This is a genomic window from Flagellimonas crocea (assembly GCF_033441595.1).
GTDB lineage: Bacteria > Bacteroidota > Bacteroidia > Flavobacteriales > Flavobacteriaceae > Flagellimonas > Flagellimonas crocea.
Genome location: NZ_JAUZVX010000005.1, coordinates 115343 through 230685, shown reverse-complemented (window position 1 = coordinate 230685; position 115343 = coordinate 115343). Strand labels below are relative to the sequence as shown.

The following is a 115343-nucleotide window of genomic DNA, read 5'->3' as shown; positions in this document are numbered from 1 at the left end:
CGAGGGGTATACCGTTCCATGGATGCTGGAAAAACGTGGGAGAAGATTCTTTATGTAGACCAAGGTACGGGAGCAGCCGAACTTTCTATGGATGCCAATAATCCATTAGTGTTGTACGCGGCCATGTGGGAGCATCAGCGGAAACCAAATAAAGTAATCAGTGGCGGTCCTGGAAGCGGATTGTACAAAAGTACCGATGGCGGTAACACTTGGAAAGAAATGACCAAAGGACTGCCCGAAGAAAAAGGGAAAATGGCCATCGCAGTGAGCGCCGCCAATTCCAATAAGGTGTACGCATTGGTAGAAAGTGATTCCAATCAAGATAAAGGCGGCTTGTTCGTTTCCAATGATGCAGGGGATAGCTGGCACATGGTAAGTGGCGACAACCGTTTGGTGCAGCGTGCGTGGTATTATATCGAAGTATTTGCCGACCCCAATGATGAAAATACCGTGTATGTACTAAGTGCTTCCATGTTCCGCTCCGAAGATGGTGGTAAAACATGGGAAACCATTTCCGTTCCACATGGCGATACCCACGACTTGTGGATCAATCCAAACAATTCCAAAAACATTCTTTTGGCAGATGATGGCGGAGCAACCATTTCGTTTGATTATGGAGAGAATTGGACGCTTCAGGACAATATGCCTACCGCCCAGTTTTACCGTATCAATACGGACAATATGTTTCCCTATAACATTTACGGTGGACAGCAGGACAACACCTCAGTAAAGATTGCAAGTCTTTCCGTAGGCCGATGGAGTATCAACCAAGAAGATTGGCATTATTCCGCAGGGGGCGAGAGCGCATTTTTGGGCTTTGACCCCGATGATCCACGCTACGTTATGGGTGGAAGTTATTTGGGAACTATCGAACTGTTGGATATGGAATCCAAAATGTCCAGCAACGTGATGGCGGCACCCATTCAATACTTGGGACGCGATGCCCGCGATATGAAATATCTCTACAATTGGAATGCACCCATTATTTGGTCCAAGCATGAACCTGGAACATTTTATCATGGGGCACAACTGGTACTCAGGACCAGGGATAACGGGGTAACGTGGGAGGAAATATCCCCGGACCTCACCAGAGATCAAGACGAACTGCAAGGAAAAGGCGGTGGTCCCTATACCAACGAAGCGGTTGGAGCCGAGAACTACGGTACCTTGGCCTACCTGATTGAATCACCGCATGAAGCGGGCGTTTTGATTACGGGAAGTGATGACGGTTTGGTACACATCACTAAAAATGGAGGGGAATCATGGGAAGATATTACCCCGAAAGGCTTAAAGGAATGTTTGGTGAACGCCATTGAAGTATCGCCTCATGACCCTGGTACTATCTACATTGCCACCACCCGATACAAATTCAACGACTACACACCTGGATTGTACAAAAGTACCGACTATGGAAAAAGTTGGACCAATATCAGCGAAGGAATCCCTTACGGAGCCTTTACCCGGGTGGTTCGTGAAGACCAAGAACAGAAAGGATTGTTATTTGCAGGTACCGAGAAGGGTCTTTATGTATCGTGGAACGATGGCAAAACATGGGAAGCCCTGCAATTGAATTTACCCAAAACACCCATCACCGATTTAAAAGTACATCAAGGTGACTTGATCGTGGCAACATCGGGAAGGAGTTTTTGGATTTTGGACAACATCACCCTGCTTTCCCAATACAAGGGAAATACAGGGGAGTTGAAAATGTATAAGCCAGAAGAAGCCATTCATGGATATTGGGGAAGTCCGCTCAGCAGTAATTCCAAAAGTGTGACAGGCACCAATCCATATGAAGGGGTTAACCCGGCCAATGGTATGGTGATGTATTACAATCTTCCAAAGGAAATGGATTCGACCGAAGTGACCATGGAAATTCTGGACCGGTCGGGTAAATTGGTCCGTAGCTTTACCTCCAAGAAAGATGATAGTTATATTCCCCACAACGGTGGCGGTGCCCCACCCAAACCAGTTCTGGGGACGGATAAAGGACTGAACCGTTTTGTTTGGGATTTAAAAACGCCCATTGTCCCAGGCGTTCCAGGCGTATATATCGAGGCCGATTTTTCAGGACATAAAGTGCCGCCGGGCACATACACCATTAATTTAAAAGCAGGGGATAAAATGGTTTCCACAGTAGGCGCCATTGTTCCTACGCCGAACACCAACATGACCGAGGAGCGTTTTGAAGAGTATCATACCATAATGACGGATTTTGAGAATAAGTTGACGGATATGCACAACAAAGTGAACAAGTTGAAAGAAGTGCAAGGTCAGTTGGAGACCCTTTTGAAGGATTTGGACAATGAGGAGCTTAAAAAGGAAGGCCAAGCATTGCTGGATAAATTAAAGGAATGGGATGGCGAAATGGTACAGCGTAAATCACAAGCGTATGATGATGTGGAGAACTTTCCCAACAAGTTTACCGCTGAATATTTATTTGTAATGAACCATAGCAATAGCGCTTTGCCACAGATCAATCAACCATCAAAGGATAGAAAAGCAGAGTTGGATGCACAATGGGCGGGATTAAAACGGCGTGCAGAAGCACTGATGAATTCAGAAATACCTAATTTTAACGCCAAACTTTGGGAGAATGGCATCGGCGCCATTCGAATGTAACATCTAAAAACAGGTCAATTGTTGTATCCCTATATAAAATCGTTGCACCTCATATTTGTGGTGACCTGGTTTGCGGGTCTGTTCTACATTCCCAGGCTCTTTATTTATCATATTGAGGCTTGGCAAAAACCATCGCCCGACAAGGAAATATTGTCCGAACAACTCAAGTTGATGACAAAGCGGCTTTGGTATATCATCACTTGGCCATCGGCAATTTTGTGCACGTTAACGGCCATTTGGTTGTTGATTTTAATGCCAGCATGGTTGCAACAACCTTGGATGCACGTAAAATTGGCGTTTGTGCTCCTGCTTTTTGTGTATCATTTTAAATGCCATCAAATTTTTAAACAGTTGCAGCGCGATGAGGTCAAATACACCTCAAAATTTATGCGGATATGGAACGAGGTGGCAACCATTATTCTTTTTGCCGTGGTCTTTTTGGTGGTACTAAAAAGTACCTTCAATTGGATTTATGGGATAGTGGGCATATTTGTTCTTATGATTCTGTTGATGCTTGGCATTCGATGGTACAAAAAGGTAAGGGACCGTAATCCCAATGCGTAGCAAATCCAACGGATTTGAACTTGGCTCCTGAATTTGCGCTTTGTTTGGCTCGATAATTGCTTAAATTTAATACCAAAATCAAGCGGGCTTGCTAAAAAAACTTTCCTTACGGTCAAGAATATTTATTTCCATGATCACCTTGGTGGTGCTGGCCTCCGTTCTTATTGCTGGGGTCACCGTTTATCAATATAAGGAGCAGGGAAACGATTATCACCAAGAAAGGTTGGAGCGAAAAGAAGAGCAGCTCATTAAGAGTATCAATTATACGCTAAAGGAAACCACTTATCCTGTTACCACCGAAAATTTGCACTTGATTTTTAGCGAGGAAATCTATGAAATCGCGAACATTCAGAATGTAAATTTTAACATTTATGACCTTGAGGGCAATTTGATCAAAAATTCAAGGCCCAGTTTTGATTCGAATACCATTGCCACTTGTTTGGACGCCGAAGTGCTCAATTTTTTAAGGGAAAGTGGCGAAACACGATTTGTTGAAGCACAAAGGGCCGCAGGCGATAATTATCAGGCAATCTATACGTATATCTACGACCTTAAGTTCAAGCCCATTGGAATCTTGAACCTTCCGTATTTTGAGGACAATACCTTCAATAATATGGAGCTGAAGGAATTTCTTTTTAGGTTGGGCATGGTATATCTGCTCATGTTGGTCGTTGCCATCATTCTGGCATATTTCATTTCAAAATACATTACGAGGTCCCTACAGACCATTTCGGACAAGATTAACCGGACCAACTTGACCCGTCAAAACGAAAAAATCTATTTGGAAAGCCCAGGCGAAGAAATCGGTAAACTCGTGGATTCCTATAACCGAATGATCGATGAGCTCGAGGAGAGCGCGGTGAAATTGGCACGTAGCGAACGTGAACAGGCTTGGCGCGAGATGGCCAAGCAAGTGGCGCACGAAATCAAAAATCCATTGACCCCCTTGCGTCTTACCGTACAGAGTTTTGAGAGAAAGTTCGACCCCAACGATCCAGAAATACAGAAAAAGGTAAAGGAGTTCTCGAAGACCTTGATCCAACAGATCGATACCATGAGCAACATTGCCACGGCTTTTTCCAGCTTTGCGGACATGCCTGCCCAACAGAACGAGACCTTGAACGTAGTGAAAGTGGTAAAACTGGCGCTGGAAATTTTTAATGAGGATTATATCCACTTTATAGCCGACGAAGAGGAAATCATAGCCAAGTTGGACCGGACACAGTTGATCCGAGTAATTACCAATTTGGTAAAAAATGCCATTCAGGCCATTCCCGATGTGGAATCCCCAAGAATTTTGGTCACCGTGGCCACTGTGGGGGAACACGTTAAAATTTCTGTGGCGGACAATGGTCTGGGAATTTCCGAAGAGTACAAACACCGCATATTCGAGCCCAAGTTCACCACAAAATCTAGTGGTACCGGTCTTGGATTGGGGATGGTCAAGAACATTGTTGAGAACTATGGCGGAACCATTAACTTTACGTCCAAAGTGGGTAAGGGAACTGTTTTTACCATTGAATTCCCTAAAGAAAACAAATAATTAAGGCGGTTTTTTTAAACCGTTTCAAAAATCAACATATATGGACTACGAAAACATCTACATTGAAGAAGAGAACAATTTGGCCACCATTACCATAAATAGACCCCAAAAACTTAACGCGCTCAACAAACGGACAATCGAGGAGTTGCACGACGCTTTTAAAGAACTGGAAGAAGATTCGGATATCAAAGTGATCATTATTACTGGAAGCGGCGAGAAAGCTTTTGTAGCAGGTGCGGATATTTCGGAATTCTCCAATTATTCTGTAAAAGAGGGCCGACAACTTGCTGCGGCAGGTCAGCGAAACCTGTTCGATTTTATTGAAAACTTGTCAACTCCGGTCATTGCGGCCATCAATGGTTTTGCATTGGGGGGAGGTCTGGAACTGGCCATGGCATGCCATTTTAGGGTGGCCAGTAGCAATGCCAGGATGGGATTGCCAGAAGTATCGTTGGGTCTGATTCCGGGATATGGAGGCACACAGCGCTTGCCCCATTTGGTCGGCAAGGGACGTGCCATGGAAATGATCATGACGGCTGGTATGATAGATTCCGATAAGGCATTTGGATATGGCCTGGTGAACCATGTGGTTGCTTCCGAGGAATTGTTGCCGTTTTGTGCGAAAATTGCGAACAGGATATCGAATAATTCCTCAGTGGCCATAAAACATGCAATAAAAGCGGTAAATGCTGGTTTTAAGTATGACGCCGATGGCTATTCAGTAGAAATTGATGCTTTTGGACATTGCTTTGGAACCGACGATTTTAAAGAAGGAACCACCGCATTTTTAGAAAAACGAAAAGCAGAATTCCCTGGATCGTGACCATTGGCCTAACCATGCCAAATCATGAAAAAGAACCTCTTACTGTTATTTTGCATTGTGCTGACAGGCAACTGTTTGATGGCACAAAAAATGCCCGTCACCTACGATTTTGGGGAAAAGTATAAGGATAGGTACCGCTATTCCAACCTGGTCACCATTGCCGAAGACGACTCCCAGGGATATGTTTTGGTGAGGGCCTACTACCAAGGGCTCATTCTAAAACCCAAAGGATATCTTATTGAACGGTACAACAAGGACCTGGAACTTATCTCCGAGTACAATTACAAGATCAAGGGACTGGATTTTGTGGACGGATTCCTAAAAAACGGCCAATTGAACCTCATGTTCCTAAATTATAATGAAGCTCGGGGACAATATGAGTATTGGGTACACACCAGCCCCATCATCGACTTTAATTTTAAGGAAAAGAAATTGCTCTCCATTGCTTCCGAAGCAGTGGACGATCCTGTTGGTAAGAATTATTATAACCGTGATTTCTCACGCGGATTTACAACGGCTATTCTTTTTAATGAGGACAAAACGGGTTTTGTGATCAGTACGCACCACAAAAAGGGAAAGGACAACAAGCATATGATCCATATGTTCGATACCGCCCTTAACAAAAAGTTCGAGTATGATTTTTCGGATGAAATCGAAGAGAAGAACTATGCTTTTGAGAACGTGGCCTTTTCACAGGATTTGCAAACCGCCTACATTGTGGGGAAGGCATACTTTAAAAAACGACGTTTTCAGGTCGATGAGCGAAAGTTTCAGTACGAACTCATAAAAATATCACAGAACGGGGGTAGGACACAGTCTTTTGTGGACCCGGGCAAATATCCTGAAGCCTTGTATCCGGTACTTATAAAGGACAGACTGGTCTGTGTGGGCTTTTATGCCGATAGAAAGGACAACAGGTACAACGGCATTGCTTATTTTGAGCTTGATTCCGGTTCGTTGGATATGCGCAGCCAGAAGTACAATCCTTTTTCGCAACAGTTTATGGACGACAAATTCGGCAGGGAAGAGGACAAGGACATAAAGAATTTGGTCTTTAAAGGCGTTGAGGTAACGGAAAAAGGGGAAATTTTCTTCAATGCCGAGGAGTACTTCGTAACCACTGGTCTGGAAACTACCGGTGCCGGGCAAAGGGTCAAGATAGAAAGGTTCCACCACAACGACATCGTAAGCGTAAAACTCAGTTCCAACGGGACCATGGAATGGGCTCGAAACATCAATAAGACAGAGGTTACACAGGGTGACGGTGCCTACGCGTCATACAGTTCGTACTGTAGGAACGGAAAAACCTATTTTTTTATCTGCACCGCTGCGGAAAATCCACAATTGATCAATAACGAAAGGCTGATATTTAAGCAGGGATTTAGTAGAAATCGCAACGTTTTCTTGATTTCCTTGGATGAGAACGGGGTCATGGACTACGAAAAGATAATAGACCAACAGGAGGCGAGGTTACCGCTAATGGTCTCCAAACCGTTAAAGGACGAAGCTGAGGACAAAATGCTTTTTTATGCCAAACACGGCAGTAGAAAACAGCTAGTCAAAGTAGATTTTAGATAAAACAACATATTGAATCAATGTAAAAGGGCTCTTCGGGGGCCCTTTTTTTATACTGTCAATTCAAAAAAGAAGGAATAATCTTACATAAAAATTTTTATATCAATTCAATCGGGTCATCCGTCAAATGGTAGCCTATCTAGGTTAATTAGGGTCAAATTGAGCGTACGATTCAACATACATTTGGAGTATTAATAACCCTAATTTATTCAAAATGAAAACATTAAAATTATTTAGTATGGCCATGCTTTGTATGGCAATTTCGTTGGTTTCCTGCTCTGGAGAAGATGGTGAAAAAGGTATCCAAGGCGACCCAGGTGAGCAAGGCCCGCAAGGAGAACAGGGTCCTCAAGGGGAGCAAGGAGAACAGGGTAACGCAAATGTCCAAAGGTATGATATTTTAGTTACTGATTTTACAGGTTCTACACTTCCTTTCACAATACCGACTGAAGGAGACCTTTCCGAATACATTTTCCTTTTTTATTTAAAGAACAATGTAAATGTTTATTATTCTGTACCTGGTCCTCTAGATTTAAATGCTAGGTATACCCGTTTATTTTATGACGAGGATACTGGGGAAGGTGAAGTGAATTTTTATACTACTGCAACAGATAGTGAAGCTATAATTGCCGCAGGGACTTTTACTATTTTCAGAATTATTGCTATTGAAACTATGGTTGGAAGTAAAAACTCTCAAGAAAGCATCATGGCCGAGCTAAAATCCGCTGGTGTTGACACCGCTGACTACAACGCAGTAGCCGAGTATTTCGGATTGGAATAGATTTTAGATATTATCGTCCCAAAGGGACAACCTAACCATTAGCAATTGAAGCCGGGATTTTCCCGGCTTTTTTTATTTACCAATTTTAAAAGGTTTCATATTCAAAAAAAAGGAAATAATCCATAAATTTGGATAAAATCCAAAAAAATGTCATCCAGTGAATTTATAAGAGGTAGGGGAGCGCAGAAGAATCCGGACAATAAGTTTTTAAAACATCAGTATGAATTGAGGGATGATTTTTTGGAATTCTGCAGAGTAGAAGGCGAACAAGCTGAGAGCAACAAAACAACGTACACCCCCATTTTCCCGAAGACCATAGTTAACAAAGTGGATAGTCCCGATGTGGGCATGGGGTATTCCATGAACCCCTATCAAGGTTGTGAACATGGATGCGTTTATTGTTATGCCCGCAACTCTCACGAATATTGGGGCTATAGTGCAGGACTGGATTTTGAACGGCGGATACTGGTTAAAAAGTCAGCACCAGCCCTTTTAGAAGCCAAGATCAAAAGTGAAAAATGGCAAGCACAGACGATTGTATTGTCCGGTAATACGGATTGCTACCAACCCGCGGAGCAAAAGTTCGAGATTACGCGGAAATGCCTCGAGGTTTTTCTAAAATATAGGCATCCCGTGGGCATAATCACCAAAAACGCATTGGTTTTGCGTGATCTAGATCTTTTACGGGAGCTCAACGAACATCGGTTGATAGGTGTCAATGTATCGGTGACCTCTTTGTCCGAAAAAACAAGGCGCAAATTGGAACCCAGAACGGCCTCTATTCAAAAGCGACTCAAAACAATTCAGGTATTGTCAGAAAATGGCATTCCGGTCAATGCAATGCTTGCCCCAATGATACCGGGCATAAACTCCCATGAGCTTTTGCCCCTCGCAAAAGCGGTTGCGGATCATGGAGCGCTTTCTTTTGGGTTGACGGTGGTGCGGCTCAATGGCGCCATAGGGCAACTATTTTCCGATTGGATCAAAAAGGCAATGCCGGACAGGGCCGAAAAAGTCTTGCACCAAATACAGGATTGCCATGGTGGAACCGTAAACGATAGCAGGTTTGGTACCCGGTCTAAAGGGGAAGGAAAAATAGCGGAGCAAATACACAGAATGGCCCATATTGCCAAAACAAAATATTTTCAAGGGAGAAGCTTTCCAAAATTGAACACGGAGCTGCACGAACAATATAAGAATGGGCAGATGAAATTGTTTTGATGGAAATTGGTAAAGAACATTAAATAATGACTGATGTGGTAAAAAGACAAGGATTCGAGTGAATACGTGAAATTCCTGCTTGCGGCAGGCAGTCGTGTCAACTCTTATTTTATTAAAACGAGATTCTTTGCCCCTATAGCTATAGGGATGCTACAGAATAACAAAAACAAAAAATGGCCCAAACGGGCCATTTTTAATATAAGTTAAATAGGATTATTTAAGCTCCCAGCCATCACGGTAATCTCGGGTCACCCATTCATTGGCTTTCTCGTAATTGGTGATTCTCATATTATCGCCGTCCCAGAACAATTTTCTTCTTCCGGGGGAATTATAAGGGTTCCAATCCCTTGGCGTTTTACCTTCCTGTAATTCTTTGTATTGGTATGCCTTAACGGCCAAGTTCCCCATAAGTACGGTTTCCGTCAACCTTCCGGCTTTTTCAAAATTGGAAGATGTGGGCGTACCGTTTTGGCAACCGTCCACAAAATTGGCAAAGTGCCCTTCGATCCCTCCTGGGACCCTTGGATATTTTGGTTCCGGCGCTTTATAAAGATCCATCATTTCGGAAGGCAGCAATCTTGCGTTCTGTGAATAGGTATCACATATCAAAATACCTTTATCCCCATACATGATGGTACCACCGCCAGAATCACCAATGGTCTCATCATCTTTAAGTTCGTCGGGCAGGTCTGGTTTTATGCCTCCGTCATACCAGTTCAATGCGATATCACCATGGTCCTCATGTTCAAATTTGAGGTGTATTTTGGACGATGGAGGACAGGAGTGGCTGTAATCGGCCTCCACAAAGTCGTCTACCCAAACCGTGGTGCAGCTTGCTTCAGCTTCAATTGGATATCCCAGGTCCAATACACTAAAAGGAGTTTCCATAATATGACAGCCCATATCTCCTAATGCCCCGGTGCCAAAATCCCAGAATCCTCTCCACTTAAATGGGAGGTAAGCATCGTTATAATCGCGCATTTTGGCAGGGCCGAGCCACAAATCCCAATCCAATCCCTTTGGGATACGATCTCTTTCTGTCGGCAATGGGACACCTTGCGGCCATACTGGTCTATTGGTCCAACAATCTATGGTGTGTACTTTTCCAATGATGCCAGAATCCACCCACTCGCGTGCAATTCTACTGCCATCGCTGGACGCCCCTTGGTTCCCCATTTGGGTTACAATGCCATTCTCTTTGGCCGTTTTGGTCATCAACCGGGCCTCATAAATATTATGGGTCAAAGGCTTTTCTACATAGGCATGCTTTTTTTCGCGCATAAAAGGCAACGAAATGGTAGCATGCGTGTGGTCCGGAGTTGCCACGGCAATGGCATCAATATCATTCAAATGTGCATCAAAGACTTTTCTATAGTCCTTAAATCGTTTTACATCGGGAAATTGGGAATAAGTTTGCTGCGCACGGCGGTCATCAACATCACAGAATGCCACAAACTTTACCTTTCCGGTGTTGTTCAATCCGTTGATTACGCTGTTGCCCCTGCCCCCAACGCCAAATCCGGCCACATATAAAGTGTCGCTCGGGGGAATATGGGCCTTGCCCAAAACATGACTTGGAACTATGGAAAAGGCAGCAGATGCCGCTGCCGCATTTTTGATGAACTTTCTTCTTTGCATTGTATCCTGTTTGAATTTTTATGTGTTTTCCAAGATACAAAAAGCGGATAAGAAATCCTTGGGAAAATCATTCGTCCCCGTTCCACTCCTTATAAAATTGTTCAAGAAAGTCCAGCATAAACTGGTGTCTCGCCTCGGCAAGTTTTTTCCCCGTTGCGGTGTTCATTCTATCCTTGAGGAGCAGCAACTTTTCATAAAAGTGATTTATGGTCGGCGCTTTGGAATGTTTGTACTCCTCCTTGGTCATGTTGAGCTTTGGGGCAACATCGGGATTGTACAGTTCCCGGTTTTTAAAGCCGCCGTAGTTGAACGCCCGTGCAATGCCCACGGCACCTATTGCATCCAATCGGTCGGCATCCTGTACAATTTCAAGTTCTTTGGATGTAAATGCCACATGCTTTTCCAAGCTGTTTTTAAAGGACATGTGCTTGATGATGTTCACCACATGATCAATGGTTTCTTTATTCACAGATTGGGATTCCAGAAAAGTCTTTGCTCTTTCTGGGCCAATGGTTTCGTCGCCATCATGAAACTTTGGGTCGGCAATATCATGGAGAAGTGCTGCCAATTGCACCACCAAATTATCTCCCTCTTCGTATTTAAGGATCAATCTGGAGGTATTGAAAACCCGTTCAATATGGAACCAATCATGGCCTCCCTCGGCATGCTCAAGCTGATTTTTTACAAAATAGATGGTGTTTTCGATCAATAGTTCTTCGTTCATTGGTCGGAATTGACCCCAGACACAATCTGGGCTTCTACTTGGGCAATAAGTTCATCGGCATTGCCATTGTTCTCTATGGGTGGATGCACATCAAACGTAACATGGGAGCCCAGACCCATGGGAAACTTTCCATAACGAAGCAATTTCCATGAGTTGTTTATACTAATGGGAACGATTAGGGCAGAAGGAGCGTTCTTCAGCAGAACTTTAAGCCCTGTGGTCCTAAACGGTTTTGGCACACCGTTTCTACTTCGTGTACCTTCTGGAAAAATAACGGCGCTTCTGTTGTTCTGTTCAATGTACCTCCCCAGTTTTTGAAGTTCGGCGATGGACTGTTTGGGGTCCTTTCTGTTGATCAAGGCAGAGCCGCTATGCCTCAAATTATAGGAAACACTGGGTATGCCCTTGCCCAATTCGATCTTGCTCACAAATTTGGGATGGTACTTGTGCATGTACCAAATAATAGGGGGTATATCGTACATGCTCTGGTGGTTGGTAACGATGATCAGTGGCCTATTGGTTGGAATATCTTGTTTGTTGTTGAAGGTATAACGGGTTCCGAGTACATAGGTGCACCGCATAATGAACCAATTTAATACGGAAACACTCTTTTTATGGGCATTATATCCAAATAGGTTCAGGCAGACCCATTGTATAGGATGAAAAATTACCAAAACCAGTCCAAAAAGGATGAAGAAAAGGATGGTCAGGGGATATGACAGCAGTTTGAACACAGAAAAGGTTTTAATGGTTTTGGTAAAAATAAAAAAACCACCCATTCGGGTGGTCCTTACATATTTTATTTGCTGATTTTAGCAAAATTCGTTGTAAGCCTCCATCAGGTTTTCTGCAATAAGTTCGGCAGGTCTACCTTCAATATGGTGTCTTTCTATCATATGGACCAATTCGCCGTCCTTGAACAATGCCATGCTTGGTGAAGATGGAGGAAAAGGGACCATATGGTTTCTTGCCGTTTGCACAGCTTCCATATCTACACCGGCAAAAACGGTGACCAAATGGTTGGGCGTTTTGCTGTTTTGTAAGCTCAACTTGGCAGCAGGCCTGGCATTTGCCGCGGCACAACCACAAACCGAGTTCACCACGACCAGGGTGGTTCCTTCTTTTTTCAAAGCATTGTTAACAGCTTCACTTGTATGTAGTTCTTCAAACCCGGCACCGGCCAAGTCCTCGCGCATAGGTTTTACCAATTCTTCTGGATACATAGGCTTATTTTTAATTAGGATACAAAGATACGGTATTGTTACGTTTTTTCATCACCGTTAACATAGCTTAAAGCTTTGTTTACTTATCAAACCACTATCTTTGGGGTTTAAAGTTGTAAGCATGATCAAATGGGTGGCCGCCTTTCTCGGCTATTTTTTATTTCGTTTTCCCGGTGCCATCTTGGGGTTTATCGTAGGAACGTTTTTGGATAATTTGGGAGGATCCTCAAGAAAGTCCAGATCCGTTTTTCAGGATTTTACCAGACAATCGGTTTCCCCGGAAGATTTTGAGTTGAACCTTTTGTCGCTCTGTTCCTTAATCATAAAAGCTGATGGACAGGTCAGCCAAAGGGAACTGGACTATGTACGACAATATTTTTTGAGCACCTACGGCAAGGAAAGGGCCAACGCCATTTTTAGGACTTTCAATGAGGTCATTAAAAAAAGGGAAATATCCGCCCAACGCATATGCAGTTATATGGTGCAGCGAACACGATATGAAGTACGGTTGCAGATGCTGCACTTCTTGTTCGGGATAGCTCAGTCCGATGGACAGGCAAGTCAGGCCGAAGTGCTTAAATTAAGGGAAATTGCAGGATATTTGCGAGTGGGCGCGCACGATTTTGAGAGTATAATGGCCATGTTCGTAAAATCAGCGGACACTGCCTATAAGATTTTGGAGATTGAAAAGAGTGCGACGGACGAGGAAGTGAAGAAGGCCTATCGCAAAATGGCAAAAAAATACCATCCCGATCGGGTGGTCACCGAAAACGAGGCCATCAGAAACGGTGCCGAGGAAAAATTCAAAGAGGTGCAAAGAGCCTATGAAACCATACAGAAGGAAAGAGGAATATCCTAACACGTAATTATGCAAGAGTTTTTGTTCTACATCAAATTGGGACTCGACCATGTGCTGGATCTTGGTGCCTACGACCATATTTTGTTTTTGTGTGCCCTGGCCGTCCCTTTTACTTTTAAAAACTGGAAACGTGTACTGCTTTTGGCCACTATTTTTACCGTGGCACACTGTACCTCACTGGCATTGTCCGCTTTCGAATTTGTTACGGTGGATGTAGGCCTTATAGAGTTTTTGATCCCGGTCACCATATTGCTTACGGCCCTTTTCAATTTTGCATATGTGTACAAAGAATCCTTGGATGTGGGATTGTTTCTTCACATTTTGGCCACCGCTTTCTTTGGACTGATCCACGGTTTTGGGTTTTCAAACTACTTTAAGATGCTGATGGCCGAAGAAGAGGACAAGGTAACTCCCTTATTGGGGTTTGCCACAGGGATAGAGCTGTCACAAGTGACCATTATTTTGATGGTTTTGGCCATTGCGTATGTGATTTTGGACCTTTTGAAGGTTAAAAGAGCCATTTTTATCGCGACAGCTTCAATTTTGATTATTATCATTACAATACCCCTGCTAATTGCTACGTTCCCCTTATAGGACCTACGTTAAATTTTATCGAATAAGGTTGTAAGGGTTTCCCAAAGCAGGTATATTTATTTAATTATCAGTGTTTTTTGGATTTATGAAGGCGAGTAAACAAGAAAAATATGATAAGGCCTACTTAAGGATGGCCCAGGAATGGGGCAAACTCTCTTACTGCAAAAGGAGACAGGTAGGTGCTATTATTGTTAAAGATAGAATGATCATTTCCGATGGGTATAACGGAACACCTACCGGATTCGAAAATTTTTGCGAGGATGAGGATGGGTACACCAAGTGGTACGTGCTCCATGCAGAGGCCAATGCCATCTTAAAGGTAGCCTCTTCCACACAGTCTTGCGAGGGTGCTACCTTGTACATTACATTGTCGCCATGTAGGGAATGTAGCAAGCTTGTGCACCAAGCTGGCATAAAACGTGTGGTATACCAAAACGCCTACAAAGACGATTCCGGGATTAAGTTTCTGGAAAAGGCAGGGGTCCAGATAGTTCACCTGCCCGTTCTGGAAGAAATGGTTTAAAACCATAATTGCTATATGAAAAAGATTAAAGGATATATTTGGCCCACATTGCTTGCTTTGGCAGTAGCGCTCGGTATTTTTATAGGGGGCAAGCTTCATTTTAACGACTCCCCGGAGAAGTTGTTCTCCACCAATTCCAAAAAAGATAAACTCAATCGTCTTATTGATTATATCGACTACGAATATGTGGATGAAGTGGATACCGATAGCATTGTGGATGTTACCGTAAACAACATTTTGGGCAAATTGGACCCTCATTCCGTTTATATTCCAAAAGATGAGATGAAGGATGTCGCCGAAAGCATGAAAGGTGATTTTGCGGGCATTGGGGTAAGCTTTTACATGTACCGGGACACCATTACGGTGATACGTACGATTAAGAACGGTCCAAGTTACATCAGTGGTATAAAACCCGGGGACCGGATCTTGATGGCCGACAAGGACACCCTTTATGGCAAAAGAATTGCGAATGATGATGTCGTCACCACCTTAAAGGGCAAAATAGGAACCAAGGTAAATTTAAAGGTCTTTAGGAAGACCGAGAACAAGATGATGGACGTTCCGGTGGTGCGGGATAGGGTTCCGATCAGAAGTGTTGATGCGTATTACATGTTGACGAACGATATGGGATATATCAAAATCAACCGTTTTGCGGAATCCACTTTTGATGAGTTCAAAGATGCCCTTAGAAAGCTCAAACTTAGAGGGGCCGAAAAACTGACCCTAGACCTTAGGGACAACCCAGGGGGCTACTTGGGTATTGCCGAAAAATTGGCCGATGAGTTTTTGGGAGAGGACAAGTTGATTCTTTACACAAAAAACAAGAAAGGAAGGATTAAAAAAGCATTTGCTACGGGTAAAGGCGATTTTGAGAACAAACCCGTGTACGTTCTGATCAATGAACGTTCCGCATCCGCCAGTGAGATTATCGCCGGTGCATTGCAGGACAACGATATCGGCACCATTGTGGGGCGCCGTTCGTTCGGAAAAGGTTTGGTGCAACGGGAAATGGATCTGGGCGATGGGTCTGCGGTACGACTTACGGTGTCCAGATATTATACCCCAACTGGCCGGTCCATTCAAAAATCCTATAAAAATGGCAACCATGACTATTACAAAAGGTTCATGGAACGATATGCCAGTGGGGAGCTCACATCTGCCGATAGTATAAAAGTTGCAGACTCTTTAAAATTTGTGACCCCAAAAGGTAAAATAGTATATGGGGGAGGTGGTATTATCCCCGATGTTTTTGTTCCGATCGGGAGCAATCAGGAAGAAGCGATAGAAAGCATGGAGGATACCTATCAATTCTTCGCCCGATTCGTGTTTGAGCATTTGGAAAAGGACAGGACCATGTACGATGGGTATGATCAAAACCAGTTTTTGGATGAATTCACAGTAGACGATATCTTGTTCGATCAGTTCATTCAATTTGTATTGGACCGGAAGGTAAAGTTGGATTTTTATGCCTACGAGGATAAAATCAAGGCGTTTATAAAGGCCAATATAGCCGAGCAATTGTTTTCACCCAATCTTTCAGCTCAGATAAAGGGCGAGCACGATGCCATGCTCAATAAAGTAAAGGCGTTGGACAAGGCGATTATCGACCAATCCCAAATAGGGTCATTGAATACTGTTCAATAAACAGCTCAATCTTTCAGCTTTTCGTCTATCCTTTTTGAAGTAATGAAGATCAGGATCAGTACAATGGCACATAAGGAGGCCACAATGCTGATCAATGCAATGGTACTATCGCCTTGAAGCGGATTTTCAAAATCCACCAAAGTCACGTTATAGGCAATAAGGCCCAAGGCCAGTATTATTAAAACGATTGCAAGGGTCTTGTTCATATCAAAATTTTAAACACCGTGGTTCAACAACTGATTGATGTTGGTGGCGAATAATTTTACGGCAATGGCCATAAGAATCACACCGAACACCTTTCGGATGATATTGAGCCCGTTTTTCCCCAATATCCGCTCAATTTTTGCGCTGGACTTCAACACGATGTATACAAAGATAACGTTTAAAATTATGGCGACGATAATGTTCTCCACATGGTATTCTGCCCTTAGGGACAAAATGGAGGTCAAACTACCCGCACCTGCGATAAGTGGGAACGCGATGGGCACGATGGAAGCCGTTTCTGGCTCGTCGTCCCTATAAAGTGATATCCCAAGAATCATTTCAATGGCGAGGAAAAATATAATGAAAGCCCCCGCAACTGCAAACGAGTTTACATCGATGCCGATCAAAGTAAGAATACTTTCGCCAACAAACAGAAAGGCTATCATGATGGATGCGGCCACGATCGAGGCCTTTTCGGACTGCACATGCCCAACCTTTTTGCGTAACGATATTATGATGGGAATACTACCTAAAATATCGATAACGGCAAACAATATCATTCCTGCGGTAGCGATTTCCTTTAAGTCAAAATTCATAGCGGTATTTTTTTCGGACGGCAAATTTACGGGTAAAAAATACTTTTAGATCATATAAAATGTTTAGAAATCATCAATTTTTTGCTTTTGGATTACCTTTGTCCAAAAACTAGGGTATTCGTATGTTCCAGATAGGAAAAACCATCGTGTCCGAAGAGATATTACAAAACGATTTTGTCTGCAATTTAAATGCATGCAAAGGCGCCTGTTGTGTGGGCGGGGAGTACGGAGCTCCTTTGGAGGACTCCGAAACGGACAAGCTGTTGAATATTTATGAAGATGTAAAACCCTTTTTGCGTCCCGAAGGAGTCGAGGCCATTGAGGAACATGGGGTATTTGTAAAAGGGGAAGATGGTGAGTGGGAAACCCCCTTGGTAAACAACAACGAATGTGCCTACGTGATTTTTTCGGACAGGGGCATAGCCAAATGTGGGCTAGAGGCCGCTTATGAAGCCGGTGCCACCAAATGGAAAAAACCAATTTCATGCTACCTGTACCCGGTTCGCACCCGGGAATATTCCGAGTTTACGGCGGTCAACTATCACAAATGGGAAATCTGTGATCCCGCTTGCGCCCTTGGTGAGGAATTAAAAGTTCCCATCTACAAATTCGTGAAAGATGCCCTGATCAAAAAGTTTGGCAAAGCTTGGTACAAGGAACTGGAGGAAGTAGCGGCGGAATCCACTAGATCGTAGGAATATCCAAGACTACTTTGGTTCCGTTCGGATCGCCGTTCTCGTCGAACAAATCCAAAATATCCACTTCAAACTTGTTTTGGTAGTCTTTGGCAAAATTCGCCAATCTTTCCTTGGTGATGCGTATGCCTAGGGATTTTCTCTTTAGCACCCTGTTTTCTTTGTTGACCTCAGCCATGGTGCGTCCCACGCCATTGTCCACAATTTCAATGGTTACATGGCCCTTGTCCTTATGTTTTACATTGATCTGTACTTTTTTTTCACCTTCTTTCGGCGATAGGCCATGCCAAAGCGAGTTTTCCAGAAAGGGCTGCAAGGTCAACGATGGAATTTTGATATTGTCTATGTTGATGCCTTCCTCCACTTCAATTTTAAAATCGATTTCATTGGAAAAGCGGATGTTCTCGATGTTCATGTAGAGCTCCATTGTTCCCAATTCTTCCGATAGCGGAATTTCTTTTTGTGAAGATGCCTCCAATATTTTTCGGACCAATTTTGAAAATTTGTTGAGGTAATGTACCGCATTTTTTTGCTCGTTGTTGATGATGTAGAGCTTGATGGAGTTCAGGGAATTGAACAAAAAGTGAGGGTTCATTTGGCTCCTGAGCATCTGCTGCTCCAACGTGAGCACTCTTTTTTCATTCTTACTTTGGTACTGGCGGTAAAGAATGTAAAGTATGGAGGAGATAAGCCCTACGATCAGGGCACTGACCAACAATGTGGTCTGGTTTTTCTTCAGCCTTAGGCGAACGATTTCATTTTCCTTGGCCAGTACGGCGATCTGGTTGTTCTTTTTGTCGTTTTCATACCTGACAATAATATCGTTCATGTACCTTAGGTTGGTGGCACTTGATATCTGTTTGTCATATTCATCCGCTTTCTTGTAATATTCATACGCCTGCTTAAAATCTCCCCTGCTGTTCTCCAGTTCCGATAATTTCTCATAGGAATACAGAATATTGCTTGGCATATTACGGTTTTGGGCCATTTGCAGTCCTTCCATAATATGGTCTTCCGCCTCTTTGTAATTGCCCAATTTGGTATGCGCCCAACCCGTATTGATGTAAATTACAGAAGCCATGGAAAGGTCTCCTATTCTTTTGGATTCGTCAATAAGTGGTTCCAAGAGTACAAGGGCAAGATAGGGCATGTCCTGTTTAAGGTAAATCTGGGCAAGGCTGTTCTTGCATATCAGTCGACCAATATCCGAATCAATCTCTTCGTTATAGGCCAAGGATTTTCTATAGTTTTCGAGTGCAGCCTCCAAATCCCCTTTTTCTTCCAGACAATGGCCAATATTTTGATGGTTGATGGCCAGTCCAAGTTTGTTGCCAAGCTCTTCTTCCAGTTTGAGGGCCCTTCGGAACTGGAGAATTGCCAAATCATATTGTTCCAGCGTTTGATACAGGTTACCGATTCCGTTTAGGGCAACGTTTATACTTCTTTTGATGTGGTTGGATGGATTTTCAATCTGCTCAGCAAGCTCAAGTGCTTTTTGGTGGTAGTCCAATGCCGTCTTAATGGCATCGGTACGCCGATAGACGACGCCCAGCATGTTCAGGCTAAGAATTTTGAAATCTGTGTTGTTGGCTTTTTCGGATGCTTCCAGAGCTTCTTCATGAAGAGCTACCGCCTTTTCGTATTGGGAAACGTTCCTGTATTTCATTCCCAATTGGTTAAGGGCAAAGGCCTGACCCTCAAAATAGTCGTTTGCTTCGCTAATGGTCGCAAAATATCTCAATAAAACAGTATCCCTTTTTTCTTCGGACAGCTCCTCGTCCAAGGGCTCGTAGGTCTGGGGCTGAAGTTTCACAAGTGTTTCTGCCTTTTCCTGGAATTCCTCGGGTATTTCCTGTGCACTAAGGGCGCCAAAAAATAAAAACAACAATAAAAAGAGGGGAGTAGTCTTTTGTACTCGATAAGGGATTTCGATTTGTTGGGACTTTACGATAGGCACGGGAACATTGTGGTTATAGCATATCCAAAAAATCGGATTTTTTTTGCCGGGAAACAGGAATTTTATGATTGGACTCCAAAACTACGTATCCGTCAGTTTTAAGGAACTCTTTTATCTTGTTGAGATTGATAATGTAAGAATTGTGGATTCTAAAGAAGCTGCTTTCCGGTAAGAGTGCATTTACTTCCTTAAGTTTTTTGGTAAGTAGAATTTTTTGTCCATCTTTTAAGAAAATGGTGCTGTAATTGCCGTCCGACTCCGCATACAGGATATCGTCACTGTTCAAGAATACCAATTTGCCATCGGTATTGATGGTTATTTTTTTGCATTGGGACTCTGCATTAAAGTTGAGCAGAATCCTTTCCAATCGCTCTACGGTAAGGTTTTTGGCGTTGAACCGCTTTATTTTGGAAATGGTTTCCTCAAGGTCGTCGGAATCTATGGGCTTTAAAAGATAATCAATGGCCTCGTTCTTAAGAGCTTGCAATGCATATTGGTTGTATGCAGTGGTGATGACCACGGGAAAGTTTTTGTTCTTGAGCTTTTTAATGAACTGAAAACCGTCCATGGCCGGCATCTCTATATCCAAAAACAAACAATCCGGAGTGTTCTGTTCCAGATAGCTCAAGGCTTCGCTCGCATCGGTAAAGGATGCAATGATGTCCACTTCGTCGCTAAGGTTGGTAAGTTCCCAACTTAAACTTTGAAGTGCCTTGATTTCGTCGTCAACTAATACAGCTTCTAGCATACAAAATTATAGGTTATACCAAATTTAGAATTATTCTCTATATAGCCATGAAATTATGTGTTAATGGATATATAGTACGTATAACTGGTATAAAAAGCAGAATTACGTGAAAAAAGCCCACATGGCCATCAAAATGACCCATAATTCTTTGTTTTTCATAAAAAACCGATAGACCAATTATACATAAAAGAGGGCAATTTATACATAGAGCATTTAGTAACGTTCGTTTGTTACATATCTTCGGGGAGTCCAAAAATATTGGATAATTGAAATAGCCAGAAAATGAGAAAGTGCGCAATATTGTTCTTTGTTTTAATAGCTGCTTTGATTTTTGCTGCAGTATTAGAGAAGAGTAACACCGAAATAGGTTCGGAATGGAATAAGGCAGTTGCAAAAAAATAACCATAGGTTCTTTAAAATTTTATATTACCAATAATTGTACGGCCACAGCAACCAATCATTTGATTGTATAAACCGCTTGCACAATTAAATCTTCGGTCTTGTCGAAGCTGGTTTGATTTTAGGTTTCGGGGGAACTACCTAAAGCGATAAAGGTTTCAATGGCTCGATTGAAGAGGCCGTACTCTTTGGTAATGTTTGACCGTGGTCAGTTCATCGTAAAAGTAAGGCCGGGCAGTGATTCACTGCCCGGCCTTTTTATGTTAAACCTATAAGTATCTGCTTACTTGCACTAGATTTCAACAGTTTGTGTTAAAAACTTTGTGGCGGTTTGTTCGGTCGACATTTTAAAATGCGAGTTCAATTTTAAATCTTTGTTGCTACGTATTTTCAAGAACAAATTAAAGGGCTGTTCCTGAATCTTTGATGATGGAAGCCGTTCGGAACGAACAAACAGTACATCTGGTTTGTGCTGATTTGCTCAGTACGTGTGATAGTGTTTATTGATTTAATACCTCGGAGAAGTTCACCCCACAACAGAACATTCCGGGGTATTTTTGTAAATGGAATATAAAAAAACCTCCGATATCGGAGGTTTTTGTCTTTACGTATATTAAGCCTTAAATGGACCAGGCCTTTCCGCCGGTAAGTGTGTTAAGGTCTCCACAGGCTATATATTCGCCAGGGATGGGCAAATATTCCAATACTTCCTCCCCAACATATTCAGAGGCCTTGTAGGCCCATGTGGCCAAATCCCTAAGATCGTTGGCAAAGGAGAAGCGGGCAATGTCGTCATCCAGACTGCCTTCGCCACCTTGCATAATGGCTTCCATATAGTTCATGATGGCTTCGGAATGTGCTTCCTCTTCCTCGTCCGAACGTTTTTTAAGATAGGTACGCAATGCCGGCTCAATGTCTTCGGCCTCAATATCCATCAACGATTCTTTTTTGGAATCGGCAAGGACCTTGTCATAAAAATTGTTCATTTTCATAACAACAAAATCCCTTTGTTCCAAAGGCATCACTTCGTCCAAATAGGCATCAATAAAAACGTGGACATTGACTTCCGTTGCAGAAGGTGTCTCTGTTTTTGGAAGGATCACATCCACCGTCTGTGCCAAGGCATAACCTTGCTCTTTGCTAAGGAAACTTGGCGTCCATTCGGCATAGGAAGGTTTTCCTTTACAGCTCTGAAGCAGGGAAAACAGTGTTGGTGTGGCCACGGCGTAACCGAAGGCCAACCCCATATTTTTGAGTGCTGATCTTCTTTCCATTATATATTTCCTTTTTTAAGTTCTTGGGCGGCATGGTTGGCAGCCCTTGCAGTAAATGCCATATAGGTCAAGGATGGGTTTACACAACTTGCAGATGTCATAAAAGCACCATCCGTTACATAAACGTTCTCACATCCGTGTACTTGGTTGTTGCCGTTTACAACGGAAGTCTTTGGGTCGCGTCCCATGCGGGCAGTACCCATTTCGTGTATTCCGAGTCCAAGGGCATATGGTCGGTCGTAAGGGGTAATATCCTTTGCCCCTGCCTTTTCAAGCATTTGAACCGCTTGATCTTGCATGTCCTTTCTCATGTTGATCTCGTTCTCACGGATTTCCGCATCGAAAGTGACCGTGGGAAGTCCCCATTGGTCTTTCTTGTCGTAATCCAAGGTCATCTTGTTATCGTGGTAAGGCAGGATTTCACCAAATGCGAGCATATTCATGGTCCAGCCTCCAGGGGTCATCATAATATCCTTGTATTCTTTTCCGAACGATGCTTCCGCGATCAATTCTTCATAATTGCCTCTGCTGGCCCCGCCTTGGTATCCATAACCGCGTTTAAAATCTTTCATATCGGAATCACCACCTAGGTTTCTAAACCTTGGAACATAGATTCCGTTTGGTTTTCTACCCTTGTAGTATTTGTCCTCATAGCCATCAAACTTACCTGAAGCACCTACCAAGAAATGGTGGTCCATTACATTATGGCCCAATTCTCCTGAATCGTTTCCAAGTCCGTTAGGGAACCTGTCCGATTTGGATTGCATTAAAATGGAAGTGGATGCAATGGCAGAGGCACAAAGGAAAATTACTTTGGCCTTGAATTCGAACTCTTCTTTGGTCTCTCTATCGATTACCTTGACACCTGTTGCTTTTTTGGTATCAGGATCATAAATGACTTCGTGTACAATGGAGTCTGGTCGAAGCGTCATGTTACCTGTAGCTTCGGCAGCGGGCAATGTGGAAGAAACGCTACTAAAGTATGCTCCGAAAGGACATCCTCTAATACAACGGTTTCTAAATTGGCAACGAACACGTCCATCGCCCTCAAACTTCTTATCACTGTTGATGTGTGCAACCCTTCCTGCGGTTATGACACGTCCGCCAAAATGTTCGGCAACTTTATCACGCACATGCCCTTCCACGCAGTTCAGTTCCATCATAGGTTCAAACTGTCCATCGGGCAATTGTGGAAGTCCCAGATTTTCCCCGGAAACCCCGATGTAGCTCTCCACTTTATCGTACCAAGGGGCAATATCTTTATAGCGCACTGGCCAATCCACGGCAATGCCCTCGTTTTTATTTGCTGAAAAATCGATATCGCTCCAGCGATAGCTATGGCGTCCCCACATAATGGAACGTCCACCTACATGGTATCCCCTCATCCAGTCGAAACGTTTGGTCTCGTTATAAGGATGTATCAAATCGTTCACGAACCAATGCTTGGATGCGGCTCCAGTGGTGTAACCGGTCCTTGACTGTTTCTCCTGCTGTTTGATGTCTTCTCGGGTAGCTGCCCCTGCATGAGGAAAATCCCAATCATCCATATTGGCTGTTGGGTAATCTTCACGGTGTTTCACCATGGGTCCACGTTCCAAGACCAAGGTCTTGAGGCCGTTTTCGCACAACTCTTTTGCAGCCCAACCACCGCTGATTCCCGTGCCAACCACTATGGCATCATAGGAATCCTGCTCCTGATTGTAATAAAATTTACTCATTTATTCGGATTGTTTATTTGCTAAATGTATTAATTATTAAATTAATTTTCTACATTTAATCCCTATGTTTATTGAGAATTCAGCACTATAACGTTGTAGTTTTTGGATTCCGCACGAAATTAACTAACGTAAAAATATGAGCAGAAGTAGTTTAGCACAGAAAAGTATTGTCACCTTGATTGCGGTGGCTTTTTTGGGATTTTATTCCTGTAAACAGAGTCCAAAAAAGGAGTCTACCGAAGAAACGACCGAGGCCATGGTCCAAGAGGAGCCCGGTCCGGAAATTAAACTTTCACTGGCACAATGGTCCATTCATAAAATGATTTTGGAAGAAGGAACCGATCCGTACACTTTTGCGGAAAAAGCAAACGAATGGGGCTTTAAAGGCTTGGAATATGTAAGCGCTCTTTATTATAAGGAATTGCAGGCGGCTGATTTTTCGGAAGAGGCCATGAACAGCTGGGTGGAAAAAAGCAAGGCAGAAAGTGAAAAATATGGTTTAAAAAATCTTCTGATCATGGTGGATGGTCAAGGAGATATTGCTGTTCCTGATGAGGCAAAAAGAAAAGAAGCCGTGGAGAACCATTACAAGTGGGTGGATGCTGCCGCAGCGTTGGGCTGTCACTCCATTCGCGTGAACCTTAATGGTAGCATGGACCCCGAGGTGTGGATGCCTGCTTCCGTAGCGGGACTTACCCAATTGGCCACATACGCCAAGGACAAAAACATCAATATCATTGTGGAAAACCATGGAGGACCATCTTCCAATGCAGAAATGTTGGCCGAGGTGATGGAAAAAGTGGGAATGGACAATTGCGGTACCTTGCCAGATTTTGGTAATTTTTGCATCAAAAGAGAAGCAGGTGATTATTATTCTTCCAAATGTTTGGAAGAATATGACAAGTATAAAGGTGTAAAGGAATTGATGCCATACGCCAAGGGAGTAAGCGCAAAATCATACAACTTTAACGAAGAAGGGTACGAGACTGTTATAGACTACCCAAAAATGATGGATATTGTTCTCGAATCTGGGTACGAAGGATTTGTTGGCGTGGAATATGAAGGTTCCGAACTAAGTGAGGAAGAAGGCATATTGGCGACAAAACAACTCTTGGAAAAAGTATTGGAGTAGCATTTAAGCAATAATAATGATGGATAGATGAAGGGATTTTTGCACCAACTCTTCGATTACAATTTTTATTGTAACAAAAATATGATTGAACAATGCAGTGGCCTGGAAAACGTTCCGGACAACTGCATTGGACTTTTTAGTCACATACTCAACGCCCATCACATTTGGAACCAAAGAATTCTGGGCGAGCCAACGGAGTTTGGTGTATGGGACGTGCACCCTTTAAGTCAATGGGAGGATATCCATTACGAAAACCAGCGAACGTCCTTTGAAATTGTTTCCAATTCGGATACTTTTGAAGAACGTGTGGAGTACGTGAATAGTCAAGGAAACAATTTCTCAAATCAATTAAAGGACATTTTGTTTCATATTATCAACCATTCCACGCACCATCGCGGGCAAATTATGGTGGAGTTGCGAAACTCCGGAATAGCACCCCGACCGCTGGACTATGTACATTACAAAAGATAGTACACGATTAACCAAAACCTCACATGACGATCAAGACCAAATTCCAACTATCCTTTATGATGTTCCTCGAGTTTTTTATCTGGGGAGGATGGTTTGTTACCTTGGGAACATTTTTGGGCAATAACCTGCAAGCAACGGCCGGCCAGTCTTCCATGGCGTTCTCCACACAATCGTGGGGAGCTATTATCGCTCCGTTCATAATAGGGCTGATTGCGGACAGATATTTTAATGCCGAACGGATTTTGGGCATACTGCACCTCATCGGTGCATTTTTAATGTACCAAATGTACCAAACAACAGATTTTACGGTGTTCTATCCCTACGTTTTGGGATATATGATTTTGTATATGCCCACATTGGCCTTGGTGAACTCCATATCGTTCAAGCAAATGAAAGATCCCGCCAAGGAGTTTTCCAATATTCGCGTGTTCGGAACCATAGGGTGGATCGTGGCAGGGCTTGTAATCAGTTACTTATTCGTTTGGGATTCGCCCGAAAGTCTAAAAGAGGGTATGCTGAAGAACACATTTTTAATGGCTGGTGCAGCCTCGGCAGTTCTGGGACTTTTTAGTTTTACGTTGCCAAAGACCCCTCCGACGATTGACAAAAATGAGAAGGTGACAATTTCCGATATGTTAGGGCTGGATGCATTGAAGCTCCTAAAAAACAAGAACTTTTTGGTATTCTTTATATCTTCCGTTTTGATTTGCATACCACTGGCGTTCTACTATCAGAACGCCAATCCGTTCCTGGCCGAAATAGGACTTGCCAACCCAACCGGGAAAATGGCGATAGGCCAAGTGTCGGAAGCATTGTTTATCCTTGCACTGCCGTTCTTTTTTACCAAGTTTGGATTTAAAAAAACTATATTGGTCGGAATGTTGGCATGGACCGTTCGCTATCTATTGTTTGCCTATGGCAATGCGGACGAGCTGTCCTTTATGTTGATCATAGGAATAGCGTTGCACGGGATTTGTTATGACTTCTTCTTTGTATCGGGTCAAATTTATACCGATACCAAAGCAGGGGAAAAATATAAAAGTGCCGCGCAAGGGTTGATCACCTTGGCAACATATGGGGTCGGGATGCTCATTGGTTTTGGCATTGCAGGACAAATAACGGATGCCCTGACCATGGAGGGCGGAACCCATGCATGGGATGAAATATGGATGTACCCTGCAGGATTTGCAGCAGTGGTTTTCATATTGTTCGCACTTATATTTAAGGATGAAAAAGTGGAATATAAAACATAAAGGATTTAGCATAAAAACGAACTGGAAAATTTTAACACAACCAAAATTCAACTAATACAAACATGAAAAATGTAAACAAAAACCAGCTTTTTATAGCGGCTTGTATATCGCTTGTCGTTACTTCCATGACCTTTGCCATTAGGGCGGGAATATTGACCCAGTTAGGGGAAGAATTTGAACTTTCCAATCAACAGTTGGGTTGGATAAACAGTATGGCATTTTTTGGGTTTCCGTTGGCCATGATCTTTGGGGGACTTCTGTACAATAAGATAGGGGCACGTAAATTAATGGTTGTGGCATTCATCTGTCACCTCCTTGGTTTGGTACTCACCATTGTTGCCGGCGGCTTCTGGACATTGATCATATCTACCTTCTTTATCGGATTTGCCAATGGCTCTGTAGAGGCAGCTTGTAACCCTATGATCGCGGATATGTACACCAAGAACCGTACTGCTATGCTGAACAAGTTCCACGTTTGGTTCCCCGGTGGAATCGTGATCGGTTCGCTTATCTCCAAATTCATGACGGATTTCGGAATGGGATGGCAATTGCAGATCGGCGTAATGTTGATACCTACCTTTATTTATGGGTACATGTTCTTCAAGCAGAAATTTCCAGAAAGCGAGCATATCGAAACAGATACCACCAAGAACATCAAAGGTCTTGCAGACCCGTTGTTCATCTTTATCATGATCTGTATGACGCTTACCGCCATTTCTGAATTTGGCCCACAGCAGTGGGTAGAGCGTATCCTGGGCAATTCAGGGGCCAGCCCTATGCTGGTATTGGCCATGGTGACCGGGATAATGGCCATTGGCCGATATTTTGCAGGACCCATAGTGCATAGGATCAATCCAATTGGTGTGCTGTTAATGTCCGCCGTGATCACAACGGCAGCAGTGTACAGTATGAGCATTGCAGAAGGGTCTATGATCTATCTTGCAGCCATTCTTTTTGCTTTGGGAGTTTGTTATTTTTGGCCAACCATGATCGGTTTTACCTCGGAGTACCTTCCAAGAACCGGTGCTTTGGGCATGTCACTGGTCGGGGGAGCAGGAATGTTTTCCACATCCATTTGGCAACCTGTGATCGGCGGATGGTTGGACAGTGCCAAGGAAACAGCCGTTTCCTCTGGACTTACGGATCAGGTAGCGGAGCTTACGGCAGGTAAGGCAACTTTGGGAAAAATGATGTTCTTCCCACTGGCAGTTGCTGTTTTGTTTGCCATACTGTTCCTCTTCCGAAAGAAACTGGAAGAAAGAAGAGTGCCACAGGGCCATGGTGCTGAAGAAGTTGTATAATCAAAAATAAATAATAGAAAATGCCAAAAAAGATTAGACTTGGAATTCTTGGAGGAGGTGGCGATTCCCTTATTGGGGTATTGCACAGAGTCGCCTCTTTCATCAACGACAATTATGAAATAGTAGGAGCTGTATTCAATCCAGACCATGAGGAAAGTATAGCCTTCGCCAAAGAAATTGATATTCCCACGAACCGTATATACAAGGATTTTGAAACTTTGGTAGAAGAGGAGATGAAGCTTCCTGAAGATGAACGTATTCAGGTGTGTTCCATTCTTACGCCAAACTTTCTACATTTCCCAATGGCAAAAAAACTGTTGGACAATGGTTTTCACGTCATCTGCGAAAAACCGATGACCACTACCTATGAAGAGGCGAAGATTTTACAGGAAACCTTAAAAAAGGCAGGAACCGTCTTTGCGGTAACCCATACCTATACAGGTTATCCAATGGTTCGCCAAATGAGGGAAATGATCAAAGATGGGGTTATAGGAAAAGTACATAAAGTAGACGCCCAGTACTATCAAGGTTGGATGAATCCTGTGATTCACGACAAAGAAAAAAGAGCAACCGTTTGGAGACTAGATCCCAAAAAGGCGGGAATCAGTTCTTGTATGGGCGATATCGGCGTACACGCTTTTAACATGATCGAGTTTACGACAGGCCTGCAAGTGCAATCGTTGCTCTGTGATTTTAATTACATGTACGACGACAACGTGATGGATATGGACGGTACCGCCCTCATCCGTTTGGATAAAAATGTAAAAGGAGTCATAAGGGCAAGTCAAGTGGCCACAGGAGAAGAAAACAACCTTACCATTGCCATTTATGGAGAAAAAGGAGGTCTGAAGTGGGAGCAGGAAAACCCGAACTATCTCTACAAATTGAACGATCCAGAGCCATTACAGGTGTACAAACCGGGCCATGAATATAATTCAAAATTGAGTTTGGACGGCACTAAATTGCCCCCAGGGCATCCAGAGGGTATTTTTGATGCGATGGCCAACATCTATTTGGGAGCAGCCAAGGCCATTCGTGGCGAAGAATACAATAGCGGGGAATTCCCGACCATGTTGGATGGGGTCCGCGGGCTCAACTTTATAGAAAGTACGGTAGCATCGCACAAGCAAGGTAACATTTGGATAGATATGGATTGATCCAAAATCCCGAAATAAGAAATGATGGCTGCCTATTGGCGGCCATTATTTTTTGTAAAGCATTTCAAATTGCTCAAAAACAATGATCATACTCTCGGTGGGTTTGGCGCCTAGTTTGGAAAGTTCTCGGGTATAGTAGTCCCAATGCGTTTGTTTCCAATGGGCAAGACTCTTGTCGCCCTCGCCCTCCAAACGCGCATGCTCCTCCCGAATACTAAAATAAGGAATCAATTTTACCGCAGTGGTCCGGATAATACACTTGGCATTTCCTTGCCAATCCGTGACCACATAAAAATCCCCGATCTTGGGCAAAGGTTCATTGCGTAGTTGCAGTCCTTTTAAGGAATGACTGGTAGCTCTTTTGGTTTCTTTGCATACAAGATCCGCACACAAATTTGCGTCCTTTTCATTGTCACAAAAATGAACGACTTTGGGTGCATCCTCAGAAGCAAATTCCAAATGGGCATCCAAAAAATCGCCCCAAAGATTACGGGCAGAAGCATTTTCCATAAGCAGTGTTTAAAAAAAAACGCTAAGCTATATAAATTGTTAACGAATCCCTATATTTATGTCTTACTACATGAGACCTAAAAATAGCATAGTTTTTTTCTTAAATATAGAAGATAAATCCCAATTTAACTGGGATTTCCTAATTTCTTAAAATTAAATTCAATGAAGACAATTAAAGGACCGGCCGTATTTTTAGCCCAATTTGTGGACAGTCAACCCCCGTTCAATTCCCTGGACGGACTTTGCAAATGGGCATCCGATTTGGGATACAAAGGAATTCAGATTCCTACATGGGAATCGTTTCTCATAGATTTGGACAAAGCAGCCGAAAGCCAAGATTACTGCGACGAGCTAAAAGGAAAAATCAACTCTTACGGTTTGGAAATCACCGAACTATCGACCCACCTACAAGGGCAATTGGTAGCCGTGCACCCAGCGTACGATATCATGTTCGATAATTTTGCGCCGGAAGCCTTGCACGGAAAACCAAAGGAACGTACCCAGTGGGCCATTGAAACCGTAAAAAAGGCCGCTACGGCAAGTAGAAGGCTAGGGCTCAAGGCACACGCCACTTTTTCGGGATCATTGCTTTGGCACACAGCGCACCCTTGGCCACAAAGACCAGCGGGACTTGTGGAAATGGGTTTTGAAGAACTGGCCAAAAGATGGATGCCCATTTTGAACCATTATGATGAACAAGGTGTTGATGTGTGCTACGAGATCCACCCCGGTGAAGACCTTCACGATGGCGACACCTTCGAAAGATTTTTGGAAGCAACGGGCAATCACAAAAGGGTAAATATTTTGTACGACCCCAGTCACTTTGTATTGCAACAGTTGGATTACATTGCCTACATCGATCACTACCATGAGTTCATCAAATCCTTCCATGTAAAGGATTCCGAGTTCAATCCAACAGGAAAGAAAGGAGCCTTCGGCGGATATAATGATTGGGGAAATAGAGCGGGGAGATACCGTTCCTTGGGAGATGGCCAAATCGACTTTAAGACCATTTTCTCAAAATTGACTCAGTACGGATGCGATGTTTGGGCCGTAATGGAGTGGGAGTGCTGCATTAAAAGTCCGGAACAGGGAGCTCGCGAAGGCGCCAAATTTATTCAGGACCATATTATAGAAGCTACCACAAAGACTTTCGATGATTTTGCGGGAGCAGATGTTGATACAGAAAAACTTAAAAATATCTTAGGACTATGAGAAAGCCATTATTGTTTGCAGTAATTCTCTTGGCAGTTGCCTGCAAAGAAAAAACCAAAGAGAACAAGGAAGAAATAACGGAAGAGATGACCGAGGTCGTCCAAGAACAAGAATCCGAGTGGACCACCTTGTTTGATGGAACCTCTTTTGATGGATGGCACATGTACAACGATGGGGAGGTCACCGAGCCATGGAAATTGGAAGATGGCGCCATGGTACTATATCCGCCCGAGGAAAGACCCGAAGGAGCCAATTACAACTTGGTGACCGACGAAGAGTTTACTGATTTTGTGCTCACTATGGAATGGAACATAGCAGAAGGGGGGAACAGTGGTTTCTTTTGGGGAGTAAAAGAAGATGAAAAATATGGACAGCCCTTTCTAACGGGACCCGAAATCCAGGTGTTGGACGATGAACGCCACCCGGACGCCAAAAACGGTGAAGATCGTTTGGCAGGAGCGCTGTACGATATTATACCACCTTCCGAGAATGTGGTAAAGCCCGCAGGCGAATGGAATTCGGTGGAATTGATGATCAATCATAAGACTAATCAAGGCCATGTGATTTTGAACGGAACAAAAATCGTTGAATTTCCGGTCCAAGGTCCGGAATGGGAAGAACTGGTCGCCAATTCCAAGTTTGCGGATTGGGAAGATTTTGGCGCTTTTAAAACTGGTAAGATCGGCCTCCAAGATCATGGGAACAAAGTGGCCTTCAGAAATATAAAGATTAAAGAATTGTAGCATGTCAAAATTAACTAGCAAACTACTGGCTTTGTCCCTGCTTTTTGTAGGATATGTGTCTGCCCAAGAAGTAGAGCCAACAAAGCCCGAGCAAACCGAATTTTATGAACCCGTGCCGCCAAGAGTTATCCCGGGCGAAAATGGAGCACCGCCAAGCGACGCGATTGTGCTGTTCGATGGTACATCTTTGGACAAATGGATCAGTTCGGCGGATAGCACAGCCGCCAAATGGACCTTGAACAAGGATGGTAGCATGACCGTGAAAAACAGGACCGGTGATATCCAGACCAAACAGAATTTTGGAAGCGTCCAACTGCATATTGAATGGAAGTCACCCGCAGAAGTGCAGCAAGAAGGACAACATCGGGCCAATAGTGGAGTGTTCTTGAACGGTCTGTACGAAGTACAGGTATTGGATAACAATGACAATGACACGTATGTGAACGGTCAGGTAGGATCCATTTACAAACAACATGTGCCCTTGGCCATGGCCTCCGTGCCCACCGGGGAATGGAACACGTACGATATTATATACCATGCACCCGAATTTGAAAAAGGACAAAAAGTAAAATCCGGGACCCTTACCGTTATCCATAATGGGGTCTTGATCCAAGATCATGTGGAAATCAAGGGTACCACACCGTACATCGGGTGGCCCAAGAACCCACCACACGGGAAAGGTCCCTTGAGACTACAGGATCATGGGGACAACAGCAGGGTAAGTTATAGGAACATTTGGGTAAGGGAGCTGGAATAGCTCCCTTTCTTTCTCAAACAATAATCGCTAGGCTATGAAAAACCTATTTTGGTTACCTTTGGCAAAATTTATCATATCCATATGATCCAATCCATGACAGGCTTTGGGAAGCACGTAGTACAGCTTCCATCCAAAAAAATCACCATAGAATTGAAATCGCTCAACAGCAAGAGCTTGGACATTAACGCCAGGCTTCCGCAATTCTACAGGGAAAAAGAACTGGAATTGCGCAAAATGATAGCCAATGTATTGGTAAGGGGCAAGGTGGATTTTGGTCTGTATGTGGAGATAACCGGAGAGGAAACCACGGCAGAAGTGAATACCGGCGTGGTCAAAAAGTATATGGAACAACTGGCCGGAATTGCCAAGGGGGATGACCTGAAGTTGCTTGAAATGGCCTTGCGAATGCCGGACACCCTCAAAACAGATAAGGACGATATTGACGAAGAGGAATACAGGGCCATAACCGATGCCATGGAGGAAGCTCTTTCAAAAATTGTAGAGTTCCGAAATGAAGAAGGGAAGGTTTTGGAAGAGGATTTTGTGGAAAGACTTAAAAACTTGAACGAACTTTTGGAGGCGGTAAAAGCTATGGACCCGGAGCGTTTGGGAACGGTCAGGGAACGTTTGGAAAAAGCGGTCGCCGACCTAAAGGTAGAACTGGATGCCAACCGGTTCGAGCAAGAACTGATATACTACTTGGAGAAGTACGACATTACCGAAGAAAAAGTACGTTTGGCCAACCACCTCAAATATTTTGAATCGACCTTAAACTCCGATGATTCCAATGGGAAAAAGCTGGGCTTTATTTCTCAGGAAATAGGACGGGAAATCAATACCATAGGCTCCAAGGCCAACTATGCACCCATGCAACAACTGGTGGTGCAGATGAAGGACGAATTGGAAAAAATCAAGGAACAAATGCTCAATGTGTTATGACTGAAGGCGGTAAACTCATAATTTTCTCTGCACCTTCGGGCAGCGGAAAAACCACGATAGTAAAGTATTTGCTGGATCAGCCAGAACTGAATTTGGCCTTTTCCATATCGGCTACATCACGTCCAAGAAGGGGCAAGGAAAAAAACGGTGTCAACTATCATTTTATGTCCGTTTCCCAATTTAAAAGACACATAAAGGATGGAGATTTTCTGGAATGGGAAGAAGTGTATCGGGACAATTTTTATGGTACCTTAAAAAGTGAAGTGGAGCGACTATGGGCGGAAGGCAAAAATGTCATTTTTGACATCGATGTTTCTGGAGGGCTACGTATTAAAAAGAAATTTCCGGAAAAAACTTTGGCAGTTTTTGTAAAGCCACCGAGCGTGGACGAGCTTAAGATCAGGCTCAAAAAGAGAAGTACCGAGAGCGATGACAAAATAAACATGAGAATAGCAAAGGCATCCGTGGAATTGGCCACGGCGCCACAGTTTGACAAGGTCATAAAGAATTACGATCTCGATATCGCCCTAAAAGAAGCCCACAAATTGGTTGCAGATTTTATCGGGGCCAGTTCATCCGAGGAGAAAAAGGACTAACATGAAAAAGGTAGGCCTCTTTTTTGGGACCTTCAACCCCATACATATTGGCCACTTGGTCATAGCGAACCATTTGGTGGAGTTTTCTGACTTGGATGAGGTTTGGTTCGTTATCACCCCACAAAGTCCCTTTAAGACAAAACAATCGCTTTTGGACGATCACCATCGCTACCAAATGGTATATGAGGCGGTACAGGAATATCCCAAGCTAAAACCGAGTAAAATAGAATTTGACCTTCCACAGCCCAACTATACTTCCAATACGCTTGTCCATTTGGATGATCGGTACGGCGAGGACCATCAGTTTTCGCTGATAATGGGGGAGGACAACCTAAAGAGTTTCCATAAATGGAAAAACTACGAGGCCATCTTGGAAAGTTACTCGATCCATGTGTACCCAAGAATTTCGGATGGTAAGATAGAGCATCAATTTAAAGGGCACCCAAAGATCACAAAAGTTGATGCGCCGATTATGGAAATATCATCGACGTTTATCCGTAAGGCACACAAAGCGGGTAAAAATATCCGACCATTGCTTCCATTTTCGGTCTATAAGTATATGGACGAGATGAATTTCTACCGATAAAAATCTTCAATCTTCAGACCTTTTTCAACGTATCCGTACCGAGATATTTATCATCCTTGTTCAGGTACCAAGCTCTTGTTTTTGGCATTTTGATACCTTTGATTTCCTCCATTCCTTCCAAAAGGATATACTCCCCATCATTTTTGTCTTCGTCATGATAAAATTGATAGACTTCCAGCGCATAGGTTTTCGGGTTAAAATAAAAGTACCATGTATCGGTACCCACTTCGGCATCGTAGGAAACCTTCAGTACCAAATATTCAGAGCCCTTGAAGATCTTTTTTTGGACTTTTGGGTCCAAATGGGTGCCAGGGTCTTTCAATTTCATGGGAAGCCCGTACAGATAGGTGTAGTAATCTTTCATGAAGCGACCACGTTCACAGGTCAATCGGAATTTTTCCGCTTGTTCCTTAGAAAAATCCTTGCTCCCGTTCAGGCTTATTTCACAGGAATCCCCATCAAATGCATAAGTATATGAAGTGCCGTCCTGCTCCACGGCCAATTGAAACTTCTGTTTCGGGAAATCCAGGGTAATTGTGCTTGTCCGTTCGGGACGCTCAGGGGTTTCCATGACAACCTGGAATGTGGCCTTTAAATTTTCCCAATTACCATTCGGGTCATGAAAAGCAATGGCCTTTTGCAAAACTTCATTAGCGGTGAGGGATTGTGCCCTCATGGACGCAAGGGACAAACAGCCCAATAGTAGGAGAAATGAATATCTGATCATATCAAAGATGTTGATTGAATATGAAAGATACCCTTTTTTATTTCTTTTCGATGGTGGCCGGGGCAACGGAACTGTCGTGTTCCGCATAATATTGTTCCAAAAGGTTCATCATGGCCGTAATCAAATCTTTGCTTTCCAGTAAAAGCGAGAAATAAAGTGTGGTATTCTTGGGACTGGATTCCTCTGTTCTTGTGCGGGAGACCTGTTGGCTTATTTTTTGGGAAACCATGTCGTACAGTTTGTCCTTGGACTTTAAAACCGTACCTATCTGTTCAAAAGAACGTTCTTCAAAGGCTTTTTGGGTCCTGTTGAACACCTTTTCCAAAGAAGCATCAATTTCCTTGAGTTCCTTGATTTGGTTGTACTTTAATTTTTTGTGATTATTGTTCACATGGTTGTAGCTCACCTTTCCTATATATTCCAAAGACTGGGACATATCCGTGAGGTGGCCCATAATATTGATGTAGAAATTACTGGCTCCTACATGGGCCTCGTCCAGGTTTTTTATAAAGTAGAACGTATCGTTTCGTAGTCCTTCAATCTCTGTAGCCAGTTTTTTGCTTTGCTTCTTGTTCTTTTTCAAGAAGTCAAGATCATGCTTGGACAACCCTTGTATACAGTTGGAATAAATTCGATTGCTACGCTTGACCACGTTGGCAATATTCGTGGCGCTCTCCTCGATAACGCCTTGGATGGAACTGCTCTCCGCCCTTCTTAAACTATCTTCTGCCCTTATTTCCTTGGTCTTTTTGTTGTGGGAAATGTAGTTGCGCAGCAAAATTGCGGCTGCCACAAGCAACATCAATACCAACGAGACAAATTTCCCGATAAACAATAGGTAGGCAATTATAGCGGCGGCCATGAAGGCACTTAAGGCCGTAAAGAACCAGCCACCGATCACATTCAATACCCCGGCAACACGGTACACGGCACTTTCCGAGCCCCAAGCCCTATCGGCCAAGGATGAACCCATCGCGACCATAAAGGTCACATAGGTTGTGGAAAGTGGTAATTTCATGGATGTGGCAATGGATATCAATACACTGGCCACCATCAGGTTTACAGAAGCCCTGACGAGGTCAAATGCGGGCAGCTCTTGGGTCTTGCTCTTTGGAACATAGGTTTGTGGCAATACAAACTGCTTGTCTATTCTGGCTTTTACAGCATCCGGCACTACTTTGGAAAGATTGTCGAATGCTACTATGCTGAACTTTACAATTTGCCGGGACAGGTAGTTGGGCTGAAAACGCTCATCTCCCTCATCTTGTCTGGCAAGATCCACACTTGTTTTTACAACTCCCTTGGCTTTGGACGAGAACCAGAGCGTGATTACCATTACAGCCCCGGATAGGAGCAGCAACATGGTCGGTGTTTGTACGGCCGCGGCCAAACCTTGCATGTTGAACTCGCCCGCTGCTATTCCCGATGCCTGCCAATCTTGATACGATTGCAAGGCTGCGATGGGAACTCCGATAAAGTTCACAAGGTCGTTACCTGCAAAGGCCATGGCAAGTGCAAAGGTTCCAAAACCTATCACCAGCTTGTAAATGTTTCTTTTAAAGAAACTGGCCAAGCAATAGGAAGCGATGGTCCAGAATATGAAGTTTCCTATCAAAAATATAGTGGGCTCATCAGCCACGAATTCGGAGATAAGACCGTCAAAAAGAGCGGCGCTCTTGAGTCCTTTTACCAAAATAAAATAAACAATGGCGGTAATGGCCAAGCCACCAAAAACAGACTCTACCCATTTGGACTTCTTTTTAAAGTTAAAAGAAATCAAGGCCCTGGAAACAAATTGGACCAATGCCCCAATGGAAAATGCTATGAATACGGACAACAGAATCCCAAAGATGATCTCTGCGGCCTTATCGGTATTGATGTAGGTGGCCAAATCTGAAAACCCGGTGTCGGGCGCGTCGGCGATTTTGAGCATGGAAATGGCAACCGATGCCCCCAAAAGTTCAAAAACTATGGATACCGTGGTCGATGTAGGCATGCCCAAGGTGTTGAAAAAGTCCAAAAGAAGGATGTCCGTGATCATAACGGCCATAAAAATGAACATGATTTCCTCGAACACGAATTCACCGGGATTAAAAATACCCTTTCGGGCCACTTCCATCATTCCGCTTGAAGACATTGCCCCGAATGCGATCCCTACGCTTGCGACGACCATAATGGTCTTGAAGGACAGGGCTTTGGAGCCGATTGCCGAGTTTAAAAAGTTGACTGCATCATTGCTAACGCCCACTACCAAATCGGTTATGGCCAAAATACCAAGTGCAACCACCATGAAAATATAGATGTTCTCCCCCATTCTTTCAGAAATATGACAAAAATGCCATTATAAATTCGCAATAAGGTTAACAAAATGTTACCAAATCTATCCTCAAAAATATCAATATTTTACTTGCATTGGACATAGATTTATCTTTTGATATATCTTCGCTACAAATCAATGGCCAATGAACTGGGAGCAGTTACTCTCTTTAAAACGTCAAGGGGATACGGGAAAACGATTGAGAAAAGAACAAAACGAGACCCGGCTAGGGTTCGAGGTAGATTACGACCGTATTATTTTTTCCTCGGCCTTTAGAAGTTTACAGGATAAGACACAGGTATTCCCTATGCCCATTGCTGTGGGCTCACAGAAAAATTTTGTGCACACACGGTTAACCCATAGTCTGGAGGTTTCGGTGGTAGGGAGGAGCTTAGGACGCATTGCCGGCCAACAGATTTTGTCCAAGTATCCGTTTTTGTCCGAAGTACATGGGCACCATTTCAATGATTTTGGCGCCATTGTGGCCGCTGCCGCTTTGGCCCACGATATTGGCAATCCTCCCTTTGGGCATAGCGGGGAAAAAGCGATAGGGAACTACTTTAGGCAGGGAAACGGAAGACGGTATGAAGATGTTTTGCGTCCCGCAGAATATCAAGATCTAATCGATTTTGAAGGAAATGCCAATGGTTTTAAGTTGTTGACGGAATCCAAGGCCGGGGTGCCGGGAGGTCTGCGGTTGAGCTATGCTACCTTGGGAGCCTTTATTAAATATCCCAAGGGGTCACTGCCCAAAAAGCCCTCCAAGAACATTGCGGATAAAAAGTTTGGCTTTTTTCAATCGGAGAAGGCGTTTTTCTATGAACTTATAGAGGAAATAGGACTGTTGCCCAATCCGAATCACCCAGAAACAGGTTTTTTAAGGCACCCGCTCACCTATTTGGTGGAAGCGGCCGATGATATTTGCTATACCATCATAGATTTTGAGGATGGGATCAACCTAGGCCTCATTCCAGAGGAATATGCGCTGGAATATTTGATCAACTTGGTGAAGGACAGCATCAATACCAAAAAATACAATGCCATGACCACTTCCAGCGACCGACTGAGCTATTTGCGGGCACTTGCGATTAATACCTTGATCGGGGACGCGGTGGATATTTTTGTGGGCAACGAAGATAAAATCTTAAAAGGGGAGTTTGACGTTTCCTTGCTGGACAAAGGAAAATATAAGGCGCAGGTAGGGGATATCATTAAATTGAGCGTGGAGAAGATCTATCAATCCACGGAGGTTGTGGACAAGGAATTGGCGGGATATCGAATCATCTCGGACCTGCTGGATATGTACACATCGGCACTGATCAATGTAAAACAGGGCGACGATACCAATTACGATCGATTGCTGATAAGAAGCCTGCCGGAAAACTATAGGAACCCGGATGCATCAGTCTATAAAATATTATTGGACACCAGTTGTTTTGTGGCAAGTCTTTCAGACAGTGCCGCAGTCCACATCCATGATAAGTTGACGGGAAGGACAATCTAGAACGAGTAGAGGAGACCAACCCCCAACAGCTGCTTGAACTGAATTTTGGCTACGCCGGGATTGATTATCGTTCCGTCCTCTGCTATTTCCTCGTCGAATTTGATGTCATCATCAAAAATGATGTGCGTTCCTATACTGGCGTTCAAAAAGTCGTTCACCTTTAGATTAAAGTTGAGTTCCCAGTCCACATCAATGTTCCCGAAGCTGCGTATATAGTCGGTGTAGAGACTCAGCCGATGGCTCATCAAAACATTGTTCGCAATTTCGGTTTCCCATGTGTTGGTTACCAGAAAACCCAGCTCCAAAAAAACATTTTTACCTTCTTCCACACCAAACGCTCCTTGATTGGACAAGGTTTCGTCCAAAACAAAAGTGGATTTCATGGTAGCTGGGGAAATATAAAGGTTGAATTTGTCCTTTGGGGGAAGGTAGGAAGTACCCACACCCACGAATAGATATCCTGGGGCCATAAATCTTGAAATCGGTGTTTCCCGATCAGGATATTTATACCCGTTAGAAAATTGTGTCCGAATATTGGCCTTTACGGAATAGTACCAGTTGGTAATGGTGTCCTTTCTAAAACTGATGGTGGTGGACAATCGGATTTGATCGTCAGTTTTTCTGAGTTTTCTGCCTTCTTGGGCATTGAGGCCGTAACGAAATTGCGCTTCGTTGTTCCAACTTAAATATCGGAACTTATAATTTCTGGAAAAATCAGCACTTGCCAATGCGGAAACAGAGTTATCGCCACCTGCATTCCAATTGACGAAGGATACCTCGCTGATGTTGAGGCCGAACCTGTTGACCTTTTTCCAAAATGAGGTGGGTTCAAAACGGTTGTACCAAATGCTCAAGGGCTTGATACGATTGAGCACAGTTCGGGGATTGGTCAACTTGGCTCCCCGGGTAAGGTATTTAAGCTTTACATCTTTAATACGGACAATTTTAAATCCGGAATCGGTACTGTCCGGTTCAAATACCTTAAGACGGGTAATCTGTGCATTGGCTGAAAGACATACGGTCAGGAATAGAATAAAAAAATAATTTATCCGCATCATTGGTTCAAGGTTGATTGTATGAATGAATATAGGGTATCAAAATCTATACCAGCCAGTCTGTGGGTCTCCGATACTTCTCCCTGCGCTATGAATTCGTCCGGAATCCCAAAAATTTTGATAGGTGTCGTGAACCCTTTCTCGTTCGCATATTCCAGCACCGCGGACCCAAAACCACCTATTTTTGCACCATCCTCAATAGTGATGACTTGGTTGTATTTTGTAAAAATCTCCTTTAAGATCTTCTTGTCCAAAGGTTTTACAAAACGCATATCGTAATGACCGACTTTTTGGGGATTGTCCAATTTCTCAATGAGTTCGCCAATACCATTTCCAATATGTCCAACGGTAAGTATGGCAACCTTGGACCCCTTCTTTAGGCACTTGGCCTCTCCTATTTTTATAGTTTCGAATGTGTTTTTCCAATCGATGTTGGTTCCCCTTCCCCGTGGATATCTTATGGCAATGGGAAGGTCCAGTCCCAATTGGGCCGTGTACATAATGTTCCTGAGCTCCATCTCGTTCCTTGGCGCCATTATAATTAGGTTGGGGATGCAGCGCAAAAAGGCCAAATCGAATACACCATGGTGCGTAGGGCCGTCCTGACCCACCAATCCCGCACGGTCCAAACAGAATATGACCGGGAGCTTTTGCAACGCCACATCATGAATTACCTGATCATAGGCACGTTGCAAAAAAGTGGAATAAATATTGCAAAACGGGACCAATCCCTGAGTGGCCATACCTGCCGCCAAGGTAACGGCATGCTGTTCGGCTATGCCCACATCGAACGCCCGATCTGGCAATTGGTCCATCATAAATTTTAGGGAGCTACCGCTGGGCATGGCTGGAGTGATCCCAACGATTGCCTTGTTCTTTTCTGCCAGTTCTACAATAGTGTGACCAAATACATCTTGATATTTTGGAGGCTGAATTTCCTCGGATTTTTTCAATCGCTCCCCGGTGATTTTATCAAATTTCCCAGGGGCATGGTACACCACTTGGTCTTCTTCTGCCTGCTGCAGCCCTTTTCCTTTCGTAGTGATGATGTGCAGCAATTTGGGACCATCGACCTGTTTTAGCCGTTCCAGTTCGGCAACCAGTTTCTTTATGTCGTGCCCATCAATGGGGCCCGTGTAGTTGAGGTTGAGGCATTCAAAAATATTTTCGTCCTTGGCGGTACCGGCCTTAACATTCGTAAGATATTTTTTTAATGCTCCAACGCTAGGGTCTATTCCGATGGCGTTATCGTTCAAGATGATCAATGCGTTCACGTTGGCAACGCCCAGATGGTTGAGGCCTTCAAATGCCATTCCACTGGCAATGGAGGCATCGCCAACCACGGCTATGTGTTGTTTCTTAAAATCTTCTTTGAGTCTGGATGCCATGGCCATACCCAGAATAGCAGAAATGGCAGTGGAACTGTGTCCCGTTCCAAAATCATCGTACTTGCTTTCGCTACGTTTTGGAAACCCGCTTATACCTCCCAATTGACGGTTAGTATCAAAAATTTCCTTGCGGCCGGTCAAGATCTTGTGACCATAGGCTTGGTGGCCCACATCCCAGATAAGTTTGTCGCTAGGGGCATTGAATACATAATGTAGGGCAATGGTGAGCTCCACCACACCCAGGCTGGCACCCAAGTGGCCTTCCTTGGTGGATACGATATCTATAATAAATTCCCTTAATTCTTGGGCAAGTCTTGGCAACTCATCCAAGCTTAGTTTTTTGAGGTCGTGGGGGGAATCGATATGTGAGAGTAGCCTTTTCAATGAATTAAAAAACAAAAGTATCGATTATCCCCAAAATTATTTTATGTGTAGCTTAGCAATCTGTTGAAAATGATAGAAAAATTGTGGATAATCCTTTTGATGATACATATTTTATGAGGAAAGCCATGCAAGAGGCAGAGATTGCTTTTGAAAATGGCGAAGTGCCCGTGGGGGCGGTAATCGTGGCAAACAACAGAATCATCGGAAGGGCCCACAACCTTACGGAGCGTTTAAAGGATGTTACGGCACATGCCGAAATGCAGGCAATCACCGCCGCTTCCAACTTTTTGGGCGGCAAATACCTTCATGGCTGTACTCTGTACGTTACTTTGGAGCCCTGTCAAATGTGTGCCGGGGGTTTGTATTGGAGCCAGATTTCCAAAGTGGTCTATGGTGCTTCCGACCTTGAACGCGGGTTTAGTGTAATGGGCGGTCATCTGCACCCGAAAACGGAGGTGATCGGCGGAATTATGGAGAATGAATCCGCGGAGCTTCTTAAAAGGTTTTTTATCCAGAGAAGGAACTTGAACTGAACAAAAAAACCCTGGCATCGCCAGGGTTTTGAAATCAAATCAAAATAAAATATTGTTATCCGATTACCTGCACTCGCGAAGCAACCACTCCTTTTCTTCCTTCTTCTTCAATGTATTCTACTTTGTCTCCTTCGTTCAATGCCACACCGTTCAATGCAGTAACGTGAACAAAGATGTCTTTTCCCGTGTCGTCGTTCGTAATAAACCCATAACCTTTGGATTCATTGAAAAATTTTACTGTACCAGTCATTAAAAAATAAATAAAATGTTAAATCACGAATGTAGTTTATTTTGCTTGTGATTGGATAAAAAGAGGTTTAAATCTTGAGAAAATTATTGATTTTCAGACTTTTCACGCTCTTTTTCTTGCATTTTATTAATATTTTCCTTTGTTAGCATATAATCTTTCATGTTTTTAACCTTGCTCTCTTTCCATAAAAAAAGCGGCATGGCAATCAAAAAAAGGCCTATTGTGCCCCCGCCAATATACTTTTGGGCCTCGGCAGGATGGTCCTCTTCCATGGAAAGCCCATAAAAAATAGCACCCAAAGACGCCAGCATGATCAGAAAAATTATATGTTTCAGTTTGATTTTCATTGGGAATAATTGATTAATTTTCTTCGATAGGCGGTCAACATTTTTGACTTGGAGATGAACCCTTCATATTTGCCGTTTTTGATGACCGGCAGGTTCCATGCACCACTGTCCTGAAACTTTTTCATCACCTGTTTCATATTGTCCGTTTCGTAAAAGATAATCTCTGGCGGTGCATGCATCAAATTTTTAACAAAGACCGTGTCATAGAGTTCGGTGTCGAACATCATGGGCCTTATGTCATCCAGCACAATGATTCCAATCAGTTTCTTTTCATCATCCAGCACGGGAAACAGGTTCCTTTTGGACTTGGACACGGATTGATGGAGCATTTCTCCTAATGACATTTTAGGGTGAACGGGCTTAAAATTCTTTTCGACAACATCGTCCATTTCCATGAGTCCAAGTACCATCTGGTCCTTATTGTGCGATAAGAGCGCTCCGATCTTGGCCAGTTCCTTGGTGTAAATGGTGTAGTCCAGGGCGTTTTTGGTTATCAAATAAGAGATTGCCGCTGTAATCATTAGAGGGACAAAGAGTTGATATCCACCTGTAATTTCTGCAATCAAGAAAATTGCGGTCAAGGGTGCGTGGATTACCCCTGCAATGAGACCTGCCATACCGATCAATGTAAAGTTGCTTTCCGAAACCGATAACCCCAACCCTAAATTGTTGATGACCTTGGCCACAACGTTGCCCAATGCACTGCCCATTACCATGGTTGGAATAAACACTCCTCCTGCTCCTCCGGCACCTATGGTGGTGGTCATGGCAATTGCCTTAAAAATGGTGATTCCGAACAGAAGTGCTATTACTACCCAAATATTATCGGTAAAGGCATCAAAAGGGGTGGTGCCCAGAGCTTTTAAATGGTCGCCATCCAACAGATTGTTAATGAATCCGAAACCTTCACCATAGAGTGGGGGAATGGCGTACAACATTATTCCAATGGCAACACCACCTACCAAAAGTTTGTATTTCGGGCTTTTCAATTTTTTGAAAAGCGATAAAATCGCAAAGTACATTTTGGTAAAATAAATGGATGCAAAACCTGTGCCCACACCCAAGAGAACGTAGAAGGCCGTATCTTCCAGTTTGAATCCTTCGGAGAGGGAAAAACTGAACAATACTTCGTTTCCCAAAAAGAAATAGGAGGTAAGTACCCCTGAAATTGAAGCCAAAAGCAAAGGGAGCATGGACATCATTGTCAAATCCAACGTAAAAACTTCGACCGCAAAAATTATGGCTGCGATGGGAGACTGGAAAATGGAGGCTATGGCCCCAGCGGATGCACAAGCGACCAAGAGCGTCCTTGTCTTTGCATCTATATGGAAAAATCGGCTCAAATTGGAACTGACCGCCGAACCGGATTTTACGGCTGGCCCCAACAAACCCACAGAACCACCGAAACCTACGGTGAGGGGAGCGGTGATCAAAGGAGTGTAAATGTCCTTTAGTTTGAGCAGGCCCCGTTTTTTCGAGAGGGAGAATATAATGGAGGAAACGGCATGTTGTAAGGGCTCTTTATGTATGAATTTTACGTAGAGGTAGACCAAGGTTAGACCTATGGTGGGTAGTATGAAGTATAATTGGTTTTCCGAGATTAGGATGCCCTTTTTTAACAGTGATTCAATAAAATACGTTGTATTTTTTACGGTAACAGCGACCAATCCTGCCAAAAAACCTACGATTAGGCTCATTATCTGAATAAAGGTCCTATTGGAGATATTTCTATATCGCCATTTTAGGAATCGGGTGAGCACTTTTTTGTTGCTGTAGGGCATGGAGGTCCGTAATACCGATTAAAAGTATTAAAAAATCCCGCTTACAAAACGGGATTTTCTTATATCACAAGTCCAATTTTAAATGGAGCTCTTTTAGTTGCTCGTCGTCAATGTTCGCTGGGGCATCGATCATTACATCGCGTCCGCTATTGTTCTTTGGGAATGCAATGTAGTCCCGAATGGTCTCCTGTCCGCCCAAAATCGCCACCAATCTGTCCAGACCAAATGCTATGCCACCGTGTGGAGGTGCACCATATTGGAAAGCATCCATCAAAAATCCGAATTGTGCTTTGGCCTCTTCTGGAGTAAAGCCCAAATGTTTGAACATGGTCGCTTGGGTCTCCTTGTCATAGATCCGTATGGAACCACCGCCAATTTCGTTTCCGTTCAGCACCAAATCGTAGGCGTTGGCCTTTACTTCTCCGGGTTTTGTGTCCAGCAATTCCAACTGACCTGGTTTTGGGGAAGTGAAAGGATGGTGCATGGCATGGTATTTTCCGGTTTCCTCATCCAGTTCCAACAATGGAAAGTCCACGACCCATAATGGCGCGAACTCATCTGCTTTTCTAAGGCCCAAGCGTGTTGCCAATTCCATTCGCAATGCGCTTAATTGGGCGCGTGTTTCGTTGGTGTTGCCTGAAAGTACACAGATAAGGTCACCAGGTTTTGCTCCGGTGGTCTCTGCCCATTTGGCCAAATCCTCTTGGTCATAAAATTTGTCCACAGATGATTTATAGGTTCCGTCTTCGTTGCATTTTACATACACCATTCCCTTGGCACCTACCTGAGGTCTCTTGACCCAATCGATTAGACCATCTATTTCTTTTCTGGTGTACTCCGCAGCCCCGGGTATTGCAATACCCACAACCAATTCGGCCGAATTGAACACATTGAAATCTTTGTGCTGTGCAACTTCATTGAGTTCGCCAAACTCCATTCCGAACCTGATGTCGGGCTTGTCGTTCCCGTATCGTCGCATGGCATCATCGTAGGTCATGCGAGGGAATTTGTCCACTTCCACACCTTTGATTTCTTTTAGAAGATGCTTGGTCAGACCTTCAAAAGTGTTCAGGATGTCTTCCTGTTCCACAAACGCCATTTCACAATCGATTTGTGTGAACTCCGGCTGGCGATCGGCACGAAGGTCTTCGTCCCTAAAACATTTCACAATTTGGAAATATTTGTCCATTCCTCCGACCATCAACAATTGTTTGAAAGTCTGGGGAGATTGGGGAAGGGCATAAAACTGGCCTTCGTTCATGCGGCTCGGAACCAAAAAGTCCCTCGCGCCCTCAGGAGTGGATTTTATCAAATAAGGTGTTTCAATATCAATAAAACCTTGGTCGGACAGATATTTTCTGACCTCCATGGTCACTTTATGTCTAAAAATGAGTTTGTTCTTTACTGGATTTCTGCGAATGTCCAGATAACGGTACTTCATTCGTATGTCCTCTCCGCCATCGGTTTCATCTTCAATGGTGAAGGGGGGGAGCAAGGAATTGTTCAGTATGGTAAGTTCGGTGACCAGTACTTCGATTTCTCCCGTGGGGATATTCGGGTTTTTGGAAGCACGCTCTATGACTTCTCCCTTGGCCTGTATCACGGTTTCGCGACCCAGTTCCCGGGCCTGCTCAAGCAGTTCCTTGGAAGTGCGCTCTTCGTCGAACACCAATTGTGTGATTCCATATCTGTCGCGCAAATCCACCCATGCAACAAAACCTTTGTCGCGTAGCTTGTGGACCCACCCGCTTAAAATAACCTCTGAACCTATATCCGATGCTCTTAATGCACCACAAGTATTGCTTCTGTACATGATGTTTGTTATGAGAGCGCAAATTTAATAGGAATGTAGGTAATATATAGAGGTAATGTACATTTTCTATTAGTAGGGTTTTTAATGGGTTAAAAAAGATCTTGGATTTGTGATTTTCACATAACATTAAATTAACATAAGCATTACATTTAGGTAAATTTACGGGTGACGTTAGGTTAAATTCTTCGATAAAACCCATGAAAATGACATGTTGGGTACATTTTAAAATGCTAAAAATCAGTGAAATACCGTTTTAAAGTTAACTTAATGTAAATTAAAAGTTATCTAAATGTGTGATTAATGTAAAATTTAAGTAACTTTGATACGTTATCAAATAGATACTAACAATATTAAATCCCATAACATATGAAAAAAGCAGTATTATTTTTGGCGGTGATGTTCGTGGTTTGCGTATCTGCTCAAGATACAAAGCCGACCTTTGAAAAAATGGGAAAAATGGTGAAAGCCACTTATTTTCATGACAATGGCGAAATAGCCCAAACAGGTTATATGTTGAACGGAAAGTTGCATGGTGATTGGGTGATGTTCAATGTAGAAGGTAAGAAGATAGCCACCGGCCAATATGACAATGGAGAAAAGACCGGAAAATGGTTTTTTTGGAAAAACGACGTATTAAGTGAGGTTGACTTTACTGACAACCGCGTGGTTCAGGTAAAAAAATGGAACCAAGGCGATGCCGTTACGGTAAACCAATAAGTTAAATTCAGTGTTAAAAAAAAGCCCCGACCACATGGTCGGGGCTTTTTTGTTTTCAATGCGTAGTGTTTATTCTGAAATCACTTCTGGAGTAGTATGCTTAGATCTCCAGTTTTGGATCCTGATCTTAAGTCGGTAACTGATATTGAACAGAACCGGAACTATGACCAATGTTAGGAACGTGGCCACAACTAGACCAAAAATAACCGTCCAGGCCAAAGGTCCCCAGAAAATAACGTTGTCACCTCCCATATAAATTTGAGGGTCAAAATCTGAAAACAGGCTCACAAAGTTGATGTTCAGTCCTATTGCCAATGGAATCAATCCCAGAACGGTTGTGATCGCCGTTAGCAATACCGGCCTTAAACGTGCTTTTCCTGCTTTGATGATAACGTCGGTAACGTCTTCACGATTCAATAGGTCATCATCGGAAATACCAAGGCTCACCTTCTTTCGGTCAATCAATATTTGGGCATAATCCAACAATACAACCCCATTGTTTACCACGATTCCCGCTAATGAGATAATTCCCATCATGGTCATCATAATAACAAAGGGCCACCCTGTAATGATCAATCCTCCGAATACCCCGATAAAACTTAGGAATATCGCCATCATGATTATGGCAGGCTTGGATATGCCCCCAAACTGGAAAACCAAAATAAGCATGATCAATCCCAATCCTAAGAAAAAGGCGCTCATCAGGAATGCCATTTGTTTTTCTTGCTCCTCTATTTGTCCGGTATAATCAATCTTCACCCCGGAAGGAAGTTCCTTGAACTCCTGCATTTCCTCTTGGATTTGGTCAACAATGGCAGCGGCATCCGTAAAACCGGGCTTCAATGCCGAGTACACAGTAACCACGCGTTTAGTATCCACGTGTTTGATGGCGCTGAACGAAGAGGTGTTCTTCTGGTCGGCCACTGCGGAAACCGGTATTTCCTTTATTTGGCCGTTGGATGGGTCCCTGAAAATAATGTTTTGGTTGAACAATGCACTTTTATTGTACCTAAGGTCCTCATTAAAGCGGACGTTGATGTCATAATCCTCTCCATCCTTTTTATAGATGCCGGCCTTGTCACCAAAGATGGACCTTCGCAATTGTTGGCCGACCTGACCTACGGACACTCCCAATTCCCCTGCTTTTGCCCTGTTCACAGAGACCTGCATGCCTGGTTTGCCCTTGTTCACATCTATTTTTAGTTCTTCGATCCCTGCAATGTTCTTACTGTTGATGAAATTTCGCATGCGCTCCGCGGTACTGATCAACGTATCGTAGTTTTGACCTTCGATCTCTATATTGATCGGATATCCTGCCGGAGGACCTACCGCATCCTTTTCCACCGAAATGGTTACGCCAGGGTACACACCGGACAGCGTGTCCTGAATTTGTTGACGGAGTTCCTCGGTATCCAATCCATCACGGTATTTAAATTCGCGCATGGACAGCGTTATTTTTCCACGATGGGGCATTTCGGCGGCCGAACCTCCCTCCGTGAAAGGATTTTCTGCTCCTTTGCCCACTTGGGAAACGCTGGATTGTACAAGCAGGTTAAAATCTCCTTCAGTGTATTTGTCCCTTCCCGTAACGCCATATACCCTTTCTTCGATATCTTTTGTTATGGCATTGGTCTTGTCGATATCCGTTCCTTGTGGATACTCGATGTACACATAAATTTCATTGGGGGTATTATCTGGAAAGAATTCCACTTTTGTCCTTTGGGAGCCCAATGACATTCCGAAGAAAACAAAAGACAAGACTAACAGAAGGGAAGTAAAGCTGAAATACCAATAGACATTTTTACCCCTTAGGGCGTGTTTTAGTCTATTCTCGTACCAGTTTTCCAGATTCACCAAACTTTTGGTCTGGAAGCGTCTTGCCCAAGGTTTTAAAAAATACTTGTAAATCCAGAACATGATCCCGATTACGATCATTAAGGTGCCAAGACCACGAACCGGACCTCCAACAAAGAAAATGAACAATCCAAATCCGCCTAAGATCAAACTGAGCCTGATAAGTTGTTTTCGTGTAAGTTCCTTTTCGCCGATCTGCATAAACTGCGATACCAACATGGAGTTCATGAATATGGCAACGAACAATGATGAACCCAATACCACGGAAAGTGTAATGGGGAAGAAGATCATAAATTCACCCATAATGCCCGGCCATGTACCCAAGGGCACAAATGCGGCCACGGTGGTAGCCGTGGATATAATAATGGGAATAGCGATCTCACCGATACCTTTTTTGGCTGCCTCCTTGCGGGACATACCTTCCTGTTCCATGAGGCGATATACGTTTTCAACGACCACCACACCGTTATCTACTAGCATACCCAATCCCATGATCAAACCAAATAAGATCATGGTGTTCAATGTGTAGCCCAGTGCGGAAAGGATCATGAAGGACATAAACATGGACATGGGAATGGCAAATCCAACGAACAGTGCATTTCTAAAGCCCAAAAAGAACATCAAGACGGTCACCACTAGGATAATACCGAAAATGATGTTGTTCACCAGGTCGTCCACTTGGTTCAAGGTACGGCTGGAGGAATCGTTGGCAATGGTCACGGTAAGGTCCTTTGGAAAATAATTTTCCTTGGCATCTTCGACCAATTCACGTATACGTTCCGATGCTTCTATCGTATTTTTACCGGACCGTTTTTTAATGTCCAGCATAACTACGGGCGAACCATGTTCACGGGCATAGGTGGTCTTGTCCTCTTCTGTAAAGGAAACTGTTGCAATATCCCGAAGGTATACCGCTCCATTTTCGGATTTGACCACGAAATTCTCAAGTTCCGAGGGTTTTTCAATTTCCCCCAAGATGCGTATGGTTCTCCGTTGGCCGCTTGAGATCATGTTTCCTGCGGACATTGTCATGTTTCCATTGGAAATGGCTTGGATAACATCGTCAAAATTGACTCGGGAGGCCATCATTTTGTAGATGTCCACGGCAACTTCCACTTCCTTGTCCTGTGCCCCGCGGATATCGACCTCCTTTATTTGGGGAAGGTCCTCGATCTCATCCTCCAGATATTCGGCATATTCCTTTAATTTTTCAATCGGATAATCTCCCGTAAGGTTTACGTTCATTATCGGGAAGGATTCTGCCAAGTTCAGGTCAAAGACGTTGGGCTCTACTTTTGCCCCGTTGAAAATGGGCCAATCCTCACCGGCCTTTTCGGTATCAACTTCATCTTTTACTTTTTGCTTGGCATATTGTACGGTGATATCCTCATCAAATTCAACTACGATCATGGAATAGTCTTCCTGTGAAGTAGAAGTAATCTCCACCACGTTGCTGATGTTTTTGAGTACATCCTCGAGAGGGTCCGTAACCAAGCGTTCCATATCCTCGGCAGTGTTACCGGGATATACTGTGCTCACGTATATTTTGGTTTCTTCCACCTCTGGAAAATCTTCCCTCGGCATGGCAAAATAGGAGGATAGACCAATAACCAAGAACAGGCCGATCATCACATAGATCACGGACGGATTGTCTATGGCCCATGAGGAAAGGCGAAATTCTTTATCTGCGTTCTTTTTAGCTTTTTCCATTTGGGTCGATTATTTTTTAGCTGTTTTGGTTGAATCCAGGACTTTAACGGCTTGTCCGTCCCTTACGCTCCGGGCGCCTTCAACAATGACTTGACTTCCTGCGGATATTCCCTTGAGAACTTCCAGATAGTCGCCCTGTGTCCTTCCCGGTTCAATAATCGATTTTTTGGCCGTGGTTTCTCCGTTTTCCTCCTTCACCACATATATATATTGCTCTCCTTCAGCATTTTCCGAAACAACACTCTGTGGAATAAGGATGGCATTTTCATTGGTATAATCGTTTATTTTTACCTGTGCGGTCAGGTTGGGCTTTATTCTTCCATTTTTATTGGGAACGGGTATCTCGACCCGGAAAGAACGATTGCTTGGGTTGATAAAATTTCCTGTTTGACGAACTTTGGTGGAGACAGATTCTCCCAATACGGGAAAGTATACATCCACTTCCTTCCCAGGGGTGATATTGGGCAGGTGGGACTCCGGTACCTCTACATCAATGTACATGTCCGATAGGTTTACAATACGGAATACTTCGGAACCCGGCCCGGGACTTACCACGGTACCTTGATCTTTGATGATATCATCCACAATGCCATTAAAGGGCGCACGTATGGAGGATTTTCCCAGTTGGCTCTCCAATTGCTTTACGGCACTTTGCTGAGCTTCATAATTCGTTTTGGCCTGAAGGTACTGTATCTCTGAACCGATATTCTGCTCCCAAAGCCGTTTTTGGCGTTCAAAAGTGGTCTTGCTCAGCTCGGCCTGCGTTTTCAGCTGTGCCAATTGGCTGGAAAGTCCGCCATCGTCAATAGAGGCCAACAATTGTCCTTTGGACACTCTATCGCCTTCCTTTACATAAATGCGATAGAGGGTTCCTGCCATTTCCGGATACACAAGTACGTTTTGGTCGGTCATAACATCTCCCTGCAGCTGCAAGTAGTGTTGGAATTCTTCGGGTTGTACCGTTATAGTGGAGACCAGTGGCAATTTTGCGTTACCATCGAGTTCGGCGATGGCGTCATCCAATTTTTTAACCTGCTCCTCCAATGTTTTAAGTTCGTCGTTAATGGAGTTTCGCTTGGCTCTTATGGCGTCGACGTCCTTGCTTTCCAGAACTCCTTCAACGCTGTTGTTCCCGCCACACGCAACGATGAGTGCTCCAAGTATCGATAGTTGTATTATTTTTTTCATGTGATTGAGTTTCTTGATTATTGATTTATGATGTTTTCCAGTTCGGTCTTTTTGTTGATCACATCGACCATGGATTGCAAATACTCTTGTTGGGTTGTATACAATTGGGTCTGGGCCTGTCTCAATTCAAAACTGGTCGCTAAACCTTCGGAATACTTAATTTGGTTTTTCTTTTCGATACGCTCGGCCAATTCCAGATTGTCCTTGGATGTCCCATATTGTTCTATGGCCAGTATGTAATCGCTCTTGGCACTTTCCAACTGTAGACGTATCTGTGCCTGGGTCTCCGTGAACTGTGTCTTCGCCTTTTCCAGTGCAATCTTGGCGCGCTGCGTGCTGGCACTTCTTCCCAAGGAACTGAAAATGGGAATGTTAAGGTCCACTCCCAAAATAGAGGAACCGAACCATTGTTGTCCACTGTTCAAAAAGTTGAACTCATTGCTAAAAGAATTCCCTCCATAGTTGACAAAGGCGTTCAAGGTGGGCAGCGCTCTACTTTTGGCCAGTTTCAACTCTAAAAAACGCTGCTCGTTGAGGTTGAGAGCCATTTTGTAATCCACATTTTTCTCTATGTTGAATTCGGTGTCTATTAACCCTAGGTCAATTTGGCTTTGGGTAAGGTCGTCCAAGTTTTCGGTCAGTGTAGTGGGTGCATCAATGGGAAGTCCCAATACCAAATTCAGCATCTGGAGTGTTATTTTCTCCATTCGTCTGGCATTTTTGAGTTGGTTGTCCACAGTCGCCAATGTTATCTGCAATTGGTCCACACTCTCCTCGTCCCCCAGACCATTTTCATAGATGCGCTTGGTCTCATAAAGGTTCTCTTCGAGGGTGGCCTTGTTTCTTTCCGAAATCTGGACGCTTTCCTTGGCCAACAGCACGTTGCCATAAGCTTCCACGACCGATTTACGGACTTCGAGCTCCGTTTTTTCCTTGCTGTTCTGGCTGTATTGTAGAAAGGTCTTGGTCGCTTGGACGCCCACAATATAGGAGCCATCAAAAATTTGTTGGCGTAATGTGGCGGTGGCAGACATGGATTGTGCCTGACCGAAAACCACTTCTTCATAAGTGCCGGGTTCGCCGCCAAAAAACTCAGCGGGAATCTGGGAAACCGGCTGTTTTAATTGATTCTGATAATTTACAGAACCACTTATCTGTGGAAGTCCCGTGGCAATGGTCTCCCACTTCTGCTTTTGGGCATCTACAATATCACGCTCTGCATTAATGGAACTGTAATTGTGCTCCAATGCATAAGTTATGGCCTGGTTAAGGCTGAAGCTCGGGATGGTATCTTGTGCAGATGCCAACCACGGCAGTATAAGGAATAGACTGATTAACGTTTTTTGCATTTATTGATTATTTGAATTGATGATTGAGTTGAGTATTTTTCTTCCTTCCGGAGTTACAATGCCTCTTAAATGGTATTCCAGATAATAATCCATTAATTCGGGCTTGCTAAAAATTTCCGTAGGAAACAGACTGTTGTCCTTTAAACTGGTTATTCCGGTAAAGTAAATTCTGGAAACAAATTCCACATTCAGGTTGTCCCTGTAAATACCCATTTCCACACCACGCTTTACATTTTTGGCCACACACCGGTGGGTGCATTCAAATTGTACCTTTTTAAGGGAGGTATAGATTTTTGGATAATATTTCTGCAGTTGGTACAGTGGGGATGATTTTTCATCTTTTAAATGAAGCATCACAAACCTTTTGATCTCATAAAGCTCTTCAATAGGATTTTTTTGCAACGCCACGATATCGTCTATGCCGCACACGATAAAATCGGTCATCGACATTGCCGTCTGCTCCACCAAATCCGTTTTGTTTTTGAAATGGGAATAGATCGTTTTCTTGGATATCCCCAGTTCGTTTGCCAAATCGTCCATGGTAATGCTCTTAAAACCTAGGTTTAAGAACATTTCGCCCGCTTTTTGAATAATGTTTTCCTTCATAACAAAGGCCAAATGTACAGATGGAAACTTTAAAAACAAAAAAAGTTTCCAAAGTATTACAATTTTTTAATGAAGGATTGATTATTTGTTTTAATTGGATTCTTTTCCATCCACAAACACGGGTCTAAGTTGGGACTCCTTGTCCACAGTGCCAGCATTTATATTTCCCAACCGCCAAAAAAAGGGGCTGAATTGAAGCAAATACTTCTTTTTTTGATTACTCTCTGTCTTATTTATCATGATTTTCGTTTTTGATTTTTTCTACATAAGCCTTGAATGCGTCTTCCCCTACTTCTTTCCAGAACTGATCGTAATGTGTCCATTCATCAAAGTCTCTTCGCAAGGAACCACAGGGATGGGACGATTTAAGTTTCTTTTTGTGACTGGAACTGCCCTTGTTTTTTCCTCCACCGCCTCCTCCAAAGCCAAATAAAAGCTTGGCTAGAATAAAAATGCCCAAGGCCTGCCAGTAGTTAACGGTGCCCACTCCAAAAAGGTCGGGCATCAACCAGTTCCAAAGGCGCATCAGCAAATAAATGGCCAATAGGAAGATGATGATCCCCAATATGACCATGGCAATGATCTTAACTACTTTTTTTACGGTGCTCTCCACCTTTTTTTCTACGGCTTTTTCAAACTCTTTTTTATGTTCCATAACTCAGTACTTTTAAATTCTCCAATTTTTTTGATAATTCCGACATGGCCCTATGCCTCCTAGACATTAGTGTGCCCTGTGGTATTCCTGTTTTTTCTGCTATTTGTTTGTAACTATACCCTTCAAAATCTATGGCGATGATGATATCCCTGTAAGTAGGCTTTAAATCTTCAACTGCATTTTTTAGCGCTTGTTCCATTTCTGGAGAGTAGCGGTTGTCCGCATCCCCATAAAAAATTTCCGCAAACTCTTGCCATTGTCGGTCAATATCCTCGCTAGAAAATTTCCGTTCTTTTTTGCCACGCATAATATCAATGATCCTGTTCCGTATGGCATTGTATACAAATCCCCCGACATTGGTAATGGGTATTGTATCATCCGATCGGGAAAACATCCGTAGCGCAACATCCTGTACAATATCCTCTGCATCCCGTTCCGAGGTATCCCTGATCTTGGACTGCACATAAGAGCGCAGCGAGCCATACTCCTCGTTAAAGAAGTCGGTCAGGTTGTTACGGTTATCGGTTTTGGCTGCCATTCAGTTGGATCAGGTTGCTTTTCACTTATAGAGACGAAGAAAAATTATTCCATTGCAGTTTTTGTAAAATTTTTTTTCAAAAGATTCTTTTTTTTGGAAGGTTGGATACTTTGTATCCAGGTTTTAAAACCATAAGCCCATCACAAATTGAATATTTGAATGTATTTTTGGCTCCATGTCAGATATCGATATCATTAGTCAGTACAGGGAGCAGTTTGTTACGTATCTCAAAGCAAGAACCAAGTTGGCGGAGCCCAAAAACCTCTACGAACCCGTGGAGTATATTTTGGGTTTGGGCGGAAAACGCATGCGGCCCATACTCACTTTGATGACCGCCGAAGCCTTTGGTGGAAAAGCAGAAGATGCTATGGACGCCGCATTGGCGGTGGAGATGTTCCATAACTTTTCGTTGGTGCACGATGATATTATGGATGATGCTCCGTTGAGGCGGGGAAAGGTCACTGTCCATGAAAAATGGGATGTGAACACAGGAATCCTGTCGGGTGATGCCATGTTGATTTTGTCCTATCAATATTTTGAAGGCTATCCGACCGAAACCTATTTTGAACTGACGAAATTGTTCAGTAAAACCGCATTGGAGGTTTGTGAAGGACAGCAGTACGATGTTGATTTTGAGACACGTGATGATGTTACCATTCCCGAATATCTGAAAATGATAGAGTACAAAACATCTGTTTTGGTCGCTGCCGCCATGAAGATGGGCGCCATTGTGGCAAATGCATCCCAAAAAGATGCCGATGCCATCTACGAATTTGGACGTAATCTGGGTATTGCCTTCCAATTACAGGATGATTACTTGGATGCCTTTGGAGATCCTAAAACTTTTGGCAAACAGGTCGGGGGAGATATCATGGAGAATAAAAAGACCTATTTGTACCTAAAGTCCCTCGAAAAAGCCTCCAAGGATAATCAAGAGGGTCTGTTGCATCTATATTCCATAAAACCTGAAGATTCTACCACTAAAGTGGAAGCGGTAAAGGCCATTTTTATAGAAAGTGGCGCAGTGGAAGAAACCAAAAAAGCGATAAAAAGTTTTACCCAAAAGGCATTCGATGCCTTGGCGGGAACAGGACTACCAGAGAAAAACAAGGCTTTGCTAAAGCAATTCGGCGAAAGTTTGATGGAGCGGACCGTCTAGAAAAGCCTTTTAAAAAGTGCTTTGATAAACGGCATGGGTTTGGGCGCCGTTACTATTCTGAGCTCTTCCCACAAATTGGTTTCATTCTCGAGGAATTTTAAGATCAATGAAGCCTTTCTTCGTTTGAACATGGACTCGAAAATTTCATGTCCCAAGTGGTTGTTCTCGTACAAAATATCCAACAAGAGCATATCGTAGAAGAGAAACCTACTTTTTTGATTGAATTCTGTCAACGGCTTGCCCGTTTTTAAATGTTCCACCAATTTCGGGATTTGTCTACTGGTATTGTAAAAGGTATAGCCCGTACTTGGTTTGGCCCATCCACCTGCAATTCCTATATTAAAAATCCGATTGGTATTATGTTGATGAAACGGATAGCAGGTCATTGGAATACTGCCGAATTCGGTTTCTTCAATAGTATAAGGAGTATTCCCAAGATTTGTGGCAATGTACTTTTTGATGGCTTCCTCGTACTCCCTTTTTTCCAAGAGGTGCTCGGAAAACAAGGTATATTCCACCAAGGCTTCGGTATTGGATTGGGGGAGCACATACATAAATCGTGTGTTGCCTTTCTGCTCCACCGAAAAATCCATAAAAGTAGCCTCTTTTGAATTAAATACCGACTGTTCGGTTTTTATTTGCCATCCTACGAAGTGTTGTTGTAAAACGGGGTGTTTACTTTGTTTTAACGGGAGAGACGGATCATAGAGGCTGGAAAACACCGTTTGTCCCAAATATTCCTGAGAGGAAGTGGTAACCAAAACTTCGTTTTCCTGTTCTTCGATGTGTTGCACTTCTTCCTGCGCCCAAGTGATGTTCGGATATGCCTTTACCTTAGATAAAAAGTGGTTGTAAAAGTCAATACCACGAAGCATTTTATAGGTGTAGGGCGCAATGGAAGTTGACTTTTGAAGCTTCTGCCCGCCCACATATATTGAGTCCCAAGTTTTATGGATCAACTCATCGTATTCGCCTTTGCCACGTTCCCAAAAACACCAGGTACGGTCGTTCCTGGATTTATCGTCCTTGTCCAACACTAAAATGGATTTGGAAGCAAAGAAATTATCCTTGCCCAAGGCATCGGCCAATAAAAGTCCAGCGGCTCCCGCTCCTATAATGATGTAATCGTAACTGGGCATGGTTTCAAAGATAAGGTAGGGAGTCAGATATTTATAGATGGCCCAATCAAAATCTTTCTGGCTAAAAAACCGTGTACCGTAACCCAAAGAACCCACGAATCCCTTGATTGGGTCCGTACACATAAGCAGGGTCAAAGGTAAGCGCGTAGGGATTATTTGGTGTAGCTACGGCATTGCCATTGCTGTCAAATGTCACTTCTCTATCAAACGGGTCGTTGGCGCGGGCGATAATAAAAGGGTTGCCACGGTTCGGTGTCCAGTCCAACAAATTTTTAATGCCTCCATAGAATTCAAAATTGTTCAGTGCTTTGTAGGTAAATTGGATGTTCTGGATGCTCCAGGTAGGGGAGTATTCGCTTCGTGGGTCTAAATCGCCCAATAGCGGCAAGCGCATCGGGCCATATAAATTGCCCGTATAATCGGCCGTTAGGTGGAGTGATCGAAAAGTGTACGATAGGTTCCACGTAGCGGTAATACTTTCGGTAAGGATCTGCTGTTGGGTCACCCCATTTTCGGTGCTGCTTACATCCTGCCAAGTAGCTCCCACCATGATCTTAAAACTGCTCGGAAAGGCAATGTCCACGTTGGCGCTTACCCCTTGAGAAACGGATTTACCATCCAGATTATCATAAATGATCTGGTTGGCATTGGTCTCATAATCGGGCAAGATCACGTTCGAGAATCGCGTGTAAAAGGCAGAGGCATCCAGACCAATAAAGGTACCGTTGTCGCTATAAATCTTTTTCAAATAGTTAAGGTTGACATTTACAGACCGCTCTGGCTTCAGTTCTTCGGCAATGATCACCTCCCTGGATCCTGTAAGCGCGGCATGCTCCTCGGTAAACAAGTTGACCACGCGAAACCCTGTCCCTGCATTTACACGGAAAATATCATTGTCGGAAATCTTCCATTTGTACGCGGCCCTCGGGGTTAGAATATTGCCGTGCCTTTGATCATAATCATACCGCAGGCCTGCCAAAAAAGAATGTTTGGGAGCAAAGGAGTATTCATCCTGTGCAAATACACTGGGAATCCAAATCTTGTCCGCCTCGGTGGTCGCTGGCGTATTGTCATCATAGTAATTATAACGAACCGCGCTCCCAAATAGCAAATCATGGTTCCCAGCAGTCCTGTCCCAGGTCAGTTGGGCAAAACCAATACGCTGGTCGGCCAAGTACTCTGTGTCGCCATATACCGAGTTTTGGTTGTGGTCGTTATAGGAGAAGGAGAGGAGAAACTTTTCCTCAAACGGCAACTGATACTTGCCCAACAGCTCCCAACGTCTTGTATAGATGCTTTCCCCATAAATCTCATCCCCGCCACGATACTCTGGGGTCCATTGCATTTCTCCGCCCCAGCGATCTTCATAAAAAAAGCGCCCAGCCAACGAGAGCAAACGGTTATGCTCTCGTTCAAAATCCCATTTTTGAAATAGCGAAATACGATCTTGCAGGGTAAGATCTGTAAAATTGTCGCCATTGTTGTCCACAGGAACATCGTAATTAAAGTAGTTGATGCCCAAAAGCAGGTTTGTTTTATCACTGACGGATATTTTGCTGCCCACATCCAAATTGTATTCGCCCCAGCCTGTAGCAAAGCCATCAGCAAAGAACTCCGGAGCACTAATGGCTTTTTTTGTGATGATGTTAATCAATCCGCCCACAGCTTCGCTGCCATAAAGTGAAGACGCAGGCCCTTTCACGATTTCAATCTGCTCGATCAGCGAGTTTGGGATGCCAGTGAGTCCGTAGACCGTACCCAAACCACTCACAATGGGCATTCCATCAATAAGAACCAAGGTATAAGGCCCTTCCAATCCGTTGATGTGGATATCGCCCGTGTTGCACACATTGCAATTGATCTGTGGTCGAACCCCGTTCACATTTTGGAGCGCATCAAAAACGCTGGCTGTGGGATTCTTTTTCAAAAAAGCAGGGGAGTAAACCTCTACGGGTACTGGACTTTCCAATCGGCTAACAGGTTTAAGGGTGCCCGTCACCACAGTTTCTTCCAAACTTTGTGCAGAAGCTTCGAGCTGTATGTTGATGGTTTTATGAGCTCCCGCCGCCAAATTGATTTTGGTTTGATAGGGCTGATACCCCAATGATGTCACCAATACCATATAATCTCCCGATGGAATGTCGGTCAACTCAAATACACCATCAATATCCGTAGCGGTACCAATTTCCGTGCCTTTCAGCAATACATTTACAAGTGGCAAAGCCTCTCCGTTGTCGGTAACCTTTCCGTTTAAAGATGCGGTTTGGGCAAAAGAGTAACTGCTTATCAAGGCTATACAAAAGAAAGTGATATGTTTACAGATTGATTTCAATTAGCATAAAATTAAATTTAGACAAATCTAAAAATAGATTTTGTCAAATAAAAATGTATTTTTGATAAAATGTTTTTTTGATGACCCGATCAGAGGAAAATTATTTAAAGACGATATTTCATTTGGGCGGTGGCGATGCCAAGTCCATTACCACCAATGCCATTGCCGAGCAGATGGAGACCAAACCATCCTCCGTGACCGATATGGCCAAGAAATTATCGGAAAAGGGATTGGTGGATTATGTCCGATATCAGGGCGTTTCTTTAACAAATGCAGGAATAAAAACCGCCTTGTCCATTATTAGAAAGCACCGATTGTGGGAGGTTTTCTTGGTAGAAAAATTAGATTTTACTTGGGATGAAGTGCACGAAGTGGCCGAACAACTGGAACACATCAAAAGTGAAAAGTTGATCGATAAGCTCGATGAACTTCTTGATTTTCCCAAATACGATCCACATGGGGACCCCATTCCAACCAAGGATGGGAAGTTTCAGGAACGGGATGAAAAATTGCTCAGCGAAATGCCCATCAATTCCAAAGGAATATGTGTTGGGGTAAAAGATTCTTCGGTACCCTTTCTTAAGTTTTTGGACAAGAACAATATTGCCTTGGGGAACACGATTCAAGTAATCGACAAAGAAGATTTTGATAATTCCCTCCGCATTCAATTGGAAGGCAAGGAAATGCGCATATCACACCAAATAGCAGCTAACCTTTACGTAAAAAAGAACGATTGATGGAACAAGTAATACAGTATTTTCAAGAAATAGACCCCGTATTGGCCGCATTGTATGCGACGCTTTTTACTTGGGGTTTAACGGCTGCGGGCGCAGGACTGGTTTTTTTGTTCAAAAGCCCGAATCGTGCCCTGATGGATGGCATGTTGGGCTTTACCGGAGGGGTTATGGTCGCCGCCAGTTTTTGGAGTTTGTTGGCGCCTGGCATTGAAATGAGTCCTGGCGACGGTTTTGTTAAAGTGATTCCAGCAGCCGTTGGGTTTTTAACGGGTGCTGCCTTTATTTTTGGACTTGATAAAATTTTGCCCCATGTCCATATCAATTTCAAAATAGACGAAGCGGAGGGAGTAAAGACACCCTGGCACCGCACCACGCTATTGGTCTTGGCCATTACCTTGCACAATATCCCCGAAGGATTGGCCGTCGGCGTTCTTTTTGGAGGTGTAGCCTCAGGTTTTGAAGGTGCTACCATTGGTGGTGCCGTTGCTTTGGCCTTGGGTATCGGTCTGCAAAACTTTCCAGAAGGTTTTGCCGTTGCAGTGCCCATGCGTAGACATGGTCTCAGCCGAAGAAAGAGTTGGATGTACGGTCAAGCCTCTGCTCTGGTGGAACCTATTGCTGGTGTTTTGGGCGCTTGGGCCGTATTGACATTTGAACCCATTCTTCCATACGCGCTTTCGTTTGCTGCGGGTGCGATGATCTTTGTGGTTGTGGAAGAAGTGATTCCCGAAACACAACAAGACAAATACACCGATATCGCCACAATGGGTTTTATCGGCGGATTCATTATTATGATGACCTTGGACGTAGGCCTGGGGTAGGTTCTTATCCCCCGATCAGATCAAAGACGCCCTTGGTCAGGAACTGGTCTGTTTCCTTCAGTTCGTTAGAGATGATCTCGGTATACCCGTCAAAGGTGCCGCCCTGTTTTACAGCTACCCTATCAAAAGTGTAGCCCCCGTCTTTTTTTGCTATCAATTTAAGCACGTAGTGGTTGCCTTCTGATTCGATTATGGCCTCTTCGGGCAATGACCAAGTTTTGATGGTATCCGTCATGATCATGGCATCCACGAACATACCTGGAAGAAAGGTTCCTTCTTCGTGCTCCAAGTGTCCGTGGACTTTTATGGTTCGTTTGGCGTTGTCAATGGAAGTGCCCACCAAATGCACCTCTGCATTAAAGGCCTCTTCGGATGCCTCTGGAATCCTAAACTGGATCTTTTGTCCCTTCTTCACTTTTAGAATGTCCTTTTCAAAGACCGTGAGTTCCAGGTGCACATGTTCGTTGTCGACGATTTCCAATATTTCGGTGGCAGGTGAGACATAGCTTCCCTTGGCCACGTTCATTTTTGTGACGCTGCCCGAAATCGGGGCGTAAATTGAAGCTTGGGATGAGATAATTCCTTTTTCCACATTGCTGGGCGAGATGTTGAGCATTCGCAGTTGCTCCCCTAAACCTTGATAACGGGCTTGGGCCGTTTGGTAATTGCTCTTGGCCTGAAGAAGATTCTTTTGGGAAGCGATCTGTTCATCAAAAAGGGTCTGGTTCCGTTCAAACTCCGCTTTCAAAAAGTCCAGTTGGTTGAATACCTCGAGATATTCCTGTTGCATTTGCACAAATTCCTGGTTTTCCAAGACCACCAAAAGCTGTCCTTTTTTTACTTTGTCCCCGATCAGAAGCGATGTCTGTTTCACAAAACCGCCCATAAAGGCCGAGACACTGGCTCGGTTTTCTGGCGGAACATCTATCATACCAGAGGTTTCCACCATTTTAGGGAAGGTTCTTTTCTCCATCGTACCCATTGTTAGGTTGTTGGTATCGAATTGATCTTGCGAGACCACGATCCCTGTTTCTTCCTCCTGTTCTTCGGAAGCTGATGCTTCGCTGTTCTTATTGCCGCAGCCCATCAATAGAAGGAAAACAGCGGCGAATTGAAGTATATGTTTCATGGTTATAATGTTATTGTCAAGTAATTAATGGCGATTACGGTTTGATTGTATTGGTTGAGCACATCCAAATAATTGAGTTGGATGTCGTAGGCGTTTTCCAAACTTTGGATGTACTGGAAAAAGTCGATTTCCCCATTTTGAAAGTTTCCTGCGGCCGCTTTCAAAATTTGATCGGAAAGTAGACCACCTTCGTCCTCGTAATAGGAGAGTTCCTTGGCCTGTTGCTCCAGTTGTCCCAACAGTGTTTTATAGCGCTGGTTCATGGCAACGGAAATTTCGGTGTTTTCCATCTCCGTGATCTTGGTCTGTATCTTGGATGATTTTAGCTTGCTACTGTGACCAAAGAAGAAAATTGGGACACGGACACCCAATTGAATTCCGTAAAGTGAAGTCCCTAGCCCACCGTTTGTCCCTTGGAAATATTCAAGGTTCAGGTCGGGCAACAATTTGTTTTCCTCCAAACTCTTTTTGGCATTGCTCAACTCTTGCCGATGGTCCAAAAAGGAGGTTTCCGTATCCAACATTCCTTGAACATTTACTACCGTTAATTTTTCTGGTTTTTCATCCACAATCTGCAAACTGTCCTCACTTTGCACCAAACTAACGATCTGACCATAAGTGGTCAACATCTGTTGCTTTATCTTGGAGTAGGTGTTGGCAATCTGCCGTTGCTTGGCCGTGGCCGTTACCTTTTCCAGATAGTTGGTCTCGCCAAGCTCAAAACGCCTGTTGGCCGCATGGGCAAATTTGCTGTAAATACTATCCAGCGTACTGTAAAGCTTTGCTTTTTGATTCAATGTCTGGTATTGATAGTATGCATTGCTCAGCGATTGGTACAGTTGCTTCTTCTGTATCTCAAACGATGATTTTTGTAGCTCATAATTCGATTTTTGAAGCCTGTTCTTGGCCCCGTACACTGTCGGGAACTCAAATTGTTGCTGTGCACCAAAAACCTTTAATGGTTCCCCATTTAGCGCCAAGTTGTTTTCATCATACTGGTAGTAGATAGCTGTTTTGTCAAATTCAAAAGCGGTTCCCTTAAGGGTTTCCGCCTGATCTACCAATAAAGACCCTGCTTGGATGCCCTTATTGTTTTCCAAGGAAAGGGCCATCAAATCTTCCAGATCCAATTTGGTTTGAGAGAATCCCGAAGCAGTCACTAAAAGCAATAGCACAGTCAGTGCATTTTTGTTCATTTTGCGTTCTCTTCTTTTTCTCATTCCGCGGAATTTAATGTTATGGGTATATGCATATAAAACGGGCAAAACCACCAAGGTGAGCATGGTGGCCGTTACCAATCCGCCAATAACTACCGTGGCAAGGGGGCGTTGCACCTCGGCGCCTGCATTGGTGGATACGGCCATGGGCAAGAAACCTAAAGCAGCTGCGGAAGCCGTCAACAATACGGCACGTAGTCTATCCTTGGTACCTTGCTTGATGAGGTCTTCCATGGAATCAAAATCTTTTCCTTTGAGTTCCTTGAAATGCTCTATCAATACAATTCCGTTCAACACGGCAATACCGAATAAGGCTATAAATCCAACACCCGCGGAGATACTAAATGGCATATCCCGAAGCCAAAGCAAGAGGATACCTCCCACTGCGGAAAGTGGAATTGCGGAGAAAATAAGCAAAGCTTCCTTGACCGAGCCGAACGCAAAATAGAGCATGATGAAGATGAGCAACAACGCAATGGGCACGGCAATCATCAATCTTGCTTTTGCATTTTGAAGGTTTTCGAACTGGCCGCCGTAGGTAATGGTATAGCCTGGCGGTAACGAGATGTTCTCGTTGACCAATAGTTGCACATCGTCAACAACGGATTGAAGGTCACGATTTCTTACGTTGATACCCACAACAATCCGTCGTTTGGTATCATCCCGAGAAATTTTTGCAGCCCCTTTTTGATAAGTGATCTCGGCAAGTTCGCTCATCGGGATTTTTCCGCCATTGGGAATATCCACATAAAGGTTTCTGAGGTTGGAAATATCCTGACGATTCTCGGCATCCAACCGAACGGCAAGGTCAAATTGCCGCTCTCCCTCAAATATGCTTCCAACGACCTTACCTGCAAAGCCCATCGAGATCATTTCGTTGAGGTCGGCAATGTTGAGCCCGTGACGTGCAATTTTGGCACGGTCGAAGGCTACGTTCATCTGTGGAAGCCCTTCTACTTTTTCAACAATGATGTCCGAGGCCCCTTCCACATCTTGGATAAGGTCTTTGATCTCGTTGGCCTTTTTGTTCAATATTTCCAGATTCTCCCCAAAAATCTTGATGGCAATATCGGCCCGTACTCCCGTGATCAATTCATTGAAGCGCATTTCAATGGGCTGGGTAAATTCTACTTCCATTCCTGGGATCACGGCTAGAGCTTCCTTGAACTTGTCGGCCAGTTCATCCTTGGTTTCCGCCGAGACCCATTCATCTTTAGGTTTCAGGGAAATGATCACATCGCTCTCCTCCATGGACATGGGGTCGGTGGGTACTTCTGCAGCACCGATACGGCTTACCACTTGTTTCACCTCAGGAAATTGATCTAGGAGGATTTTTTCGATTTTGGTGGTCGTCTCCACGGTCTTTGCCAAGGATGTCCCCGTTTTTAATACAGGTTGAATCACAAAATCACCCTCGTCCAGAGTCGGCACAAATTCCCCACCCATTGAGGAGAACAGCAAAATGGCTCCGACCAACAAAGCCGCAGCGATGGAAAGCACCAATTTTTTGCTTTTCATGGCCCATTCGATAACGGGCTCGTATTGCTTGTTGATCCAGTTGACCAAACGAACGGATATGTTCTTGGAAGATTCTTTGGATGGTTTCAAAAATAGGGCAGATGCAACGGGCACATAGGTAAAGCACAATAAAACGGCGCCCAAAAGAGCAAAACTGAAGGTAAGTGCCATAGGCTTGAACATTTTGCCTTCCACACCGCTGAGTGATAGGATAGGGATGAAAACAATCAAAATAATGAGCTGTCCAAATACGGCGGAGTTCATCATTTTGGTGGCTCCCTCCACAGTTATTTTATCCTTCATGGTTTGAGTAGCTTCCTTACCCAGATTGGCAAGCTCGGTTTGGCGCCGTGTAATCTGAAACGCAATGTACTCGACAATAATCACCGCTCCGTCTATAATGATACCAAAGTCGATGGCCCCAAGGCTCAACAAGTTGGCATCGACCCCAAAAGTGTTCATCAAGGTGAGGGCAAACAGGAGGCAAAGAGGAATTACTGAAGCTACTACAAGCCCTGACCGCCAGTTGCCCAAGAGCAACACCACCACGAAAATCACAATCAAGCAACCCAATACCAAGTTTTCTGTAACGGTGAAGGTTGTTCTTCCGATAAGTTCGCTACGGTCCAAAAATGGGTTGATGTAAACCCCTTCGGGTAGCGATTCCGAGATGGCTGCCACTCGTTCTTTTACTGCTTCGATAACGCGTTTGGAATCGGCATCCTTGAGCATCATTATCTGGCCGAGCACTTTTTCGCCCTCTCCATTTCCAGTGATGGCCCCAAAACGGGGCGCGCTTCCAAAACCAACTTTGGCCACATCCTTGATATAAATGGGGATGCTGTTCCTTGTGGTCACGACAATATCCTCGATGTCCTTAAGGCTGCTCACCAAACCTTCCCCACGAATAAAATAGGCTTGGTTCACTTTTTCGATATAACCTCCGCCAGTAACATTGTTATTTTTTTCCAATGCGGTAAAAATCTCCCTTGCGGTAATATTGAAAGCGTTAAGCTTTTGGGTTTGGATGGCCACTTCGTACTGCTTGAGGTGTCCTCCCCAAGTATTTACCTCGACCACACCTGGAATACCCGAAAGCTGACGTTTTACGATCCAATCTTGGATGGTGCGCAGCTCGGTGGAAGAGTACTGGTCTTTATACTTGGGTTTAACATCCAATACGTATTGATAAATCTCCCCCAATCCTGTGGTGATAGGGCCCATTTCGGGGGTTCCAAAACCTTCGGGGATTCGGCTGGATGCTGATTTTATTTTTTCGGCAATGAGCTGTCTTGGCAGATAGGTACCCATGTCGTCCTCAAAGACAATGGTGACTACCGATAGGCCGAATTTGGAAACCGACCTTATTTCCTTTACACCGGGAAGGTTCGCCATTTCCAACTCAACGGGATAGGTGACGAACTTTTCCATATCCTGTGTGGAAAGTCGATTTGATGTGGTTAAAACCTGTACTTGGTTATTGGTGACATCGGGCACAGCTCCGATAGGTATTTGTGATAGCGAATAGAGGCCGACAAAGGCGATAAACGCGGTGAACAAAAGAACAATAAACTTGTTCTTTATGCTAAAGTTTATAATTTTTGAAAACATGATTCATAGAGAATGATAGCATTATTAAATAGAATAAAGCTTGAGAAAAGTGTCCAGCTAGGCTGAAATACTATGAATTATGCTTGTTTTGGCGGTTGAAAAGGACCATCTCCCCATACTAGGGAATAAGAAAATTGATAATGGAAATTTCCTTTGACAACCAAAGGAATCTCAGAATAGGAATTGATAAAATTATCCGCTCCAAGAACAAAAACATGCGGTTGCGAACAATGGGTTTGATGCTGAAAAGGCAGTTTTTCGTGCTCTTTTTGTTCTTCTTGGTGTTTTTCGCTGTGCTCGGCTTTGAGTTCTCCGTAGTGTTTGGAAACAAAGACCATAAAGTCATCACCATACTCCTCGTTGTGGAATTGGTAGTGCTCAATAAGCTGCCCAAGTTCTGCCAAATCCTTAAAATGAATGTTGGCTCCTTGGAGCAGAATGAGGAAGGATATCCCTATGATAACTATTTTATTCATCCTGAAGTATCAAAATTACGAATTAAACAGGCTTTACGACAATAGGCATCATAATTTGTAATGAATTTAAATTCTCCTTAAAAATTTTTCGAGATAAATAAAAACATGCCCTTTTTGAGGGCATGTTTTTATCGAACTTGATTGTTGAAATCCTTTTATTTGGAACTTATAGGTTCCATTCCTTCTTTTTGAAGGACCGAATTTATTTTGGGCAGTTTGTTTTTCAATGCGCTGTTCAGTTTGGCCATGTGAGTCTCCAATTCGGCAACAAGTTCATCGTATACCACATAAGCGGCATCCGTGGGTCTGGCGTCCCCGTTTTCAATACTTCTCTGCAGGGCATTGAACCTATTGTTCAATTTGATGGGGAAGTTCAAAGGATCTTGTCCTGATTGGTTTTTGGTTTGATAAAGATCATTCTCTATTTCGGTCAAGGTCTCCATGAAATCTTCAGTTAGCTTTGTGAACTTTCTACTGGAAATCCCCTTGCCCAAACTATCGATCTGTTTGCGGATGCTTCTTATTTGTATCACCGCTTCGTTGGCGATGGTCGCTTTCTTGGTGATTTTGGACGCCAATTCAAATTGCTTTTGAAGGTCTTCCGCTGTAATCCCTTTCAAGTTGGGATCCATTTCAATTTTAAACGGATAGCTTTTGATGACCTCTTCACCGACTTTCATTTGTACGGTGTAGTTTCCTAAAGGAGCTTTAGGTCCTGTTGTAGCCGAAGCCCCCCAAATAATGATGCCATCAAAAGTAGTGGGCCCAGGATACCTCAAGTTCCAAGTAAAAGTGTTTATGCCTTTTGCCGTAGTGGGCTTGGTACTGCTATAACGGCTCCACCAGGAAGATTCGCCAGAATCTTCATATTTTGGTTTGTTGCCGCCAAACGATTCGATGAGGTTATTGTTCGCATCGAAAATAGAAAAGGTTACTGTATCCACCTCTTTTTCCAAATAGTACTGGAAATTGGCGTTGTAAATACCTCTAATGGCATCGGAGGGTTTGAACAAGACATTTTTTTCACTTTTTAAATCTTCTGAATACTCCCTAAAAGGCTGAATGTCGTCCAAGATCCAAAATCCTCTGCCATGGGAGCCCAAAACCACATCGTTGTCCTTGATCACCAAATCCCTGATCGGGGTATCGGGCAAGTTCAATTGAAGCGACTGCCATTCGGCACCATCGTTTATGGAGAAATATACTCCGTGTTCGGTAGCCAAAAACAGTAGTCCTTCTCTTTTATGGTCTTCACGGATCGCCCTGGCAAAGTGACCATCTTTAATTCCTGTAATGATCTTGGTCCAGGTTTTTCCGTAATCATGTGTTTTAAAAACGTAGGGAGCTCTGTCATCCACTTGGTATCTGTTGGCGGCCACGTACAAAGTTCCAGGGTTATGGATGGATTCCTCGATAATGCTGACCCTTGAATATTTCGGTAAGTCTTCGGGTGTAATATCTTCCCAGTTTTCACCACCATCCCTAGTAATGTGAATCTTTCCATCATCGGAGCCTGCCCAAATGGTATTGATATCGTGATTGGAAGGAGCCAAAGCAAACACCGTTGCATAAATCTCAGGTCCGTTCATGTCCATTGTCAAAATACCTCCCGTCTTGCCCAAGGTTTCTGGGTCGGCATAGGTTAGGTCTGGACTTATTTTTTCCCATGTTTGGCCGTCGTTTGTTGTTTTCCAAACGTGTTGGGAGCAGGTGTACATTACATTGGGATCCTTGGGAGCGAACATAATGGGAAACGTCCATTGCCATCTTTCTGGAAGAGCGCTGGCAGGTTCACCAGAGAAGAATCGGGGATATACCTGAATGTCCCGCGTTTGGCCATTGCTTCGGTCATACCTTGTCAAAAGTGCTCCTTGGCTTCCTGCATAAAAAATATCGGGGTTGGTCGGACTTTGTGTGATCCAACCACTTTCCCCGCCACCGACGGCGTAGTACCATTCAGAACTTGGCCCCCTAGCTTGCATAAAGTCCCATCCTTCGCTTGGCATGGCCAAGGTAGAGTTGTCCTGCTGGGCACCTGCCACGTGATACGGAACATCGCTAGTGGCCATTACATGATAAAACTGTGAGGTTGGATAGTCCTGTTCGGTCCAGGTTTTTCCTCCGTTGATGCTTACCACACCACCTCCGTCATTGGAACTGATCATTCTATCAGGGTCGTTTGGGTCGATCCACAGATCATGGTTGTCGCTATGCGGGGTGTTTATTCTTTCATCAAATGTTTTTCCGCCATCGGTGGATTTAAAGAAACCGACATTTAGGCCATACACCACATCTTTGTCTTTGGGGTCGGCGTAGATTCTGGAATAGTAAAAAGCACGTTGTCTCAGTTTACGTTCGTTGTTGGTGAGTTCCCACGTTTTGCCAGCGTCATCGGAACGGAAAACCCCACCTTCATTGGCCTCTACAATGGCCCAAACCCTGTTAGAATCTGCAGGGGAAACGGTTACCCCAATTTTACCGATCGGGCCTTCGGGCATCCCTGGATTTTCGGTGAGGTCTGTCCAGGTTTCACCACCATCTGTGGACTTCCAAAGTTTACTATCTGGACCACCGCCCCACATTTTCCATGCTTTACGGTACACTTGCCATGTGCTGGCGTACAACACATCGGGATTATTTCGGTCTATGATCAAATCGGCAGCACCTGCTTTATCGCTGATATAGAGTACTTTTTTCCATGTTTCGCCTCCGTCAACGGATTTAAAAACTCCGCGTTCCTCGTTTTCCCCGTAGGGGTGTCCCAACGCGGCCACGTAGACAATATCTTCGTTCGTCGGGTCCACTCGAACCCTGGAAATGGCTTGGGTTTCTTCCAGGCCTAGATGTTTCCAAGTTTTTCCGCCATCTGTTGTTTTGTAAACACCGTCACCCTGGGTGATGCTTCCGCGCAGCTGGGTTTCTCCCATTCCGATATAAACCACATCTGGGTTGGTTTCGGCCACCGCTACGGCGCCTACGGATGAACTGGTAATTTGGCCATCGGTCACACATTTCCATGTGTTTCCTCCATCGATGGTCTTCCACAGACCGCCTCCAGTGGCTCCAAAATAATATTCGTTGGGTCGGGAAGGGCTTCCTGAAGCCCCTAAGCTTCTACCGCCACGGTTCGGGCCAATGTTCCGCCATTCAAAACCGCTGTAAAAGCTGGTGTCAATGGTAATAGGTGATGCATTTTGTGCGTAAATAAATAAGGTTGAAAAAAACATGGAAAGTAATGTCCATGTCTTCAGGGAGGTTGTTGGCATTCTCATGATGTCAAGGTTGGTTATGAGTAGTTAGAATAAAGATTACAAGTTACTCAAACTTTTTGACATGGATGAGAGGTTAATTACAGTTCAGGATCATCAAAGTTAACCCCAGGCGGATTAAAAAGACCCCAGCGATCCAACGTATAGTTCCATGGGTCAAAAGTCTGTACCCATTCGGCAAACAAGATTCGGAATTCCTCAATTTCCTGCCGTAACAACTCAAGGTATTCCGTATGTTTGAAGCCCCACATTTCTAAACCTGAGCAACCTGTTTGAATCTCTCGGCCAGCCTTTCTAATAATGGTTGCATTCTCCATTCGGATGCCATAAAGGTCACCTCCTTCGGCGCCAGCAATTTTCGGGCAAATGAGCATGGCATCATTACGCAATTGCTCGGCATGGTGCCGTAACAAACCTAACTCCGTTTCTGGGAGGGATGCATATTCTTCTTCATCATTGGCCAGTGAGGCTATTTTATCGGCTAAATCGAAAATAATCCATCCTTTTTTGTAGAGAGGCATTTTTTCAAATTCATCACTGCTTTTGTTTAGGTCATCATCGTCTTCGAACATTTTTCAATGATTTAATTGTTCCAAGATAACCCCATAATCGTGTTGCAAGTCTTCATGCAGTAATGGGATTTTCTTTTTGATGTATTCCAATTGACGGTTATACAAATTCATCAATGTGGTATTTCTGTTGATGGAAGGACGGAATGATTTCAACTTTTCACAGAAATACAGCAACAGTTCCACTTCGGTAGCCTTATTCCCTGAATACCGAATATATTTTTTGATGGTGCGAAGTATTTTCCGAACACTTTTTTTGATGTAGAAATAACTGTTCACGTTGATGTCGGCGAACATGGCATCCACCTCTTCTTTTACGGTTTCAATGTATCCTTCCTCGCTGTCTGATTCGAACAGCAAATAGGTGAGGAGTTCCTTGTTTTCTTTTTTGAAACGTGCCAAACGAAGGCAAAGCTCAAGGACTTCGTCCTGCGACTTGAATTTGAGTTCTTTTTTGAGTTGTGCTACGGTGGCGGCCTTCATATAATCAACTTCTTAGGTATGATGCCCCGTTAACATCGATGATGGTTCCAGAGGAGTAAGCGGCCTCGGAGGATGCAAGAAACAATATCGCATGGGCCACCTCTTCGGGCTGTGCCATACGTTTAAAAGGGGATTCGCGCAACAGGTTTTCCCGCTCGGCAGGGGTAAGGGTCTCTTTGGCCATTTCGGTTTCGGTGAATCCAGGGGCGACCACTCCGACATAAATGTGGTGAGGTGCTAATTTTTTGGCCAGTGACTGACTCATGGAATTCAATGCAGCTTTGCTGGCCCCATATGCAGGTTTGGTGGGTTCTCCGCGAAAAGCCCCGCGTGAAGATACGCTTACAATATGCCCGCCACCTGTTTTCATCATGGCCTTGGCTCCCCAATAGCATAGATTGGCCACGGCAAATAAGTTGGTTTCAAAGGTTTTTTCCCAGGCGTTCGTCCAATGATCAAAATCAACTTGGTCTATTTCATGAAAAATGGAAATGCCCGCATTGTTCACTAAAACGTCCAGTTGTCCATAGGCTTTTACAAAATCAGTAATAAGAGCTTCCGTTTCAGATTTTTGGGAAATGTCTCTTTTAAAAAGTTGATGCCCTTCCCCGGGTAATTCTGATAAAGTTTGATGGGCCACTTCATCATTACTGCGATAATTGATGCCCACTTTGGCTCCTTTTTTGGCAAAGGCCATGGCGGTTGCCTTGCCGATACCTCGTGAGGCACCTGTGACCAATACGTTTTTGTTGTTGAAATTCATAGGCTTACTTGGGTGATGTAAACAATTCGAGTTTTGATTTTTTAAAGATAAAAAGATAGGGCACAATATTGGATGGATTTCAATGTTGTTCTATTAATTATGTTTCTTTGTGGTCGACACTCTTTTTGAACACAAGGAATTTCGAGAAATACTATGAAATCAAAAAAAAGACATTGGTTGTGGAATGTTCTCATCATTCTGACCGTGGCGCTATGTGTTTTCGCCTTTGTGGAACACTATAAAAACTGGCACAAAATAGAGGATGGAAACCTAAAGATCTACTCGGGGATCTACTATCAAAAAATACCTTTAATGGAATTGGACAGCGTGGTTTGGGTGGAGAAATTGCCCGAAATGGAGCGATCCAATGGTTTTTCTTGGATGGAAAAGGAAAAAGGGGTTTTCAAGGACTCCGTTACCAATGCCAAAGTCTATGTTTTTGTGGACGACCTCTATCAACAAAAAATAAAAGTGGTGCACCACGATTCCCTTAAAATGTATGTAAATCTTCAGGACAGTCTTAAAACAGAGGAATTATTTGCAATTTTACAGACTGAATTGATGAACAACCAAGAAACCGCCAGAGGAACCAATAAATAGATATGAAAACTTTTATTTTTTTATTGTTGTTGCCCGTGATAGGCCTTTCTCAGAATACACTTTCCATACAGGTCAACAACGTGGAGTCCGCAAAGGGCAAGGTAAGTGTGGCCGTTTATGATTCCGACGAAGCTTTTTTGTCCTTTGATCATGTATTGAAGACGAACAGTGTAGTGGCCCACCAAGGAAGTGTGATGATGCATATTACCGATCTTCCTGCGGGCGAGTATGCATTGGCCATTTTCCATGATGAGAACAATAATGGAAAACTGGATACCAATTGGTTGGGGATTCCAAAGGAAAAGGTGGCTTTTTCCAGGGGCAAGATGAAAACGTTCGGTCCGCCCAAGTTCAAGGAATGTGCCTTTAAGATGAGCTCCGATCACGAAATTCATATAGATCTTTAAAAAATATGGGAACACTATTTATGGCCCAGTTCATGGGGGCGTTGTACGGGCTTTTATCCGTAATTTTTGGGGCATTTGGTGCCCACGCCCTAAAAAAGAAATTGACCCCCGAACTGCTGCAAAGTTTTGAGACAGGGGTCAAATATCAGATGTATCACGCGATTGTGCTATTGGTCCTAGGATTTAATTTAAGCTTTGATCAACCGCTGGATTCTTGGATGGTCAACTGTTTTATTTTCGGGACCCTATTGTTTTCTTTTAGTATTTACGCCCTTTGTTTGGGCGCGGCAAAAGGCAACAAACCAAAGTTTCTGGGCCCAGTGACCCCGCTTGGTGGATTGCTTTTGACAGCGGGATGGGCTTTGTTGCTCTATTCCTTTGTTTCCAATTTGGTTTAAAGTCTTAGGTACATGTTACCGTTTATGGTGTTCAATTTGAGACGATGGGTGGCCTTGTCGAAACTACCTTCCACCCTTTGGCCCACATATCGGTCACTTACGGTCAGTTCCATACCCTCATCGGCATAAATGCTGCCATGGATGGTTTCTGCGACCAATCTGGAATTCTTCATTACCAAATCTATTTCTCCGTTGATGGTCTGTAGGTCCATGTCACCATCATATTTGGCAATATCAATGTCCCCGTTGATCAAGTCAGCGGTAAAATCCCCTTCAATAATTTCAGATTTGAGGTCACCGTTTATACTGCTGACTTTAAAGGTTGCGCCTTTGGGCACATACAGCACATAATTGAACTCATAGGTGTCATGCGTAAAATAGTAACGCTTCTCCTTATTGGGGTTGTTTTTGTTCCATTCATCGTGGAATGCTTCAAAAACGGGTTTTGCATCTGATTCGATATGCAGTGAACTGCTTCTCTCATCAATATCCAATTTATAGAGGTCAATAAATTTACCGTCCTCTGTTTTTATGTCGGCCTTAAAATAAACGGTGGATTTATCCCAAGTTTTCACCTCGATGTTATTGGCGAATTTTACATCCAGGTCAATGGATTGCCCAGAATAATTGAAGCTTTTTTCAATGACTTTTTGTGCGGCCAAGGATAGTATGGCCAACCCCATAAATACGGTGGTGATGAATTTTTTCATGACTGTTCGATTTTTTGATTTTAATATGTAATTGATGTTTTGCCATCTTGAGCCTTTCGACTGCGCTCGATGTGACAGTTTGATTTATTTTTTTCTTAGGTACATGTTCCCGTTGGTGGACTTCATGGATATTTTAACCCCACCTCCGTTAATGGATGCTTTAATGTTCCTTCCTAATACAGATTTCAACCCATTTTTATCCTCGGATTTTACCTCAAAATCGGTGTAGACATTTCCGTTTAAGGTGCTCAGGGCCAAATTGGCGGGTGTATTCGATGGAAGGCTGACATCTACGGCCCCGTTGGTGGAATAGAGGGAAATAGGGGAATCCTGCGTCACTTTTCCGAAAACCACTTCCAGCTCACCGTTCAATGAGTTCGCCGTAACAGGTCCGTTTACGTTCAATAGTTTTACACCTCCGTTGAGTTGCGCATCCGCTTCTATTTCACCCGAAAAACCATCGATTTCGATATCGCCGTTCCAGGTACTCTTTACGGCAATGTTCTGTGAGGCGGGGAGGTAGATTTCGGCACCTTTGCTCTTGCGGAGGTTGTAAACGATCAGGGTATTCCCGTCCTGTACCACGGAAAAACCTACGTTGGTATTGTCCGTACCGCCTTCGCCGACCAATTTAAGGCCTTTGGCGCGTTCGGGTGTTTTTACTTCGGGCCCCGATTTTATCAACAGTTCATTGGAGCTATGGGTTTTGACCACAATATCGGTTTTGGACTCGATTTTTACCCATTGGATTCCATTGAGGGATTTGGTGTAGTCGCTTTGCGATCTGGCAATGGTGCCCACAAAAAGGGCCATTAAAATAAATGTGAATTTTCTCATGATTTTCGCTTTTTGATGTTTATGTTATGCTTGGCAATACTGCCCTGATTTGATCTTTGATAAAAGGTTGTGTGTCTTCTTTTTCCAGTAATTTTTTCATGGGTTCGGCCGCTTTTTTCTCCTGAATCTGTACCAAAGCCTGGATAATTGCCACTTGGATACTTGGGTTTTTTTCTTGCTCCAAGGCTTTTATAAAAGTGGTTTTAACGGTTTCGGAGGAAGTGAACTTGACCAGTGCCTCAAAGGCGGTCATCCGAACATTATCATTTTCATCATAGAGCAATCGGTTGGCAAGGGCTTGGATGATGGCTTCATCGGGCTGTTCAAATTCCTCGATATAATTGACACCTTGAATACGCTTACTGGCGGATTGGTTCTCCATCAACGATAACATGGCCGTTTGCTTCATCTGATTGGTCTCGTCCTGAAGCTGCGCAATGTCTTCGTTCACTTTTCGCTGTTGGAATAGGCTCCCCATTTGAAATGCCGAGACCAACAATGCAATACTCGCTGCTATTTTCAATATATTTCCTGTCCAGTTTGATGATGGTTTGGCTTCAAGTTGAACTACTTTCCCCTGATTTATTTTTTCCTGTTCAAGTGTAGATTCAAACTTTGCTTTAAGCCTATCCGAGGGTGTTGGAACCTCTTCTTCAAACACATTGAAAAAGGTCTTCATCTCCTCCAGTTCCTTTTGGCAATCGGCACATTGTTCAAGGTGCTTTTCAAATTCAGCCTCGGCAGATTTGTTCAAATTGCCATCCAGATAATCGGGTATTTGGTCAAAAACATGATTCTTTTCCATGGCTATATGCTTTCTAAATAGATATTCTTCAATTTTTTTAAGATTCTGCACACTCTGGTCTTTACGGCTCCAGGGGTGCTTCCCATTATTTCCGCAAGGTCATCGTACTTGATTTCCTTGTATCGGTTCAAAATCACAAGTTCCCTATCGTACGGATCAAGTTGGCTCAGGGCATATTGCAGGTGGGCATTGTTCTCGCTTGTATCATTTTCTTCTTCCACTGCTTGGTATGCCAATACCTCGATATCATCATGTGACTTATGGTTTCTTGTGTAATATGTTTTTAGGCTGTTGCGCGCTATAGTAAACATCCACGACAAGAAGGATCCATTGTTGTATGAGTTCCGATACTTGATCAGTTTGTAAAAAACATCTTGTGTAAGATCTTCGGCCAACATGCGATCGCCCGACATTTTGTACAGAAAATTGTACACATGTTTGTGGTGTCGGTCAAAAAGTATCTTGAGTAGATCCAAGTTCCCTTCGGATACTTTTTGCATGATCATTTCATCTGAAAGTGTTTCCAAATGCTGTTTTTTAGTTGGCGTTTAACTTATATAGTCAGGAAATTAAGAAAGGTTACAGAAAGGGAGAGAAAAATTTTAGGAGAGATTGCAAAAAGAGCTTCAGTTCGAGTCTTTTCAAAGTAAAATATTGAGAATAAGCCTTAAATGTCAGGTCGGGCGCTCGACCTGACAACTGCATTAAAAAGAAGTTAACTACAACCGCAGTTGTCGCTTCCGCAGGAATTGGGATCTTTGCCCCCTTTGCTGAAGAGTGATTTGGGAAGCAAGAATTTCCACACCAAATAGCCTGCTGCGATAATCAATGTTCCGTATGCCAATATTTGTTGAATCATGCTTAGATCAAATTAGGATTTGGTAGGCTATCAAAGCTATAATATACGCAAAAACACTCATAAAGCCCAATTGGATCATGGGCCATTTCCATGAGTTGGTCTCTCTTTTTACAATCGCCAGGGTGCTCATACATTGCATGGCGAAGGCATAAAAAAGCATCAAAGAAATTCCCGAAGCCAGATTGAACAATGGTTTTCCATTTTCATCCAATTCGGCGGCCATTCGGTTCTTAATGGTTTCTTCTTCGTCGCTGCCTACGCTGTAAATGGTAGCCAAAGTACCTACAAACACTTCTCGCGCAGCGAAAGAGGTCAATACGGCAATTCCGATTTTCCAGTCGTACCCCAAGGGTTTTACAAGTGGCTCAAAGGCTTTTCCTGCTTGCCCAATGTAGGAGTGTTCCAATTTGTAACTGGCAATTTCCTGGGCAACCGCTCTTTGGGAAAGGTCTGCTTTCAATACCTGGATGGAATCCTGAAGGGCATCTGGCGCCATACCTTCGGCTTCGGCCGATTCACGATAGGATTCTATATTGTTTTGGATGTAGTTTTTACTGTAGGTGCTCAACCCTTCATTTTCGATACGCTCCAAAACAATACGGTCGGCATCCTGAAAGTCTTCGGAATACCCATTAGACCCCAAAAACCATAAAACTATGGATATCGCCAAAATGATTTTACCTGCACCCAGAACAAAACTTTTTGTCTTTTCAATCACTGTATAGGCCACATTTTTAAGCAATGGCAAACGATAGGTAGGCATCTCTATCATAAAAACCGACCTGCTTTTTATTTTCAAGATTTTGTTCAATACCATGGCAGACAGCAGCGCCATACCAAACCCGATGAGGTACAATAGCATCAAGGTCAATGCTTGATAGCTCAACCCTAAAATGTTGCCTTCTGGGATTACGAGGGCGATCAAGATCAAATAAACTGGCAATCGTGCGGAACAGGTTGTAAATGGCGTCACCAAAATGGTAATGAGTCTTTCCTTCCAGTTTTCAATGGTACGTGTGGCCATAATGGCGGGAATAGCACATGCATTTCCCGAAATTAATGGGACCACGCTTTTTCCGCTCAGTCCAAATGGTCGCATTATCCGATCCATTAAAAAGACAACACGGCTCATGTAGCCAGACTCTTCCAGTAAGGAAATAAACAGGAACAGGAAGGCAATTTGAGGGATGAAAATGACGATGCCCCCGATGCCCGCAATAATCCCTTCTGCCAATAAATCGGTGAATACACCAGCCGGGAGGGTGTTTTTTATCCATTCGCTTGCCAGGGCAAATTGCTCGTCTATAAAATCCATAGGGTAGCCGCTCCAATCAAAAATCGCTTGAAAAATGGTAAGCAGTATTGCAAAGAATATGAGGTAGCCAAAGACTTTGTGGGTCAGAATCTTGTCAAGCGATGCTCGCAAACCTTTTGCGGCCATAAAATCAACCTTATAGGTCTCTTTTAAAATATTGTTGATAAGCTGGTACCTCAGTACGGTTTCTTTATGCTGTAATTTTTTAAGTTCTTCATTGGACTTGGTGGCAAAGTCGGTCGCATCCTGAATCCGTTTTTTCTCTATCGGCATAAAGTTCACGTCCTGCGTGATGACCAACCATAGTTTGTATAGATCGTTTTGTGGGAAAGTCTTTTTTAAGCGCTCAAAATACTCTGGGGATATTCTTGTTGGATCCAGAATAGGTTTGGAGGAGATGTTCTTGTAGTCCGCAATAAGTTCTTTGATGCGTTCAATGCCGGTGTTTTTACGTGTGCTGACCAGGGCAATCTTGGTGTCCAGCTTTTTCTCCATGGCCTCCACGTCCAACGAAATTCCTTTGCGGTCCATTCTATCGGCCATGTTTACCACGAGGATGGTCGGAATTTTAAGGTCTTTGATCTGTGTAAAAAGGAGCAGGTTCCGCTTGAGGTTTTCGACATCACTGATTACAACGGCGACATCGGGATAGTCCTTATCGTTTTTGTTGAGCAGCAGTTCCACAACCAGACTTTCGTCCAATGAAGTGGTATTTAAACTGTAGGTTCCGGGAAGGTCAAGAATGTGTGCTTTTACACCTCTTGGGAGTTTACAGATACCTTCTTTTTTCTCTACGGTGATGCCGGGATAGTTCCCGACTTTTTGCTTAAGCCCGGTAAGTTGATTAAAAACTGAGGTTTTTCCCGTATTTGGGTTGCCGATGAGGGCTACATTGATGCTTTTGCTCATTTGGCCGAGGTTTCTTCTACAATTTCCAGCTCTATAAGTTGTGCCAAGGACCGTCTTATTGCCAAATGGCTGCCGCTAAGGTTAATGTAGATGGGGTCGTTCAGTGGTGCGATTTGCAATAGCTCTACGCTGTTTCCAGGAAGGCACCCCAATTCCAATAGTTTTATGGGAAGTACATGTTCGGTAAAATCCTTGATGATACCTTTTTGTCCATATCGTAAATCTGCTACGGTCGCCACAGTCTTTATTTAGAATAAATTTAAGTAAGAGCAAAAATAAGTAAAAATGAAAAACTACAAGGGCTAATCATGGATAAAGGTTGAAGTTATTCCTCTTGGTAGCTGGCTTCAAGTATTTTGATGTCAGCTAAAAGCTTGTCTATATCATCTCGATCGGTTCCATCATAAAAACCACGGATTCGCTTTTCCTTATCCACCAGAATAAAGTTTTCGGTATGGATCATATCAAAAGGACCTCCGTCCCCATCATTTTTAACGGCGAGGTAGGATTTTCGCGCCAGCTCATAAATCTGTTTTTTATCTCCTGTCACTAAATTCCATTTGCTGTCAATCACACCTTTTTCCAGTGCATATCTTTTTAACTGTGCAACGGTATCTATTTGAGGGGTGACAGAGTGGGAGAGCAGCATAATATTTGGGTCGTCCTTAATGGCTTCTTGTACTTCGCCCATGTTCTTGGTCATAATAGGGCAAATGGTAAGGCAGGTGGTAAAAAAGAAATCTGCCACATAAATTTTGTCCTTATAATCTTCTTGGGTAATGGTATCACCGTTTTGGTTCACTAGAGAAAAATCGCCGATCTTGTGGTATTTTTTGGTGTAATGCAAGGTACTGTCAACCAAAGATTGGTCTACCATGGAAGGTTGGTACACTGGGAGTATTTTTTCAGGCTGCAGAGCGTTGTAAAAAAGGTACACAATAACGGCCGAGAGCCCCAACATCACGATTCCGAACAGCTTATATTTGGCAAAAAACGAACCCATTGCACAAAATTACGTCCCAAATGGCTATTCATCAAGGAGAAAGCAGTTTATTGTTGCTAAATGTTTCTTAAATGATGAAAGGATAAAATTTGAGGTTTTTTTATCAACCCCTAAAAAGTTACTTTTGTACGTTTTAACAAAAGACGACGGATGACCCCTATTGTAATAAAGACCATACAATTCTTTCTGAGCTTATCGCTTTTGATTGTACTTCACGAACTGGGACACTTTATCCCTGCCAAACTTTTTAAGACGCGTGTGGAGAAGTTTTATCTCTTTTTTGATATCAAATTTTCATTGTTCAAAAAGAAAATCGGGGAAACGGTATATGGCATTGGTTGGTTGCCTTTGGGCGGATATGTGAAGATATCCGGGATGATCGATGAGAGCATGGACAAGGAGCAGATGCAACAAGAGCCCAAGCCTTGGGAGTTCCGTAGTAAACCAGCTTGGCAGCGCCTTATTATTATGCTTGGGGGGGTAACGGTAAACTTTATTTTGGCGGTGGTTATTTTTATTGGGCTGGTTTACACCTATGGTGAACGCTACACCGCGACAGATAGTCTTAAGGACGGGATTTGGGTGACCGAGAAAAGCTTGGGCGATGAATTAGGGGTGCAGACCGGTGATAAAATCTTGTTGGTAGATGGTAAAAAGGTAGAGGCATTGGAACAAGTGCTTCCCGAAATGATATACGGGGAGAGATATACCATTGAAAGAGATGGAGAAGTAATCGAGAAAGAAATCCCTGTGGATTTTATAGAGACCCTATCCAAAGACAAGGAAAAGGTACGTTTTATCCACTATAGAGTTCCATTTGTAATTAATACGGTTCCTAAAAAATCGCCAAATGCCGACAGTGGTCTGCAAAAAGGAGATGCTGTTGTGGAAATGGCAGGCAAGCCTGTGGAATATAAAGATCAAGTAATTCCCATATTGGAAGCAAACAAAGGGGGTACGGTGCCCGTAAAGGTAAAGCGTGATGGTCAATCGATTGATCTCACCTTAAATGTGTCGGAAGAGGCCACATTGGGAGTTGCACTGGGAATGAGCCCGGAAAAACTTAAAGAAGCTGGCTATTTTGAACAAAAAACGTTAACCTACAATTTTTGGGAGTCGATACCTGCTGGTTGGAATATGGGTGTAAAGACCCTTACCGACTACATCAGGGGCATGAAGAAAATATTCAACCCAGATACAGGTGCCTATAAAGAAGTGGGTGGGTTTGCCGCTATCGGCGGTATGTTCCCGGATACATGGAACTGGGCAGCCTTTTGGCAGACAACAGCTTTTATATCCATTATTTTGGCCTTTATGAACATTCTGCCCATCCCGGCACTGGATGGTGGACATGTAACGTTCCTGCTCTACGAAATGGTCACGGGGCGCAAACCAAGCGATAAATTTTTAGAGTATGCCCAAATGATCGGTTTCTTTATTTTGATAGCGCTACTGTTGTTCGCAAATGGCAACGATTTGTATAAATGGCTGTTTAAATAGAAAAGCAATTTTTTTGTTTGTGGTGTAAAAAAGAATCCTTTATATTTGCACCCGCTTAAGGTAAAATATTCCTCCTTAGCTCATCCCGATAGCTATCGGGAGGTTAGAGCAAGACAGGACAAGTTCTTAAAAATGTGGATTCGGTCTATATCATTTATTCTAAAAGACTAGATAAATATTATGTTGGGGAATCAAGCGATATTGATTCAAGGTTACTTCAACATAATAACGGTTTTTTTAAGAATAGTTATACGGCTCAAGTCAATGATTGGGAAGCCTTCTTGATAATCCCTTGTGATTCAAGAAGTCAATCTAGAAAAATCGAATTACACATAAAGAAAATGAAGAGTAGGAAATATTTGGAAAATTTGAAAAAATATCCAGAAATGGTTTCCAAGCTTTTAGAGAAATATTAAAAACATATTCCTCCTTAGCTCAGTTGGTTAGAGCATCTGACTGTTAATCAGAGGGTCCTTGGTTCGAGCCCAAGAGGGGGAGCAAAAATGAAAGAGCTGCACGAAAGTGTGGCTCTTTTTGTTTGTGTCCTATTGTGGCGAGAAGTTTATCCTGAGTATTTCGACTTCGCTCAATATAAACTTTGTCGAAGGGAGCCCAAGAGGGGGAGCAGAATAAAAACGGTTGTACTTCGTTGTGCAACCGTCTTTGTTTTTAACCTAATTGGAAAAAGTTACAAAGGCACCGAATACCCTTCATACCAAGGGTGCCTAGCTAAATTTTCTAGTAAAAGCCGATGAGGGTTTCAAGTACAATAGTACACAGGACACATTTAGACCAATAAAAGTACAATCGTCAATAGAAAGCCAGCTGCCGCAAAATAAAGCCCCTTTTTATATATGGGAGCACTTGGCCGGAACATAAAAAAGGCCGAAACTGCAAAGAACAAGAGGGCTATTCCAAAGAAAATACCTAGCCAGAACAGGGGATTCCCTGTATGCATTTTGTGTAGTTTGTTCATACTTTCCAAAATTGCGGGCAACCGTTTTTCGGTATAGGCCGCTTCGCCCGTTTTTGCGTTGTATGTTCCTCCATCAAAATACACGAGGTCGCCCTCGGTCTTACTTACTTTAAAACCACGCTTTCTCAAAGCGGAACCCAGGGCATCTTCATCCAGGTTGGGCTCCAAGGTCTTGATGACTTCGTGCTCGCTTTTTAAAAAATCGGTGGTTCTGAAGGTCAGTACGATGCCGCTTATCGCATAAACGGCCATGATTCCAGCTAAAAAGAACCCAAGATAACGATGGAATTCCCTAAAGGTGTTTTCAGATTTTCTTCCCATAATAAAGGTTGCAAAAATAAAGAAGAAAGGCGGGAGGCCTTTCTTCTGGATAAAGATATTGATATTTTCTTATTGCTGTGCCATTTCAAGATTTATGGTAATCTCAATGTCATCGCCCAATGTTGGAGTGTCTCCGCCAACGCCGAATTCCAAACGGTCCACGGTTCCGGTAAGTTTAAGGCCGGCCTTCAGTTTTTGACTTCTTTGATCGGTGATTATACCGTTTACCTTGCCTTCCAGTGTTACGGGCTTTGTAACTCCGTGCATGGTCAGGTCACCGTTGAGAACAAATGTTTTGTCCCCGGTTTTTTCAAAACCTGTACTCTTAAAGGTTATTGACGGATATTTTTCAGCATCAAAAAAATCGGCACTTCTTAAATGCTCGTCGCGCCTATCATTGTCCGTGTCAATGCTCGAGGTTTTAATGTCCGCCGAGAATTCGGCATCGTCAAAGGTATCGGAAGCCGTAGCGGTAATGTCAAACTCCCCAAAATGTCCCTCGACTTCGGAAATCATTAAGTGGGTGATGGAAAAGCCGACCTTGGAATGGGCCCCGTCCGATTTCCATGTTGATTGCGCACTTACCATTAAGGCAGTGGAAAAGAAAAGGATAAAAAATACTTTTTTCATGATGGTGTGATTTTAATGTTTGTGTGAAACCTTCACAAGAAAATCAAATTCCCTGTTTTGGCTTCATTGTTTAAATATGGTGATTCAAAATTGAAAATATACATTTTTTCCGTAAACGACCCATGTTAACCTCCAATCAACCAAACAATTATAAATAGTTAGGGATTAAAATGTCGTTCAGGGGCTAAACTTGGTTGTTGATAATGCTGCTTTTCCTTAAGAGGAGTTTTATCTATAATTTTAACCAAAATTAAGTTACACGAATTGATTTCCAAAAAAGAACTTCTTTTTCAGATAGTACTGCACATACTTGTGCTACTGTTTTTTTCTTTTGATAGAAATACCGGGAGCATTGTGGTCCACAGGGCCATATTTCTATTGTTTTATGCAGTGGCCACCGTGGCCATTACCTACTACCTGATGCCGACATTTTTGTACAAAAAGAAATATTGGCAGTTCTTTTTGGGGTCGGGCATTGTCGTGGCATTGGTAATAACGGTTGAAGAGACTGTTATGGAACCAATTATATTCCCGAACACTAAAAGAGCGGAAACGTTTCCGGGCATTTACGTGTCACTTTTAGGGGTTTTGCCCGTAATGTTTATACTTTCGGGATGTAAGTTTGGCTGGGACGCCCTCAAAAAACAAGCGGAGATTGATGAACTGCAGTCCACGATCCAGGAAAGTGAACTTCAGTTTTTACGTAGTCAGATAAATCCACATTTTTTGTTCAACAACCTGAACAACCTGTACTCCTACGCGTTGCAGGAATCGCCAAAAACACCGGAAATAATTTTGGAAATGAGCGGCGTGCTGCGCTATATGTTGTACGAATCCAAAGAACAGTTCGTACCTTTAAAGAAGGAATTGGAGCAGCTGGGAAACTTTATCCGATTGTATAAACTGCAGATAGAGGATAGGGGGGAAGTACACTTTGATGTGGACGAAATAGAGGGGGAATACAGAATAGCACCCTTAATTTTGATCGTGTTCATTGAAAATGCTTTCAAGCACAGTCAATCGGGTCAATCCTCCGATATTAAAATCGATATCTCCGTTACGCTGAGGAATTCAATATTGAGCTTTCGTTGTAAGAACAATTATGAGCCTGGCTTTAGTTTAGATAGCGTGGCAAAGGGTATTGGGTTAAAAAATGTACAAAAGCGTTTGGAGCTATTGTATCCAAAAAAGCATCTTTTACAAATAGAAGAGGCCGATAATTCCTATAATGTGTACCTAAAATTGGAACTGGAAAAAGTATAGGTTATGAGGTGTATCATTGTTGAAGATCAACCGCCAGCGCAGCGGATATTGAAGAAATTTATTGAGGATGTGCCTACTTTGGAGCTGATAGAGGTTTTTTCCGATGGATTGAAAGCCATGGAATTCTTGAACAGTGAAAAAGTAGACCTTATGTTTTTGGACATTCACCTGCCCAAAATCAACGGGCTGGATTTTCTAAAGAGCATCCCGGAACCCCCGCACGTCATCTTGACCACCGCTTTTTCCGAATATGCCTTGGAGGGATATGATTTAAATGTGGTCGATTATCTGTTGAAACCATTTTCCTTTCAACGCTTTTTGCAGGCGGTGAACAAGGTGAACGTCAAACATGAGCTCATAACCTCCAAAAATGACATGGCTCCATTGACGGAGATTTATGTAAAATCCAGTCATGAGCACATTAAAGTATTGGTGAAGGATATTTATACCATTACCTCGGACTCCGATTATACCGAAATCCATTTAAAGGATAAGAAAATATTGTCCAACGAGCCTTTAAGGCACTGGGTGGAGGTTTTGGGCGCGAGCCAGTTTTATCAGATTCATAAATCCCATGTCATCAACACCAAAAAAATAGATAGGATCTCTGGCAATTTGGTTTTGTTGGCCAATGGCACTAAAATTCCCATGGGAAGGGCCTACAAGGACAATTTTTTAAAGAGTATTTTATAATAAAAAAGCCTGGACGCGTCCAGGCTTTTTTACTTTTCTGTACCCTGATTCTATTTTGCAAAATAGATATAGATAGCGATTACGACCACTGCGATGAAGCCGCTGGCCAACTTAACGTGCTTCCATGGCTCTATGGAAACCTGTTTGGTATATTCCAATGTAAAAGGTTCTTTTCTTGGGTATAATTTTCCAATGATCAACATGATGATGATGTTCGCCAAAAACAAAATGGCCATAACGTGCAGATAATGTGGATATGCTCCTGCCTCTACGAGGTTGAGTTCAGCAGGGTCGGTAATTCCATTGGCCTTGGCCTCGGCCAAAGCATTGGCCACCATTTTGGGCCCAACGATAAATTGACTGATGATGTACAGAATAGATCCTGATAGAATACCAATCTTTGCAGCAATGGCAGGAACCCTTTTTGTAAGATATCCCACTACGATTATCGTAAATATCGGGATGCTGTAAATACCATTGATTTCCTGTAAATAGTTGAACAAACTGCCTGCATTGGCAATGAGCGGTGCAATGAACATCGCGGCAAGGGCCAAACAGACTCCAAAGACCTTTCCATATTTTACCACGGTCATTTCCGATGCATCTTTATTGATGTGCTGTTTGTAAATGTCTATCCCAAAGAGAGTAACCGAACTGTTGAGTACACTGTTAAAGGAGCTCAAAATGGCACCGAACAATACGGCGGCAAAGAATCCCATCAAAGGTTTTGGAAGCACCGCCCTTACCAATTCCGGGTAGGCAAGGTCACTGCTGGCAAGCCCTCCTTCAAAATAATAATAAGCGATCATTCCCGGTAACACCAAGATGATGGGTCCCAAAATCTTTAAAAATGCAGCCAAAAGAAGTCCTTTTTGTCCTTCTGCCAAGTTTTTGGCTCCCAAACCTCTTTGAATAATCTGTTGGTTGGTGCCCCAATAGAAAAGCTGTACCAGCATCATTCCGGTAAAAATGGTGGAAAAGGGCACCTCTTGTCCCGGATTTCCCGTGGAATCGAAACGTTCCGGGTTGGCCGCCATCAAGGTATCCAATCCTCCCATTACACTTCCGTCCCCGATGGCCATCAGACCAAAAACAGGAATCAGTACCCCGCCAATGATCAATCCGACCGCATTGATACTATCCGAAACAGCTACCGCTTTCAGTCCTCCAAAAACCGCATAAATGGAACCGATGATCCCGATTCCCCAAATACAGATGACCAAGGCGGTTGAATCGGAGACACCCAATAATTGGGGCACGTCGAACATGCCACTAATGGCCACGGACCCTGAATATAAAATCACTGGAAGCAGCACTACTACGTAACCCGTAAGGAACAGACCGGAGGTTATGGTCTTGGTAGTGACATCAAAACGTTTGGCCAAAAATTGTGGAACGGTGGTGAGCCCACCTTTGAGATAACGGGGGAGCAAGAACATGGCCGTAACCACAATGGCGAGTGCTGCCAAGGTTTCCCAAGCCATTACGGAGAGGCCATCCTTATAGGCGCTTCCGTTGAGTCCGACTATTTGTTCTGTGGATAAATTGGTCAAAAGCAAGGAACCTGCTATGACTCCGGCGGTGAGGCTCCTGCCTCCCAAAAAGTAACCATCGGACGATGTTTCATCTGTTTTTCTAACGGACCACCAGGATATGATTCCTACCAATAGAGTGAATCCCAAAAACGAAATAAGTGCCATAATGTAGTATTTGGTGTCTTGCCCGGGGACAAAACGGTTTGTTCAGTTATTTTTTCATCTTAAAGCGTTCGTAATCAGTTTCTTTTTATTGGTGCAGTAAATAAAATACCACGTTTAGATTACCAAATTAAAAACGAAATTGAAAGATGGTCGGTAATTTCTGTGCACGCTAATATAACTTGATTTTTCTAAAATAACGGACGCAGCGACAAACTCCGTAGTATAATTTGCCGTGGAAGTATTTAAAAATTTTGATGTGTAAATGACACTTATAAAAACATAATGGATCGCTAACAATAATTTAAACTGTAAAGTAAGGTTGCTATCGCATAAAATTGAGTAATTTGAAACATAATTTTATTATTTGTAAACATTGATTGATAAAGGTAAGGTCACAAAGCGACCAGGATTTTTATTTGTTCTGCATGCCTCACTTGCTGCTTTTGGCACTTACTTTTGCATGTACGCCTTTAGAAAGCCATTCTCCGTAGCTACTTTTGATGGATTGGCCTTTATGGGGGTGGATTACAAGATTCTCTTGGTGATCGCCCAAGTTTTGGGATACGCATTTTCCAAATTTGTGGGCATAAAGGTAATATCCGAACTCAGGTCCGACCGAAGGTTGCTTTATTTGATCTCGTTGATCGCAATGGCTGAAATATCCTTGGTGCTGTTTGCTTGGGTTCCCGCACCATACAATATTCCATTTATGTTTATGAATGGATTTCCCTTGGGGATGATCTGGGGAATCGTGTTCTCCTATATTGAGGGAAGACGGTTCACGGATATTTTGGGAGTAGTACTTTCCGCAAGTTTTATAGTTTCAAGTGGAGTGGTAAAATCGGTGGGGCTTTATTTAATGAATTCTTGGGGTATCAGTGAATTTTGGATGCCGTCCGTAACTGGAGCGCTCTTTTTTGTTCCCCTTCTGATATGTTCCTATCTCTTGCAAAGGGTACCACCTCCAACCACGGAGGACATTGCCAGCAGAACAGAACGTATTCCAATGACCGCTACAGACCGTAAAAACTTGGTAAAGAGGTTCTTTTTTCCATTGCTCTTGATTGTTCTGTTCTATACATTTTTAACCGCTTTCAGGGATTTCAGGGACAATTTTGCTAGGGAACTTTGGGACAGTATCGGGTATCGTGGCGATATTTCCGTGTTTTCCACGTCCGAGATAATCATAGCCATCGTGGTCCTTTTGATCATAGGCACTATTTTTTATATCAAGGATAATTTTAAGGCATTGTTGGCCTATCATGTTTTGCTCATTCTTGGTGCCGTGGTATTGGCCATCAGTACCTTAATGTTCCAAGCAGGGGTTTTGGACCCGTTCATTTGGATGGTCTGCACCGGGTTTGGACTTTATATTTGTTACGTACCGTTCAATTGTCTCTTTTTTGATCGTTTTATTGCTACGTTCAAGGTCAAGGGGAATTCAGGCTTCCTAATTTATATCGCGGATGCCTTCGGATATGTTGGAAGCGTTTTTGTTTTGCTGTACAAAAACTTTGGTCAGGCCAATGTGTCCTGGCTCAACTTTTTTATTTATGGCACCTACGCCGTTGCTTTTATCGGAGTAGCAAGTACCGTGATTTTATTTATCCACTTTGCCTCGCGTCGCAAAGCGGAACAACTCAATAATCAATTGGATTATGGACGAAAGATATGATGCCGTCATAGTTGGTGGCGGTATATTGGGAACTTTTCATGCCTTCCATGCACTGGAATTGGGCTTAAAAGTCTGTTTGGTGGAGAAAGATGGCTACCCGAGGGGGGCTACCACTCAAAACTTTGGACAGGTGGTGCCTTCGGGCATGAACACCAAATGGCAAAAATTCGGTCGGGAAAGCCTTCGAATCTATAAAGATATACAGTCTCAGTTCGATATTAGCATCCTACAGAACGGAACGGTGTATTTGGCATCCAATGAAGAGGAGGAACAATTGCTGGTGGAACTTCGCTCGATAAACAGCGGAAACGACTACACCTCAAAAATGCTGACAAAGCAAGAATGTTTGAGCAAATACCCTGGACTCCGTAAAGATTATGTGGTAGCAGGATTGTTTTTTCCAGAGGAGGTCACTGTAGAGCCCAGAACCATGATCCATAGGCTTCAGGAATATTTGGTGGCCCATAAGGGGTTGGACATCAAGTTTAATTTTCCCGTGGTTTCCTGCGAATCCGATGGGGAATGGGTGTCTGTTCAGAACACAAAAAACGAAACGGTTTTTGGCAGAAAAGCAATAATATGTAATGGCGCTGATTTTAAAAATCTGTATCCGGAAATCTTCGCAGACAGCGACCTGGAAGTCTCCAAATTACAGATGATGCAGACCAAGCCCCAAGAAAACTATAACTTGAAGGGTTCGATTCTTACAGGTTGGTCCATTCGCAGGTACGAAGCATTTCATGAATGTCCTTCCTTTGCGGGAATCAAGGCTAACGAACCAAAGGAAAGTCTTCAAAAAAAATGGGGCGTACATATTCTTTTTAAACAAGCGATGGATGGTTCGGTGATTTTGGGTGATTCCCATCAGTACGCCGATGCGGGTAAAATTGAAGATCTTGGTTACGATCTTGATATGGATATCGACAATTTTATGATCGAGGAAGCCAAAAAAATCATTGACCTTCCTACGTATCAAATTCAAAACAGATGGTACGGAATGTACTCGCAATGCAAGAACAGCGATATTTTTCAGAAAACGATTGACAACAATATTCATGTTGTAACAGGAATCGGTGGGAAGGGAATGACGGGAAGTGCCGGATTCTCGAAAAAAAATATCGCAACCATTTTTAACGCACAGAAAATCAAACTATGAAAAAAATACAATTGGCCGTTTTTGATATGGCAGGCACCACAGTGAACGAAGGTAATGTGGTGTACAAAACAGTTAGGGCCGCTTTAGGCAAACAGGGGGTCGATGTTTCGTTGGAAACCGTTCTCGAATTTGGTGCAGGTAAGGAAAAATTCAAGGCCATTGCCGATATTTTAGAAAAGACCAAGAATACATCAATTGATGCCAATCTTGTTTTTGAGGGTTTTAAAAAAATGTTGGAAGAAGCCTATGCCAATTTGGAAGTGACTACTTATGATGGTGTTGAGGAACTCTTCAAAATATTAAAGTCAAACGAAGTGAAGGTTGTCCTCAATACGGGCTACGATAGAAAAACGGCCATCTCACTTTTGAACAAACTGGGGTGGGTTCCTGGCGAACAAATTGATGCCTTGATTACAGCGGACGATGTTGTGAGGGGAAGACCATCTTCAGAAATGATCGATAAAGCCATGGAAATGTTCGAAATCAATTCTCCTGAAAATGTCTTAAAGGCCGGTGATTCCGTTATTGACATTGAGGAAGGCAAAAACGCGAACTGCGGTTGGACGGTTGGGGTATTGACCGGCGCACAAACACGAGAGCAATTGGCAACCGCAGAGCCTTCGATAATTTTGGAGTCGTTGGCCGATTTGGCCGAACAATTGTTTCCCGGTCAGATAAAGAAATAGACGACCAGCATTTTGGACGGAATATCTCCTCTGTTGATCGGGACATGGGGTATCCGACCGTCAAAGAATATGGAATCACCTTCTTTTAAAAGCACTTCTTGGTCTCCTATCTCGTAATAGCACTCCCCAGTTAATATATACTTGAACTCAAAAGCATCGGTCACTACCTTTTCTCTTCTTGAATTGGGCTGTACCTCCAGAAGCACACTTTCAAACCCTACGGAGTTCAACTGTTTTCCAAAAATATAATTATAGGTAAACCCAATCGCTTCGTCTTCTTTTTCTATGATAGACTGCTCATCCTTGCGGGTCACTAAAAAGTTATGGCCATTGGCCTTGGGGATTCCATCAAAAAAATCGGTCATCTCCGTATCCAGTGCTCCAACAATTTTTAAAAAAACAGGTAAGGAGGGTATGGTTCGGCCATTTTCTATACGTGAAATCAGTCCAGCGGTGACCCCGGCACTGATGGCAACATCGTTAATGGTCTTTTTATTGTGCTTACGTATCTGCTTGATTCTTTTTCCAATACCGATGAGGTAATTTTCCATTGCAACAGAGCTCAAAAAGTTTAGTATTTATAATCTTTTTTTGATAGCTCAAGATTAATAAAAAAAATGGTCAATCCAGTAGTTTGGTAGGATATAATGTTGAAATTCGATAAGATGGGCACTGACAAAAAATTGAATATTTGTAAATAATGTTTAGCTAACATTAAGCCATTTATTTTAACCATTCCGTATCATTTTTTTAATCTGTTTGAAGGTATGCCTTAACTCTTGTGTTGGATATTTGTTGATAAATAATTAACCAATATTTACAAATACTCAACAAATGAAAAAATCAATTGTAGCATTTTTACTTGCGTTTACGGTAAGTATAATTGGCTATTCACAAGTCACCTTTACAGGAAAGGTATTAGACGAGAACAACGTGCCATTGCCAGGTGCATCGGTAGTTGTAAAAGGAGGGTCCACGGGTGTGGCCACGGACTTTGATGGAAACTTTGAAATAGAGCTTCCACAAGGAGAGGAAATCTTGGTAATATCCTATATAGGATATATTTCACAAGAATTGGAAACAGCTGGGAAAACTTCCGCAACAATAACCTTGCAACCCGATTCACAACAATTGGATGAGGTAGTTGTAACCGCTTTGGGTATTAAAAGGGAGACCAAAAAATTGGCCTATGCGGTTCAAAAAGTTTCGGGAGAGGAAATCTCCGAGGCCAAAGAAACCAACGTGGTCAACTCTCTGGCCGGTAAAATGGCCGGGGTTCAGATTACGGGTGGAAACTCCGGTGTAGGTTCCACTTCCCAAATCATTATTCGTGGCGAAAACTCGCTCAACCCAAGTCCCAATGCCAACTCACCTTTGTTTGTAGTGGATGGAATCCCGATCAACAACAATGTGAACAACACTGGTAGTGAGGGAAACATGGGTGTTGACTATGGTAACGGTGCTATGGACATCAACCCAGACGATGTGGAAACCATGACGGTGCTCAAAGGTCCCAATGCAACCGCTCTGTACGGTTCAAGGGGAGCCAATGGCGTGGTGCTGATTACCACAAAATCGGGCAAGGGCAGCAAAGGAATCGGAGTATCTTATACGCACAATTCCACTTTTGAGGATCTTTTGACACTCCCAAAATACCAAAATGAATATGGTCAAGGTTCCGGAGGTCAGTTCGCTTTCAATGATGGGGGACAGAACCGTTCCTTGACTGGGGGGATAAACGATCATGTGGACGAAAGTTGGGGGCCTGCCCTTAACGGACAATTGATTCCACAGCACGATAGCCCTACCACTAGCGGTCTGCGAGCCGGCGATGTTCATGTTAGACCAAGAAATCCTGATGGAACATTTGCAGATGAGATCATCGCCACACCTTTTTCGCCCCATCCCAATAATATTGAAGATTTTTTCCGAACAGGTTTTACAATGACCAACAACATTGCGTTGACAGGTGCCAATGAAGATGGCAATTTCAGGGTCTCTTTTACCGATTTGCAGAGCGAGAGCGTTATTCCAAACTCCAACTTTAAAAGAAGATCTTACCAAGTCAACGGGTCATACAATCTTACCGATTGGTTAAAAGTGACCGGTTCCATGAACTATATCAACTCCAATTCGCGTAACCGTCCGAACAACTCATACGGTACGGAGAATGTAATGTACCTCTGGATTTGGTTCGGTCGTCATATTGATATGAACAATTTGAGGGATTACTGGCAACCGGGCTTGGAAGGAGTGCAGCAGTTCAACTACAACTATAACTATCATGATAACCCTTTCTTTACCGTTTTTGAGAATACCAACGCTTTCAACAAAGACCGTGTGATTACCAACTTAAGGGCCGATCTTACCTTGGCCAAAGGGTTGAGCCTAATGCTACGTTCCGGTTTTGATTATTCCAATGAACTGGATATGCGCAAAAGGGCATATTCCACCCAACGTTTCCCGAACGGTCAGTACAGGGAGGACTTTATTTATGCCTACGAGCAAAACACTGATTTTCTTTTTGCGTATAACACTGAGCTGAACCAAGATTTTGATTTTGGGGTGTCCTTCGGAGGTAACCATCGTTCCGCTAAAAACAGATATCAACGGATAAGTGCCAACTCATTGTCTATTCCTGGAATCTATAACTTTGGAAACGCGGCCGAGCCTTTGACGCAGAGTGATTATGATGGTAAATTCACCGTAAACAGTTTGTATGCCTTCTCCAATTTGGCATATAAGGATTATGCTTTCTTGGATGTTACCGCTCGTAACGATTGGTCTTCCACATTGCCTGATGGAAACAACAGTTATTTCTATCCATCCGTTGGTTTGAGTTTCATTCTTTCTGATATGTTCCAGATGCCAGAGTCCATAAGCTTTGCAAAAGTTCGAGGAGGCTGGGCCAGTGTGGGTAACGATACCGACCCTTATAACTTGGCCGCTACTTTTGGATTTGGAAATACATTCAATGGATATTCAAGGGCCTATTCCCCTTCTGAATTAAAATTGGCCGACCTTAAACCAGAACGTACCAATTCATTTGAAGTAGGTGCCGATGTTCGGTTCTTCGGAAACCGTTTGGGATTGGATGTGGCCGCATACAAATCAGTGACCAACAACCAGATTCTTTCTTTGCCCGTATCCAACACCTCTGGATTTAGTTCCAGGGTCATCAATGCCGGTGAGGTAGAGAATAAAGGTTTGGAAATTACCTTGACGGCAACACCGCTTAGAACCGACAACTTTAGCTGGGATACCAACATCAACTTTACCACCAACCGTGGTGAGGTAAAGGAACTTACGGATGGATTGACGCAATATTTGGTGAAGGAAAATTACCTTCAAGTTGTTGCTGAGGTCGGCGAACGTATGGGCGATCTTTACGGAACAGGTTTCGAACAAGTGACCGACCAAAACAGTCCTTACTACGGACAATGGATAATTGATGGTGATTCAGGTCTGCCCATAAGAAGCAACGAACTGCGAAATCTTGGCAATTACAACCCGGACTTTATGGTTGGTTTCCAAAACAGCTTCAAGTACAAAAATCTTCGTTTCGGATTCCTTTTCGATTGGAGACAAGGTGGAGTTTATCACTCAAGAACCGTTGCTATTGGTGGTACCACGGGGATGCTGGACTTCACCGTTCCAGGTCGTGAAACAGGTATCGTCGCCCAAGGTGTTGTAGATGATGGAAACGGCAATTATACGCCAAACACGGTCAATGTGGCGGCTTCAAACTACTACTCACACGTGTACAACAGGGGCAATGAGCAAAGCTCAATGTTCGATGCTACCTACGTAAAACTAAGAGAAGTGAAATTGGGCTACACGCTGCCAAGCAAGCTGTTGGCCAACACCCCAATACGTTCGGCAACAATTTCTTTGGTAGGTCGTAACCTGGCGCTTTGGACAGAAAACGACCACGTAGATCCTGAATCCATTTCTTTCTCCGGAGGTTCAATAGTGCCAGGCGTGGAAGATATGGCATTGCCAAGTACAAGAAGTTTTGGACTGAACCTTAACGTAGAATTTTAAACAAAGAATTTAAGACAAAGAATGATGAAAACATCAAACTTCATAACATCCATCTTATTTGCAGGAACCGTTTTGGTTTCTTGTACGGACAATTTTGAGAGCATCAACTCCAACCCCAATGCCCCTGAACAGGTAAGCGCCAATCTGCTTACCTCCACAGTTACCTCCGAGATTACCAGAAGGTTAACAGATGAAGGGTACAGCGACGGAAACACCATTACCCAATTGATGGCCAAGAACAATTTCCCTGGATTTAGCCAGTTCGATTGGGGAGATCAGGGCATGTGGGACTTCTTTTATAACTACCTGCCCGAGATCAATGATATTTTGGAGATTTCAAGGACAGAGGGAACCCAAAATGCCACTTACGAAGGAATTGCCTTGACATTGAGGGCCCTTAGCTTTGCCAATCTTACCGATTTATATGGATATGTCCCTTATACCGAGGCAATGGCCGGGGAAACCGAAGGAATCTTTACCCCGGTATACGATGATCAAGAAACCGTTTATAACGGTGTGCTTCAGGATTTGGCCGATGCCGATGCAGCTTTGGCAAAAGGTGTTGCCATCGCAGGTTCCACTGGTGATGTCATCTATGATGGTGATGCATCCAAATGGAGAAAGTTGGCCAATTCTTTACGCCTTAGATATTTGATGAGAATTTCCAAACAAAGGGATGTCTCGGCGGAAATGCAGGCGATTGTAAGTGCTGGGAACTACATCAATTCTAATGAAGATAACGCCACATTGACCTATAGCGGCACATCAAATACAGATTCTTGGCCACAAAGTACAGGTCGTATCGGCGGTTTTGATGAAAAGAGCCTTTGTACCACGTTGTTGGGTTATTTTGAAGAATTCAACGACCCTCGATTGGATATTTGGTTTGATCGTAACAGTGAGGGCGAATGGGTAGGTATTCCTATTGGATTGAACCAGGACAATGCCCGTGCCTATGATGATGCCAACAGTCCAAGCCGTTTGGATGTAGAACTGTTCTACTTCTCTTCCACGGCAGCGGAAGCATTTATCATGAAAAACTCCGAAGTACAGTTCATTCTGGCAGAGGCTGCCGAAAGAGGATTCATTACCGGTAGTGCTGCCGATTACTACAATGCAGGAATCAGGGCAAGCTTGGCCTATTGGGACGTAGCGGATGCTGAGATTGATGCATACTTGGCGCAGCCATCTGTGCAATACGATGGTTCTCTGGAATTGCTTTTAACTCAAAAGACCATAGCACTTTGGAACGTGGATTACCAAGGATGGATGGATTACAGAAGAACAGGAATTCCTGCCTTGGAGACTGGTCAGGACGACCTTAATGGTGGACGCTATCCAGTTCGTTTCCTATATCCATCATCCGAGCAGACATTGAATACGGCCAATTACCAAGCCGCCGTGCAAGCCATGGGAGGAGAAGGAGACAACATCAATACACCTGGTTGGTGGGAAACCGGAACCAGATATTAAACGATTGAAAATAGTCCTCTAACAAGCATATGGTTGCCCTGTTTTTCAGGGCAGCCTTTGTTATTAAAAATATTAGGATGTCTAAAAAACTATTATTGCCCATTTTGTTGACTGTTTTGGTGGTATCATGCACTAAAAGAGAAAGCCGACCCAACAATATTGAGCACGTGGTTGTCATTGGAATCGATGGGATGAGTCCCAACGGAATTCAAAATGCCGATACGCCAACTTTGGATTCCATGATGCAAAATGGGGCGGCAACATTGCATGCCCGTTCCGTACTGCCCTCGAGTTCCAGTTCTAATTGGGCCAGTATGATCATGGGTGCCGATACGGAACAACACGGGGTAACCTCCAACGGTTGGGAAAAGTTCGACCACCAATTACCGCCAGTGGTCGTTACCGAAAATGGTACATTTCCGACCATATTTACCCTTTTTAAAGACCAACAGCCCGAAGCGCTTGTTGGAGCCATCTACGATTGGGACGGTTTTGGACGTTTGTTCGAAAAAGCAGATGTTGATTTTGATATTGACGGGGACCATGAGGATAAAACCACGCAAGAGGCAGTAGATTATATTCAGGAGCATACCCCAAAATTTACTTTCATCCACCTGGATCACGTAGACCATGCAGGACACTCCCAAGGACATGGAAGTCCTGATTATTACAAATCCGTGGAGAAAGCAGATTCTTTGATTACCGAAATCGTGAATGCAACCAAGGATGCAGGAATTTTTGAAAAAACCATGTTCATCGTATCCGCAGATCATGGAGGATTGGGCTTTGGTCATGGAGGGGAAAGTCTGGCCGAAATGGAAATTCCCTTTATAATGTATGGGGCGGGCATCAAAAAAGGATATAAAATCGAAGAGACCGTTTACCAATACGACAATGCACCGACTGTTGCCTACGCCATGGGGTTGCAAACCCCTCAAGCTTGGATAGGCAGACCCGTAAAAGGGGCTTTTATAGGAAATGAGGCACCAAAACCTACCTACAAGCGACAAGAGCAAATAACCCCGCCCAAAATTCTTCCAGATGCTGGCTATTTTGAGCCAGCCGGAGGAGTTTTCAAAGCGGATTCTGTTGCAGTGGTCATGCAAAATCCTAATAATTTAGGTGAGATTCGCTATACCATTGGCAACAATATGCCCACTTTAGAGAACAGTCAGGTCTATCAAGATACCTTTTACTTAAAGCAGACAAATATCATCAAGGCCGGTATCTTTCAGAATGATCAATTGGTTAGCACTGTGGCCGAAGGAAATTTTAGAATTGTTTCAAAAGAAAAACAAGATCCTGTAAAATGTAAAGTGTTTGAAGTAAGCGGTATAGCGAAACTACCAGATTTCACTACCTTAAATCCGATACATGAAGGATTTGTTACTGAGTTTTCCCATAAACAGGCACTTTCCGATGCTATGCCACAAGAACAAGTGGCCGTGGTTTTTGAAAGTTATTTGGAAGTGGAAGAAGAAGGGACATATAAATTTTTTACCAATAGCGATGATGGCAGCAAACTTTATATCAACGGTAAAGCCATAGTGGATAACGATGGTGATCATGGGGTGATGGAACGCAGCGGCTCGTTGGAACTATCCGAAGGCAGACATTTGGTCCGTGTAGAATTTTTCAACGGAGGGGGAGGCTATCATTTGGACGTAAAATATTCAGGTCCCAATACACCAAAACAAATAATTCCTGCAAGTAAGTTGTTTAGAGAAAAATAGTATAGAATGAACCAAAAGCGCAACAAGCACAACGCAGAATCTGTTGTGGAGGGCGACATCAACCTGACTCCTGCGAGGGGAACATGGTTGCAGAACGAAGTGAGCGATGAAACCAAGGAACTACTGGAAAAGGACGCAAAGTATTTTATGCATCAATCCATGTCCACACCTTGTTTGGACGTGCTCCAGAATTGTGAAGGTTCGCACATGATAAGTGTGTCGGGCAAGAAATATCTCGATTTTCACGGAAACAATGTGCACCAAATCGGGTTTTCCCATCCAAAGTTGGTCGCTCGACTAACGGAGCAGCTTCAAAACTTGACTTTTTCCACAAGACGCTACACAAATGAAACTGCCATTCAATTTGCAGAAAAGCTGACCTCCTACACCCCAAAAGGCCTTAATCGCATCTTATTGACCCCGAACGGAAGCTCGGCCATAGGCATTGCTCTAAAATTGGCCAGGGCCATTACGGGAAAGCACAAGGTGGTATCTTTTTGGGATTCGTTTCACGGTGCCTCTCTGGATGCCATCAGCGTTGGGGGCGAAGCAATTTTTCAGGAGCATATGGGACCGTTAATGCCCGGTGTGGAGCGCATTCCTCCCCCAATAACCTATCGGGGCATATTTGAAGGAAACGAGGACAAGGCATTGGAATATTTGCAATATGTTTTGGAGAAAGACCCTGAAATCGGCGCGTTTTTGGCCGAGACCATTCGCAACACCGATGTACAGATTCCATCAAAAAAATTCTGGAAAGCCGCTAGGGAGCTTTGCACCAAACATGGTGTTTTGTTGATTTTGGATGAAATACCCATCGCTTTTGGAAGAACGGGTACCATGTTCGCCTACGAACTTTTCGACATTGAGCCTGACATTCTCTGCTTGGGCAAAGGGTTGGGAGGTGGTATTATCCCTCAAGCCGCGATTGTTACCCGGGAAGAATACAACAAGTTCGGACACATTTCCCTTGGTCATTACACCCACGAAAAAAGTCCGTTGGGCGCTGTGGCAGGATTGACGCTTTTGGAGGTGTTGGAAGAAGAAAACATCTTGCAAAAGGTGAAGGAAGATGAAGAATTCATGAGAAAAGCCCTGTACAAAATGCATCGAAAATATTCCTTGATCGGAGACGTGCGTGGAGTGGGATTACTTTGGGGCATCGAACTCGTAATTAACAGGACCACCAAGGAAAAAGCGACCGCCGAAGCCGAAGAAATTATGTACGAGTGCCTAAAACAAGGGTTAAGTTTCAAGGTTTCCAAAGGAAACGTACTACAGCTTTCTCCTCCATTGACCATAACCAGGGAAGAACTGGAAAAAGCCTTTGAAATATTGAACTGTGCCTTTTTAAAAACCAATGCTATAGCCTAATGAAAAAAATCAAACAACTATTTATCGTATTCTGTTTGGGTCTGATGGAGCTTACCGCCCAAACCGAACCCCAAATTTTAGTGCAGCCCTATCTTCAGGATGCAGAACCGAATTCCAGTGTGATCATGTGGGAAACCACCAGTGGCGAAGAAAGCATAGTGGAATGGGGGACCACGGAAAAACTGGGCAAAAAAACATCAGGAAAAGCCGAGGATATCAATTTCTCTGAATCACGGGTGCATACCGTAAAACTGGAAGGCCTCAAGCGTTTTACGGAATATTTTTATCGGGTAAGGACCGGCAAGGCCAAATCCGATATTTTCCAGTTCAAGACACCGCCATTTTCAAGCGATGAAGAGTCGTTCAACATTGTTGCCATGAGTGATATGCAGTACGATAGCCAGCATCCGAACAAGTTTTCCGAAATCGTGAACCAAGGCATTCTACAGTATTTGGAAAAGGAGCACGGTGGCAAGTTGCCGGACAATCTGGCTATGGTGATGATACCCGGGGATTTGGTTTCTTCGGGCAGTAAATATTACCAATGGAAAGAACACTTCTTCGACCCGGCACAAAAACTCTTTGCTGAGGTGCCCGTGTATCCCGTTTTGGGCAATCATGAGAAAAATTCTGTTTTCTACTTCAAATACTTCAGCCTTCCGGAAAATGGAACGCCCGCCTTTGCCGAACATTGGTGGTACAAGGATTATGGTAATACGAGAATCATCGGGTTGAATTCCAACGAAGGTTACCGCGATCTTCGCGAACAATATGAATGGTTGGAACAAGTTTTGGCCGATACCGAAAAGAACGAGGATATTGATTTTGTGTTCGCTCAGTTGCACCATCCCCACAAATCCGAACTTTGGATTCCGGGCGAGGAAGAATCCACAGGGAAGGTGGTTAAAATGTTGGAGGCCTTTTCAACCAAAACAGGAAAGCCCAGCGTTCATTTTTTTGGACACACCCATGGCTATTCAAGAGGGCAATCTAGAGACCACAAACATTTGTGGATCAATGTGGCCTCAGCTGGGGGAGCCATCGACAATTGGGGCGAGTTCGAAGGCAGGGATTATGATGAATTCACCGTTACGCAGGACGAATACGGTTTTGTTATGGTCGAAATCGACGGTAACCGGAGCGACCCCAAATTCACTATCAAAAGAATCAGTCAAGGGAACAACTTAAAGTCAAGACAAAATGAGCTTCGCGACAGTATTACCATTTGGCGATTGGAGAAGAAACCCGATGCCCCAACAGTAGTTTCCCCAGCAAACAATGAAGTGGTACTGGAAGAATTTGTCACCTTGAAGGCCGGAGAGTTTTCAAGTCCGCTCGGTGGTGCTTTCCATGCGGCTGCACATTGGCAAGTTTCCCAAACCCAAGATTTTGAAAAGTTGGATTTGGACAGCTGGAAACAGTTCGAAAACTGGTACTACAAGGAAAATCGTCAAAAAGAGGACGATTTGACCGATGAAAAAACCAAAAGATTACAACCCAATACCACCTATTATTGGAGGGTTCGGTACCGAGACCAAAACCTGAATTGGAGTGATTGGTCCGAAACAGCATCATTTAAAACAAAGTAAGAAAATGAAAAATAGAATCTTGTTTTTGATGATTGCCACGGTGGCAATGTTCAGGGTAAATGCCCAAAATAAAGATACCAAGGTAGTTTTGATAACGTTGGACGGTTTCCGTTGGCAGGAACTGTTTACCGGCGTAGATTCCCTTTTGATAGACAACAAGGATTATGTTCACGAGCCCGAAATGTTGAAAAAAGCTTTCTGGAGAGACACCCCATCTGAAAGAAGAGAAGCGTTGTTACCCTTTTTCTGGAGTCAAGTGGTAAAAATGGGCCAGATTCATGGAAATCGAAAGTTGGAAAGCAAAGTAGATTTGACCAATTCCATGTGGTTCTCTTACCCGGGTTACAACGAAATTTTGACAGGAACTGCAGATGATAAAAATATCCGAAGTAATGACAAAATACCAAACCCCAACACAACAGTTTTAGAGCTTTACAATAACGCCGCCGAAGGAAAGGGCAAAGTCGCTGCCTTTGGTAGTTGGGATGTATTTCCATCCATCGTAAATGAAGAGCGGTCAGGAGTTCCCGTCAATGCGGGTTTTGAGTCAGCTACAGGAAACCTGAATGAAAGGGAAAAGTTTCTCAACCAATTGCAGAACCAGATACCCAGTCCATGGGGCTCCGTCCGGTTGGATGCATTTACGCATCATTACGCTTTGGAGCACATGAAAAAGGAACATCCAAAATTGGTTTTCATTTCCTACGGAGAAACCGATGATTTTGCCCATGATGGGGATTATCAAGCTTATTTAAAATCGGCCCACAATACCGATGGGTTGATTAAGGATGTATGGGAGTTTACCCAACAAGATGATTTTTATAAGGACCAGACCGTGTTTTTGATTACTACGGATCATGGCCGGGGAACCGAGCCTTTGGACACATGGAGAAGTCATGGAAAGGATATTAAAGGGGCAGGCTCTGTTTGGATGATTGCTTTTGGAAAAAATGTTGACCCCAAAGGCGAAGTAAAGGAGGAAAAACAATTATACTCCAACCAGATTGCACCGACTATTTTAAAGATACTGGGAATACCCGTTCCAAAGGAAATCGAGGGAAAACCCATGAAATTATAAGTTTAAGTTCGTTTGATTCAGTTTATTAGTTTGCGTAACCGCAGTAGACCCGTGCCATTGGTACGGGTCTCGTTTTTTGGCATCTCCCAAGAAGTTTCGTTTTTACTAAAATGGTTACCTTAGAGGAACGTATTTTTATCACATGAAAGAAGAACTTTTAGCAACATTCAGCAACCATTTTGAACAGCCCCTTATAGATGAAATTATGGAAGAAGGGAGATTAATGGAAGTTCCTGCGGGCGAGACCATAATGGATATTGGGCAGTACATCCGAAGTATGCCCTTATTGTTGTCGGGAGCAATTAAAGTTCTTCGGGAGGATGAAGAGGGAGATGAACTGCTGCTGTACTATCTGGAACAAGGTGAGACCTGTTCGGTGACCATGGCCTGCTGTATGGGGCAGACCAAAAGTGAAATCAGGGCGATTGCCGAGACCGATTCCCGACTGGTAATGGTTCCCGTTCAAAAAATGGAAGAATGGATGGCCAAGTACAAAGGTTGGCGCAATTACGTTTTTGAAAGTTACCAGAACCGCCTGAACGAGCTGCTACAGACTGTGGACAGTATTGCATTTAAAAACTTGGACCAAAGACTGGTTGATTATCTTAAAAAGAAGGTTGAGGTCACGAATGACAACCAAATAAGAAATACCCACCAAGAAATAGCATACGATCTCCATACTTCAAGAGTTGTGGTTTCCCGATTGCTAAAAAAATTGGAAAAAATGAAGAAATTGGAACTGCATAGAAATTACATTCAAATTGTGAATCTCTAAGTTTGTGCCCTTTGTTACTGTGGATTGCCATTAGGCAACCTATTTTTGCATAAAACCAATTGCATGCTCAAAAGGATTTTTCCCTTTTTATCGTGGATTACCAACTATGATCGCTCAAAGTTAAATAGCGATTTAGTGGCAGGTCTTACGGTGGGAATCATGTTGATTCCTCAAGGTATGGCCTATGCCATGATTGCCGGAATGCCCCCTATTTATGGATTGTATGCTGCATTGGTGCCCCAACTTGTCTATGCCTTAATGGGAACTTCAAGGCAATTGGCCGTTGGGCCCGTGGCCATGGATTCATTATTGGTGGCAGCAGGTGTCGGAGCCTTGAATTTAATCAACAAGGAGGACTATATCACAACGGTACTTTTCCTGACTTTGCTTATCGGGGGTCTGCAATTGCTTATGGGAATATTAAAAATGGGGTTTTTTGTCAATTTTTTGTCCAAACCGGTCATAAGCGGGTTTACATCGGCTGCGGCACTTCTTATAGGTTTTGGTCAATTGAACCATATATTGGGAACCAACTTTGCACAGTCAGGTAGAATACACGAGCTTTTAGCGAATATATTCCGAAGCTTGCCCTACATTCACTGGCCTACCTTTGTTATGGGCTTGGGATCCATACTATTTATAGTTCTGTTGAACAGATTCAATAAAAAATTACCAGTGCCTCTGTTCTTGGTGGTATTGGGCATTTTGGCCGTGGTTATCTTCAGTCTTAATACGTTGGGAATCCATATTGTGGGAGATATCCCAAAGGGACTTCCCGGTTTTCAGGCCCCTGAGTTCCAGTGGGACAAGATGGGGCAACTTATGCCCATAGCCATAACCGTGGCCCTATTCGGATTTATGGAATCCGTTTCCATAGCCAAAACGGTAGAGGAAAGGCATCCCGAGTATGAATTGGATCCCAACCAAGAACTCCGAGCATTGGGTATTGCCAATATTTTAGGTTCATTCTTCCAGTCCTTTTCGGTATCGGGAAGTTTTTCAAGAACCGCGGTGAACGACAAAGCAGGGGCAAAAACAGGAATGTCATTGATTTTTAGCACCCTGATCATTGCTGGGGTATTACTTTTTCTTACCCCTTTGTTCTATAATCTTCCAGCAGTGGTGTTGGGGGCCATTATTATTGTTTCGGTATCGGGTCTCATCGATTTAAGATATCCGTGGGTACTTTGGAAAAATAGAAAGGATGAATTCCTGTTGTTGGTCGCCACTTTTTTGATGACACTGTTCATTGGGTTGATGGAGGGAATCCTTTTCGGGGTATTATTGTCCTTAATGTTGTTGGTCTACCGGATATCCAAGCCACATATGGCGGTATTGGGAAGAATCAAGGATACAAGCTATTTTAAAAATATAGATCGCTTTTCGGGCGATGTGGAAGTGGAAGCCGATAAACTGGTGATACGTTTCGATGCCCAATTATATTTCGGCAACAAGGATTATTTCAAAAAGCAACTATACCGGCAGATTGCAAAAAAAGGCCCGGTACTGAGGTATATCATTTTAAATGCGGAACCTATCAATTATATTGATAGCAGCGCCGCTTCCATGTTGGAGCGTATCATCTTGGATTTAAGGCACCGTGACATCCACTTTTTGATTGCAGCGGCCATAGGTCCAACAAGGGATATTTTGTACAGTAGCGGAATCGTGGATATCCTTGGGGAAGAGAACCTGTACGTACAAACAATCGACGCCGTGAACGGTTGTTCCGAGCAGAGTGAAAGGAGCTTTATGCAGAAAAAAGTGTCCCTACAGTCCAAAAACAAGAGTTTGTAACTTTGGTGACTGAACTTACGGATGCGGAATACTATATTTGAAAAAACTGGAAAACATGAAAATAGAACAGATATATACAGGCTGTCTTGCACAAGGCGCCTACTACATAGAAAGCGAAGGAGAAGCAGCAATAATCGACCCGCTACGGGAAATCGACCCCTATTTGAAAACAGCAAAGGAAAGTGGAGCAAAGATCAAATATATTTTTGAGACACACTTCCATGCCGATTTTGTAAGCGGCCACCTTACGCTATCCAAAGAAACCGGAGCGCCCATTGTATACGGTCCTACCGCTGAACCTTCATTTGAAGCTATTATTGCCAAAGATCAGCAGGAGTTTAAACTGGGTAAAATCACCATAGTGGCATTGCATACACCCGGTCACACCATGGAGAGCACTACCTATTTGTTGAGGGATGAAAATGGAAAGGATCATGCCATTTTTAGTGGGGACACCTTGTTCCTTGGAGATGTTGGCCGTCCGGATTTGGCCCAAAAAGCGGCCCATATGACCCAAGAAGAACTGGCGGGCACCTTATTCGATAGCCTTCGAAACAAGATTATGCCATTGGCAGACGATGTAATTGTTTATCCGGCACATGGTGCTGGTTCCGCATGTGGAAAAAACATGATGAAGGAAACCGTGGACACCTTGGGCAATCAGAAAAAGATGAACTATGCCCTTAGGGCGGACATGACCAGGGATGAATTTATCAAAGAAGTGACCGATGGTCTTTTGCCACCACCACAATATTTCCCTTTGAACGTAAAAATGAACAAAGAAGGCTACGAGGATATTGATAAAGTATTGGAAAGAGGTACCCAAGCCCTATCTCCAGATGCTTTTGAAGCTGCGGCTAACGAAACAGGTGCCGTTGTGCTCGATGTGCGCCATCAAGATGATTTTGCAAAAGGGCACGTGCCACGTTCCATATTTATTGGGCTGGACGGTAGTTTTGCCCCATGGGTGGGCGCATTGGTAGCCGATGTAAAGCAACCGATACTTTTGGTAACGCCCGAAGGTAGGGAAGAAGAGACCATCACTCGATTGTCCCGTGTTGGGTTTGACCATACCTTGGGCTTCTTAAAAGGCGGAATCGAGGCTTGGAAGGCAGCAGGAAAAGAAGCGGATACCGTGGACAGCATCAATGCAGAAGAGCTTAAAGAATTGATGGCAGAAAAAGAGGAGATTCCTGTTTACGATGTCCGAAAGGAATCGGAATACCAAGCAGAACACGTGGAAAATGCACACTTGACCCCTTTGGATTATATCAACGACCACTTATCTGAATTTCCCGAAAAAGAAACTTTTTATGTACACTGTGCGGGAGGATATCGCAGCATGATCGCCTCTTCCATTTTGAAGAGCAGGGGTATCCATAATTTGGTGGACGTAGCAGGTGGTTTTGCCGATATTAAAAAGGCTGGAATACCCGTTACGGACTATGTTTGCCCCACAACACTGAAATAAGTCCAAATCCCACTGGAAAATTGATTAAAAAGATGGGCTGTGTAACCGTGGTTACTGACAGCCATGGGTTGTTGAAGTACTTTGGTCTCACAAAACAATGAGACTATGTCAATACTCGGTTTTTTGTTCAAAGAACATAACCTTCCCGATGAAATCCAGATAATGGATAGGGAAGAATATAGGGAAGCCATATCCCGCGGAAAGGTGCAGTTGGTGGATGTGAGGACCAAGGCAGAGTTTGCTTCTGGTCATATCAGTGGAGCCAAGAACATTGATTTTTTTCAAGGTTCCGCTTTCGAATCAGCATTTTCCAAGATGAAGAAAGATGCCCCGGTATTTATTTATTGCCAATCCGGAAACAGAAGCCAAAAGGCGGCCAAACGATTGGTAGAATTGGGCTTCGCCAAAGTGTGCGACCTTAGGGGAGGCTACAGAAACTGGTGCTATTAAATTCATGTTGCTGTGCAAACTACTTTTCAAGTACAAAATCTAAAGTGCGGAGGTTGTGTAAAGAGCATCTCCAATAAACTTTCGGGAATAAAAGAAATTAAAAATGTGATTGTGGATAAGGAAAGCTCATCGGTTAGCTTTGATCATCAAAGCGCCGATGATGCTTCCTTAATTAAAGATGCCCTTAAACGCATGGGCTATCCCACCATTGATGACGAAAATGGTTTTGTGGACAGAGCAAAATCGTTTGTAAGTTGCGCGAGCGGAAAGTTGGCTTAGGTAATTAAATGGACATCACCCTTCATCTTTTTTTCTAAAACCGGATACTGATTGACCCCAGAACCCCTTCGGAAGTTTTTCATCACCGGGAAACCCCAACTCTATTTTACCATTGCTTTCGGGAATATAATTTGTTCGGAATAAATAGTCCCAAAGACTCAGGCTAATTCCAAAATTCATTCCATAGCGATGCCCCTCGGGAAGATTGTAGGCATGGTGGTACAGGTGCATCACCGGATTGTTCAGCACATATTTTAACGGGCCATAGGTCAGTTTAATGTTCGAATGGTTAAAGTGTCCGATGGCAATGGCTACAAAATGTACAATATAGGCCTGTTCGGGCTCAAACCCTCCGAGGACCATCAATCCCAAAGTTTTTAAGGGTTTGTAAAGAACATTTTCCATCCAATGGAAACGCATGTGTGCAGCGAAGCCCATTTCCTTCACGCTATGGTGTACTTTATGAAATTCCCAAAAAGCAGGGACCCTGTGCAATAGGATATGAGTGAACCATTGAACAAAATCGAGCACTACAAAAAACACAAGCAACTGAACCCATTGAGGCCAATTGGCAATATCCACAATGGCCAAAGATTTTGAAGTAATTCCGAAATCGTAAAAAAGTATCGTCAAAACTTTATAAACCCCGTTTATGATGATGGCGAATACAAAGAAATTGAAGAACATATAAAATATATCAAGCCAAAAGTCCTTTCTAAAAATGGATTGTTCCTTGCGCCATGGAAAGAGGATTTCCAGCCCCCATACCAAAAGTGAGATAAGAATCAAACCCCAAAAATAATTGGTATACCAAGGCACATCAAAAACAATGGATTTCCAGGTCCATTGAACCATTCCCCAAAAACCATTAACTAGCGCATCAACATATTTCATTATAGCTATTTTAGCTCATACCATTCAATATTCTCCAAATTCTGGCGGCGTCCCTTATCGGTCGGAGCATAATTTTTTGATAAATAGGTCAAAATCAATTCCTCATTAGCGCCCAAATCCCAAAGGTTCTGGGTTTCCTGCATCCATTTTATAGTAGCTTTCCATCCTTCCCTGCTCATTCGGTTTTGGGTGACCAATTTTGCGGAGTGACAGGCGGTACAATTTTGAATGGTCGCTTGCATTCCAGTATCATCTATAAATCCGGTGGCAACATGGACACCGTTTTCCACTTTGTCGTAATCATCGGTGGTTTCTTCCAAAGGAATCTCCACAATGTCCGGTTGCGGGGTATAGTTGGCCCAATAGTATAGCCCACCAAAGAGGAAAAGAACCAATATTAGAAAGGACAAGAGGGTTTTGGAAAGTGCGCGTACCTGTTTTTGAAACTCGTTTCCCATCTTATACTATTTTGACTGCTATACGATGGCAGGCATTGTTGAGATATCCTTTCGGGTTCCAGCCAGGAAGTACCATCGGCTGAGCTTTTCCTTTGGCATCCGTAGCCCTGCCCCACACCTCGTAATACCCTTTTTGGGGAAATGACACTGTTGCGTTGAAATGTTGCCACGCCAAACGGTTAGCTGGTTTTTTAAGGGAACAGCTATGCCAGGTACTGCCAAAATCGATGGAATATTCCATTTTTGAAACCTCAAGTTCACCTGCCCATGCATGGCCATTGATGTTCAATGTTTGGCCCTGTTTGATCAGTGCTCCACTTTTTGGGTAGGTTATCAAGGATTTTACCGGCATGGACTCTATGATGCACATATCAGAATCTTCGACCTTGCTGCCCGGGGCAACAGTTTCGCAAGGGACACGGTACGAGGTGCCCCCCATTTTTTCACCATCGTGCACTTTGTTCCGGACACTGATTCGATTGACCCATTTCCCCGACGTGGATGCGGGCCATCCCCCACATACCAAACGCAACGGGTGTCCATGCGCCAAGGGAATAGCCGAACCGTTCATGGCGAAGGCAAGCAAAGTTTCGTCTTGCATAGCCTTGGATATAGGAACACCCCTGGAGATAGGTTCCTTTTTTGGGTCTCCGCTCAAATGGGTGTCTGCTCCATGATAACCGATGTAGACCGCATCGGAATTGATTCCTGCATCCTCAAGAACGTCCCGTAGTCTTACTCCCGTCCATTCGGCACAGGATACCGCACCTACGGTCCATTGGTTTCCTTTTGCAGGTGGATTGAACTCACTTCTACCGTTGCCCCCGCACTCTAGAGTAAGTTGGTAGGTATGGTGCTGAAATTTACTTTTAAGTTCGTCAAGGGAATAGGTTTTAGTGTTCTTTACCGATTCACCATCCAGCGTCAAAGTCCATTTGGAAGTATCGATTTGTTCTGGAATCCGACCATTGTTTCTAATAAACATGAATTTGTTCGGGGTAATGTCATCGTTCAGTAGATGTGCCTTGGCTTCCATATTCCAGGGCTTATCGTTTAAAACCACCATTTCCTTGTCCTTGCTGAACATTTTGAAAGGGTCAGGGTCCTGTAATCCCAAGGGTAAGTAATCTTTCGGCATCCTATGGGCAAAAACTATTTCACTGCCCAAAACGGTGGCCATGGCTGCCAACGAAATTTTATTCGTGAAACCTCTTCTGTTCATTTAGGTCAAAATTTAAATGTATCGTAAAAATAGGCAAAGCTATGTAACCGATGTTACCGTAAGGTTGAAAGTAAACATATAATTTTACGGTAAGAAACTGATTGTCAGAATCAATAAAAGGGTTGTTAATTAAATTGTACCGTAAAATCCAAATCTATCGATTATGAAAAAAAATATGGGCGGTGCAGACCGCACAATTCGGATTCTTCTCGCACTGGGTGTGGGAGCTTTGTACTATTTTGATGAGATTACAGGAGCGATGGCATATGTGCTGCTTACTTTGGCGGCCATATTTGTCTTGACGAGCTTTGTTGGTTTTTGTCCATTGTACACCCTTTTCGGGATAAAGACGTGCAAGGTCAAAAATTAGGTTTTTTGGTTGTTTGATGATTAAAGACCACTTCCAACGGAAGTGGTCTTTAACATTCTACCATCAAAATTGATAAATCTCAATCAAAGAAAGTTCAGAATCACGCCCTTGTTTTCCTTAACATGATGATTATCATGTTATGGCCGATCTACAGCAGTTAAATTTGGTTCAAACTTAAAACCTATTTTATGAAAATTTTGAATAGCGTTCCATTGGTTTCTTGGGAAAATGGCATTTGGATGATAGGGTTGTTTGCACTTGTGGCCTTAGTTCTTGTGGTCGCAGTATTTGCCTTGATGAACAGCGGTAAAAAATAAACACTGACCACATATTCCAGAAATGGATTTAGCATAGATGATTCGTTTCTATGTTAAATCCATTTCGTTTGTCATAAAAAATCCAAATATGGATATTGTCCTGTTGTAAACTGACTTCCTTTTACGTTGATGGTCCTTTACCACTACTCCATAAGAGGGTCGACTTCATTGTTCCGTTTTAAATACGCTCGGGTTCTTAAACGCTGACTTTAATCATTGTTACAGCGCTCAATGCAGACTTAACTTTGTTAAGATGTCTTTGTATTACAGTGTTTCTCCATTGAAATTTTCTCGGTAACCAAGGTTACTGTGCAGGTGTATTGCCAAATCTATTTTTGCTTCAAATTACATACGTAGATGAAACGGATATTAACAATAACAATGCTATTGTGGGCTCAGGGGCAGTTGTTTGCCCAAGACCCTATCAATATTTCTCTGGAAGAGGTATTGGCAAGGGTGCAAGAGTCCAATGCCAGCATAAAGGTTTCCGAGCAGGAAGCCCAAATGGCGAAATATGACTATAGGTTCTCCAATTCCATTTTCTTGCCACAGATCGCTGTGTCGCATACGGGAATGGCGACCACAAACCCATTGATGGCCTTCGGTTCCAAACTGAACCAAGAGATTTTGACCCAGGCGGATTTTAATCCAGCCTTGTTGAACGACCCCGACCAGATACAGAATTACGCCACCAAAGTATCGGTGGAACAGCCCTTGATCAATTTGGACGGATTTTATCAACGTAAAGCGGCCAAGACTACCATGGAGGCCAAGGAACTCCAAGCGATGCGAACCAGGGATTATCTCAATTTTGAAGCCCAAAAGGCTTACGGGCAACTGCAACTGGCACACAGAGCTGTAGCCGTGCTGCAAAAAGCTTTTGAGGCTGCCAATGCCAACTTGAACATGGCACAGAACAGTTACGACCAAGGATTGCTTCAAAAAGCGGATCTGTTGGAAGTAAAAGTTCGGGTCACCGAGGTTTCCGACCAATTGAAAACGGCCAAGAGCCATGTGAAAAATGCATCGGACTATTTAGCTTTTTTAATGAACGAACAGGGAGACGTGGTCTACGAACCATCAGAAGAACTGGTGCCCGACAACCTTGGTGAAACCGTTGAAGTCACTTTGGAAAATAGGGCAGATGTAAAAGCCATGGATTTAGTGTCCGAAGCGTACAGGGCAAATATGAAGGCCGATAACATGACCTTCTTGCCAAGGTTGAACGCCTTCGCTAGTTACGAAATGTACGATGACCAAATCTTTCAGGCCGATGCCAAAGGATACATTATTGGGGCAAGTTTAAGCTGGGATGTTTTTAAAGGATCCCAGCGCTTCGCCAAAGCAGGAAAGAGCAGAACAAGTTATGAAAAAGCGAAACAGGAATACGAACAGTACGTCGCCAAAAGTACTATGGAGCTTCAACGCACCAAGCGGATGGTCGAAGATGCCGAGAGCAGGCTCCAGACCTCAAAATTGGCTATGGAGCAATCCGAAGAATCATTAAGGATACGCACCAACAGGTTCAAAGAGGGCTTGGAAAAAACAACCGACCTATTAATGGCCGAAGCCACCTATGCCGAAAAGCAATTGGTCTACTATCAGACCATTTTTGAATACAATCAAGCACAATCCTTATTAACATTTTTAACCAAAGAATAATTGCAAGATGAAAAACACAACGATATATAAAAGCTTCATGCTGACCGCCTCCTTGGGATTCCTTCTAATGGGGTGTGGAAGTGACGAAAAACAGACTGTGGACAACGCGGAAGCAGTTCCAGTAACCGTTGCTGAGGTAGATATGGGCGATAGTTCCACCATTTTGGCAGGAAGTGGTCAAATTAAGGCCGTGAACAGTGCCACCTTGAGCACTAGAATAATGGGTCATGTGGAATCGCTGCCCGTGAAAATAGGTCAGAAAGTAAACAAGGGAGATTTGCTGATTTCCATCAACAACGTGGACCTAAGAGCCAAAAAAGCACAAGTGGAAGCCTCCATTACCGAGGCACAGGTGGCTTTTAACAATGCCAAGAAAGACTATGAAAGATTTCAAAACCTTTTCAACGAAAACAGCGCCTCACAAAAGGAGTTGGATGATATGACCGCCCGTTACGAAATGGCCAAGGCCAGATTGGAAGCTGCAAATCAAATGAAGAATGAAGTGAACTCCCAGTTTGCCTATGCCAACATAAGGGCTCCCTTTAGCGGGGTGGTTACCAATACGTACATCGATGAAGGTGATATGGCCAACCCAGGTGTGCCTTTGGTGTCCGTTGAATCCCCAGGAGGATTTGAAGTAGAGGCCAAAGTGGCTGAGAACAACATTTCTGCCATTAAAGTGGGAACCAAAGCCCACATTTTAGTAAAAGCATTGGATACTACGATTACGGGAAAAGTGTCCGAGTTGAGTGCATCTGCACAAAATACAGGCGGACAATATGTGATGAAGGTTGTATTGGATAAAATAGATGCCAAGATTTTGTCAGGGATGTATGCCACCGTTAGGCTCGAGTCGGAAAACGAGAGCGACGGTAAAACAGTTGTTACCGTTCCGTCCGAAGTCTTGGTGCATAAAGGACAATTGACTGGAGTTTACACCTTGGGACAGGATAATGTGGCCTTGCTGCGTTGGCTGCGATTGGGCGAGAACTTTGGAGATGAGGTCGAAGTGTTATCAGGCTTGTCCAAAGGAGATCAGTACATCGTATCCGCCGAAGGAAAGCTGTACAATGGAGCTAAAGTAAGCATTCAATAACCCTAAAAAAGCTAACAATGAAAGACGGACTTGCAGGAAAAATAGCCAAAGGGTTTATCAGCTCCAAACTTACGGTGCTCCTAATGATCGTATTTATGGTCATTGGGGTGTACAGTTCCTTCCTTATCCCAAGGGAAGAGGAGCCACAGATTGATGTGCCCATGGCGGATATTTTTGTGGGATACCCAGGGGCCAGCCCAACCGAGGTGGAATCCAGGATTACCAAACCGCTGGAAAAAATTATATCGAACATCAAAGGTGTAGAATATGTATACACCACCTCCATGCAAGAGCAAGGGATGGCCATTGTGCAGTTCTATGTGGGAGAGGATATCGAAAGATCTTTGGTGCGTCTATACGATGAGATCAACAAGCACATGGACGAAATGCCCGCCGGTGTGACCATGCCCTTGGTGAAAACCCGTGCCATTGATGATGTGCCCATGCTCGCCTTGACCCTTTGGAGTGAGGAGTACAATGATTTCGAGTTGAGACAGATTTCAGGAGAGCTTATCAACGAGATTGAAAAAGTAAACGGGGTTTCCATCACCAAAAAGATAGGAGGGCGCAGTCCCCAACTTCGCGTGGTGTTGGACAAGGATAAAATGGCGGAGTCAGGAATCGATATGTTGGCGGTGGCCCAAATGATTCAAGCCAACAACCAGCAGATGGATGCAGGGAACTTCCTGTCCAACGATACCGAGTTTCACATCAGCACAGGAAATTTTCTGGAAACCAAAGAAGATCTCGAAAACCTGATTGTGGGAACGAAACAAGGTCAGCCTATTTATTTGAAGCAATTGGCCACCGTTTTGGATGGCCCAGAATTACCAAAGAATTATGTTTCCTTAGGATTTGGAGCTGTCAGTGAAAAGGCCAAGGAATATAAATCGGAATACCCAGCGGTAACCATTTCCATTGCCAAACGTAAAGGGGCCGATGCCATGAAGATTGCCGATGTGGTGTTGGAAAAAGTGGACCACTTAAAAACAACCTTGATTCCAGACGAAGTTAAGGTCGAGGTAACCCGCAACTATGGTGAAACTGCTTCACAAAAGGTGTCCGAACTGTTGATGCACCTGATCGGCGCCATCATCGCCGTGACCTTTGTAGTGATGTTGGCCATGGGATGGCGGGGTGGATTGGTAGTGTTTCTATCCGTGCCCATCACTTTTGCATTGACATTGCTCAGCTACTACATGCTGGATTACACCTTGAACCGAATCACGTTGTTTGCGTTGGTGTTCGTAACAGGAATTGTGGTGGATGACTCCATCATTATTGCGGAGAACATGCACCGTCATTTTAAAATGAAACGATTGCCGTTCAAGGATGCTGCTATCTACGCCATCAACGAGGTAGGTAACCCGACCATTTTGGCAACATTCACGGTAATTGCATCCGTACTGCCCATGGCATTTGTATCTGGTTTGATGGGTCCTTATATGTCCCCAATGCCTATCGGAGCTTCGATTGCGATGTTGTTGTCTTTGTTTGTGGCACTGACCATTACTCCATATTTGGGCTATATCTTCCTAAGAGAAAAGGACAAAAAGAAGAAAAAGGAAAAAGAAGCTGTCGAAATCAATGACACCTTTATTTATAAAGCTTATGCTCGCTTCGAAAGGCCGTTGATCGAGAGCAAGAATAAAAGATGGTTGTTTTTGGGAATCACTTTCTTCCTCTTGATTGCCTCCGTGGCCATGTTCTTTACCAAATCGGTAGCAGTAAAAATGTTGCCTTTTGATAACAAAAACGAGTTCCAAGTGGTCATAGATCTTCCCGAAGGCACCACATTGGAAAGAACATCGGCGGTGACCAAGGAAATAGGGGCCTATCTCTCCACGCGACCCGAAGTGGTCAACTATCAGAGTTATGTGGGAACCTCTGCGCCGATTACCTTCAACGGTTTGGTAAGGCACTACGACCTTCGTGGTGGTAGCAATATGGCCGATATCCAAGTCAATCTGGTAGACAAGCACGACAGGAACGAACAAAGTCATGATATAGCCAAATTGCTTAGGCCGAAGATTCAGGAATTGGGTAAAAAGTACGATGCGAACATCAAAATTGTTGAGGTGCCGCCAGGGCCACCTGTATTGTCTACCATTGTTGCCGAAGTCTATGGTCCTGATTACGACAAACAAATTGCATTGGCGGATGAGGTAAAAGGTATTTTGAAGAATACCACCGATGTTGTGGATGTGGATTGGATGGTAGAGGATGATCAGGTGGAGTACAATTTTGTAATCGACAAGGAAAAAGCGATGCTTTACGGGATTACCCCACAACAA

At 43.5% G+C, this 115343-nt stretch carries 105 protein-coding genes and 1 tRNA gene (2 of these 106 running past the window's edge); 56 read left to right on the top strand and 50 right to left on the bottom strand.

The annotated features are described in order from the left end of the window. From SD449_RS17375 to SD449_RS17345, 7 genes are all read left to right on the top strand, one after another. A protein-coding gene (locus SD449_RS17375) for a VPS10 domain-containing protein (RefSeq protein ID WP_318312377.1) crosses the window boundary here: on the top strand, positions 1–2622 show its 3' portion. It extends 504 nt beyond the left edge of the window; only the last 2622 of its 3126 coding nucleotides appear in the window; its start codon lies off the left edge, out of view; its stop codon occupies positions 2620–2622. Between the two features lie 18 nt (positions 2623–2640). Next, positions 2641–3186: a CopD family protein gene (locus SD449_RS17370; RefSeq protein WP_318312375.1), complete on the top strand. Its 546-nt coding sequence runs from the start codon at positions 2641–2643 to the stop codon at positions 3184–3186. Positions 3187–3316: 130 nt separating this feature from the next. Further along, complete coding sequence (locus SD449_RS17365) at positions 3317–4729, top strand: sensor histidine kinase (protein ID WP_318312387.1); 1413 nt, start codon at positions 3317–3319, stop codon at positions 4727–4729. Between the two features lie 40 nt (positions 4730–4769). Beyond that, entirely contained in the window at positions 4770–5552 is a 783-nt protein-coding gene (locus SD449_RS17360) for an enoyl-CoA hydratase/isomerase family protein (RefSeq protein ID WP_318312373.1), read from the top strand. A 24-nt stretch (positions 5553–5576) separates the two neighbouring features. Continuing rightward, positions 5577–7130 carry a hypothetical protein gene (locus tag SD449_RS17355; RefSeq protein WP_318312372.1) on the top strand — a complete coding sequence of 518 codons (1554 nt, stop codon included), beginning with the start codon at positions 5577–5579 and terminating at the stop codon, positions 7128–7130. 211 nt (positions 7131–7341) lie between these two features. Continuing rightward, a complete protein-coding gene (locus tag SD449_RS17350; protein ID WP_318312371.1) occupies positions 7342–7908 on the top strand; it encodes a collagen-like triple helix repeat-containing protein in 567 nt (188 codons plus the stop codon). A gap of 147 nt (positions 7909–8055) precedes the next feature. Next, complete coding sequence (locus SD449_RS17345; protein ID WP_318312369.1) at positions 8056–9129, top strand: PA0069 family radical SAM protein; 1074 nt, start codon at positions 8056–8058, stop codon at positions 9127–9129. A 213-nt stretch (positions 9130–9342) separates the two neighbouring features. On the opposite strand, the gene SD449_RS17340 is transcribed toward SD449_RS17345, so the two are convergent. From SD449_RS17340 to SD449_RS17325, 4 genes are all read right to left on the bottom strand, one after another. Then, positions 9343–10767: a Gfo/Idh/MocA family protein gene (locus tag SD449_RS17340; RefSeq protein WP_318312368.1), complete on the bottom strand. Its 1425-nt coding sequence runs from the start codon at positions 10765–10767 to the stop codon at positions 9343–9345. Between the two features lie 67 nt (positions 10768–10834). Further along, positions 10835–11491 carry an HD domain-containing protein gene (locus SD449_RS17335; RefSeq protein ID WP_318312367.1) on the bottom strand — a complete coding sequence of 219 codons (657 nt, stop codon included), beginning with the start codon at positions 11489–11491 and terminating at the stop codon, positions 10835–10837. Beyond that, entirely contained in the window at positions 11488–12225 is a 738-nt protein-coding gene (locus tag SD449_RS17330; RefSeq protein ID WP_318312366.1) for a lysophospholipid acyltransferase family protein, read from the bottom strand. Before SD449_RS17330 ends, SD449_RS17335 begins: the two co-directional genes overlap by 4 nt. Positions 12226–12303: 78 nt before the next feature. Next, positions 12304–12714 carry a BrxA/BrxB family bacilliredoxin gene (locus tag SD449_RS17325; protein WP_318312365.1) on the bottom strand — a complete coding sequence of 137 codons (411 nt, stop codon included), beginning with the start codon at positions 12712–12714 and terminating at the stop codon, positions 12304–12306. A 121-nt stretch (positions 12715–12835) separates the two neighbouring features. Here SD449_RS17325 and SD449_RS17320 point away from each other — a divergent pair, with 121 nt between their 5' ends. The 4 genes from SD449_RS17320 to SD449_RS17305 all read left to right on the top strand — a co-directional run bounded on the left by SD449_RS17320 (position 12836) and on the right by SD449_RS17305 (position 16334). After that, positions 12836–13573: a tellurite resistance TerB family protein gene (locus SD449_RS17320; RefSeq protein ID WP_318312386.1), complete on the top strand. Its 738-nt coding sequence runs from the start codon at positions 12836–12838 to the stop codon at positions 13571–13573. Positions 13574–13582: 9 nt separating this feature from the next. Continuing rightward, complete coding sequence (locus SD449_RS17315) at positions 13583–14167, top strand: HupE/UreJ family protein (RefSeq protein ID WP_318312364.1); 585 nt, start codon at positions 13583–13585, stop codon at positions 14165–14167. 85 nt (positions 14168–14252) lie between these two features. Then, positions 14253–14690 carry a deoxycytidylate deaminase gene (locus SD449_RS17310; RefSeq protein WP_318312363.1) on the top strand — a complete coding sequence of 146 codons (438 nt, stop codon included), beginning with the start codon at positions 14253–14255 and terminating at the stop codon, positions 14688–14690. Between the two features lie 15 nt (positions 14691–14705). After that, positions 14706–16334, top strand: coding sequence for a S41 family peptidase (locus tag SD449_RS17305; RefSeq protein ID WP_318312362.1), 1629 nt, complete (start codon positions 14706–14708; stop codon positions 16332–16334). 5 nt (positions 16335–16339) lie between these two features. Here SD449_RS17305 and SD449_RS17300 read toward each other — a convergent pair whose 3' ends face one another. Beyond that, positions 16340–16540, bottom strand: coding sequence for a hypothetical protein (locus tag SD449_RS17300; RefSeq protein ID WP_318312361.1), 201 nt, complete (start codon positions 16538–16540; stop codon positions 16340–16342). A 9-nt stretch (positions 16541–16549) separates the two neighbouring features. Beyond that, on the bottom strand, positions 16550–17134 hold the full coding sequence (locus tag SD449_RS17295) for a MarC family protein (RefSeq protein WP_318312360.1): 585 nt from the start codon (positions 17132–17134) through the stop codon (positions 16550–16552). A gap of 122 nt (positions 17135–17256) precedes the next feature. Between SD449_RS17295 and SD449_RS17290 the strand changes: the two genes are divergently transcribed. Then, positions 17257–17829: a DUF3109 family protein gene (locus SD449_RS17290; protein ID WP_318312359.1), complete on the top strand. Its 573-nt coding sequence runs from the start codon at positions 17257–17259 to the stop codon at positions 17827–17829. Here SD449_RS17290 and SD449_RS17285 read toward each other — a convergent pair. From SD449_RS17285 to SD449_RS17270, 4 genes are all read right to left on the bottom strand, one after another. Then, complete coding sequence (locus SD449_RS17285) at positions 17819–19786, bottom strand: tetratricopeptide repeat-containing sensor histidine kinase (RefSeq protein ID WP_318312358.1); 1968 nt, start codon at positions 19784–19786, stop codon at positions 17819–17821. The two genes, SD449_RS17290 and SD449_RS17285, sit on opposite strands and share 11 nt — an antisense overlap. 13 nt (positions 19787–19799) lie before the next feature. Further along, a complete protein-coding gene (locus SD449_RS17280; RefSeq protein ID WP_318312357.1) occupies positions 19800–20534 on the bottom strand; it encodes a LytR/AlgR family response regulator transcription factor in 735 nt (244 codons plus the stop codon). Positions 20535–21553: 1019 nt separating this feature from the next. Beyond that, positions 21554–22207: a gluconate 2-dehydrogenase subunit 3 family protein gene (locus SD449_RS17275; RefSeq protein WP_318312355.1), complete on the bottom strand. Its 654-nt coding sequence runs from the start codon at positions 22205–22207 to the stop codon at positions 21554–21556. Further along, entirely contained in the window at positions 22207–23925 is a 1719-nt protein-coding gene (locus tag SD449_RS17270; protein ID WP_318312353.1) for a GMC family oxidoreductase, read from the bottom strand. Before SD449_RS17270 ends, SD449_RS17275 begins: the two co-directional genes overlap by 1 nt. Before the next feature lie 136 nt (positions 23926–24061). Between SD449_RS17270 and SD449_RS17265 the strand changes: the two genes are divergently transcribed. From SD449_RS17265 to SD449_RS17245, 5 genes are all read left to right on the top strand, one after another. Further along, on the top strand, positions 24062–25057 hold the full coding sequence (locus tag SD449_RS17265; protein ID WP_318312352.1) for a sugar phosphate isomerase/epimerase family protein: 996 nt from the start codon (positions 24062–24064) through the stop codon (positions 25055–25057). Positions 25058–25138: 81 nt separating this feature from the next. Continuing rightward, a complete protein-coding gene (locus SD449_RS17260) occupies positions 25139–25528 on the top strand; it encodes a DinB family protein (RefSeq protein WP_318312351.1) in 390 nt (129 codons plus the stop codon). Positions 25529–25551: 23 nt separating this feature from the next. Further along, positions 25552–26781 (top strand): nucleoside permease, encoded by a 1230-nt coding sequence (locus SD449_RS17255; protein ID WP_318312349.1) that lies wholly within the window; start codon positions 25552–25554, stop codon positions 26779–26781. Between the two features lie 62 nt (positions 26782–26843). Further along, a complete protein-coding gene (locus SD449_RS17250) occupies positions 26844–28082 on the top strand; it encodes an MFS transporter (RefSeq protein ID WP_318312347.1) in 1239 nt (412 codons plus the stop codon). A gap of 20 nt (positions 28083–28102) precedes the next feature. Continuing rightward, positions 28103–29239: a Gfo/Idh/MocA family protein gene (locus tag SD449_RS17245; RefSeq protein ID WP_318312345.1), complete on the top strand. Its 1137-nt coding sequence runs from the start codon at positions 28103–28105 to the stop codon at positions 29237–29239. 45 nt (positions 29240–29284) lie between these two features. Here the strand turns inward: SD449_RS17245 and SD449_RS17240 are convergent, their stop codons facing one another. Next, the gene (locus SD449_RS17240; protein ID WP_318312343.1) at positions 29285–29749 is read right to left on the bottom strand and encodes an ASCH domain-containing protein; all 465 of its coding nucleotides are present in this window, start codon (positions 29747–29749) and stop codon (positions 29285–29287) included. A 162-nt stretch (positions 29750–29911) separates the two neighbouring features. Between SD449_RS17240 and SD449_RS17235 the strand changes: the two genes are divergently transcribed. The 6 genes from SD449_RS17235 (at position 29912) to nadD (ending at position 34585) form a co-directional block, all read left to right on the top strand. Further along, on the top strand, positions 29912–30964 hold the full coding sequence (locus tag SD449_RS17235; RefSeq protein WP_318312341.1) for a sugar phosphate isomerase/epimerase family protein: 1053 nt from the start codon (positions 29912–29914) through the stop codon (positions 30962–30964). Continuing rightward, positions 30961–31707: a 3-keto-disaccharide hydrolase gene (locus SD449_RS17230; protein ID WP_318312340.1), complete on the top strand. Its 747-nt coding sequence runs from the start codon at positions 30961–30963 to the stop codon at positions 31705–31707. The genes SD449_RS17235 and SD449_RS17230 overlap by 4 nt, the downstream gene beginning before the upstream one ends. A gap of 1 nt (position 31708) precedes the next feature. Then, positions 31709–32464: a 3-keto-disaccharide hydrolase gene (locus tag SD449_RS17225; RefSeq protein WP_318312339.1), complete on the top strand. Its 756-nt coding sequence runs from the start codon at positions 31709–31711 to the stop codon at positions 32462–32464. A gap of 81 nt (positions 32465–32545) precedes the next feature. Next, positions 32546–33403, top strand: a complete 858-nt coding sequence (locus SD449_RS17220) for a YicC/YloC family endoribonuclease (RefSeq protein ID WP_318312337.1) — start codon at positions 32546–32548, stop codon at positions 33401–33403. After that, positions 33400–33999: a guanylate kinase gene (gmk, locus tag SD449_RS17215; protein ID WP_318312335.1), complete on the top strand. Its 600-nt coding sequence runs from the start codon at positions 33400–33402 to the stop codon at positions 33997–33999. Before SD449_RS17220 ends, gmk begins: the two co-directional genes overlap by 4 nt. A 1-nt stretch (position 34000) precedes the next feature. Continuing rightward, positions 34001–34585, top strand: a complete 585-nt coding sequence (gene nadD, locus SD449_RS17210) for a nicotinate (nicotinamide) nucleotide adenylyltransferase (RefSeq protein ID WP_318312333.1) — start codon at positions 34001–34003, stop codon at positions 34583–34585. A gap of 13 nt (positions 34586–34598) precedes the next feature. On the opposite strand, the gene SD449_RS17205 is transcribed toward nadD, so the two are convergent. Together SD449_RS17205 and SD449_RS17200 are read right to left on the bottom strand one after the other, a co-directional pair. Further along, complete coding sequence (locus SD449_RS17205; protein ID WP_318312332.1) at positions 34599–35312, bottom strand: DUF6503 family protein; 714 nt, start codon at positions 35310–35312, stop codon at positions 34599–34601. Between the two features lie 37 nt (positions 35313–35349). Next, complete coding sequence (locus SD449_RS17200; RefSeq protein WP_318312331.1) at positions 35350–37626, bottom strand: inorganic phosphate transporter; 2277 nt, start codon at positions 37624–37626, stop codon at positions 35350–35352. Positions 37627–37774: 148 nt separating this feature from the next. On the opposite strand from SD449_RS17200, the gene dgt reads away from it, so the two are divergent. Further along, positions 37775–39133 carry a dGTP triphosphohydrolase gene (gene dgt / locus SD449_RS17195; RefSeq protein WP_318312330.1) on the top strand — a complete coding sequence of 453 codons (1359 nt, stop codon included), beginning with the start codon at positions 37775–37777 and terminating at the stop codon, positions 39131–39133. Here dgt and SD449_RS17190 read toward each other — a convergent pair. Then, positions 39130–40191, bottom strand: coding sequence for a DUF3078 domain-containing protein (locus SD449_RS17190; RefSeq protein WP_318312328.1), 1062 nt, complete (start codon positions 40189–40191; stop codon positions 39130–39132). The genes dgt and SD449_RS17190 overlap by 4 nt on opposite strands. Further along, a complete protein-coding gene (dxs, locus tag SD449_RS17185) occupies positions 40188–41960 on the bottom strand; it encodes a 1-deoxy-D-xylulose-5-phosphate synthase (protein WP_318312326.1) in 1773 nt (590 codons plus the stop codon). Before dxs ends, SD449_RS17190 begins: the two co-directional genes overlap by 4 nt. Before the next feature lie 83 nt (positions 41961–42043). On the opposite strand from dxs, the gene SD449_RS17180 reads away from it, so the two are divergent. Beyond that, the gene (locus SD449_RS17180; RefSeq protein WP_318312325.1) at positions 42044–42493 is read left to right on the top strand and encodes a nucleoside deaminase; all 450 of its coding nucleotides are present in this window, start codon (positions 42044–42046) and stop codon (positions 42491–42493) included. A gap of 55 nt (positions 42494–42548) precedes the next feature. Here the strand turns inward: SD449_RS17180 and SD449_RS17175 are convergent, their stop codons facing one another. The 4 genes from SD449_RS17175 to aspS all read right to left on the bottom strand — a co-directional run bounded on the left by SD449_RS17175 (position 42549) and on the right by aspS (position 46684). Beyond that, positions 42549–42743 carry a cold-shock protein gene (locus SD449_RS17175; RefSeq protein WP_318312324.1) on the bottom strand — a complete coding sequence of 65 codons (195 nt, stop codon included), beginning with the start codon at positions 42741–42743 and terminating at the stop codon, positions 42549–42551. A gap of 83 nt (positions 42744–42826) precedes the next feature. After that, positions 42827–43090 (bottom strand): hypothetical protein, encoded by a 264-nt coding sequence (locus SD449_RS17170; protein ID WP_318312322.1) that lies wholly within the window; start codon positions 43088–43090, stop codon positions 42827–42829. Further along, positions 43087–44871, bottom strand: coding sequence for a chloride channel protein (locus tag SD449_RS17165; protein ID WP_318312321.1), 1785 nt, complete (start codon positions 44869–44871; stop codon positions 43087–43089). Before SD449_RS17165 ends, SD449_RS17170 begins: the two co-directional genes overlap by 4 nt. Before the next feature lie 64 nt (positions 44872–44935). Further along, positions 44936–46684, bottom strand: coding sequence for an aspartate--tRNA ligase (gene aspS, locus SD449_RS17160; protein WP_318312319.1), 1749 nt, complete (start codon positions 46682–46684; stop codon positions 44936–44938). 366 nt (positions 46685–47050) lie between these two features. On the opposite strand from aspS, the gene SD449_RS17155 reads away from it, so the two are divergent. Continuing rightward, complete coding sequence (locus SD449_RS17155) at positions 47051–47401, top strand: toxin-antitoxin system YwqK family antitoxin (RefSeq protein ID WP_318312317.1); 351 nt, start codon at positions 47051–47053, stop codon at positions 47399–47401. 69 nt (positions 47402–47470) lie between these two features. Here SD449_RS17155 and SD449_RS17150 read toward each other — a convergent pair whose 3' ends face one another. From SD449_RS17150 to SD449_RS17120, 7 genes are all read right to left on the bottom strand, one after another. Further along, entirely contained in the window at positions 47471–50965 is a 3495-nt protein-coding gene (locus SD449_RS17150) for an efflux RND transporter permease subunit (protein ID WP_318312316.1), read from the bottom strand. A 9-nt stretch (positions 50966–50974) separates the two neighbouring features. Next, the gene (locus tag SD449_RS17145) at positions 50975–52153 is read right to left on the bottom strand and encodes an efflux RND transporter periplasmic adaptor subunit (RefSeq protein ID WP_318312315.1); all 1179 of its coding nucleotides are present in this window, start codon (positions 52151–52153) and stop codon (positions 50975–50977) included. Between the two features lie 17 nt (positions 52154–52170). Continuing rightward, on the bottom strand, positions 52171–53502 hold the full coding sequence (locus SD449_RS17140; protein WP_318312313.1) for a TolC family protein: 1332 nt from the start codon (positions 53500–53502) through the stop codon (positions 52171–52173). Beyond that, on the bottom strand, positions 53503–54108 hold the full coding sequence (locus SD449_RS17135) for a TetR/AcrR family transcriptional regulator (RefSeq protein WP_318312312.1): 606 nt from the start codon (positions 54106–54108) through the stop codon (positions 53503–53505). A gap of 90 nt (positions 54109–54198) precedes the next feature. Next, positions 54199–54348 (bottom strand): hypothetical protein, encoded by a 150-nt coding sequence (locus tag SD449_RS17130; RefSeq protein ID WP_318312311.1) that lies wholly within the window; start codon positions 54346–54348, stop codon positions 54199–54201. Beyond that, on the bottom strand, positions 54338–54763 hold the full coding sequence (locus tag SD449_RS17125) for a hypothetical protein (RefSeq protein WP_318312310.1): 426 nt from the start codon (positions 54761–54763) through the stop codon (positions 54338–54340). Before SD449_RS17125 ends, SD449_RS17130 begins: the two co-directional genes overlap by 11 nt. Beyond that, entirely contained in the window at positions 54753–55301 is a 549-nt protein-coding gene (locus tag SD449_RS17120) for an RNA polymerase sigma factor (protein WP_318312308.1), read from the bottom strand. The genes SD449_RS17125 and SD449_RS17120 overlap by 11 nt, the downstream gene beginning before the upstream one ends. Positions 55302–55476: 175 nt before the next feature. On the opposite strand from SD449_RS17120, the gene SD449_RS17115 reads away from it, so the two are divergent. Then, positions 55477–56460 carry a polyprenyl synthetase family protein gene (locus SD449_RS17115; RefSeq protein WP_318312306.1) on the top strand — a complete coding sequence of 328 codons (984 nt, stop codon included), beginning with the start codon at positions 55477–55479 and terminating at the stop codon, positions 56458–56460. Here SD449_RS17115 and SD449_RS17110 read toward each other — a convergent pair. Next, positions 56457–57722, bottom strand: a complete 1266-nt coding sequence (locus tag SD449_RS17110; RefSeq protein ID WP_318312304.1) for a lycopene cyclase family protein — start codon at positions 57720–57722, stop codon at positions 56457–56459. The two genes, SD449_RS17115 and SD449_RS17110, sit on opposite strands and share 4 nt — an antisense overlap. After that, the gene (locus SD449_RS17105) at positions 57661–59931 is read right to left on the bottom strand and encodes a TonB-dependent receptor (RefSeq protein ID WP_318312302.1); all 2271 of its coding nucleotides are present in this window, start codon (positions 59929–59931) and stop codon (positions 57661–57663) included. The genes SD449_RS17110 and SD449_RS17105 overlap by 62 nt, the downstream gene beginning before the upstream one ends. An 80-nt stretch (positions 59932–60011) precedes the next feature. On the opposite strand from SD449_RS17105, the gene SD449_RS17100 reads away from it, so the two are divergent. Together SD449_RS17100 and SD449_RS17095 are read left to right on the top strand one after the other, a co-directional pair. After that, positions 60012–60668: a metal-dependent transcriptional regulator gene (locus SD449_RS17100; protein ID WP_318312300.1), complete on the top strand. Its 657-nt coding sequence runs from the start codon at positions 60012–60014 to the stop codon at positions 60666–60668. Then, positions 60668–61489: a ZIP family metal transporter gene (locus SD449_RS17095; RefSeq protein WP_318312298.1), complete on the top strand. Its 822-nt coding sequence runs from the start codon at positions 60668–60670 to the stop codon at positions 61487–61489. The genes SD449_RS17100 and SD449_RS17095 overlap by 1 nt, the downstream gene beginning before the upstream one ends. Before the next feature lie 4 nt (positions 61490–61493). Here SD449_RS17095 and SD449_RS17090 read toward each other — a convergent pair whose 3' ends face one another. The 7 genes from SD449_RS17090 to SD449_RS17060 all read right to left on the bottom strand — a co-directional run bounded on the left by SD449_RS17090 (position 61494) and on the right by SD449_RS17060 (position 72524). Further along, positions 61494–62618 carry an efflux RND transporter periplasmic adaptor subunit gene (locus SD449_RS17090; protein ID WP_318312296.1) on the bottom strand — a complete coding sequence of 375 codons (1125 nt, stop codon included), beginning with the start codon at positions 62616–62618 and terminating at the stop codon, positions 61494–61496. A gap of 2 nt (positions 62619–62620) precedes the next feature. Continuing rightward, complete coding sequence (locus SD449_RS17085) at positions 62621–66964, bottom strand: CusA/CzcA family heavy metal efflux RND transporter (RefSeq protein WP_318312295.1); 4344 nt, start codon at positions 66962–66964, stop codon at positions 62621–62623. A gap of 77 nt (positions 66965–67041) precedes the next feature. Continuing rightward, on the bottom strand, positions 67042–67440 hold the full coding sequence (locus SD449_RS17080) for a hypothetical protein (RefSeq protein ID WP_318312293.1): 399 nt from the start codon (positions 67438–67440) through the stop codon (positions 67042–67044). Between the two features lie 155 nt (positions 67441–67595). Beyond that, a complete protein-coding gene (locus SD449_RS17075; RefSeq protein WP_318312292.1) occupies positions 67596–70712 on the bottom strand; it encodes a VPS10 domain-containing protein in 3117 nt (1038 codons plus the stop codon). Between the two features lie 77 nt (positions 70713–70789). Next, complete coding sequence (locus tag SD449_RS17070) at positions 70790–71281, bottom strand: hypothetical protein (RefSeq protein ID WP_318312290.1); 492 nt, start codon at positions 71279–71281, stop codon at positions 70790–70792. A 3-nt stretch (positions 71282–71284) separates the two neighbouring features. Then, positions 71285–71761: a hypothetical protein gene (locus tag SD449_RS17065; RefSeq protein ID WP_318312289.1), complete on the bottom strand. Its 477-nt coding sequence runs from the start codon at positions 71759–71761 to the stop codon at positions 71285–71287. A gap of 4 nt (positions 71762–71765) precedes the next feature. After that, positions 71766–72524, bottom strand: a complete 759-nt coding sequence (locus SD449_RS17060; RefSeq protein WP_225605836.1) for an SDR family NAD(P)-dependent oxidoreductase — start codon at positions 72522–72524, stop codon at positions 71766–71768. A gap of 153 nt (positions 72525–72677) precedes the next feature. Here SD449_RS17060 and SD449_RS17055 point away from each other — a divergent pair, with 153 nt between their 5' ends. From SD449_RS17055 to SD449_RS17045, 3 genes are read left to right on the top strand one after another with little or no spacing between them, the layout of a single operon-like run. Continuing rightward, entirely contained in the window at positions 72678–73124 is a 447-nt protein-coding gene (locus SD449_RS17055; protein ID WP_318312287.1) for a hypothetical protein, read from the top strand. Positions 73125–73126: 2 nt separating this feature from the next. After that, entirely contained in the window at positions 73127–73531 is a 405-nt protein-coding gene (locus tag SD449_RS17050; protein ID WP_318312285.1) for a DUF2141 domain-containing protein, read from the top strand. A 5-nt stretch (positions 73532–73536) separates the two neighbouring features. Beyond that, the gene (locus SD449_RS17045; RefSeq protein WP_318312283.1) at positions 73537–73929 is read left to right on the top strand and encodes a DUF423 domain-containing protein; all 393 of its coding nucleotides are present in this window, start codon (positions 73537–73539) and stop codon (positions 73927–73929) included. Here the strand turns inward: SD449_RS17045 and SD449_RS17040 are convergent. The 8 genes from SD449_RS17040 to SD449_RS17005 all read right to left on the bottom strand — a co-directional run bounded on the left by SD449_RS17040 (position 73926) and on the right by SD449_RS17005 (position 80367). Next, on the bottom strand, positions 73926–74639 hold the full coding sequence (locus SD449_RS17040; RefSeq protein ID WP_318312281.1) for a DUF4097 family beta strand repeat-containing protein: 714 nt from the start codon (positions 74637–74639) through the stop codon (positions 73926–73928). The two genes, SD449_RS17045 and SD449_RS17040, sit on opposite strands and share 4 nt — an antisense overlap. Before the next feature lie 84 nt (positions 74640–74723). After that, positions 74724–75476 carry a DUF4097 family beta strand repeat-containing protein gene (locus SD449_RS17035; RefSeq protein ID WP_318312279.1) on the bottom strand — a complete coding sequence of 251 codons (753 nt, stop codon included), beginning with the start codon at positions 75474–75476 and terminating at the stop codon, positions 74724–74726. Positions 75477–75495: 19 nt separating this feature from the next. Continuing rightward, positions 75496–76281 carry a HEAT repeat domain-containing protein gene (locus SD449_RS17030; protein WP_318312278.1) on the bottom strand — a complete coding sequence of 262 codons (786 nt, stop codon included), beginning with the start codon at positions 76279–76281 and terminating at the stop codon, positions 75496–75498. Between the two features lie 2 nt (positions 76282–76283). Next, positions 76284–76808: an RNA polymerase sigma factor gene (locus SD449_RS17025; RefSeq protein WP_318312277.1), complete on the bottom strand. Its 525-nt coding sequence runs from the start codon at positions 76806–76808 to the stop codon at positions 76284–76286. Between the two features lie 188 nt (positions 76809–76996). After that, a complete protein-coding gene (locus SD449_RS17020; protein WP_318312276.1) occupies positions 76997–77140 on the bottom strand; it encodes a hypothetical protein in 144 nt (47 codons plus the stop codon). 7 nt (positions 77141–77147) lie between these two features. Further along, positions 77148–79364, bottom strand: a complete 2217-nt coding sequence (gene feoB, locus SD449_RS17015) for a ferrous iron transport protein B (RefSeq protein ID WP_318312275.1) — start codon at positions 79362–79364, stop codon at positions 77148–77150. Then, on the bottom strand, positions 79361–79603 hold the full coding sequence (locus tag SD449_RS17010; RefSeq protein ID WP_318312273.1) for a FeoA family protein: 243 nt from the start codon (positions 79601–79603) through the stop codon (positions 79361–79363). Before SD449_RS17010 ends, feoB begins: the two co-directional genes overlap by 4 nt. 86 nt (positions 79604–79689) lie before the next feature. Beyond that, entirely contained in the window at positions 79690–80367 is a 678-nt protein-coding gene (locus SD449_RS17005) for an SCO family protein (RefSeq protein WP_318312271.1), read from the bottom strand. Between the two features lie 150 nt (positions 80368–80517). Here SD449_RS17005 and rseP point away from each other — a divergent pair, with 150 nt between their 5' ends. The 3 genes from rseP to SD449_RS16990 all read left to right on the top strand — a co-directional run bounded on the left by rseP (position 80518) and on the right by SD449_RS16990 (position 82365). Next, complete coding sequence (gene rseP, locus SD449_RS17000; RefSeq protein WP_318312269.1) at positions 80518–81867, top strand: RIP metalloprotease RseP; 1350 nt, start codon at positions 80518–80520, stop codon at positions 81865–81867. 134 nt (positions 81868–82001) lie between these two features. After that, positions 82002–82283 carry a GIY-YIG nuclease family protein gene (locus tag SD449_RS16995; protein WP_318312268.1) on the top strand — a complete coding sequence of 94 codons (282 nt, stop codon included), beginning with the start codon at positions 82002–82004 and terminating at the stop codon, positions 82281–82283. A gap of 8 nt (positions 82284–82291) precedes the next feature. Next, a tRNA-Asn gene (locus SD449_RS16990) sits at positions 82292–82365 on the top strand. 289 nt (positions 82366–82654) lie between these two features. Here SD449_RS16990 and SD449_RS16985 read toward each other — a convergent pair. Further along, positions 82655–83164 carry a PepSY domain-containing protein gene (locus tag SD449_RS16985; RefSeq protein ID WP_404828072.1) on the bottom strand — a complete coding sequence of 170 codons (510 nt, stop codon included), beginning with the start codon at positions 83162–83164 and terminating at the stop codon, positions 82655–82657. 69 nt (positions 83165–83233) lie between these two features. After that, a complete protein-coding gene (locus tag SD449_RS16980) occupies positions 83234–83794 on the bottom strand; it encodes a YceI family protein (RefSeq protein ID WP_318312267.1) in 561 nt (186 codons plus the stop codon). A gap of 264 nt (positions 83795–84058) precedes the next feature. Between SD449_RS16980 and SD449_RS16975 the strand changes: the two genes are divergently transcribed. Continuing rightward, positions 84059–85057, top strand: a complete 999-nt coding sequence (locus SD449_RS16975; RefSeq protein WP_318312266.1) for a sensor histidine kinase — start codon at positions 84059–84061, stop codon at positions 85055–85057. A 3-nt stretch (positions 85058–85060) separates the two neighbouring features. Next, on the top strand, positions 85061–85750 hold the full coding sequence (locus SD449_RS16970; RefSeq protein WP_318312265.1) for a LytR/AlgR family response regulator transcription factor: 690 nt from the start codon (positions 85061–85063) through the stop codon (positions 85748–85750). A gap of 50 nt (positions 85751–85800) precedes the next feature. Here the strand turns inward: SD449_RS16970 and SD449_RS16965 are convergent, their stop codons facing one another. Continuing rightward, a complete protein-coding gene (locus tag SD449_RS16965; protein WP_318312263.1) occupies positions 85801–87450 on the bottom strand; it encodes a solute:sodium symporter family transporter in 1650 nt (549 codons plus the stop codon). Between the two features lie 460 nt (positions 87451–87910). Between SD449_RS16965 and SD449_RS16960 the strand changes: the two genes are divergently transcribed. The 3 genes from SD449_RS16960 to SD449_RS16950 are packed head-to-tail and all read left to right on the top strand — an operon-like array spanning position 87911 to position 90967. After that, the gene (locus tag SD449_RS16960) at positions 87911–89125 is read left to right on the top strand and encodes a DUF5690 family protein (protein ID WP_318312383.1); all 1215 of its coding nucleotides are present in this window, start codon (positions 87911–87913) and stop codon (positions 89123–89125) included. Continuing rightward, positions 89109–90281 carry a TIGR03364 family FAD-dependent oxidoreductase gene (locus tag SD449_RS16955; protein WP_318312261.1) on the top strand — a complete coding sequence of 391 codons (1173 nt, stop codon included), beginning with the start codon at positions 89109–89111 and terminating at the stop codon, positions 90279–90281. The genes SD449_RS16960 and SD449_RS16955 overlap by 17 nt, the downstream gene beginning before the upstream one ends. Further along, positions 90278–90967, top strand: coding sequence for an HAD-IA family hydrolase (locus SD449_RS16950; RefSeq protein WP_318312260.1), 690 nt, complete (start codon positions 90278–90280; stop codon positions 90965–90967). The genes SD449_RS16955 and SD449_RS16950 overlap by 4 nt, the downstream gene beginning before the upstream one ends. On the opposite strand, the gene SD449_RS16945 is transcribed toward SD449_RS16950, so the two are convergent. Then, positions 90952–91518 (bottom strand): helix-turn-helix domain-containing protein, encoded by a 567-nt coding sequence (locus tag SD449_RS16945; RefSeq protein WP_318312259.1) that lies wholly within the window; start codon positions 91516–91518, stop codon positions 90952–90954. The genes SD449_RS16950 and SD449_RS16945 overlap by 16 nt on opposite strands. Positions 91519–91801: 283 nt before the next feature. On the opposite strand from SD449_RS16945, the gene SD449_RS16940 reads away from it, so the two are divergent. The 11 genes from SD449_RS16940 (at position 91802) to SD449_RS16890 (ending at position 107030) form a co-directional block, all read left to right on the top strand. Next, positions 91802–95011 carry a SusC/RagA family TonB-linked outer membrane protein gene (locus tag SD449_RS16940; RefSeq protein ID WP_318312257.1) on the top strand — a complete coding sequence of 1070 codons (3210 nt, stop codon included), beginning with the start codon at positions 91802–91804 and terminating at the stop codon, positions 95009–95011. A 21-nt stretch (positions 95012–95032) separates the two neighbouring features. Then, positions 95033–96484: a SusD/RagB family nutrient-binding outer membrane lipoprotein gene (locus SD449_RS16935; protein WP_318312256.1), complete on the top strand. Its 1452-nt coding sequence runs from the start codon at positions 95033–95035 to the stop codon at positions 96482–96484. A 77-nt stretch (positions 96485–96561) separates the two neighbouring features. Next, positions 96562–98217, top strand: coding sequence for an alkaline phosphatase family protein (locus SD449_RS16930; protein ID WP_318312255.1), 1656 nt, complete (start codon positions 96562–96564; stop codon positions 98215–98217). A 6-nt stretch (positions 98218–98223) separates the two neighbouring features. Then, positions 98224–99591, top strand: a complete 1368-nt coding sequence (gene pbfA / locus SD449_RS16925; RefSeq protein WP_318312254.1) for a (R)-1-hydroxy-2-aminoethylphosphonate ammonia-lyase — start codon at positions 98224–98226, stop codon at positions 99589–99591. After that, positions 99591–101180, top strand: a complete 1590-nt coding sequence (locus tag SD449_RS16920; RefSeq protein WP_318312253.1) for a fibronectin type III domain-containing protein — start codon at positions 99591–99593, stop codon at positions 101178–101180. Before pbfA ends, SD449_RS16920 begins: the two co-directional genes overlap by 1 nt. A 4-nt stretch (positions 101181–101184) precedes the next feature. Then, entirely contained in the window at positions 101185–102258 is a 1074-nt protein-coding gene (locus SD449_RS16915) for a sulfatase-like hydrolase/transferase (RefSeq protein WP_318312252.1), read from the top strand. Between the two features lie 142 nt (positions 102259–102400). Beyond that, positions 102401–103033, top strand: coding sequence for a Crp/Fnr family transcriptional regulator (locus SD449_RS16910; RefSeq protein WP_318312250.1), 633 nt, complete (start codon positions 102401–102403; stop codon positions 103031–103033). Positions 103034–103096: 63 nt separating this feature from the next. Next, complete coding sequence (locus tag SD449_RS16905; protein WP_318312248.1) at positions 103097–104830, top strand: SulP family inorganic anion transporter; 1734 nt, start codon at positions 103097–103099, stop codon at positions 104828–104830. Positions 104831–104885: 55 nt separating this feature from the next. Beyond that, on the top strand, positions 104886–106301 hold the full coding sequence (locus tag SD449_RS16900; protein ID WP_318312247.1) for an MBL fold metallo-hydrolase: 1416 nt from the start codon (positions 104886–104888) through the stop codon (positions 106299–106301). A 105-nt stretch (positions 106302–106406) separates the two neighbouring features. After that, complete coding sequence (locus SD449_RS16895; protein ID WP_318312246.1) at positions 106407–106751, top strand: rhodanese-like domain-containing protein; 345 nt, start codon at positions 106407–106409, stop codon at positions 106749–106751. 12 nt (positions 106752–106763) lie between these two features. Then, the gene (locus tag SD449_RS16890; protein WP_318312244.1) at positions 106764–107030 is read left to right on the top strand and encodes a heavy-metal-associated domain-containing protein; all 267 of its coding nucleotides are present in this window, start codon (positions 106764–106766) and stop codon (positions 107028–107030) included. Between the two features lie 15 nt (positions 107031–107045). Here SD449_RS16890 and SD449_RS16885 read toward each other — a convergent pair whose 3' ends face one another. Genes SD449_RS16885 through SD449_RS16875 form a run of 3 tightly spaced genes read right to left on the bottom strand, consistent with a single transcriptional unit; the run spans position 107046 to position 109604 of the window. Next, positions 107046–107927: a sterol desaturase family protein gene (locus SD449_RS16885; protein WP_318312382.1), complete on the bottom strand. Its 882-nt coding sequence runs from the start codon at positions 107925–107927 to the stop codon at positions 107046–107048. A 2-nt stretch (positions 107928–107929) separates the two neighbouring features. Next, the gene (locus tag SD449_RS16880) at positions 107930–108382 is read right to left on the bottom strand and encodes a monoheme cytochrome C (protein ID WP_318312242.1); all 453 of its coding nucleotides are present in this window, start codon (positions 108380–108382) and stop codon (positions 107930–107932) included. Position 108383: 1 nt separating this feature from the next. Further along, the gene (locus tag SD449_RS16875) at positions 108384–109604 is read right to left on the bottom strand and encodes a sulfite oxidase (protein ID WP_318312241.1); all 1221 of its coding nucleotides are present in this window, start codon (positions 109602–109604) and stop codon (positions 108384–108386) included. A 163-nt stretch (positions 109605–109767) separates the two neighbouring features. Here SD449_RS16875 and SD449_RS16870 point away from each other — a divergent pair, with 163 nt between their 5' ends. The 5 genes from SD449_RS16870 to SD449_RS16850 form a co-directional block, all read left to right on the top strand. Continuing rightward, positions 109768–109974, top strand: coding sequence for a YgaP family membrane protein (locus SD449_RS16870; protein WP_318312240.1), 207 nt, complete (start codon positions 109768–109770; stop codon positions 109972–109974). A gap of 188 nt (positions 109975–110162) precedes the next feature. After that, the gene (locus SD449_RS16865; RefSeq protein ID WP_262904443.1) at positions 110163–110291 is read left to right on the top strand and encodes a hypothetical protein; all 129 of its coding nucleotides are present in this window, start codon (positions 110163–110165) and stop codon (positions 110289–110291) included. A gap of 357 nt (positions 110292–110648) precedes the next feature. Next, a complete protein-coding gene (locus tag SD449_RS16860; protein ID WP_318312238.1) occupies positions 110649–111953 on the top strand; it encodes a TolC family protein in 1305 nt (434 codons plus the stop codon). Positions 111954–111960: 7 nt separating this feature from the next. Further along, positions 111961–113049 (top strand): efflux RND transporter periplasmic adaptor subunit, encoded by a 1089-nt coding sequence (locus tag SD449_RS16855; RefSeq protein WP_318312237.1) that lies wholly within the window; start codon positions 111961–111963, stop codon positions 113047–113049. A gap of 17 nt (positions 113050–113066) precedes the next feature. Next, positions 113067–115343, top strand: the 5' portion of a protein-coding gene (locus tag SD449_RS16850; RefSeq protein WP_318312235.1) for an efflux RND transporter permease subunit. 918 nt of this gene lie beyond the right edge of the window; only the first 2277 of its 3195 coding nucleotides appear in the window; the start codon lies at positions 113067–113069; its stop codon lies beyond the right edge, outside the window.

Coding starts and splice junctions, on each gene's coding strand:
- SD449_RS17365 (WP_318312387.1), top strand. CDS start 3,317: ATGATCACCTTGGTGGTGCTGGCCTCCGTTCTTATTGCTGGGGTCACC.
- SD449_RS17360 (WP_318312373.1), top strand. CDS start 4,770: ATGGACTACGAAAACATCTACATTGAAGAAGAGAACAATTTGGCCACC.
- SD449_RS17355 (WP_318312372.1), top strand. CDS start 5,577: ATGAAAAAGAACCTCTTACTGTTATTTTGCATTGTGCTGACAGGCAAC.
- SD449_RS17350 (WP_318312371.1), top strand. CDS start 7,342: ATGAAAACATTAAAATTATTTAGTATGGCCATGCTTTGTATGGCAATT.
- SD449_RS17345 (WP_318312369.1), top strand. CDS start 8,056: ATGTCATCCAGTGAATTTATAAGAGGTAGGGGAGCGCAGAAGAATCCG.
- SD449_RS17340 (WP_318312368.1), bottom strand. CDS start 10,767: ATGCAAAGAAGAAAGTTCATCAAAAATGCGGCAGCGGCATCTGCTGCC.
- SD449_RS17335 (WP_318312367.1), bottom strand. CDS start 11,491: ATGAACGAAGAACTATTGATCGAAAACACCATCTATTTTGTAAAAAAT.
- SD449_RS17325 (WP_318312365.1), bottom strand. CDS start 12,714: ATGTATCCAGAAGAATTGGTAAAACCTATGCGCGAGGACTTGGCCGGT.
- SD449_RS17320 (WP_318312386.1), top strand. CDS start 12,836: ATGATCAAATGGGTGGCCGCCTTTCTCGGCTATTTTTTATTTCGTTTT.
- SD449_RS17315 (WP_318312364.1), top strand. CDS start 13,583: ATGCAAGAGTTTTTGTTCTACATCAAATTGGGACTCGACCATGTGCTG.
- SD449_RS17310 (WP_318312363.1), top strand. CDS start 14,253: ATGAAGGCGAGTAAACAAGAAAAATATGATAAGGCCTACTTAAGGATG.
- SD449_RS17305 (WP_318312362.1), top strand. CDS start 14,706: ATGAAAAAGATTAAAGGATATATTTGGCCCACATTGCTTGCTTTGGCA.
- SD449_RS17300 (WP_318312361.1), bottom strand. CDS start 16,540: ATGAACAAGACCCTTGCAATCGTTTTAATAATACTGGCCTTGGGCCTT.
- SD449_RS17295 (WP_318312360.1), bottom strand. CDS start 17,134: ATGAATTTTGACTTAAAGGAAATCGCTACCGCAGGAATGATATTGTTT.
- SD449_RS17290 (WP_318312359.1), top strand. CDS start 17,257: ATGTTCCAGATAGGAAAAACCATCGTGTCCGAAGAGATATTACAAAAC.
- SD449_RS17280 (WP_318312357.1), bottom strand. CDS start 20,534: ATGCTAGAAGCTGTATTAGTTGACGACGAAATCAAGGCACTTCAAAGT.
- SD449_RS17275 (WP_318312355.1), bottom strand. CDS start 22,207: ATGGAAAGAAGATCAGCACTCAAAAATATGGGGTTGGCCTTCGGTTAC.
- SD449_RS17270 (WP_318312353.1), bottom strand. CDS start 23,925: ATGAGTAAATTTTATTACAATCAGGAGCAGGATTCCTATGATGCCATA.
- SD449_RS17265 (WP_318312352.1), top strand. CDS start 24,062: ATGAGCAGAAGTAGTTTAGCACAGAAAAGTATTGTCACCTTGATTGCG.
- SD449_RS17260 (WP_318312351.1), top strand. CDS start 25,139: ATGATTGAACAATGCAGTGGCCTGGAAAACGTTCCGGACAACTGCATT.
- SD449_RS17255 (WP_318312349.1), top strand. CDS start 25,552: ATGACGATCAAGACCAAATTCCAACTATCCTTTATGATGTTCCTCGAG.
- SD449_RS17250 (WP_318312347.1), top strand. CDS start 26,844: ATGAAAAATGTAAACAAAAACCAGCTTTTTATAGCGGCTTGTATATCG.
- SD449_RS17245 (WP_318312345.1), top strand. CDS start 28,103: ATGCCAAAAAAGATTAGACTTGGAATTCTTGGAGGAGGTGGCGATTCC.
- SD449_RS17240 (WP_318312343.1), bottom strand. CDS start 29,749: ATGGAAAATGCTTCTGCCCGTAATCTTTGGGGCGATTTTTTGGATGCC.
- SD449_RS17235 (WP_318312341.1), top strand. CDS start 29,912: ATGAAGACAATTAAAGGACCGGCCGTATTTTTAGCCCAATTTGTGGAC.
- SD449_RS17230 (WP_318312340.1), top strand. CDS start 30,961: ATGAGAAAGCCATTATTGTTTGCAGTAATTCTCTTGGCAGTTGCCTGC.
- SD449_RS17225 (WP_318312339.1), top strand. CDS start 31,709: ATGTCAAAATTAACTAGCAAACTACTGGCTTTGTCCCTGCTTTTTGTA.
- SD449_RS17220 (WP_318312337.1), top strand. CDS start 32,546: ATGATCCAATCCATGACAGGCTTTGGGAAGCACGTAGTACAGCTTCCA.
- gmk (WP_318312335.1), top strand. CDS start 33,400: ATGACTGAAGGCGGTAAACTCATAATTTTCTCTGCACCTTCGGGCAGC.
- nadD (WP_318312333.1), top strand. CDS start 34,001: ATGAAAAAGGTAGGCCTCTTTTTTGGGACCTTCAACCCCATACATATT.
- SD449_RS17205 (WP_318312332.1), bottom strand. CDS start 35,312: ATGATCAGATATTCATTTCTCCTACTATTGGGCTGTTTGTCCCTTGCG.
- SD449_RS17200 (WP_318312331.1), bottom strand. CDS start 37,626: ATGGGGGAGAACATCTATATTTTCATGGTGGTTGCACTTGGTATTTTG.
- dgt (WP_318312330.1), top strand. CDS start 37,775: ATGAACTGGGAGCAGTTACTCTCTTTAAAACGTCAAGGGGATACGGGA.
- SD449_RS17190 (WP_318312328.1), bottom strand. CDS start 40,191: ATGATGCGGATAAATTATTTTTTTATTCTATTCCTGACCGTATGTCTT.
- SD449_RS17175 (WP_318312324.1), bottom strand. CDS start 42,743: ATGACTGGTACAGTAAAATTTTTCAATGAATCCAAAGGTTATGGGTTT.
- SD449_RS17170 (WP_318312322.1), bottom strand. CDS start 43,090: ATGAAAATCAAACTGAAACATATAATTTTTCTGATCATGCTGGCGTCT.
- SD449_RS17165 (WP_318312321.1), bottom strand. CDS start 44,871: ATGCCCTACAGCAACAAAAAAGTGCTCACCCGATTCCTAAAATGGCGA.
- aspS (WP_318312319.1), bottom strand. CDS start 46,684: ATGTACAGAAGCAATACTTGTGGTGCATTAAGAGCATCGGATATAGGT.
- SD449_RS17155 (WP_318312317.1), top strand. CDS start 47,051: ATGAAAAAAGCAGTATTATTTTTGGCGGTGATGTTCGTGGTTTGCGTA.
- SD449_RS17150 (WP_318312316.1), bottom strand. CDS start 50,965: ATGGAAAAAGCTAAAAAGAACGCAGATAAAGAATTTCGCCTTTCCTCA.
- SD449_RS17145 (WP_318312315.1), bottom strand. CDS start 52,153: ATGAAAAAAATAATACAACTATCGATACTTGGAGCACTCATCGTTGCG.
- SD449_RS17140 (WP_318312313.1), bottom strand. CDS start 53,502: ATGCAAAAAACGTTAATCAGTCTATTCCTTATACTGCCGTGGTTGGCA.
- SD449_RS17135 (WP_318312312.1), bottom strand. CDS start 54,108: ATGAAGGAAAACATTATTCAAAAAGCGGGCGAAATGTTCTTAAACCTA.
- SD449_RS17130 (WP_318312311.1), bottom strand. CDS start 54,348: ATGATAAATAAGACAGAGAGTAATCAAAAAAAGAAGTATTTGCTTCAA.
- SD449_RS17125 (WP_318312310.1), bottom strand. CDS start 54,763: ATGGAACATAAAAAAGAGTTTGAAAAAGCCGTAGAAAAAAAGGTGGAG.
- SD449_RS17120 (WP_318312308.1), bottom strand. CDS start 55,301: ATGGCAGCCAAAACCGATAACCGTAACAACCTGACCGACTTCTTTAAC.
- SD449_RS17115 (WP_318312306.1), top strand. CDS start 55,477: ATGTCAGATATCGATATCATTAGTCAGTACAGGGAGCAGTTTGTTACG.
- SD449_RS17110 (WP_318312304.1), bottom strand. CDS start 57,722: ATGTGTACGGACCCAATCAAGGGATTCGTGGGTTCTTTGGGTTACGGT.
- SD449_RS17100 (WP_318312300.1), top strand. CDS start 60,012: ATGACCCGATCAGAGGAAAATTATTTAAAGACGATATTTCATTTGGGC.
- SD449_RS17095 (WP_318312298.1), top strand. CDS start 60,668: ATGGAACAAGTAATACAGTATTTTCAAGAAATAGACCCCGTATTGGCC.
- SD449_RS17090 (WP_318312296.1), bottom strand. CDS start 62,618: ATGAAACATATACTTCAATTCGCCGCTGTTTTCCTTCTATTGATGGGC.
- SD449_RS17085 (WP_318312295.1), bottom strand. CDS start 66,964: ATGTTTTCAAAAATTATAAACTTTAGCATAAAGAACAAGTTTATTGTT.
- SD449_RS17080 (WP_318312293.1), bottom strand. CDS start 67,440: ATGAATAAAATAGTTATCATAGGGATATCCTTCCTCATTCTGCTCCAA.
- SD449_RS17075 (WP_318312292.1), bottom strand. CDS start 70,712: ATGAGAATGCCAACAACCTCCCTGAAGACATGGACATTACTTTCCATG.
- SD449_RS17070 (WP_318312290.1), bottom strand. CDS start 71,281: ATGTTCGAAGACGATGATGACCTAAACAAAAGCAGTGATGAATTTGAA.
- SD449_RS17065 (WP_318312289.1), bottom strand. CDS start 71,761: ATGAAGGCCGCCACCGTAGCACAACTCAAAAAAGAACTCAAATTCAAG.
- SD449_RS17060 (WP_225605836.1), bottom strand. CDS start 72,524: ATGAATTTCAACAACAAAAACGTATTGGTCACAGGTGCCTCACGAGGT.
- SD449_RS17055 (WP_318312287.1), top strand. CDS start 72,678: ATGAAATCAAAAAAAAGACATTGGTTGTGGAATGTTCTCATCATTCTG.
- SD449_RS17050 (WP_318312285.1), top strand. CDS start 73,127: ATGAAAACTTTTATTTTTTTATTGTTGTTGCCCGTGATAGGCCTTTCT.
- SD449_RS17045 (WP_318312283.1), top strand. CDS start 73,537: ATGGGAACACTATTTATGGCCCAGTTCATGGGGGCGTTGTACGGGCTT.
- SD449_RS17040 (WP_318312281.1), bottom strand. CDS start 74,639: ATGAAAAAATTCATCACCACCGTATTTATGGGGTTGGCCATACTATCC.
- SD449_RS17035 (WP_318312279.1), bottom strand. CDS start 75,476: ATGAGAAAATTCACATTTATTTTAATGGCCCTTTTTGTGGGCACCATT.
- SD449_RS17030 (WP_318312278.1), bottom strand. CDS start 76,281: ATGGAAAAGAATCATGTTTTTGACCAAATACCCGATTATCTGGATGGC.
- SD449_RS17020 (WP_318312276.1), bottom strand. CDS start 77,140: ATGATTCAACAAATATTGGCATACGGAACATTGATTATCGCAGCAGGC.
- feoB (WP_318312275.1), bottom strand. CDS start 79,364: ATGAGCAAAAGCATCAATGTAGCCCTCATCGGCAACCCAAATACGGGA.
- SD449_RS17005 (WP_318312271.1), bottom strand. CDS start 80,367: ATGGGTTCGTTTTTTGCCAAATATAAGCTGTTCGGAATCGTGATGTTG.
- rseP (WP_318312269.1), top strand. CDS start 80,518: ATGACCCCTATTGTAATAAAGACCATACAATTCTTTCTGAGCTTATCG.
- SD449_RS16985 (WP_404828072.1), bottom strand. CDS start 83,164: ATGGGAAGAAAATCTGAAAACACCTTTAGGGAATTCCATCGTTATCTT.
- SD449_RS16980 (WP_318312267.1), bottom strand. CDS start 83,794: ATGAAAAAAGTATTTTTTATCCTTTTCTTTTCCACTGCCTTAATGGTA.
- SD449_RS16970 (WP_318312265.1), top strand. CDS start 85,061: ATGAGGTGTATCATTGTTGAAGATCAACCGCCAGCGCAGCGGATATTG.
- SD449_RS16965 (WP_318312263.1), bottom strand. CDS start 87,450: ATGGCACTTATTTCGTTTTTGGGATTCACTCTATTGGTAGGAATCATA.
- SD449_RS16960 (WP_318312383.1), top strand. CDS start 87,911: ATGTACGCCTTTAGAAAGCCATTCTCCGTAGCTACTTTTGATGGATTG.
- SD449_RS16955 (WP_318312261.1), top strand. CDS start 89,109: ATGGACGAAAGATATGATGCCGTCATAGTTGGTGGCGGTATATTGGGA.
- SD449_RS16950 (WP_318312260.1), top strand. CDS start 90,278: ATGAAAAAAATACAATTGGCCGTTTTTGATATGGCAGGCACCACAGTG.
- SD449_RS16945 (WP_318312259.1), bottom strand. CDS start 91,518: ATGGAAAATTACCTCATCGGTATTGGAAAAAGAATCAAGCAGATACGT.
- SD449_RS16940 (WP_318312257.1), top strand. CDS start 91,802: ATGAAAAAATCAATTGTAGCATTTTTACTTGCGTTTACGGTAAGTATA.
- SD449_RS16935 (WP_318312256.1), top strand. CDS start 95,033: ATGATGAAAACATCAAACTTCATAACATCCATCTTATTTGCAGGAACC.
- SD449_RS16930 (WP_318312255.1), top strand. CDS start 96,562: ATGTCTAAAAAACTATTATTGCCCATTTTGTTGACTGTTTTGGTGGTA.
- pbfA (WP_318312254.1), top strand. CDS start 98,224: ATGAACCAAAAGCGCAACAAGCACAACGCAGAATCTGTTGTGGAGGGC.
- SD449_RS16920 (WP_318312253.1), top strand. CDS start 99,591: ATGAAAAAAATCAAACAACTATTTATCGTATTCTGTTTGGGTCTGATG.
- SD449_RS16915 (WP_318312252.1), top strand. CDS start 101,185: ATGAAAAATAGAATCTTGTTTTTGATGATTGCCACGGTGGCAATGTTC.
- SD449_RS16910 (WP_318312250.1), top strand. CDS start 102,401: ATGAAAGAAGAACTTTTAGCAACATTCAGCAACCATTTTGAACAGCCC.
- SD449_RS16905 (WP_318312248.1), top strand. CDS start 103,097: ATGCTCAAAAGGATTTTTCCCTTTTTATCGTGGATTACCAACTATGAT.
- SD449_RS16900 (WP_318312247.1), top strand. CDS start 104,886: ATGAAAATAGAACAGATATATACAGGCTGTCTTGCACAAGGCGCCTAC.
- SD449_RS16895 (WP_318312246.1), top strand. CDS start 106,407: ATGTCAATACTCGGTTTTTTGTTCAAAGAACATAACCTTCCCGATGAA.
- SD449_RS16880 (WP_318312242.1), bottom strand. CDS start 108,382: ATGGGAAACGAGTTTCAAAAACAGGTACGCGCACTTTCCAAAACCCTC.
- SD449_RS16875 (WP_318312241.1), bottom strand. CDS start 109,604: ATGAACAGAAGAGGTTTCACGAATAAAATTTCGTTGGCAGCCATGGCC.
- SD449_RS16870 (WP_318312240.1), top strand. CDS start 109,768: ATGAAAAAAAATATGGGCGGTGCAGACCGCACAATTCGGATTCTTCTC.
- SD449_RS16865 (WP_262904443.1), top strand. CDS start 110,163: ATGAAAATTTTGAATAGCGTTCCATTGGTTTCTTGGGAAAATGGCATT.
- SD449_RS16860 (WP_318312238.1), top strand. CDS start 110,649: ATGAAACGGATATTAACAATAACAATGCTATTGTGGGCTCAGGGGCAG.
- SD449_RS16855 (WP_318312237.1), top strand. CDS start 111,961: ATGAAAAACACAACGATATATAAAAGCTTCATGCTGACCGCCTCCTTG.